Annotated in this window: 104 protein-coding genes (1 of these 104 only partly in view); 51 read left to right on the top strand and 53 right to left on the bottom strand. The window is 66.8% G+C overall.

Annotation, left to right across the window (positions count from 1 at the left end):
• The first annotated feature begins 275 nt into the window (after nucleotides 1-275).
• Together GV792_RS05440 and GV792_RS05445 are read left to right on the top strand one after the other, a co-directional pair.
• The gene (locus GV792_RS05440; protein ID WP_163822704.1) at nucleotides 276-866 is read left to right on the top strand and encodes a C40 family peptidase; all 591 of its coding nucleotides are present in this window, start codon (nucleotides 276-278) and stop codon (nucleotides 864-866) included.
• 3 nt (nucleotides 867-869) lie between these two features.
• A complete protein-coding gene (locus GV792_RS05445; protein WP_163822514.1) occupies nucleotides 870-1271 on the top strand; it encodes an RNA-binding S4 domain-containing protein in 402 nt (133 codons plus the stop codon).
• A gap of 20 nt (nucleotides 1272-1291) precedes the next feature.
• Here the strand turns inward: GV792_RS05445 and GV792_RS05450 are convergent, their stop codons facing one another.
• Genes GV792_RS05450 through GV792_RS05460 form a run of 3 tightly spaced genes read right to left on the bottom strand, consistent with a single transcriptional unit; the run spans nucleotide 1292 to nucleotide 8798 of the window.
• Nucleotides 1292-2974 (bottom strand): fatty acyl-AMP ligase, encoded by a 1683-nt coding sequence (locus GV792_RS05450; protein WP_163822515.1) that lies wholly within the window; start codon nucleotides 2972-2974, stop codon nucleotides 1292-1294.
• Nucleotides 2971-8541, bottom strand: a complete 5571-nt coding sequence (locus GV792_RS05455; protein WP_163822516.1) for a type I polyketide synthase — start codon at nucleotides 8539-8541, stop codon at nucleotides 2971-2973. The genes GV792_RS05450 and GV792_RS05455 overlap by 4 nt, the downstream gene beginning before the upstream one ends.
• Nucleotides 8538-8798, bottom strand: coding sequence for an acyl carrier protein (locus GV792_RS05460; protein ID WP_163822517.1), 261 nt, complete (start codon nucleotides 8796-8798; stop codon nucleotides 8538-8540). The genes GV792_RS05455 and GV792_RS05460 overlap by 4 nt, the downstream gene beginning before the upstream one ends.
• A gap of 149 nt (nucleotides 8799-8947) precedes the next feature.
• Here GV792_RS05460 and GV792_RS05465 point away from each other — a divergent pair, with 149 nt between their 5' ends.
• On the top strand, nucleotides 8948-9907 hold the full coding sequence (locus tag GV792_RS05465) for an MBL fold metallo-hydrolase (protein WP_309138452.1): 960 nt from the start codon (nucleotides 8948-8950) through the stop codon (nucleotides 9905-9907).
• Between the two features lie 3 nt (nucleotides 9908-9910).
• Here GV792_RS05465 and GV792_RS05470 read toward each other — a convergent pair whose 3' ends face one another.
• The 3 genes from GV792_RS05470 to GV792_RS05480 form a co-directional block, all read right to left on the bottom strand.
• Entirely contained in the window at nucleotides 9911-11476 is a 1566-nt protein-coding gene (locus GV792_RS05470; protein ID WP_175582924.1) for an FAD-dependent monooxygenase, read from the bottom strand.
• 9 nt (nucleotides 11477-11485) lie between these two features.
• The gene (locus tag GV792_RS05475) at nucleotides 11486-12109 is read right to left on the bottom strand and encodes a TetR/AcrR family transcriptional regulator (protein ID WP_218579848.1); all 624 of its coding nucleotides are present in this window, start codon (nucleotides 12107-12109) and stop codon (nucleotides 11486-11488) included.
• 103 nt (nucleotides 12110-12212) lie between these two features.
• Entirely contained in the window at nucleotides 12213-13190 is a 978-nt protein-coding gene (locus tag GV792_RS05480) for an NAD(P)H-dependent flavin oxidoreductase (RefSeq protein WP_163822519.1), read from the bottom strand.
• A 334-nt stretch (nucleotides 13191-13524) separates the two neighbouring features.
• On the opposite strand from GV792_RS05480, the gene fadD5 reads away from it, so the two are divergent.
• The gene (gene fadD5 / locus GV792_RS05485) at nucleotides 13525-15093 is read left to right on the top strand and encodes a fatty-acid--CoA ligase FadD5 (protein WP_163822520.1); all 1569 of its coding nucleotides are present in this window, start codon (nucleotides 13525-13527) and stop codon (nucleotides 15091-15093) included.
• 165 nt (nucleotides 15094-15258) lie between these two features.
• On the opposite strand, the gene GV792_RS05490 is transcribed toward fadD5, so the two are convergent.
• The 3 genes from GV792_RS05490 to GV792_RS05500 all read right to left on the bottom strand — a co-directional run bounded on the left by GV792_RS05490 (nucleotide 15259) and on the right by GV792_RS05500 (nucleotide 19367).
• Nucleotides 15259-17634, bottom strand: a complete 2376-nt coding sequence (locus GV792_RS05490; RefSeq protein WP_163822521.1) for a lysylphosphatidylglycerol synthase transmembrane domain-containing protein — start codon at nucleotides 17632-17634, stop codon at nucleotides 15259-15261.
• Nucleotides 17635-17833: 199 nt separating this feature from the next.
• Nucleotides 17834-18598 (bottom strand): SDR family NAD(P)-dependent oxidoreductase, encoded by a 765-nt coding sequence (locus tag GV792_RS05495; protein ID WP_163822522.1) that lies wholly within the window; start codon nucleotides 18596-18598, stop codon nucleotides 17834-17836.
• Nucleotides 18585-19367, bottom strand: a complete 783-nt coding sequence (locus tag GV792_RS05500; RefSeq protein WP_163822523.1) for a 2OG-Fe(II) oxygenase — start codon at nucleotides 19365-19367, stop codon at nucleotides 18585-18587. The genes GV792_RS05495 and GV792_RS05500 overlap by 14 nt, the downstream gene beginning before the upstream one ends.
• Nucleotides 19368-19492: 125 nt before the next feature.
• Between GV792_RS05500 and GV792_RS05505 the strand changes: the two genes are divergently transcribed.
• On the top strand, nucleotides 19493-20092 hold the full coding sequence (locus GV792_RS05505) for a GDSL-type esterase/lipase family protein (RefSeq protein ID WP_163822524.1): 600 nt from the start codon (nucleotides 19493-19495) through the stop codon (nucleotides 20090-20092).
• A 112-nt stretch (nucleotides 20093-20204) separates the two neighbouring features.
• Here the strand turns inward: GV792_RS05505 and GV792_RS05510 are convergent, their stop codons facing one another.
• Nucleotides 20205-21674, bottom strand: coding sequence for an ABC1 kinase family protein (locus GV792_RS05510; protein ID WP_256673761.1), 1470 nt, complete (start codon nucleotides 21672-21674; stop codon nucleotides 20205-20207).
• Between the two features lie 99 nt (nucleotides 21675-21773).
• Between GV792_RS05510 and GV792_RS05515 the strand changes: the two genes are divergently transcribed.
• Nucleotides 21774-22547: a GntR family transcriptional regulator gene (locus GV792_RS05515; RefSeq protein ID WP_163822525.1), complete on the top strand. Its 774-nt coding sequence runs from the start codon at nucleotides 21774-21776 to the stop codon at nucleotides 22545-22547.
• A gap of 81 nt (nucleotides 22548-22628) precedes the next feature.
• On the opposite strand, the gene GV792_RS05520 is transcribed toward GV792_RS05515, so the two are convergent.
• The 4 genes from GV792_RS05520 to GV792_RS05535 form a co-directional block, all read right to left on the bottom strand.
• A complete protein-coding gene (locus tag GV792_RS05520) occupies nucleotides 22629-23756 on the bottom strand; it encodes an NAD(P)H-dependent flavin oxidoreductase (protein WP_163822526.1) in 1128 nt (375 codons plus the stop codon).
• 207 nt (nucleotides 23757-23963) lie between these two features.
• Nucleotides 23964-25316 carry a WS/DGAT/MGAT family O-acyltransferase gene (locus GV792_RS05525; RefSeq protein ID WP_163822527.1) on the bottom strand — a complete coding sequence of 451 codons (1353 nt, stop codon included), beginning with the start codon at nucleotides 25314-25316 and terminating at the stop codon, nucleotides 23964-23966.
• 109 nt (nucleotides 25317-25425) lie between these two features.
• Entirely contained in the window at nucleotides 25426-26079 is a 654-nt protein-coding gene (locus GV792_RS05530) for a class I SAM-dependent methyltransferase (RefSeq protein WP_163822528.1), read from the bottom strand.
• A 25-nt stretch (nucleotides 26080-26104) separates the two neighbouring features.
• Nucleotides 26105-27505, bottom strand: coding sequence for a hypothetical protein (locus GV792_RS05535; RefSeq protein ID WP_163822529.1), 1401 nt, complete (start codon nucleotides 27503-27505; stop codon nucleotides 26105-26107).
• A gap of 139 nt (nucleotides 27506-27644) precedes the next feature.
• On the opposite strand from GV792_RS05535, the gene rpsF reads away from it, so the two are divergent.
• The 7 genes from rpsF to GV792_RS05570 all read left to right on the top strand — a co-directional run bounded on the left by rpsF (nucleotide 27645) and on the right by GV792_RS05570 (nucleotide 33206).
• Entirely contained in the window at nucleotides 27645-27932 is a 288-nt protein-coding gene (gene rpsF / locus GV792_RS05540; protein WP_163822530.1) for a 30S ribosomal protein S6, read from the top strand.
• A gap of 93 nt (nucleotides 27933-28025) precedes the next feature.
• The gene (locus GV792_RS05545; protein WP_130918294.1) at nucleotides 28026-28577 is read left to right on the top strand and encodes a single-stranded DNA-binding protein; all 552 of its coding nucleotides are present in this window, start codon (nucleotides 28026-28028) and stop codon (nucleotides 28575-28577) included.
• 56 nt (nucleotides 28578-28633) lie between these two features.
• Nucleotides 28634-28885: a 30S ribosomal protein S18 gene (gene rpsR / locus GV792_RS05550; RefSeq protein ID WP_036541619.1), complete on the top strand. Its 252-nt coding sequence runs from the start codon at nucleotides 28634-28636 to the stop codon at nucleotides 28883-28885.
• Nucleotides 28886-28902: 17 nt separating this feature from the next.
• Entirely contained in the window at nucleotides 28903-29361 is a 459-nt protein-coding gene (gene rplI, locus GV792_RS05555; protein WP_163822531.1) for a 50S ribosomal protein L9, read from the top strand.
• Nucleotides 29362-30055: 694 nt separating this feature from the next.
• Nucleotides 30056-31438, top strand: a complete 1383-nt coding sequence (gene dnaB, locus GV792_RS05560) for a replicative DNA helicase (protein ID WP_163822532.1) — start codon at nucleotides 30056-30058, stop codon at nucleotides 31436-31438.
• A gap of 74 nt (nucleotides 31439-31512) precedes the next feature.
• The gene (locus GV792_RS05565) at nucleotides 31513-32454 is read left to right on the top strand and encodes an ATP-binding cassette domain-containing protein (protein WP_163822533.1); all 942 of its coding nucleotides are present in this window, start codon (nucleotides 31513-31515) and stop codon (nucleotides 32452-32454) included.
• A complete protein-coding gene (locus GV792_RS05570; protein ID WP_163822534.1) occupies nucleotides 32451-33206 on the top strand; it encodes an ABC transporter permease in 756 nt (251 codons plus the stop codon). Before GV792_RS05565 ends, GV792_RS05570 begins: the two co-directional genes overlap by 4 nt.
• Here the strand turns inward: GV792_RS05570 and GV792_RS05575 are convergent.
• Nucleotides 33190-36384, bottom strand: coding sequence for a BTAD domain-containing putative transcriptional regulator (locus GV792_RS05575; protein WP_163822535.1), 3195 nt, complete (start codon nucleotides 36382-36384; stop codon nucleotides 33190-33192). The genes GV792_RS05570 and GV792_RS05575 overlap by 17 nt on opposite strands.
• A 185-nt stretch (nucleotides 36385-36569) precedes the next feature.
• On the opposite strand from GV792_RS05575, the gene GV792_RS05580 reads away from it, so the two are divergent.
• Both GV792_RS05580 and GV792_RS05585 read left to right on the top strand, forming a co-directional pair.
• Nucleotides 36570-37811, top strand: a complete 1242-nt coding sequence (locus GV792_RS05580) for a cytochrome P450 (RefSeq protein WP_163822536.1) — start codon at nucleotides 36570-36572, stop codon at nucleotides 37809-37811.
• A 49-nt stretch (nucleotides 37812-37860) separates the two neighbouring features.
• Nucleotides 37861-38490, top strand: a complete 630-nt coding sequence (locus GV792_RS05585) for a DUF4097 family beta strand repeat-containing protein (RefSeq protein WP_163822537.1) — start codon at nucleotides 37861-37863, stop codon at nucleotides 38488-38490.
• 36 nt (nucleotides 38491-38526) lie between these two features.
• On the opposite strand, the gene GV792_RS05590 is transcribed toward GV792_RS05585, so the two are convergent.
• The gene (locus tag GV792_RS05590; RefSeq protein WP_163822538.1) at nucleotides 38527-39135 is read right to left on the bottom strand and encodes a TetR/AcrR family transcriptional regulator; all 609 of its coding nucleotides are present in this window, start codon (nucleotides 39133-39135) and stop codon (nucleotides 38527-38529) included.
• Nucleotides 39136-39164: 29 nt separating this feature from the next.
• On the opposite strand from GV792_RS05590, the gene GV792_RS05595 reads away from it, so the two are divergent.
• A complete protein-coding gene (locus GV792_RS05595; RefSeq protein WP_163822539.1) occupies nucleotides 39165-39509 on the top strand; it encodes a DUF6463 family protein in 345 nt (114 codons plus the stop codon).
• Between the two features lie 46 nt (nucleotides 39510-39555).
• On the opposite strand, the gene GV792_RS05600 is transcribed toward GV792_RS05595, so the two are convergent.
• On the bottom strand, nucleotides 39556-41469 hold the full coding sequence (locus GV792_RS05600; RefSeq protein WP_163822540.1) for an acyl-CoA thioester hydrolase/BAAT C-terminal domain-containing protein: 1914 nt from the start codon (nucleotides 41467-41469) through the stop codon (nucleotides 39556-39558).
• Between the two features lie 201 nt (nucleotides 41470-41670).
• Here GV792_RS05600 and GV792_RS05605 point away from each other — a divergent pair, with 201 nt between their 5' ends.
• Complete coding sequence (locus tag GV792_RS05605) at nucleotides 41671-43371, top strand: cutinase family protein (protein ID WP_163822541.1); 1701 nt, start codon at nucleotides 41671-41673, stop codon at nucleotides 43369-43371.
• A gap of 262 nt (nucleotides 43372-43633) precedes the next feature.
• Entirely contained in the window at nucleotides 43634-45043 is a 1410-nt protein-coding gene (locus tag GV792_RS05610) for a lipase family protein (RefSeq protein WP_175582923.1), read from the top strand.
• A gap of 18 nt (nucleotides 45044-45061) precedes the next feature.
• Here the strand turns inward: GV792_RS05610 and GV792_RS05615 are convergent, their stop codons facing one another.
• Both GV792_RS05615 and GV792_RS05620 read right to left on the bottom strand, forming a co-directional pair.
• Complete coding sequence (locus GV792_RS05615) at nucleotides 45062-46036, bottom strand: hypothetical protein (protein WP_163822542.1); 975 nt, start codon at nucleotides 46034-46036, stop codon at nucleotides 45062-45064.
• A 2-nt stretch (nucleotides 46037-46038) separates the two neighbouring features.
• Complete coding sequence (locus GV792_RS05620) at nucleotides 46039-46605, bottom strand: hypothetical protein (RefSeq protein WP_163822543.1); 567 nt, start codon at nucleotides 46603-46605, stop codon at nucleotides 46039-46041.
• Nucleotides 46606-46705: 100 nt separating this feature from the next.
• Between GV792_RS05620 and GV792_RS05625 the strand changes: the two genes are divergently transcribed.
• A complete protein-coding gene (locus GV792_RS05625; RefSeq protein WP_163822544.1) occupies nucleotides 46706-47164 on the top strand; it encodes an SRPBCC family protein in 459 nt (152 codons plus the stop codon).
• 68 nt (nucleotides 47165-47232) lie between these two features.
• Nucleotides 47233-48192 (top strand): DUF389 domain-containing protein, encoded by a 960-nt coding sequence (locus GV792_RS05630; protein ID WP_175582922.1) that lies wholly within the window; start codon nucleotides 47233-47235, stop codon nucleotides 48190-48192.
• A gap of 39 nt (nucleotides 48193-48231) precedes the next feature.
• Here the strand turns inward: GV792_RS05630 and GV792_RS05635 are convergent, their stop codons facing one another.
• From GV792_RS05635 to GV792_RS05645, 3 genes are all read right to left on the bottom strand, one after another.
• On the bottom strand, nucleotides 48232-48834 hold the full coding sequence (locus tag GV792_RS05635) for a Tellurium resistance (protein WP_163822545.1): 603 nt from the start codon (nucleotides 48832-48834) through the stop codon (nucleotides 48232-48234).
• 84 nt (nucleotides 48835-48918) lie between these two features.
• A complete protein-coding gene (locus GV792_RS05640; protein ID WP_163822546.1) occupies nucleotides 48919-50013 on the bottom strand; it encodes a DUF475 domain-containing protein in 1095 nt (364 codons plus the stop codon).
• A 335-nt stretch (nucleotides 50014-50348) separates the two neighbouring features.
• Nucleotides 50349-50924: a TerD family protein gene (locus GV792_RS05645; protein ID WP_163822547.1), complete on the bottom strand. Its 576-nt coding sequence runs from the start codon at nucleotides 50922-50924 to the stop codon at nucleotides 50349-50351.
• 144 nt (nucleotides 50925-51068) lie between these two features.
• On the opposite strand from GV792_RS05645, the gene GV792_RS05650 reads away from it, so the two are divergent.
• From GV792_RS05650 to GV792_RS05665, 4 genes are read left to right on the top strand one after another with little or no spacing between them, the layout of a single operon-like run.
• Nucleotides 51069-52286, top strand: a complete 1218-nt coding sequence (locus GV792_RS05650) for a hypothetical protein (RefSeq protein ID WP_309138451.1) — start codon at nucleotides 51069-51071, stop codon at nucleotides 52284-52286.
• Between the two features lie 14 nt (nucleotides 52287-52300).
• The gene (locus GV792_RS05655; protein ID WP_175582921.1) at nucleotides 52301-53512 is read left to right on the top strand and encodes an HpcH/HpaI aldolase/citrate lyase family protein; all 1212 of its coding nucleotides are present in this window, start codon (nucleotides 52301-52303) and stop codon (nucleotides 53510-53512) included.
• Entirely contained in the window at nucleotides 53509-56052 is a 2544-nt protein-coding gene (locus tag GV792_RS05660; RefSeq protein WP_163822548.1) for a phosphoribosyltransferase, read from the top strand. The genes GV792_RS05655 and GV792_RS05660 overlap by 4 nt, the downstream gene beginning before the upstream one ends.
• A 47-nt stretch (nucleotides 56053-56099) precedes the next feature.
• The gene (locus GV792_RS05665; RefSeq protein WP_163822712.1) at nucleotides 56100-56885 is read left to right on the top strand and encodes an HAD family hydrolase; all 786 of its coding nucleotides are present in this window, start codon (nucleotides 56100-56102) and stop codon (nucleotides 56883-56885) included.
• Between the two features lie 39 nt (nucleotides 56886-56924).
• On the opposite strand, the gene GV792_RS05670 is transcribed toward GV792_RS05665, so the two are convergent.
• A complete protein-coding gene (locus GV792_RS05670; protein ID WP_163822549.1) occupies nucleotides 56925-57287 on the bottom strand; it encodes a MerR family transcriptional regulator in 363 nt (120 codons plus the stop codon).
• Nucleotides 57288-57347: 60 nt separating this feature from the next.
• On the opposite strand from GV792_RS05670, the gene GV792_RS05675 reads away from it, so the two are divergent.
• Nucleotides 57348-58448, top strand: coding sequence for an alkene reductase (locus GV792_RS05675; protein ID WP_163822550.1), 1101 nt, complete (start codon nucleotides 57348-57350; stop codon nucleotides 58446-58448).
• Here GV792_RS05675 and GV792_RS05680 read toward each other — a convergent pair.
• Nucleotides 58445-59485 (bottom strand): helix-turn-helix transcriptional regulator, encoded by a 1041-nt coding sequence (locus tag GV792_RS05680; protein ID WP_163822713.1) that lies wholly within the window; start codon nucleotides 59483-59485, stop codon nucleotides 58445-58447. The two genes, GV792_RS05675 and GV792_RS05680, sit on opposite strands and share 4 nt — an antisense overlap.
• Nucleotides 59486-59584: 99 nt before the next feature.
• Here GV792_RS05680 and GV792_RS05685 point away from each other — a divergent pair, with 99 nt between their 5' ends.
• Nucleotides 59585-60163 (top strand): DinB family protein, encoded by a 579-nt coding sequence (locus GV792_RS05685; protein WP_163822551.1) that lies wholly within the window; start codon nucleotides 59585-59587, stop codon nucleotides 60161-60163.
• A 186-nt stretch (nucleotides 60164-60349) separates the two neighbouring features.
• Here GV792_RS05685 and GV792_RS05690 read toward each other — a convergent pair whose 3' ends face one another.
• The 3 genes from GV792_RS05690 to GV792_RS05700 are packed head-to-tail and all read right to left on the bottom strand — an operon-like array spanning nucleotide 60350 to nucleotide 62444.
• Entirely contained in the window at nucleotides 60350-61111 is a 762-nt protein-coding gene (locus GV792_RS05690; protein ID WP_163822552.1) for an AIM24 family protein, read from the bottom strand.
• A gap of 2 nt (nucleotides 61112-61113) precedes the next feature.
• A complete protein-coding gene (locus GV792_RS05695; protein ID WP_163822553.1) occupies nucleotides 61114-61815 on the bottom strand; it encodes an AIM24 family protein in 702 nt (233 codons plus the stop codon).
• 5 nt (nucleotides 61816-61820) lie between these two features.
• Nucleotides 61821-62444 carry an AIM24 family protein gene (locus GV792_RS05700; RefSeq protein ID WP_163822554.1) on the bottom strand — a complete coding sequence of 208 codons (624 nt, stop codon included), beginning with the start codon at nucleotides 62442-62444 and terminating at the stop codon, nucleotides 61821-61823.
• A 261-nt stretch (nucleotides 62445-62705) separates the two neighbouring features.
• On the opposite strand from GV792_RS05700, the gene GV792_RS05705 reads away from it, so the two are divergent.
• The gene (locus GV792_RS05705; RefSeq protein ID WP_163822555.1) at nucleotides 62706-64070 is read left to right on the top strand and encodes a TerD family protein; all 1365 of its coding nucleotides are present in this window, start codon (nucleotides 62706-62708) and stop codon (nucleotides 64068-64070) included.
• 23 nt (nucleotides 64071-64093) lie between these two features.
• Entirely contained in the window at nucleotides 64094-65638 is a 1545-nt protein-coding gene (locus tag GV792_RS05710; protein WP_163822556.1) for a TerD family protein, read from the top strand.
• Nucleotides 65639-65670: 32 nt separating this feature from the next.
• Here the strand turns inward: GV792_RS05710 and GV792_RS05715 are convergent, their stop codons facing one another.
• The 3 genes from GV792_RS05715 to GV792_RS05725 form a co-directional block, all read right to left on the bottom strand.
• Nucleotides 65671-67410 (bottom strand): glycosyltransferase family 87 protein, encoded by a 1740-nt coding sequence (locus GV792_RS05715; RefSeq protein WP_309139077.1) that lies wholly within the window; start codon nucleotides 67408-67410, stop codon nucleotides 65671-65673.
• Nucleotides 67411-67421: 11 nt separating this feature from the next.
• Nucleotides 67422-69872: a transglycosylase domain-containing protein gene (locus tag GV792_RS05720; protein WP_163822557.1), complete on the bottom strand. Its 2451-nt coding sequence runs from the start codon at nucleotides 69870-69872 to the stop codon at nucleotides 67422-67424.
• 616 nt (nucleotides 69873-70488) lie between these two features.
• Nucleotides 70489-70908 (bottom strand): DUF5318 domain-containing protein, encoded by a 420-nt coding sequence (locus GV792_RS05725; RefSeq protein WP_163822558.1) that lies wholly within the window; start codon nucleotides 70906-70908, stop codon nucleotides 70489-70491.
• A 244-nt stretch (nucleotides 70909-71152) separates the two neighbouring features.
• Between GV792_RS05725 and GV792_RS05730 the strand changes: the two genes are divergently transcribed.
• The 4 genes from GV792_RS05730 to GV792_RS05745 all read left to right on the top strand — a co-directional run bounded on the left by GV792_RS05730 (nucleotide 71153) and on the right by GV792_RS05745 (nucleotide 74980).
• Entirely contained in the window at nucleotides 71153-72274 is a 1122-nt protein-coding gene (locus tag GV792_RS05730) for a DUF1707 SHOCT-like domain-containing protein (protein WP_163822559.1), read from the top strand.
• Between the two features lie 9 nt (nucleotides 72275-72283).
• A complete protein-coding gene (locus GV792_RS05735) occupies nucleotides 72284-73096 on the top strand; it encodes a DUF1707 SHOCT-like domain-containing protein (protein WP_163822560.1) in 813 nt (270 codons plus the stop codon).
• A gap of 233 nt (nucleotides 73097-73329) precedes the next feature.
• Complete coding sequence (locus GV792_RS05740; RefSeq protein WP_014353629.1) at nucleotides 73330-73887, top strand: PadR family transcriptional regulator; 558 nt, start codon at nucleotides 73330-73332, stop codon at nucleotides 73885-73887.
• Nucleotides 73880-74980 (top strand): inositol-3-phosphate synthase, encoded by a 1101-nt coding sequence (locus GV792_RS05745; protein ID WP_163822561.1) that lies wholly within the window; start codon nucleotides 73880-73882, stop codon nucleotides 74978-74980. The genes GV792_RS05740 and GV792_RS05745 overlap by 8 nt, the downstream gene beginning before the upstream one ends.
• A gap of 229 nt (nucleotides 74981-75209) precedes the next feature.
• Here GV792_RS05745 and GV792_RS05750 read toward each other — a convergent pair whose 3' ends face one another.
• From GV792_RS05750 to GV792_RS05775, 6 genes are all read right to left on the bottom strand, one after another.
• Nucleotides 75210-75635 (bottom strand): GyrI-like domain-containing protein, encoded by a 426-nt coding sequence (locus GV792_RS05750; RefSeq protein WP_163822562.1) that lies wholly within the window; start codon nucleotides 75633-75635, stop codon nucleotides 75210-75212.
• A 10-nt stretch (nucleotides 75636-75645) separates the two neighbouring features.
• A complete protein-coding gene (locus GV792_RS05755; protein ID WP_163822563.1) occupies nucleotides 75646-76104 on the bottom strand; it encodes a GyrI-like domain-containing protein in 459 nt (152 codons plus the stop codon).
• 273 nt (nucleotides 76105-76377) lie between these two features.
• Nucleotides 76378-78711 (bottom strand): transglycosylase domain-containing protein, encoded by a 2334-nt coding sequence (locus GV792_RS05760; protein WP_175583958.1) that lies wholly within the window; start codon nucleotides 78709-78711, stop codon nucleotides 76378-76380.
• A gap of 342 nt (nucleotides 78712-79053) precedes the next feature.
• On the bottom strand, nucleotides 79054-79932 hold the full coding sequence (locus tag GV792_RS05765; RefSeq protein ID WP_163822565.1) for a carbohydrate ABC transporter permease: 879 nt from the start codon (nucleotides 79930-79932) through the stop codon (nucleotides 79054-79056).
• 14 nt (nucleotides 79933-79946) lie between these two features.
• Nucleotides 79947-80987 (bottom strand): carbohydrate ABC transporter permease, encoded by a 1041-nt coding sequence (locus GV792_RS05770; RefSeq protein ID WP_375154375.1) that lies wholly within the window; start codon nucleotides 80985-80987, stop codon nucleotides 79947-79949.
• Nucleotides 80988-81034: 47 nt separating this feature from the next.
• A complete protein-coding gene (locus tag GV792_RS05775) occupies nucleotides 81035-82330 on the bottom strand; it encodes an ABC transporter substrate-binding protein (RefSeq protein ID WP_163822566.1) in 1296 nt (431 codons plus the stop codon).
• Nucleotides 82331-82450: 120 nt separating this feature from the next.
• On the opposite strand from GV792_RS05775, the gene GV792_RS05780 reads away from it, so the two are divergent.
• Together GV792_RS05780 and GV792_RS05785 are read left to right on the top strand one after the other, a co-directional pair.
• Entirely contained in the window at nucleotides 82451-83299 is an 849-nt protein-coding gene (locus tag GV792_RS05780) for a DUF2786 domain-containing protein (protein WP_175583223.1), read from the top strand.
• Between the two features lie 144 nt (nucleotides 83300-83443).
• Nucleotides 83444-83956, top strand: coding sequence for a TIGR04338 family metallohydrolase (locus tag GV792_RS05785; RefSeq protein ID WP_163822567.1), 513 nt, complete (start codon nucleotides 83444-83446; stop codon nucleotides 83954-83956).
• Between the two features lie 104 nt (nucleotides 83957-84060).
• Here GV792_RS05785 and GV792_RS05790 read toward each other — a convergent pair whose 3' ends face one another.
• Nucleotides 84061-84345 carry a hypothetical protein gene (locus GV792_RS05790; RefSeq protein ID WP_163822568.1) on the bottom strand — a complete coding sequence of 95 codons (285 nt, stop codon included), beginning with the start codon at nucleotides 84343-84345 and terminating at the stop codon, nucleotides 84061-84063.
• On the opposite strand from GV792_RS05790, the gene GV792_RS05795 reads away from it, so the two are divergent.
• Entirely contained in the window at nucleotides 84344-84652 is a 309-nt protein-coding gene (locus GV792_RS05795) for a hypothetical protein (RefSeq protein WP_163822569.1), read from the top strand. The genes GV792_RS05790 and GV792_RS05795 overlap by 2 nt on opposite strands.
• A gap of 94 nt (nucleotides 84653-84746) precedes the next feature.
• Here the strand turns inward: GV792_RS05795 and GV792_RS05800 are convergent, their stop codons facing one another.
• On the bottom strand, nucleotides 84747-85718 hold the full coding sequence (locus GV792_RS05800) for an o-succinylbenzoate synthase (RefSeq protein ID WP_163822570.1): 972 nt from the start codon (nucleotides 85716-85718) through the stop codon (nucleotides 84747-84749).
• Nucleotides 85719-85800: 82 nt separating this feature from the next.
• On the opposite strand from GV792_RS05800, the gene GV792_RS05805 reads away from it, so the two are divergent.
• On the top strand, nucleotides 85801-86118 hold the full coding sequence (locus tag GV792_RS05805) for a hypothetical protein (protein ID WP_163822571.1): 318 nt from the start codon (nucleotides 85801-85803) through the stop codon (nucleotides 86116-86118).
• A 44-nt stretch (nucleotides 86119-86162) separates the two neighbouring features.
• On the opposite strand, the gene GV792_RS05810 is transcribed toward GV792_RS05805, so the two are convergent.
• The 5 genes from GV792_RS05810 to GV792_RS05830 all read right to left on the bottom strand — a co-directional run bounded on the left by GV792_RS05810 (nucleotide 86163) and on the right by GV792_RS05830 (nucleotide 93075).
• A complete protein-coding gene (locus GV792_RS05810) occupies nucleotides 86163-87272 on the bottom strand; it encodes an ABC transporter ATP-binding protein (RefSeq protein ID WP_163822572.1) in 1110 nt (369 codons plus the stop codon).
• Between the two features lie 180 nt (nucleotides 87273-87452).
• Entirely contained in the window at nucleotides 87453-88694 is a 1242-nt protein-coding gene (locus tag GV792_RS05815) for an MFS transporter (protein WP_163822573.1), read from the bottom strand.
• The gene (locus GV792_RS05820; RefSeq protein ID WP_256673762.1) at nucleotides 88691-89941 is read right to left on the bottom strand and encodes an FxsB family cyclophane-forming radical SAM/SPASM peptide maturase; all 1251 of its coding nucleotides are present in this window, start codon (nucleotides 89939-89941) and stop codon (nucleotides 88691-88693) included. The genes GV792_RS05815 and GV792_RS05820 overlap by 4 nt, the downstream gene beginning before the upstream one ends.
• A gap of 90 nt (nucleotides 89942-90031) precedes the next feature.
• On the bottom strand, nucleotides 90032-90235 hold the full coding sequence (locus GV792_RS05825) for a hypothetical protein (protein WP_163822574.1): 204 nt from the start codon (nucleotides 90233-90235) through the stop codon (nucleotides 90032-90034).
• 104 nt (nucleotides 90236-90339) lie between these two features.
• Nucleotides 90340-93075 (bottom strand): helix-turn-helix transcriptional regulator, encoded by a 2736-nt coding sequence (locus GV792_RS05830; protein ID WP_163822575.1) that lies wholly within the window; start codon nucleotides 93073-93075, stop codon nucleotides 90340-90342.
• 189 nt (nucleotides 93076-93264) lie between these two features.
• Here GV792_RS05830 and GV792_RS05835 point away from each other — a divergent pair, with 189 nt between their 5' ends.
• The 7 genes from GV792_RS05835 to GV792_RS05865 all read left to right on the top strand — a co-directional run bounded on the left by GV792_RS05835 (nucleotide 93265) and on the right by GV792_RS05865 (nucleotide 98486).
• Nucleotides 93265-94059 carry an LLM class F420-dependent oxidoreductase gene (locus GV792_RS05835; protein ID WP_163822576.1) on the top strand — a complete coding sequence of 265 codons (795 nt, stop codon included), beginning with the start codon at nucleotides 93265-93267 and terminating at the stop codon, nucleotides 94057-94059.
• A gap of 247 nt (nucleotides 94060-94306) precedes the next feature.
• The gene (locus GV792_RS05840; RefSeq protein ID WP_163822577.1) at nucleotides 94307-96097 is read left to right on the top strand and encodes an ABC transporter substrate-binding protein/permease; all 1791 of its coding nucleotides are present in this window, start codon (nucleotides 94307-94309) and stop codon (nucleotides 96095-96097) included.
• Nucleotides 96098-96823, top strand: coding sequence for an amino acid ABC transporter ATP-binding protein (locus GV792_RS05845; RefSeq protein ID WP_163822578.1), 726 nt, complete (start codon nucleotides 96098-96100; stop codon nucleotides 96821-96823).
• Between the two features lie 260 nt (nucleotides 96824-97083).
• Nucleotides 97084-97437, top strand: coding sequence for a hypothetical protein (locus GV792_RS05850; RefSeq protein ID WP_309138674.1), 354 nt, complete (start codon nucleotides 97084-97086; stop codon nucleotides 97435-97437).
• Nucleotides 97438-97620: 183 nt separating this feature from the next.
• The gene (locus GV792_RS05855) at nucleotides 97621-97917 is read left to right on the top strand and encodes a hypothetical protein (protein ID WP_163822580.1); all 297 of its coding nucleotides are present in this window, start codon (nucleotides 97621-97623) and stop codon (nucleotides 97915-97917) included.
• Nucleotides 97918-97968: 51 nt separating this feature from the next.
• Nucleotides 97969-98241: a type II toxin-antitoxin system Phd/YefM family antitoxin gene (locus tag GV792_RS05860; protein ID WP_163822581.1), complete on the top strand. Its 273-nt coding sequence runs from the start codon at nucleotides 97969-97971 to the stop codon at nucleotides 98239-98241.
• Nucleotides 98238-98486 (top strand): type II toxin-antitoxin system RelE family toxin, encoded by a 249-nt coding sequence (locus GV792_RS05865; protein WP_163822582.1) that lies wholly within the window; start codon nucleotides 98238-98240, stop codon nucleotides 98484-98486. Before GV792_RS05860 ends, GV792_RS05865 begins: the two co-directional genes overlap by 4 nt.
• 98 nt (nucleotides 98487-98584) lie before the next feature.
• Here the strand turns inward: GV792_RS05865 and GV792_RS05870 are convergent, their stop codons facing one another.
• The 3 genes from GV792_RS05870 to GV792_RS05880 all read right to left on the bottom strand — a co-directional run bounded on the left by GV792_RS05870 (nucleotide 98585) and on the right by GV792_RS05880 (nucleotide 101592).
• Complete coding sequence (locus GV792_RS05870) at nucleotides 98585-99646, bottom strand: hypothetical protein (RefSeq protein ID WP_163822583.1); 1062 nt, start codon at nucleotides 99644-99646, stop codon at nucleotides 98585-98587.
• Between the two features lie 14 nt (nucleotides 99647-99660).
• Nucleotides 99661-100131: a DUF4760 domain-containing protein gene (locus GV792_RS05875; protein ID WP_163822584.1), complete on the bottom strand. Its 471-nt coding sequence runs from the start codon at nucleotides 100129-100131 to the stop codon at nucleotides 99661-99663.
• Between the two features lie 255 nt (nucleotides 100132-100386).
• Entirely contained in the window at nucleotides 100387-101592 is a 1206-nt protein-coding gene (locus GV792_RS05880) for an MFS transporter (RefSeq protein ID WP_309138675.1), read from the bottom strand.
• A 161-nt stretch (nucleotides 101593-101753) separates the two neighbouring features.
• Here GV792_RS05880 and GV792_RS05885 point away from each other — a divergent pair, with 161 nt between their 5' ends.
• Nucleotides 101754-102278: a VOC family protein gene (locus tag GV792_RS05885; protein WP_163822585.1), complete on the top strand. Its 525-nt coding sequence runs from the start codon at nucleotides 101754-101756 to the stop codon at nucleotides 102276-102278.
• Between the two features lie 86 nt (nucleotides 102279-102364).
• On the opposite strand, the gene GV792_RS05890 is transcribed toward GV792_RS05885, so the two are convergent.
• Nucleotides 102365-103597, bottom strand: a complete 1233-nt coding sequence (locus GV792_RS05890) for a helix-turn-helix domain-containing protein (protein ID WP_163822586.1) — start codon at nucleotides 103595-103597, stop codon at nucleotides 102365-102367.
• A 183-nt stretch (nucleotides 103598-103780) separates the two neighbouring features.
• On the opposite strand from GV792_RS05890, the gene GV792_RS05895 reads away from it, so the two are divergent.
• The 3 genes from GV792_RS05895 to GV792_RS05905 all read left to right on the top strand — a co-directional run bounded on the left by GV792_RS05895 (nucleotide 103781) and on the right by GV792_RS05905 (nucleotide 106382).
• Entirely contained in the window at nucleotides 103781-104053 is a 273-nt protein-coding gene (locus GV792_RS05895) for a hypothetical protein (protein WP_163822587.1), read from the top strand.
• Nucleotides 104050-104193 (top strand): hypothetical protein, encoded by a 144-nt coding sequence (locus GV792_RS05900; protein ID WP_163822588.1) that lies wholly within the window; start codon nucleotides 104050-104052, stop codon nucleotides 104191-104193. The genes GV792_RS05895 and GV792_RS05900 overlap by 4 nt, the downstream gene beginning before the upstream one ends.
• Before the next feature lie 140 nt (nucleotides 104194-104333).
• Nucleotides 104334-106382 carry a PhoX family protein gene (locus tag GV792_RS05905; RefSeq protein WP_163822589.1) on the top strand — a complete coding sequence of 683 codons (2049 nt, stop codon included), beginning with the start codon at nucleotides 104334-104336 and terminating at the stop codon, nucleotides 106380-106382.
• A 16-nt stretch (nucleotides 106383-106398) separates the two neighbouring features.
• Here GV792_RS05905 and GV792_RS05910 read toward each other — a convergent pair whose 3' ends face one another.
• Nucleotides 106399-107145 (bottom strand): glycoside hydrolase family 25 protein, encoded by a 747-nt coding sequence (locus tag GV792_RS05910; RefSeq protein WP_163822590.1) that lies wholly within the window; start codon nucleotides 107143-107145, stop codon nucleotides 106399-106401.
• A gap of 216 nt (nucleotides 107146-107361) precedes the next feature.
• Nucleotides 107362-107766, bottom strand: coding sequence for an SdpI family protein (locus tag GV792_RS05915; RefSeq protein WP_163822591.1), 405 nt, complete (start codon nucleotides 107764-107766; stop codon nucleotides 107362-107364).
• Nucleotides 107767-107947: 181 nt separating this feature from the next.
• Between GV792_RS05915 and leuS the strand changes: the two genes are divergently transcribed.
• Nucleotides 107948-110821 carry a leucine--tRNA ligase gene (gene leuS, locus GV792_RS05920; RefSeq protein ID WP_163822592.1) on the top strand — a complete coding sequence of 958 codons (2874 nt, stop codon included), beginning with the start codon at nucleotides 107948-107950 and terminating at the stop codon, nucleotides 110819-110821.
• 39 nt (nucleotides 110822-110860) lie between these two features.
• Nucleotides 110861-111061 carry a DUF5808 domain-containing protein gene (locus tag GV792_RS05925; RefSeq protein ID WP_163822593.1) on the top strand — a complete coding sequence of 67 codons (201 nt, stop codon included), beginning with the start codon at nucleotides 110861-110863 and terminating at the stop codon, nucleotides 111059-111061.
• Between the two features lie 6 nt (nucleotides 111062-111067).
• Here the strand turns inward: GV792_RS05925 and GV792_RS05930 are convergent, their stop codons facing one another.
• The 4 genes from GV792_RS05930 to GV792_RS05945 form a co-directional block, all read right to left on the bottom strand.
• On the bottom strand, nucleotides 111068-111859 hold the full coding sequence (locus GV792_RS05930; RefSeq protein WP_256673763.1) for a polysaccharide deacetylase family protein: 792 nt from the start codon (nucleotides 111857-111859) through the stop codon (nucleotides 111068-111070).
• 182 nt (nucleotides 111860-112041) lie between these two features.
• Nucleotides 112042-112371 carry a DNA-binding protein gene (locus tag GV792_RS05935; RefSeq protein ID WP_218579850.1) on the bottom strand — a complete coding sequence of 110 codons (330 nt, stop codon included), beginning with the start codon at nucleotides 112369-112371 and terminating at the stop codon, nucleotides 112042-112044.
• Between the two features lie 68 nt (nucleotides 112372-112439).
• Entirely contained in the window at nucleotides 112440-112679 is a 240-nt protein-coding gene (locus GV792_RS05940; RefSeq protein ID WP_163822595.1) for a type II toxin-antitoxin system CcdA family antitoxin, read from the bottom strand.
• A 37-nt stretch (nucleotides 112680-112716) separates the two neighbouring features.
• Nucleotides 112717-113421 carry an SDR family oxidoreductase gene (locus GV792_RS05945; RefSeq protein WP_163822596.1) on the bottom strand — a complete coding sequence of 235 codons (705 nt, stop codon included), beginning with the start codon at nucleotides 113419-113421 and terminating at the stop codon, nucleotides 112717-112719.
• 249 nt (nucleotides 113422-113670) lie between these two features.
• Between GV792_RS05945 and GV792_RS05950 the strand changes: the two genes are divergently transcribed.
• The gene (locus GV792_RS05950) at nucleotides 113671-114240 is read left to right on the top strand and encodes a DUF6069 family protein (RefSeq protein WP_163822597.1); all 570 of its coding nucleotides are present in this window, start codon (nucleotides 113671-113673) and stop codon (nucleotides 114238-114240) included.
• A 137-nt stretch (nucleotides 114241-114377) separates the two neighbouring features.
• Nucleotides 114378-115343, top strand: partial view of a glucosylglycerate hydrolase gene (ggh, locus tag GV792_RS05955; RefSeq protein WP_163822598.1) — the 5' portion only. Its footprint extends 372 nt past the window's final position; 966 of the gene's 1338 nt are visible here — the first part of the coding sequence; its start codon is at nucleotides 114378-114380; the stop codon falls past the right edge of the window.

A 115343-nucleotide genomic window follows, 5' to 3' on the forward strand; every position in this document is an offset into this window, starting at 1 on the left:
CGGCTCTGTGCGCTGGACAACATCGCGTCGGCACCGTAATCTTCTCGTGACTTAGTGGAGTCTGTCGCTTCGTAAGAGAAGCGGCGCCACCGGAGTCACCGCTTCATCGTCGGTCGGGATTCGTGGATCTCGGCTGTCGAACCGGGCATCGAGAGGTTGTACCCAACCTCGCTCGGTCGGCGGGAGAGCACGAAGATCGGAGACGCAGCTCAGTGGGTAAACACAGCTTGCAGCGGGATTCTCGTTTGCCGAATTCCGTCAAGAGTGCGCTCGTCATGGGCGCGGTGGCAGCATCCACAGGGGCCATGCCGGCCATTTCGGCTTCGGCGGCCACGATCGACATCCCCGGCGTCGGCAAGTTCGAGGTGGACGTTCCGCCCGAGTTCCAGCAGCCGGTGGAACAGCTCAACAACCAGTTGCAGGCCGCGATGGCCCCGCACGCGCAGGGCGGGCCGCAGGCTGCCGCCCCGGCGCCAGGCGTTCCCGGTTTCGCCCCGGTCATGCCCGGCATGTTCGACAACTCCCCCGGCGATATCGCTCTCAATGCGGCCAAGACCAAGGTCGGCGCCCAGTACTCCTGGGGTGCGGCCGGTCCGTTCAGCTTCGACTGCTCCGGTCTCGTTCAGTGGGCCTACCGGCAGGCCGGTATCAAGTTGCCCCGCACCAGCTTCGAACAGTCGCACGTCGGCGCACCCGTTGCCTTCAACGATTTGCGTCCCGGTGACATCGTCATCACCAACGGTGGCGGTCACGTCGGCATCTACGCCGGCGGCGGTCAGCTGCTCAACGCGGTGCAGTCCGGTACCCCGGTCTCCTACACCACGCTGACCCCCGACGAAGTGGTCACCGCACGCCGTATCGTGTAACGAGTGGCCCACGCCGAAACCGGCAATCAGAACACCGCGACCCAGGCCCGAGTGGATTCCTGGACGTGGGCGGTGCGTCTGTTCAAAACCCGCTCAGCAGCAGCTGAAGCCTGCCGCGGCGGACACGTCCGCGTCAATGGAGCCGCGGCCAAACCCGCTCAGCCCGTCCGGCCCGGCGACGAGGTCCGGATCCGGATCAGCGGAATCGAACGTATCGTGATCGTCGAGCGCATCATCACCAAACGTGTCAGCGCTCCGATCGCCGCGCAATGCCTGATCGATCGCAGCCCGCCGCCACCGTCGCGGGAAATTCTGGCCACCATGCCGCGCCGCGACCGCGGTGCTGGGAGGCCGACCAAACGCGAACGCCGGGAAACCGACCGGCTTCTCGGTCGCACCGACTGACCGCGTCCACTCCCCTGCGCTCAGAGCGTGCCCGCGGTATACCGGTCTCGGCACGCCGATCGACGAATCTTGCCGCTGCTGGTGAGCGGTAGTCTGCCGCGACCGGTCAGCACGATCTCCATCGGTGCGATGTCGTGGGATGTCGTGACGGCGGTTCGGATCCGCCGAGTCACTTCGGCCGACCCGATCTCGGGGCCCGACACCTCGGCGACCAGAACCAACCGCTCGCGAACCCCGTCATCGTGGCCGAACGCGGCGATCCGCCCGGTCCGTATTTCCGGTGCGCAGCGCGCCACGGTCGCCTCGATATCGGCCGGATAATGATTGCGGCCGTCCACCACGATCAGATCCTTGCGACGCCCTGCGATATAGAGCTGCCCGTCGTGGCGGAAGCCGAGATCTCCGGTGCGCAGCCATCCCTCGGCCGATTCGGAAAGAGCGGCACCGAAGGTGCTTGCGGACGAGGCCGGGTTCTCGAAGTAGCCGCGGCATACGTTCGGACCGGAAACCCAGACCTCACCGACCCCGCTCGGACCCAGCTCGACGCCCCGGTCCGGATCGACGATGGCAATCCGCTGCCCCACCGGCGCACCACAGCCGACCAACCGCACCCCGCTCCGATCATCGTAGGCGGCGACCGCGCGTCCTGAACCGAGCGCCGCGCGATCGAACACCTTGGTTACCGGTTCCGCATCCTGGGCGGCGATGGTCACCGGCAGGGTCGCCTCGGCGAGGCCGAAGCCGGGAGTGTGCGCTCGATGCCGGAACCCGTGCGCGCCATAAGTTTCGGTGAATTCGGTGAGAGTATCCGCTCGTACCGGCTCGGCGCCGTTCAGAATCACCTGGAGCCCTGAGAGATCCAGGTTCACACGCTCCTCTGGTGAGGTCTGGGCAATGGCGAGGGACAATCCGAAATTCGGGGTAGCCGTGGCCCCGGCGCGATAGTCGGCGCAGGCACGCAACCAGCGCGCCGGGCGTTTGACGAATTCGCCCGGTGCTATTGTCACGGCGGGCACGCCCGAATACAGCGGCAGCGACAGGCCGAAAACCAGGCCCATATCGTGGAAGAAGGGTAGCCAGGACACCGTGGGCGCCCGCGTCGTCGCAGGTAGCGCCGTGCGCAATTGATCGAGTGCGGCAGCGAGATTCGCATGTGATACTTCGACGCCGGCGGGTGCTCGGGTGGAACCCGACGTGTACTGGAGATAGGCCGTCCTTTCGCCGCGGACCTCCGGTAGCTGCGGGTCACCATGCGCGTCGCCGACGACGTTCACGCCGACCGGGAAGTCGACGACTACCGCCGGGACCTGGCCGGTGGCCGTCCCCGTTCGTAGATCATCCGCGCTGATCAGGGCGACGGCGGGGCGAGCGTCGGCGAGAACGGCGGCGAGACGTTCCGAATCATTGCGCCGTGCCATCGGAAACAATGGCACCGCAATACGTTCGGCGTACAGACAAGCAAGGAAAGCGATCGGGTAGCCGAGTCCGTGTGGGCACATGATCGCCACCCGATCGCCGGGTGCGGTCATCTCGAGCAGCATCCTCGCGTATCTCTGGGCGCATCGGACCAGATCGGCATAGCTGATCATCGCCGGGTGACATTCCGTTCCCCGGTAACGCAATTCGACGAAGGCTGTCCCCTCGGGCCGGTCCCGCGCATGGAGGGCGACACGTTCGTGCAACAGCTCGCGCGCTGCTGTCATGAGATCCGATCGGAGGCAACGGGTTCGATGCGTTCCGCGAGAGCGGCCGCGAGGACCTCGACGGTCGGATGACGGAACAGCTCGGCGGTCGCGATGCGTATTCCCAACTCGTGTTCGAGCGTCCGCCGCATCTCCACCGCCAGTAGTGATGTCAGACCGAGATCGTTGAAATCCGCTGCGGTATCCACGTGCTCGGTGGAGACGCGCAGTGTCGTGGCGAGGATCCGCCGGATCAGTGGAATCAACGGTTCCGGCTCGGTGACATTGTCCTCGCGCGGGGAGGATCGAGGGTCTCGTTTCGCTTCCCGGCCGACCTGGCGCGGGCCCATCAGCTCGGCCAGCCGCACGGCAATCGGTGATGGGTCCGCGGTGGGCCGGTAGTCCATGGCCACCAGGTGCGGTGCCTGATGGCTGATGGCCTGATGCAGCAGATCCGCGCCACGCCTGCCGTCGAAGGGCACGATGCCCGCCCGACGCAGATGCTCGGCCCCGCCGGCGGCTTCGGAGAGACCGGAATCCCACACACCCCATCCGATACTGGTGATCCGGCGCTGTGGATAGCAGTGGGAGAGGGTATCCATGGCGGCGTTCGCGCAGGCGTAGGCGGCTTGGCCCGGGGCGCCGAACGCACCCGTCGCGGAAGAGAACAGCAGCACGAAATCGGTCGGGTCGGCGGCGGTGAGTTCGATGAGATTGGTGGCCGCTGCCACCTTCGGCGCGAACATCCGATCCAGTTGCGCGATGGTGACGTCTTCGATCAGCGCGTCTTCCAAGGCACCCGCGGCATGCACGACACCGCGGATGGTGGAACCGCATTCTCGAATGTCGCGCAAGGCGTGATCGAGATCGGTCCGATCGGCGGTATCGCAGCGCACCACCACGATCCGATCCTCGAGGCCGTCCAAGATCGGCGGCACCGGTCGCGGCGCGCGCGTTGGCACCACCACATCGCGGGCCCCGCCGTCGAGCAGCCACCGCACCGCCACCGAGCCGAGCGCGCCGAGCCCACCGGAGACCACATAGGTGCCGTGCGGGTCGATGGTGGCCGGCAGCGGCTGCGGGTCGGCGGGTACGAATCGCCGCGCGGCAGGCACGCCGCCGGTGAGCCGTAGCTCGGGGGGCAGGCCGGGTGCCGAGTCGATGATGAACCGGGCGAGCAGTGCCGGATCAGCCGCCTCGTCGGCCCACACCAGCCGCACCGTGCGCCCGGATTCCAGCTGCACCGAACGCAGCAAGCCCGCGACCCCGCCCGCCACACGCGGCTCGCCGCCGCGGTCGACATCGGTAGCAGGGTCGGGCAGCACCACCGTCAACGACCCGGCGGCCGGACTCCGCACAACGCGCTGCACCAGGTCGAGCACCCGCCCGATCCGCTCGACGATCGGTCCGGCTTCCGAAGCGGTGGCCTCTCCATTACTCGCGGGCCACACCACAACGACCGCCGTCCGTGCCGCCGCCGTCCTACCCGCGAGCACTGCATCCACGGTCGGTCCGGCCGCATCGACCTCGCGCGCTACCCGCTCGCTCGGCAAGAGTCGATCCAGCTCCCGCGTCAGCTGAACAGCCGTCACCGATTCGCCGACCACCAGTGCCCGCCGGATCTCGGATCCGGTGCGGTGCACCGATTCCCTCGGACCGCTGTCGACGTGCCCGCTTCCGGTTCGCCCGCTACCGGGCTCGACGCCGATCTCCGGTCCACTGCTCGCCGGTGCGATGTGCCGACCGACCGCCGACCGGCTGTGTGCCCGACCGCCAGCGGTCCTCCCGGCGCCGGTCCGGTCGTCACCGCCGATCTGCGGCTCCCCGCTCGAGCTCACCGAGTCGACTGCCGGGACGATCGAGAAGGGTTCCCACACTTCGCGCCACCAGATCGTCGGCGCATTCGAACTGCCGCCCCCCGGCTCGGGAGGGTGATTTGCCGAGTAGGGAAGTGCTCGCCTCGACTGGCCGATCCGTGCCCGCCGCACGGGATCACGATCGTCCCGGGCTGTCGGGTCGTACCCACGTCGATCTGCCGAGCGGTGGTCCGTCGGCTGCCCGCTTCGTCGCACCGGCTCGCCCGCTGAGACGCTGTCGCCGAGCACGGGCGGCGCCGGCTGCCAGGGATCGCGCCGACGGTTGCCGGAGTTCCAGACGTCGCCGATGTGTGCTGAGTGTGCGGGTGTCCGATCCGCCGACGGCCCACGCTCATTCGACGGCGTTTCGGAATTCCCCTGAGACTTCGAGACCGGGCGAGAGGGCCGGGTGAAGCGGATCTGGACACCGGTGAGGGCCAATGCGGGGGCGCCGTGCTGGTCGGTGGCGATGACGTCGCCGACGAGGCCGGTGCCGGTGCGGGTGCGCAGCAGGGCGTGCGCCTCGTGGATATGGCAGTTCGGTGCCGGGGACAACCAGGCGGAGCCGACGGTGATCGGCAGGGGAACGGCGTCGGCGGGCAGGGCGTTGTGGTCGAGCGCGGCCAGCAATTGCAGGCAACCGTCGATGGTTGCGGTGAGTTCGATATCGGCGGCAGTGAAGGTGCCGATCGCGCGGTCGCGCCCGCCCGCGATGGCGCGCAGCGGCCGGAACGCAGGCCCGTATTCGAGCCCGCGCTCGCGCAACGCTGCGTAGAAGGCGGTGGGCGCGATGACACGCAAACTGCTGCGGCCAGCCCGATTGGCGTCGACCACCCGCATCCATGCGATGATGTCACCGGGTGTGGGGTCATCGGTGAGCCGTGCTTTAGCCAGCGTTCCGGCACCCGGGGCCTCCGCCCGCACACTTGCCGATTCGCGCCGGTAGACCACCCCGGACGGCGCGTCTGCCGCGAGCGGTTCGTGCACGACGACCTCGGCGATCGTCGACCTGCCCGACTCCCGTGCCAGCTGGGTGAACCGCCGCAACCAGTACGCGGCGGGCACCAGTGTCACACCGTTCACGATATGGTCCGCGAGATCGTCTGTGCGCACCGGCGCGGCGCCGGCGATCAGCGGAAACCGACGTCGCCGCCACCGCCTGCGCGGTGCGCCTTCGAACCGGCCCTGGGTGGACCAATCCACCGATCGGCCTTCGAGATACAGCTGTGCGAGGCAACTCAGCAGGCCGGTCGCCTCGTCCTCGCGAGTGGTCGCGGGATGAGCGGACGCACCGACATCGGGTTGATCACGGACCGCCGGGGTCAGCAGGGGATGCGGGCCGATCTCCACGACTGTCGACATTCCCGCCTCCGCCGCGCTGTCCAGCGCCCGCGCGAGTTCGACGGTGCCACGCGCATTGGCGATCCAGTACTCGGCATCCATCGCGTCGGTGGTGATGACGCGGCCCGGATGGGCGGTGGAGTGCAGCGGTATCCGTGGTGTGCGGGCGACGAGATCTCTGATGGCAGCGCCGAATTCCGGCAGCACGGCCTCGACTTGCGGGCTGTGTGCTGCGAACTCGACCGCGACCCGCCGGGCAAAAATCCCGCGCCGCCTGGCGCGCCGCACCACGGTATCCACCGAGCGCGTATCCCCCGACACCACTACAGATCGCGGACCGTTGATCGCCGCGATGCCGACCGACGCGCGCATGGGCTCGACCATCAGCGCCGCCTGGTCCGGTTCTGCCTCCAGCACCGCCATCGCACCACGACCATCCAGCCGAGCGAGCGCGCGGCTGCGCGCGACAATCACCCGCGCCGCATCGCCGAGCGTCAATGCCCCACCCACCGCCGCGGCCGCGACCTCGCCGAGGCTGTGCCCGGCCACCGCATCGGGACGCACGCCCAGCGAAGCCAGCAGCTCGGCCAGCGCGATCTGATAGACGAACAGCGCGGGTTGTACGAAATCGGTAGCGCCGCGATCGGTTCCGTCCGCGGTGAATCCTCGTCGCGGCGTCCACACGCGCGGTCCGCCCGCCGTCGCCACGGCATCGGCGGCATCGGTCAGTGCACTCGCGAATACCGGATAGCGCCCGGCCAGTACCCGGCCCATCCGCGCGTGCTGGCCACCCTGACCGGAGAACAGGAACAGCAGTCCACCCGGTCGCCGCCGCGTCGCGGGTCCGAGCACCCGAGGATCGTCGGCACCCGCCGCCACCGCCCGCAGTCGCACCACCGCGTCCTCGCGATCATCGGCGAGTACGGCCGCACGTGCCCCTTCGCCGATCAACCGCGAAGCACCGGCAGCCAAGTCGGACAGAGAAGTTCCTTCCCGGCCGTCGTCGGCACCAGCTGCTTCGCTTGTGGCCCGCGCCTGCTCCAGTGACTTCGCCATGCGCAGCGCCGCGTCGCGCAGTTCCGCTATATCGCGTCCGGACAACGGAAGCAGGAACGGCGACGCCGCCTCGCGAATGGGTTCCCGCGGCGCAGCACCACGTAGAGCCAGGTGTGCATTCGTCCCGCCGAAACCGAACGAACTGACCCCGGCATACCGCTCGGCGGCAGGCACCCCACTCCAGTCGATCGGCTCCTGCGCTACGCGGAGACCACGCTCGTCCAGGCGCAGCATCGGATTGGGTGTCGCGAAATTGGCGGTGGGCGGGATGGTTCCGTGATGGACGGCCAGTGCGGCCTTGATCAGCCCGGATACGCCAGCGGCCGCCTCCAGATGGCCCACACCGGACTTCATCGAACCGATCCAGGTGGTGCCCTCCGGCTCCCCGCGCACTTCGGCCAAGGCGCCTACTTCGATGGCATCACCCAAAGCGGTTCCAGTGCCATGACATTCGAGGTATCCCATGATGGCGGGCCTGGCTCCGGCCCGCTCCCACGCTGCCCGGATGATGTCGCGCTGGGCCCGCCCGTTCGGCGCGTACAACCCGTTCGACCGTCCGTCCGAGCCGACGGCGGAACCGGTGATTTCGGCATAGACGCGATTACCCTCGCGCACGGCGTCGACACTGCGTTGCAGCACGACGACAGCGCATCCCTCACCACGAACATACCCGTCGGCGGCGGTGTCGAACGGTGCGCAGCGGCCCTCGGGGGAGAGGAAACCGGCCTCGGCCAGATAGTCAGTGGTGTGTGGGAGCAACGTCAGATTCACCCCGCCGACCACAGCGAACGGCACCGCCGGATCGGCGAGCAACCGCACGGCGAGATCGACCGCGACCAGCGACGACGAACAGGCGCTGTCGACCACCATGCTCGGTCCGCGCAGGTCGAGGACATAGGAGAGTCGATTGGCGATGATGCTCGACGCCGAGCCGGTCACCGCGAACGGCGGGTCGAATCCGCCCCGTCCGAGTACCACACCGCCGTGCTCGAATCCACACGCACCGAAGATCACCGCACCGGCGGAACCTTGTGCACGATAACCGATCCCCGCGTCGTCGAGTGCCTCGACCGCCACTTCCAGCGCGATCCGCTGCTGCGGATCCATCAGCGCGGCCTCCCGGCCCGAGATGCCGAACCATTCGTTATCGAACCGGTCGATATCGGTCAGGTATCCGCCACCGCGATGTCCCGCGCGGCCATCGGGCGGCATACCTGTGGCGTCCCGACCGTCGAGCATCAGCTGCCAGAACTCGTCCGCCCCGGCGGCGCCGGGCAGGCGGCAGCCGATGCCGATAACCGATATCGGCGGCGGTGTGGAATGGGGTGTGGTCATCGCATGAGGGAGTCGACCAGTTGTTCGATATCGGGATGGTCGTACAGGGCGGTGAGCGGCACCTCGACGCCGAAGGCGTCCTCCAGATGCGCTGTCAACCGGGCCAGCTGCGCCGAGCTCAGGCCGAGGTCGGTGAACGGGGCGGTGGTGCTGATCCGCGACGGGTCCACCGCGAGGATGTCGGCGATGGTCGCGACCGCCGCGCCGGTCAGTACAGTGCGTCGAAGAGGTTGGCCACCTGACTGATTCGCCCGCATCCGACCTCCCTCCCCGAGTCACGTATCGGCGGCCGCGCACCGCGGCTGGTACCCACGCGATTATGCCGGAGAATCCGGTGTCGGCAAGGTGCGATTGTCCCTGCCTGCGCGCCCTTTCGCCGACACGCCGGAGCGTCTACCGTGACACCGTGGCCGATATCCGCGAAGGGCGAATTCCGACCGTGCCGACCGTGCTGCGCTGCTGCGCGGCGCTGGCCGCGACGCCGCCTCGGCTGCTGCGTCCGCGCCGCCCCGATACGGCACTGCTGGCGAGTATCGAGCAGGCCCCGCTACCGCAGGCCCGCGCCACCGTCCGGCTGCGGGTGATTCCGCAGGCGACCTTGGCCGCGCCCGCGACCATCGTCGCCGAAGGGGTGCGCAGCCTGCGTGAGCTGCCGATGGCGATGGGGTCGTATCTCGTCGAACATCCCAGCGCCCGCTTTCTGGTCGATCCCGCGCTGTGCGCCGACCCGCACAGCCGTGTCCTACCCGGCCTGCCGTTCCCCATCCCGATGCTGGTGGCGCCCGATAAGCCGGTGCTCGGCCTGTCCGATGCCTTGGCCGCCCGCGATATCGCGGCTTCCGATATCGATTTCGTGTTGCCGACCCATCTGCACTGGGATCATGTCTCCGGGCTGCTCGAATTGCCGAGCTCCATCGAGATCAAGTTGCCCGCAGCGGAATTGGCGTGGGCGACCACCGGGCCGCAGGCCCCCATGTCGGTGGTGCGGGCGACGCTGGACAACCGGCCGTGCGCACCGTTCGAACTCGACGGCCCGCCGGTCCTGACCTTCCACCGCAGCAAAGACCTCTTCGGCGACGGGTCGGTGGTACTGGTCGATCTGGCGGGCCACACCCCCGGCAGTATCGGGGTGCTGCTCGCCGTGGACGACGGCTCCCGCGTCCTGCTGGCCGGTGACGCCGTCTGGAACAAACTCCAGATCGAATTGATCCGCGAAAAGGCGCCCATGCCCGGCCTGCTCTTCGACGCCGACCGTGACGCTACCTTCGCGACCATCCATCGCCTGCACGCACTTCCCGACGGCATCGAAGTCGTCGCCGCCCACGACCACGACGCGGTGACGGCGCTGGCCGCCCGCCACCACTGACGTTCACCGCCGCGGGATCTGTGCGGCACCGAACCAACGCCGAAGCGCCGCGTCCAGGGCGTCCCGGCGCCCGGTTTCCGGTCCTGACGCCGAACCAGCCCACGCGACATAGGAATCCGGCCGGATCAGCAGCACCTCGGGCACCTCGCCAACCGCATCGATCCAGCCGGTGACGACGTCCACGCGATCGCCCCACCCGGCCACGACGTCTCGTGCCATCGAGCCGCCGCCAAGATCCAGCAGCAGCGGACGGCCGTTCCTGACGAGCTCCGACAGCCGTACTGTGTTCTCGCCCAGGTGTATCGGCAGATCAGGCGCGAAATAGCCGACCAGCGGATGCGGCTTGGCGACACCCATGTCGTAGCGCGTATCCGTGCCTGCGATCAGATCGGCCAGTCTGCGCACCGTCGATTCATCGGTCAGCAGTTCGCCGAAGACCTCTCGCAGCGCGGTGACATCGCTCCCCGGAGCCACCAGAGCAGACTGCGCCTGCGCCGAGACGACGGTGCGGTGGGCCACCTGCCCGCGCTCGAGTTCGTAACTGTCGAGCAGGCCGTCGGGTGCGGTGCCGTGCAGGGCTGCTGCCAGCTTCCAGCCCAAGTTGATCGAATCCTGTAGTCCGACATTGAGTCCCGGCCCGCCCATGACCGAGAAGACGTGCGCGGCGTCGCCGACGAGGAAAACGCGCCGGTCGCGGAACCGCTCGGCCATCCTGGTGTTTCCGGCGACGAGCCGCCGCAACAGATGCGGCCCGTCGCCGGTTGGCGGGGTCAGTGGGATCTCGGCGCCGAGTACACGTGTGACGCTGGCTTGCATCTCGTCGAGCGTCAGCGGCTCGTCGGACTCGGGCTGGTCCCATTCGCTGGTACTGATGAGCGGCGGATGTCCGGGGAACGGGGCGTAGGAGAACCCGCCGGTGTCGGTGCGGTGCGGCAGAAATGGCCGGATCACACCGATGCCGGGAACACGTAGCCCGCCGGTGGCCGGGTCGACCCATTCCGGCGGCACCGTGGCGTGCACGGTGCGTGCGGTGGTCCGGTCGTAGCTGACACCGGGGAAGTCGATGCCGGACAGCTTGCGGATCACGCTGTGCGCACCGTCCGCGCCGACCAGATATCGGGCCCGGATCTGCTCGCGCTTGTCACCTTCGGACACCTCGACGGTGACGTGGTTCCCATCCTGGGTGAGACCGACGATCTCGCGATCACGCCGGATCTCCACACCGAGTTCGCCGGCCCGTTCGGTCAGCACCTCAACCAACCGAGCCTGCGGTACCGGCAGGTTGTACACCGGGCTGTGCGCTAGCACACCCAGGTTCAACGGCATCGCAGCGAACATGAAGTACGACGAATTCGGTTGTGGGGCAGCACTATCCCCGCTGATCGCGGTATGCAGGCCGCGGCGGTCGAGCATCGGGACGACCTGTCCGACCAGTCCGTTCGCCTTGGGTTCGGCGCTCGGTTCGCGGAGCCGTTCCAGCACGATCGGTCGAATACCGGCCAGGCTCAGCTCACAAGCCAGCATGAGCCCGGTCGGGCCTGCGCCTGCGATAACGACATCGGTGATCACTGGTTCTCCTCAGGGCGCGGGGAATCCGGCAGCCAGCCGGTCGAAGGCTTCGCGCATCAGCGGCCCGACCGGCCGCGGCGGTTCGGACCGCTGACTGTGGTCGACGGCGACGGTGCACGCCGCACCCACCATCGCGGCCACCAGATCGGGATAGAGATCGCGATCCGGGTCGGTGCCGGTGCGCTCGGCGATGACGACGGCGAGTTCGCGTTGGGCGATCGTGCCTGCCTCGAGGACCGCGCGCTGCACGGCAGGTTCGGCCAGCATCGTGCGTACGCCGGCGACCCAGCGGGCATCGGCACTCGACGCGTCGAACATGTCGTGGCCCAACGCGAATCGGTTCTGCACCGACGCGGAGATGGCCTCCCATAGCGGTTCGCTGACGGGCCGCTCGCGCAGTTCCTCCGCGATCTGACGCATCCGCTCGAGATGGCGTGCGGCGATGGCCTCGGCCTTGTTGGCGAAGTAGTTGCGGAAGGTGCGCACCGAGACGCCGGCCGCGTCGGCGATGTCGTCCACCGTCACCTCGGCCCAGCCGCGTTCGACGCAGAGGGCGATGGTGGCGTGACTCAACGCGAGGCGCGTTTCTCGCTTCTTGCGCTCGCGCAGGCCCATTTCCGTCGGCTTCGGCATACCGCCGAGTGTAGGAGAATATTGCCTAATAGGCAATATTGCTGTTCAGGCAAAATAACTGCCGGGGCCAAGAGGTGTCTCCGCGGCCCCGGCATGCGGTGGATCAGCTCACGACGACGGTCTCGGCAAGACGTGCCGTGATCAGCTCCTCGGCCTCGCCGACCATGCGCTCGATGAGTTCGGCACAGGTGGGGATGTCGTGGATCAAGCCCTGGCACAGACCGACCGACCAGATGCCCGCGTTCAGGTCGCCCTCGTCGAAGACCCGGCGGCCACGGGCGCCCGCGACCAGATCGCGCACGTCCTCAAAAGTGCCTCCGGCCTTTTCGATCTCGACCACCTTGCGGCTGATCTCGTTGTCGGCGACGCGGGCGGTATTGCGCATGGTGCGGAAGATGAGCTGGGTGTCGCGCTCGCTGCCCGCGACGATCCGCTCCTTGACGATGTGATCGATGCACGACTCCTGCGTGCACAGGAAACGGGTGCCCATGTTGACGCCGTCCGCGCCGAGGGCCAGTGCGGCGACCAGACCACGGGCATCGGCGATACCACCGGAAGCGATCATCGGAATGCTCAGCTCGCGGGCCGCGGCCGGGATCAGCACCAAGCCGGGAACATCGTCCTCGCCCGGGTGGCCCGCGCATTCGAACCCGTCGATGCTGACGCCGTCCACGCCGATTCGCTCGGCCTTGAGCGCGTGCCGCACGCTGGTGCACTTGTGCAGCACCTTGATGCCCGCGTCCCGGTAGTACGGCAGGAACGGTTCCGGGTTGCTGCCCGCCGTCTCCACGATCTTGACGCCGCTATCGATGATCGCCTGCACGTATTCGGCGTACGGGGGCGGGTTGATCGAGGGCAGAATGGTGACGTTGACGCCGAAGGGCTTATCGGTCAGCTCCCTGGTGCGCTCGATTTCGCGACGCAGATCGTCGGGAGTCGGCTGGGTGAGCGCGGTGATGAAGCCGAGCCCGCCCGCATTGGCGACCGCCGCGACCAGTTCGGCGCGACCGACCCACATCATGCCGCCCTGCACGATCGGATGTTCCACACCGAAGGTCTCGGTGAACCTGGTCCGCAGCATTGCACTTCTCCCTCTGCTCGTCGCGGGCGTACCCGCTTTCGGGGAGATCGTGGCATGCGAATCATGCTCACGACAAGGTGGAAGTGAGTCGTGATTCGCATGCGGATGCGATATTGCTGGTGGCATCAGCCAGCTCGTCGAGCGGGATAAACGCCAGTCGACCAGGCAATATTGTTGATGACCTCGTTCGGGCCGTGAACTCGAAGGATTAACGCGGAATCAGGTGCGTGAATCCTTGTTGAGAGGTAAGTTACTTGTTATTCTTCGCACAGGTTGAGCCCGTCACCACCGTCGGACGCTCCGGCGGCCACCGTGCGGGAGAGGAGTGCCTGGGATGACCACCGGTGTGCAAGCGTTGGACGAGCCGATCAGATCGCGGCGCAACCATTGGAACAATCAGATCGCGACCCACGCGGCCATGCGGCCCGACGAGGTCGCGGTGCGGTTCCGTGGTGCCGAAACCACCTGGCGGCAGCTGCACGAACGCTCGCTGAAATTCGCCGACGCGCTGGCCCGCCGCGGCGTCGGCTTCGGTGACCGGGTGCTGATCCTGGCACTGAACTATCCCGAATACCTCGAGTCCGTCTTCGGGATCAATGCGCTCGGCGCCATCGCGGTTCCGGTGAACTTCCGGCTCACCCCGCCCGAGGTCGCCTACATCGCCGCCGACAGCGGCGCCAAGGTGATCGTCACCGATACCGTGCTGCAACCGCTGGCCGCAGCCGTGCGCGCGCAGACATCGTCGCTGGAGAACTGTGTCGTCATCGGCGGGCAGTCCGGTGACGGTGTGCTCGGCTTCGACGAGCTGCTCGCCGAGGAAGGCCAGGCCCATGTGCCCCTCGATATCCCCGAGGACACGCCGAGCCTGATCATGTACACCTCGGGCACCACCGGTAGCCCCAAGGGCGCGATCCTGTCGCACGCCAATATGAACGCGCAGGCCCTCACCTGTATCCGGGCATTGGCCATCGATCAGGAGTCGATCGGCTTCTGCACCTCGCCGCTGTTCCACATCGCGGGTCTCGGCAGCCTCGCACCGTATTTCGTGGTCGGCGCCAAGACGGTGCTGCATCCGCTCGGCGCCTTCGACGCCACCGAATTCCTCGACGCGATCGAAGCCGAACAGGCCACCACTGCCTTCTGCGTGCCCGCGCAGTGGCAGCTCATCTGCGCTGATCCCACTGTCAAGGAACGCAAGCTCGCGCTGAAGGCGCTCAGCTGGGGCGCCGCGCCCGCCTCGGACACCGTGCTGCAGGTCATGGCGGACTGTTTCCCCGACGCGTTCAATGTCGCGGTGTTCGGTCAGACCGAGATGTCGCCCATCACCTGCGTGCTCGATGGTAAGGACGCCATCCGCAAGCTCGGTTCGGTCGGCAAGCCGATCCCGACCATTCAGGCCCGCATCGTCGACGACGAGATGAACGATGTCGCCCCCGGAGAGGTCGGCGAAATCGTGTATCGCGGACCGACTCTCATGCAGGGGTACTGGAACAAACCCGAGGCCACCGCCGATGCCTTCGCCGGCGGCTGGTTCCACTCCGGTGACCTGGTTCGCCAGGATGAGGAGGGCTTCATCTATGTGGTGGACCGTAAGAAGGACATGATCATCTCCGGCGGCGAGAACATCTACTGTGCCGAGGTGGAGAACGTGCTCTTCGCCCATCCACGGATTCGCGAGGCCGCGGTGATCGGCCGCCCGCACGAGAAGTGGGGTGAAGTCCCGGTCGCGGTGGTCGCCCTCGCCGATCCGGAAACCGATCTGAGCCTTGCCGATCTGGAGTCGTTCCTCAACGACAATCTGGCGAGGTACAAGCATCCCAAGGAACTGGTCGTGGTCGCCGAACTGCCCCGCAACGCCAGCGGCAAGGTCGTGAAAGTCGAACTGCGCAACAATCATTCATAGTTTCACGTGAATCATCGCCGCCGCCTGCGCCATTGACGGCGGGTCCGGGCCGCCGTCGGCCATGCCGCCCCGGGGATGGTGCCGCCCACCTCTGAACCACAGCGAAACTCGTTGTCGCTCAGGGGTGGGCGCAACCTTGTGCCGAGTGCGAGCGGCGTTGTCGGCTCAGATCATGTTCTTGTCGGTCATCCACCGCATGACCTGCCAACCGCAGAACACCGGCAGCCAGCAGGTGAGCACGCGGTAGAGCAGCACCGACGGCACGGCCACCTCGATGGGCAGGCCGAAGGTCGCCAGACCGCCGATCAGCGCGGCCTCGACCGCGCCGACACCACCGGGCGTCGGCGCCGCGGAGGCGAGGGTGCCACCGATCATCGTGACGATCGTGACGGTGACGAAGGTCGTCCCGCCGCCGAAGGCCTCCACACTCGCCCACAGCGCGAGCGCCTGCCCGAGGGTCAAGGCGGCGCAGCCTGCGATGATGATGGCGAACCGCTTCGGGTCGCGCGCCAGATCGGTGAGCTCGCCGAGCACCTCCTGCAACTGCGGCCGCACCGAAGTGTTCAACCAGCGGCGCAGTTTCGGCACGAACATGAAGGTGCCGATAATGCCGACGCCGACGCCGGCGAGCAGGTAGAGAATCGTCGCGTCGGGGACGAAATGCGACAGATCCGCCGAGGTTCCCGCAGCGATACTAAAGAACACCAGCAGGCTGATATGGGTGATGACCTGCACCGACTGCTGCAACGCCACCGCGGCCGTTGCGCGGACCGCGCCGAGCCCGCCTTTCTGAAGGAAACGCACGCTCAAGGCGAGCCCACCTACGCGCGCGGGAGTGGTTGTCGCCGCGAAGGTATTCGCGATCTGCATGATCAGCAGATTGCGGAAGCTCACCACCCCCGACGCACATGCCCAGAGCGCCGCCGCGGTGCCGATATAGGTCAGCGATGACAACGCGAGGCCCGCGAACGCCCACCACCAGTTCGCCGTCCGCAGCTGGCTGAAGAACGTCGGCACCGCGCTGATGAATGGATACGCGACGTACACCAGGCCGATCAGCAGGACCAGCTGGATGATGCTGTTGCGGCTGAACCGGGTGATCTGCTCGGCCTCGATCCGATCCTGGCCGGTTTGTTTGCGCACTTCCTCGCGGGTGCCCGACACCACCGACTTCCAGTCCGGCACCGATTTGCGAATCCCGGAGGGCATGCCCGATTTGGTCAGCCGCCGCGAGGCCGTGAGCACGGACTTCTCGCCGAGACCCGCGATCGCCGTACGTACCGCGGCCTCGCGGCCGAAGATCGACGCGGTCGAGACCAATAGCTGCGCGACGTCGGATTGCACCTGTGCGTCGGTGGCACCGAGTTCGGCGCCGACGAACCCGCCGAACCGGGTGACACCGTCCTCGATGCGGATCTCGTCGGGGCGAAGATCACCGACCGCGATCTGCCTGCGGTGTAGTGAGTCCAGCGACTGCCACAGTCCTGGCAGGACCTTCTCGTCAAGCTCGGCCAGCGGCTTTCCGCTCGGCACCGTATGCGCGTACAGCATCCACCCGCGGTCCATCGCCGCCACCGCGACCGGTGCGTGTGCCGCCATCCCCAGGTCACCGATGGCGATGGCCATCAGTGCGCGATGCTCGACCGCCCGATGCATCGAACCGTGCAGCGGCGCGGTCTCGCTGGAACGGAAGGTGAGCCAGCGCCACAGCTGCCGCAGCGCGCCGTGACTGCGTTGATTCTTGCCGTACAGCTCCACGGTGAGCAGTCGCTGCGGGCCTGCGACGGGCGCCGACAGCATCAGTGGGCCCGGACCCGAGGGGCGAACGACGGTTAACGCGGTGACGGTGAACCCGCGCTTGGCGAGCACGCGCACGGCGGCATCGAGGGGAACCTCCAACGCGGGGGTGCCAACGACGAGCACGATCACCGCACCGACCAGCCAGCCAACCGCCAGCCCGAACATCGCCCGCGCCGGAACGACGGTACTGACCACGAGATGGATCGGCGCGAACGCCAGCAGCAGAAACCACATCCATCGCCGCACCCGCACCGGCAGCCAAGGACTGGACACGGTGAGCACGGCGGCCAGCATGGCGATCCAGCGCGGATCGTCGAGGAACTGCTGTAGGAAGGTGTTGTCCAGTTTGTCGGGAACCTGAAAATGCCATTTCGGCGCCGACAGCCCGGTGCCGGTGATCGAGAGCAGCAGTCCGGCGACCAACCCCGCCGCGGCATATCCGGCCAGCAGTTTCCAGTGCCTTCCCAGCACGAGTTCGATCAGGATCGCGAACGGGAGGATCAGGATGGCGATGCCGTAGAGCAGGTAGACCAAGTTGGACTGGGCGGGATTGAGGACGTCGACGATAGGTGATATCGAACGTTCCAGCGCCAGCCACTCCGGCCGGGTGATCATCGAGCCCGCGATCACCACCCCGACCCCGATCGCGGCGAGTACGACACGAACGATGTCGCTGGTGCGCCGGGTCAACGGCTGCAGCAGGTTGCCCGTGACCGGGATTTCCCGCCCATCGACTCGCATGTCGTATCGGTACTTTCGGATCGAGTTGAAGCTACGCCGGCCACCCTCGCTCACTGCAGGTGAGTATGCAGGAGGCCGACGCGGACGATACACACCAACACGCCGCCCCGATGTCCGCCGATCGGTTGCCCGGGCGGGCGCGAGGTGGTATCGGCGGCGCGTGTGCTGTTCCCGGTCCGATGCGACCGGACTACCGGACTCAGGCGCCGCCCATGCGAGCGTGGCGACCGACCGGAGGGCCGGCCGGTGGGACCACGCTGAACACCGTGCCCGTCATCTCACCGCTGTCGAGTTCGACGATGGCGCGTACGACCTTGGTGGTGGCGATGGAGCCGGGGAACGCGTCCGGTGCGATCGCGTTGACCCGCACGCCGAACTCGTCGAACTCGTCGGCCAGGTGACGGGTCAGCTTGTTGAGCGCGGCCTTGGAGGTGCCGTACAGCGTCTGACCACCGAAGACTTCCGGCCCCGACATGCTGGAGACATTGACGATATTGCGGTTGTTCGCGCGGTTGGCCGCATCGTCGTGCAACCAGGACCGCTGCGCCAGCCGGGTCGCCAGCCGCAGCGGCACCTCGACATTTAGCGTGAACACCGGCGCGAACGCGTCGAGCGCGGCGTCGCCGTCGACCACCCCGAGCGGATGCAGCGCCATATTCGCCGCGTTGTTCACCAGTAGATCCACCCGGCCGAACTTGGCCAATGCCAGGTCGACTACCCGTTCGGGCTCGCCGGGCTCGGTCAGATCCGAGTGCACCACGAAGACTCGCGACTCGTTCTGCGGAACCGTCCGGTCCGGCTCCAGCGGGTCGACGAACCACTCTTCCTGCGAGGGCGCCGCGGGAACCCGATTGCGGCAGACCGCGACGATGTCGTAGTGGGTGTAGGTGGCGCGGCAGAAGGCGTCACCCAGCCTGCCTCCGGCGCCGGTGATCAGGCAGACCCGGCGCTCACCATTGGACAATGCGGTCTCCTCCCCAACGCCGCACCACGTCGGCCTTCGGCCGGTGCAGCCACATCACCACGCAGTTGCGTTCGGCGGTGTTGGCACCGGCGAAGGCATGCCACGAGCGCGGTGTGCATTCGAACATCACCATCGAGTTGTTCAGCGGCGGGACGGCTTTCGCGGCTCGCGCGCCGCGCTCGCCCCGGCTGAACAAAGCGGTCTCGCCACCGTCGCCCGGCTCCCACGGCGAATTGGCCAGATAGAACAGCAGCGTGACGGCGCGGACCGTTTCCCTGGCTTCGACGCCGGCGGTGCGCGGCCCGGTTTTGGTGTCAACGGTCGAGTCGGGGACACGGACTTCACCCGGGCCGGGTGCGGCGCCCGCAAACCACGCAGGCGCGAGATCGTTATGTGGCCAGCCGCGCGGGCTGTCGACCGGATGGCAGTGCAGCGACGCCTCGACGTCACCGGTCGCATCCACCCCGGCGACGCCCGCGATCACGTCATGCCATTCGCGGGACTGGAACACCGCGAGCGGCCCGTCGCTGAGCTCGGTCAGCCGAATGCCGGTGGCGCCATATCCTTCGGCGACCTTGCCGAATCGGTCCGGATGGTCGTCGCGAGCCCGCTCGAATTCGTCGGCGAGACGCTGATAGAACTCGGGCGCGAATACATCGCGCGCGTAGACGTGCGGAAACGGCTCGGTACGGCGTATCCAGTGCCGGCTGCCGAGCAGATCCGCGAACCATTGCGGGGCGGCGGCCCGCCGCTCCGATTCCCCTGCCACGATTACTCCCTCCCGGACGAACACCGCGATCTTATGGCACGACGGCGCCGCTGCACGTCCGTAGTAGGCGGACCGCTCTCGGTAGTGGAGAACGGGGGTGCACTGCCTCCGGGCATGATCATCCGGTGAGTCGTGATACCCGTATCTGTTTCGTCGGCGATTCGTTCGTGGCAGGCGTCGGCGATTCAACGGCGCTCGGCTGGGCCGGCCGGCTGGTCGCCGATGCGCACGCCGAGGGCTTTCCGGTCACCGCATACAACCTCGGTGTGCGCAGGCAGACCTCCACCGACATCCGTTCGCGCTGGCTGGGCGAATGCCTACAGCGCCTGCCGGAGGGTGTCGACGCGCGCGTGGTGTTCTCGTTCGGAGTCAATGACGCCATGTGGGAGAACGGCCGGGAGCGGGTCCCGCCGGAGGATTCCGCGGACAACCTGACCGCACTGCTCGCCAGCGCCGCCGCGCACGGCTGGCGGGCGTTGGTCATCGCACCGCCGCCGATCGATGACGAGGAACACAACACGCGCACAGCCGCGCTGGACGCCCGGTTCGCCGATATCTGCGCCGCAGCCGACGTCCCCTATGTACGTACTCACCAGCCGCTCAGCACGGACCCGACGTGGCGGGACGAGGTCCGTATCGGCGACGGTGCGCATCCAGGCGCGGCTGGTTATGGCGTTCTGGCCGAGCTGATCCAACCGTCCTGGCGAGAGTGGTTGTCGCGCTGATCTCTCGGGGCCGGCAGCGGTTGACCAGGGCGCTGCCGGTCTGACGACCACCTGTCTGGGACACGCTGCCGATTGTGATGGCTGTTGGTCTGTGCCTGCCCAGCTGGGTCCATCAACCGATGGAAACCCGCTGCACCGCACGTATCCGCCGCTCAGCCGCCAGATCGATCGCCCGCGCGTCCGTCGCTGCGGCCGCCCGCTGAAATACCTCGTCGAGGAACGGCAGAGCAGCGACCACCTCGTCGAGATAGGAACCCTCGGCCTCCAGCTGGCTCAGCGCGCCGATCAAGGTGAGCCCGGCCCGGGCGAACGGTGTGAACGGCGCCGGCATGGCCAGTTCCCGGACGACGTTCGACAACCGCGGATTCGTCGTGCGCACCACCTGCTTACGCAACCAACGCGTGGTCAGCTGGAATGTCGCGTGCCGAAGCGGTTCCCCGCATTCGCCGAGCGCCGAGACGAGCGCATCGGCATCGAGTGGGTGGCCAGGCGCGACGAATCCGTGTGCGCGCACCGCGGCTTCGAGTTCGGGCGGGCCGCCGGTGAAGAAGGCGTCGCAGAAATCGTAGGCCAGTGCGCGGAATTCGGACGGCCACGGTGAGCAGGCGCCGAAATCGACGATGCCGAGCCGCCCATCGGGCAGCAGCCGGAAATTGCCGGGATGCGGATCGCCGTAGAGCAGGTCGTGGCGCCAGCCCGACAGCACGAACCGCGTCATCAACATGCCGACCCGATCGCGCTCGGGCTCGGTGCCGGAGGTGATGATTCGCGGCACGGGCGTGCCGTCGAGCCATTCGGTGATCAACACGTCCCCGCGCTGCTGAACCACCGCGGGGATGTGGAACTCCGGGTCGTCGGCGAATGCGGCCGCGAAGGCATGCTGATGGTCCGCCTCGGCGCCGTAGTCGAGCTCGTCGCGCACACCGTCACAGATCGCCTCGGTGACGGCCTTGACATCGGCGCCGGGCAGGAACACCGATGCCAGCGTCGAAATGTGGCGCAACTGCCTCAGATCGGCCTCAACGGCCGCGCGGCCGCCCGGATACATGATCTTGACCGCCACCGGCCTGCCGTCATGCCACACCGCGCGGTGCACCTGGCCGATGGAGGCTGCGGCGGCCCGGCGATCGTCGAACTCGCGAAACGACGCACGCCAGCCGCCGCCCATGCTCGCCGCCATCGCGGCGTCGACCGTCGGCGGCAACATGATCGGCGCCGCGTCCTGGAGCCGAGTCAGCGCTATTTGATAGGGACCGGCTATATCTTCGGGCAGCGCGAGCTGATAGATGGACAACAGCTGACCGAGTTTGGTTGCGCAACCCTTCAACTCCCCGAGGACCTCGAAGATGTGCTGGGCGGTGCGCAACTGGATCTCCCGGTTCACCTCGTCCGCCGAACGGCCGAGTGCGCGCCGCCCGACCCCGGCCGCGCGTCGGCCCGCATAGGCGACCGGAAGGGCCGCCAGCCTGGCATTGCGCGTGGCACGGCTCATCGGAGGGGTGCCGCCGGGGCGTGCCGGGAACAGGCCGGGACGCTCCGTCGCCTCGCCTCCCGCCCGGCCGTTGCCCCATCGAGTGGTCATGATTCACCTCACACTGCGCCGCCCCGTAGTATCCATGTGCAGTCTGGCACATTGCGCCTAGACTGTCTGGGACGTATGGATGAAGGTGAGAGGTACACGATGGGATCCCGGACGGTGGTCGCCGATGCTGCCGATGAACTGGCACGCCGGGTTGCCGCGGGGGAGTACCGGCCCGGCGAACTGATGCCCTCGGTGCGGCAGGTTGCCGACGAATTCGAGATGAACCGCGCCACCGCGCAGCTCACCCTCGGCAGGCTGGAGTCCTATGGCTTCGTCGACGCGCGCCGCGGCAAGGGTTTCACCATTCGCGATGTCCGCGAACTCGGCGGTATTGATGTCTACCGGCATCTGTTCCGGTACTCGGTGCCGATGCCCGAGGTCGCGATCGAGATGTTCCGCGACATCGTCGAGGTGGAGCGCGGCATCGTGATGGACGCGCTGCTCGCCTACACCGCGGGCCGCTGTGATGCCGATCCGGTGGCGCTCAAGGCCGATATCGACACTCTGGAAGCGCTTGCCCGCCTGGAGGTTCCGGATTACCGGGAGATTCTCTCGGTCGAGATCGGGTTGGTGCGCAGGCTGCTCACCGCGCTCGGCTCCAGCATGCAGCGCGCGATCTTGAACTCCATCGGCGAGATGGTGCTGGAAGTGCCGGAGGCGATCGAGGCATACTTCGCCGGCGCCGCCGACCTCCATGTGCTGGTGTGGCGAGCGCTGATGGCGGTGTGGGAATCGGATTCCGGGCCGTCGCAGGCTCAGCTCGCCCTGTTCGAGGACCTGTTCGGGATGTATCACGAGAAGGTGCTCGCCCGCTTCGCGGAGTTGCTGGACGGTGTCGAGGAGTCCGGTACCGCCCACGCTGCCACTGCCTGAGCTCGGTAGCTCGTCGATAACTGTCTGGTAAGGCCGCCGAACCTGATGGTCCGGCGGCCTCAGCACTGTCGTGCGATTACCTCAGAGCGCACCGTTGAGCTTGTTCAGCCGCTCGCAGGATTCGACGTACTCCTCGACCAGCCGCGCCATCACATCGGCCGAACGCTCCACCTTGTTCATCATGCCGACCACCTGGCCGACCGGATTGAAGTTGACGTCCTTGGCGGCCTCCGGATACCGGTGCCCACGCTTGACGCCGTCCAGCGCGACCATCATCTGCAGCGGCATCGGCAGCGGATTGGGGGTGTCGGACTGTTCCCACGCCTCGGTCCAGTCGTTGCGCAGCATGCGCGCGGGTTTACCGGTCCATGCCCGCGAACGCACCGTGTCGTGGCTGGTGGCGTCGATGAGGCTCTGCATCTGCGCGGGCGGCACATTGGCCTCCTCGACGGTCAGCCAGATCGAACCGGTCCATGCGCCCGCCGCACCCATCGCCATCGCGGCCGCCACCTGACGGCCGTCGCCGATACCGCCGGCAGCGAGCACCGGCATATCGCCGACGGCGTCGATCACCTGCGGCCACAGCACCAGCGAGGACACTTCACCGCAGTGCCCGCCACCCTCGGTACCCTGACAGACCGCGAAGTCCAGGCCCGCGGCCTTGTGGTTGAGCGCATGCTTGACCGAACCGCACAGCGCGCCGATGAGGCGACCGGACTCCTGGATCTTGCTCACCACATCCGGCGGCGGCGTACCGAGCGCATTGGCCACCAGCTTGGCCTTCGGATGACGCAGAATCACCTCGATCTGCGGCGCAACGGTGGTCGCGGTCCAGCCGAGCAGCTGCGGGTGTACCTCGTCGGAGGGCAGTTCCGGCACACCGTGATCGGCGAGCAGCTTCGCCGCGAAATCGCGGTGTCCGGCAGGAACATGCTTGGCCAGTTCGGCCTCGAGCTGTTCGGGCGAGAGCCCGTCGATGCCCTTGCCCTCGTACTTGGACGGGATCACCAGATCCACGCCGTAGGGGTTGTCGCCGACGTGCTCGTCGAGCCAGCTGAGCTCGACCTCGAGCTGTTCGGCGGTGAAGCCAACCGCGCCGAGCACCCCGAGACCGCCGGCATTGCTGACCGCGGCCGCCACGTCGCGGCAATGGGTGAAGGCGAAGATGGGGAACTCGATCCCCAGGCGGTCGCAGATTTCGGTACGCATGGCGGTTCTGGTCTCCCTATGCCCTGGAACGGGTTGCATAATGTTCAGTTCGCCGGCTCATGGCCCGCGAATTCTCTGCACGGCCCGTCGCGTTCGAAACCGCCGCGTACCGCATTAATCGCCAATATGCGGACGCGGCGCCCTCGATCGGCATCGGTGCCATGAATCGAATGTAACACGTTCTAATTTTGCCCGGGAGGGGAAATTTCAGCGCGCGGCGTCCTCCAGCGTGGTCAGCGCATCCTCCAGGTGGGTCAGCAGGCGTGACAACTGGGGCACGCTGCGTCGGCAGCCGACGATCCCGAAATCCAGATTCCCCGCGTTCGTGGTCAGCGTGATGTTGACCGACTGCCCGTCCAACGGGATCGACATCGGGTACGCGGCATCCAGCCGCGCGCCACCCCAGAACATCGGCTCGCGCGGACCCGGCACATTCGAGATGACAATGTTGAACGCCGGATTGGTCATCGACACCAACCCCGGCAGCAGCGACAACGCCAGCGGGCTCACCATCAAGGCCGACAGCGCGATCGACTGCGTACTGGACAGGCCGGCATACACCTGCTTGCTGCGCCGCATCGACTCGCCGATCACCCGCAACCGCTCGAGCGGATCGGCGACGTCGGTGGCCAGATTGCACAGGATCGCGCCGACCTTGTTGCCGCCGCTGTCACCGTCATCGTCGGCCGGACGCAGCGAGATCGGGACCATCGCGATCAGCGGCTTATCCGGCAGCGCGTCCCGTTCGGACAGATAGGCGCGCAGCGCACCGGCAGACATGGCGAGCACGACATCGTTGACCGTCGACCCGGTCGCCTTCTTCACCTGTTCGAGCCGCTGCAACGACCACGATCCGGCGACGCAGCGTCGAGCGCCACCGATCGGCACGTTGAGCATCGTGCGCGGGGCCGCGAACGGCAACGTCAACTGCTGCTGTACCAGGGCCGAACGCGCCACCCGCAGCAGCGCGGGCCCGGATGAGGCCGCCGCCACCAGGTTTCGCGCCATCGTGCCCAAGCCCGAATCCGCGCGCGGCGGTCGCTGCCCGCGCGGCAGGTTCCACGGCACCCGGACCTGCGTCGAGCTCGCGTCGCTGGTCAGCGTCCGCCGCAGCAATCGCTGCGCGGAGACACCGTCGATGAGTGCGTGGTGCATCTTCGAATACACCGCGAACCGGCCGTCCGCGAGGCCTTCGATCAGATGTAGCTCCCATAGCGGCCGATGCCGGTCCAGCAGACCGCCGTGGAGGCGGGAAGCCAGGTCGAGGGCGTCATCGGTGCGGCCGGGATGTGGTAGCGCCCACCGTCGTAGGTGGTACTCGAGATCCACCTCCTCGTCACGAGACCAAGCCAACTGCGGGGACCCGAACAGCGCGGCCGGCCGTTTACGAAAGGTCGGGTGCAGCTCCCGTTCCGCTACCAGCGTGTCGTGCAATTGCCGCACGAAACCGGGCCCCGCGCCCTCCGGCGGCTCGAACAGCTGCATCGAACCGACATGCATCGGATGCTCACGGGATTCGCCGATCAGGAAGGCGGCGTCGATCGGTGAAATCAGTTCCATGGCGGTCCTCTGACGATGGCGGTGAATTCGGCGATCGACCACGTTGTCGGAGCTTGCGCGCACCGGGTGCGGCTCCCTCAACGTACCCGGACGGGGGCGTCGGGTTGATCTATCCAGTGCGAGAGGGGACTTTGGTCACCAGCACGGAGGCCTGACCGAATCGTTCATCGGGTGCCGGTTCGCGAATCATGCGCGTGACCGGGGCGAATCCGGCGGCCTCCAGCAGTTCGAGCAGTCGCTCCGGCGCCCACCGGTAGGCCTCGGTGACCTTGTGGTCGAAGGCCGTCACGAGCTCGGGTGGATCGGTTGCCTGGAAACCGAGCAACGCGTATCCGCCATCGACCAGGACCCGGTGGAACTCGGCGAATACGTCCGGCAGACGTTGCGGCGGCAGGTGGATGATCGAGTACCAGGAGAGTACGCCCGCCAGTGAACCGTCGGCGAGATCGAGCCGTTCCATTGTTCCGACTTCGTAGCGCGGGCCCGGGTACAGTCGATTGGCCAGCGTGATCATCTCCGGGGACAGGTCGATCCCGAAGGCATCGAGCCCAAGTTCTGCCAGATACGTCGTCAGCCGGCCGGGACCACAACCGATATCGGCGACCGGCCCGGATCCGTTGTCGCGCACCAGCTCCGCGAAGATACCGAGTATGGCGCGGTCGAACGGGTTGCGGGCCAGATCGTCCGCGGCGAAGTCGGCGTAGATTTCGGCAATATCGTCATAGGCGGTGCGAGTGAGGTCGATGTCGGCGAAGTCGGTCATCGCACCATTGTCCACATCCGGGCACTCAGCCGACCGGTACGAGATCGCCGGAGTCGCGGTTCGGTGCTGGTGGCGCGGTGGGTCTTTCGGCTCGCGGGGCCGCCCGCACGAAGACGAAGAACAATACGAGTAGCAGTCCGGCGCGACCCCACACTCCGAACTGCACGATTGCCTCGGTCACTTCGACAGAATTCCCGGTGCCGAGTGCATAGAAATACCGGAACACGCCAATGCCTATCGCCGCATCGGCCAGCAGATAGGCGCCGACCAACGTCCACGGCACCCGCAGCAACACCAGGAACGGAATGATCCACAGGGTGTACTGCGGTGAATGCACCTTGTGGAACAGCAGGAATCCACACAGCATCGCCCCGCTCACGCCCACCCACGGAAACACACCCGTCGTGCTGAACCGGCGCCAGCCGAGCCACATCGCCAGCGCGAACGAGACCAGGATCAATGCCGGTGAGGCGCCCGACACCACCTGCTGGAAATTCTCTTCGCTCACCGCGTCCGGCCCGAACAGCGGCCGCAATCCCCAATACCAGATCGAATTGGTGGTGATATCGGCCTGACGCAGCTGCTGGAAGGTGATCGACGCGCGCCAGCCCTCATAGCCGGCCAGCGCGAACGGCAGATTGACCGCTACCACCGTCGCCACCGCCGCGGCGCCCGTCAGCAGCGCGCCACGCACATCGAAACGCCGGTCGCGGAAGCCGCCGCTCGCGACACTCGCATCGGCTCCCCCGGTGAGCACATACGCCATCAACGGCAAGACGAAGATCCCCGGATACAGCTTCAGACAGAACCCGAGGGCGAGCAGGACCGCGGCGAGCACACCCCTGGTACGCAGCGAATACCGCGGCAACGCCGTCACGACGTAGATCGCCGCGACCGCTGCGCACACCACCGGCAGCTCCCAGTTGTGGAACGCGTAGAGCACCAGCGGCGGCCCGGCCGCCCACAACAGCGCAGGCCAGCCGGCCATCCGGCCGAGCAGCCATGCGGTGAGCAGCGCGAACGGTGCCAGCAACAGCGCCGAATGCAGCAGGAACATCGCGTCGTTGTCCGCGCCGAGCGCACCGAGCCACATCAGCACACCGCTGAGCACCGGATATTCGACCGCACCACCGACCAGCGAACCGTCGCCGGTGATGCCACCGTGGATATAGGGGAAGACATGTTGATCGATATCGCGGCCGAGCCACAGGAACTGGATATCGGAATAGCAGACCTTCGAATCCTTGAACAGGTCGAAAGCCGGCGAACGCCCGTCCTCGCGGAACGGTGGGCCCGCGCAGCGCATCTTGTTCCAGAAGGCGGCCAACAGCGTCAGCCCGCACAGCAGCACGACCACCGTTGCCGACGTCACGCGACGTGGCAGGCGACCGGCGACGAGCTCGCCTGCTGCGGGTCCGTTCGGCATGCAGACCAGCGTAATGGCGGGGAGATCGATTTCGTCGGTCAATACCTGGTCAGGTAACCTTGCCGGGTTGCTGACGCGACGACCCTCCTGCCACGGACCGTCCGTGGCCGTTTCCTAGTCCACAGGAGGTGATTGGTCCGTGCGTCATTATGAAGTAATGGTCATCCTCGATCCGAGCCTGGACGAGCGCACCGTTGGTCCGAACCTGGAGAACATGCTCAGCGTGGTTCGCACTGAAGGCGGCAAGATCGACAAGGTCGACATCTGGGGCCGCCGCCGGCTCGCCTACGAGATCAGCAAGCAGGCCGAGGGCATCTACGCCGTGGTCGATCTGACCGCCGAGCCCGCGACCGTGAGCGAACTCGACCGCCAGCTGGGACTCAACGAGTCGGTGCTGCGCACCAAGGTCCTGCGCCACGGCAAGTAGTTCTTTGTGCCTCGTTTGGTCGGTGCCTGTCTCTAGGCTCTAGCACGACAAGCGAGTGCACCCGGGAACTGCACACCGAGCAGGAGGAACCTCATGGCAGCAGGCGACACGGTCATCACCGTCATCGGAAATCTGACGGCCGACCCCGAGCTTCGATTCACGCCCGCGGGCGCCGCGGTGGCGAACTTCACCGTCGCCTCCACGCCCCGCGTGTTCGACCGTAATACCAATGAATGGAAAGACGGCGAAGCGCTGTTTCTGCGCTGCAACATCTGGCGCGAGGCCGCGGAGAATGTCGCCGAGAGCTTGACCAGGGGTTCTCGTGTGATCGTGAGCGGACGGCTCAAGCAGCGCTCCTACGAAACCCGCGAGGGTGAGAAGCGCACGGTCGTCGAGCTCGAGGTCGACGAGGTCGGCCCCTCGCTGCGTTACGCCACCGCGAAGGTCAACAAGACCAGCCGCGGCGGCGGGGGCGGCGGCGGATTCGGTTCCGGTGGTTCCGGCGGCGGTGGTGGCAACTACCAGCAGGCCAACAGTGGTGGTGGACGTTCGGGCGGCCAGGGTGCCGCCGACGACCCGTGGGGCAGCGCGCCCGCGGCAGGCTCCTTCGGGGGCGGCCGCATGGATGACGAACCGCCGTTCTGAGAACGGCTCATATCGGCCCGCGACGGCGGGCCACCAAGATTACGGAGTAGAACACCATGCCTAAAGCGCCCGCGCGCGAAAAGGTGCTCAAGAAGAAGGCTTGCACTTTCTGCAAGGAGAGCAAGACCGGACTCGTCAACATCGACTACAAGGACACGGCGCTGCTGCGTAAGTACGTCAGCGATCGCGGCAAGATCCGTGCCCGCCGGGTCACCGGCAACTGCGTGCAGCACCAGCGCGATATCGCGGTTGCCGTCAAGAACTCGCGTGAGGTGGCGCTGCTGCCTTACGTGTCGACGGCTCGCTGAGCAAGGGAGGCACGCAAATGAAGCTCATTCTGACCGCTGATGTGGACAACCTCGGTGCCCCCGGCGACACGGTCGAGGTCAAGGACGGCTACGGGCGCAACTTCCTGCTCCCGCGCGGCCTTGCCATCGTCGCCAGCCGTGGCGCGCAGAAGCAGGTCGAGGGCATTCGCCGGGCGCAGGATGCCCGTCGCGTGCGCGACCTGGACCACGCCAACGAGCTGAAGCAGGCCATCGAAGGCCTGGAGTCGGTGTCGCTGAGCGTGAAGACCGCGGGCACCGGCAAGCTGTTCGGTTCGGTGACCCAGTCCGACGTCGCCGCCGCGGTGAAGTCGGCCGGCGGCCCGGTCGTGGACAAGCGCAGCATCGACCTGCCGAAGTCGCACATCAAGTCGACCGGCAAGCACAAGATCTCGGTGCATCTGCACCCGGACGTGGTTGCCAAGTTCGACCTGGACGTCGTCGCAGTCGAGAGCTGAGTCCGCGCACTCGCGCTGATTTCTCCATAGTCGAAGGCCACGCTCGTGTTCGGCACGAGGGTGGCCTTCGACTGTGCGCTGCCGTCTTTCCGGCTCATCCCCATGCTGTTAGCCGTGGGATAGCTCGGCCTTCTGTGGGTTGCTCCGCTACTAGGGGGGTGGCTTCGTGCTGCCTGGGCGACGGGAAGTTATCCCCAGATGTGCATGCTGTGGATCACTGCGGAAACCAACCGCTCGTAATGTGATTCACCTCATAGCTTGTCTACCGTCTGTTAACTCAACACGCCCGGCTGTTCAACTCCACCGACACGCCGAGACTTTATTTATCCACACGTGCACACCTGTGGAAATGCGGACCTATCTGCGTGTTTGTGGTTGCTGACCAGGGTTTTCCCCAAGTAGTGCACAGGAGGTGCACACGGTTGGGTAAACAGTCCACAAGTTATCCACAGATATGTGCACAGCCGGGTTTGGCGTGTGAATGGGCGGTCGCCTAGGTTCGTCGCATCGCCGTGCGCGAAGCCTTCAGCGGTCACGGTCCGGCCCAGTGCCGGAACGGTAACTGAGCCCGTGACCGGGGGTGGGCAACGGTGCTGGTCATGCCTGTCCGACACGCCGAAACTGTCGTACCACGGGGGTAGAACCAGTCGTCAATAGGGTGAGCCCTGTCGGGAAGAGAGGACGGTCGAGTCTGGTGGCAGTCGTCGATGACCGTGGGCATACCGATTACCCACCCGAACCGCCCGGCGAGGACTTCGGACGGCAGCCGCCGCACGATATGGCCGCCGAACAGTCCGTGCTCGGCGGCATGCTGCTCAGCAAGGACGCCATCGCCGACGTCATCGAGGCCTTGCGCCCGGGCGATTTCTACCGCCCCGCCCATCAGGCGATCTACGACACCATCCTCGACCTCTACGGCCGAGGCGAGCCCGCCGACCCGGTCACCGTCGCCGCGGGCTTGGACCGCCGCGGCGAACTCAAACGCATCGGCGGCGCCCCCTACCTGGTCACCCTCACCCAGACGGTCCCGACCGCCGCCAACGCGGGCTACTACGCCGAAATCGTCGCCGAGAAGGCCATCCTGCGCCGCCTCGTCGAAGCGGGCACCCGCATCGTCCAGTACGGCTACGCCGGAGCGGACGGCCAGGACATCGCCGAGGTCGTCGACCGCGCTCAGGCCGAGGTCTACGAGGTCACCGAACGCCGCACCACCGAAGACTTCCTCCCCCTCGAGGAACTTCTCCAGCCGACGATGGACGAAATCGACTCCATCGCCAGCCGTGGCGGCATCTCCCTCGGCGTCCCCACCGGCTTCACCGAACTCGACGAACTCACCAACGGTTTGCATCCGGGCCAGATGATCATCGTCGCTGCCCGGCCAGGTGTTGGAAAATCTACGCTGGGAATGGATTTCATGCGTAGTTGTTCCATCAAACATGGCCTGGCGAGCGTGATTTTCTCGCTGGAGATGAGCCGCACCGAGATCGTGATGCGCCTGCTGTCGGCCGAGGCGAAGATCAAGCTCGGCGATATGCGCTCGGGCCGAATGAGTGATGACGACTGGACCAAGCTGGCGCGGCGGATGAGCGAGATCAGTGAGGCGCCGCTGTTCGTCGATGATTCACCGAACCTCACCATGATGGAAATTCGGGCCAAGGCGAGGCGGCTGAAACAGCGCCATGACCTGAAACTCGTTGTGGTCGACTACCTCCAGCTGATGACCTCCGGTAAGAAGGTCGAATCCCGCCAGCAGGAGGTCTCGGATTTCTCCCGAAACCTCAAGCTGCTGGCCAAGGAACTCGAAGTCCCCGTCATCGCCATCAGCCAGCTGAACCGTGGCCCCGAACAGCGAACCGACAAGCGCCCCATGGTCTCCGACCTGCGCGAATCGGGATCGCTCGAACAGGATGCCGATATGGTCATCCTGCTGCACCGCCCCGACGCTTTCGAACGCGACGATCCCCGCGGCGGTGAGGCCGACCTGATCGTCGGTAAGCACCGTAACGGTCCCACCGCCACTATCACCGTCGCCCACCAGCTGCATCTGAGCCGGTTCGTGGATATGGCGCGCGGCTGAGCTGATCGCGGCGTCTGTCACCGTGACAGCCGCATGACAGCCTCGTGTCAGCTCTGCCCTCGATCGTTGTCCGCATGAGAAATTCAGCGATTGCGGTTTCAGGACTGCGGAAGAAGTACGGGGACAAGGTCGTGCTCGACGGGATCGAGCTCGATGTCGCTGCGGGCACGGTGTTCTCGCTGCTCGGGCCGAATGGTGCCGGTAAGACGACGACAGTGAATGTGCTGAGCACGTTGCTCGAGCCCGACGGCGGGTCGGTGCGGGTTGCCGGTCATGATGTCGTGCGCGAGGCCAAGGCGGTGCGGGCGGCGATCGGGGTCACCGGTCAGTTCGCGGCGGTGGACGAGCTGCTGACGGGGCAGGAGAACCTGCAGCTGATGGTGGACCTCAAAGGGTTCGCCACCGAGGATGGCAAGCGAACCGTCGCCGAGCTGCTGGAGCGCTTCGATCTGACGGAGGCGGCGGCGAAACCCGCGTCGACCTACTCCGGCGGTATGCGGCGCAAGCTCGATCTGGCGATGACGCTGGTCGGCAAGCCGCAGATCATCTTCCTCGACGAGCCGACGACGGGCCTGGACCCGCGCAGTCGGCGCACCATGTGGTCGATCGTCAGTGACCTGGTCGCCGATGGTGTGACCATCTTCCTCACCACCCAGTACCTCGAGGAAGCCGATCAGCTTGCCGACCGGATCGCGGTGCTCGACCAGGGCCGCGTTGTCGCCGACGGTACGCCCGACGAGCTCAAGCGCCGGATTCCCGGCACGCACATCCGGCTCCGGTTCGGCGACGCCGCTCAACTCGATGCGGCGGCAAGGCTGTTCGCCGAGTCCACTCCCGACACCGAGGCACTGACCCTTCGCGTTCCCGGCGACGGAGGCACGAAGTCGCTGCGGGCGCTGCTGGACAGGCTCGACGAGTACTCGCTCAGCGCCGAGGAGTTCTCCGTGCACACCCCCGATCTCGATGATGTCTTCCTCGCCCTGACGGGCCAGACCACGGAGGTGGCAGCGAAATGAGCACCACACCCAAGCCCCATTCGATGGTGATGCTGCGCCGCAACTTCACCCACATCGCCCGCAACCCGGTCTCGGTGTTCAATGCGGTCCTGATGCCGATCATCATCATGCTGATGTTCGTCTACATGTTCGGCGACGCTTTCGACGTCGGTGTCGACTACATCGACTACGCGACACCGGGGTTGATCCTGCTGGCCGTCTGCTACGGCCTCGGCGCCACGGCGACGGCGGTGAATTCCGACATGATGAACGGCATCATCAGCCGTTTCAAGGTTATGGACGTCTCGCGGGGCGCGGTGCTCACCGGCCATGTCATTGCCACCGTGCTGACCAATCTGATCGCTATTGCGGCTCTCATCGGGGTGGCGTTCCTGCTGGGGTTCAGCCCGTCGGCGAGCTTCGTCGAATGGCTCGGTGTGGTCGGCATGGTCGTATTGCTCGGATTCGCGGCCGCCTGGCTCACGATTGCGTTGGGACTGGCGGCGAAGTCGCCGGAAACCGCGGGGCTGGCGTCCGTGCCGTTGGTCATGCTTCCGTTCTTCAGCAGCGCGATCGTGCCCGCGGACAAGATGGGCCCCGGCCTGCGGCAGTTCGCGGAGTACCAGCCGTTCACGCCGATCATCGAAACCCTGCGCGGATTGCTCGGCGGCGCACCGGATGCCGGCGATGCGATCCTCGCCGTCGCCTGGTGCATCGGGATCGGTGTCGTCGGGTACCTGTGGGCGCGTTCGACGTTCAGCAAGCGAGCGTGATCGCGACCAATTCCTGCCAGTTCGTGCGCGAACCCTCGTCAGTCGCCTCGGTGAACCCCGTGTCACCGAGGCGACTTCGTGCGGTCTGCTTGATCCTGGCAACGTCCGGGTGCGAACGATCGGGCATACCGCGGACGCCGATGCTCGCCCCGAGCAGCCGCGCTGCCTGCTCATCCTGTTCGTTGCGCAGCGCCAGATCCGCGATCCCGATGAGTACTCCGGCGATCAGGGGAGCATGGCCTGCCTCCGACGCCGCTCGGAAGGCTGCGATGCGGTGCTCGCGGGCTTGGTCGACATCGTCGGCGAGGTAGCCGAGCAGGTCCTGGACGACCGCGCGGATGATCGGCCGCTCGGCGTCATCGCCGAGCATGGCCGTGGCCACCTCGAGGTGTCGATGTGCCTGCTCGGCATTGCCACTCCAGCGCGCGAGCTCGGCCTTCGACAGCGCAAGCTCGGCCAGCACGGTCGGCCAGGCGACACGATCCGCGGACCGCTGGGCCTCGGCTATCGCAGCGGCGCTCGACTCCTCGTCACCCAGTAGCCAGTACAACTGAGCCTGCCGTGACCGCATGACCGCGACATCCTCGATGGCACCGACTTCGGTGACGACGGCGATCGCCTGCTCGTAGTGCTCGCACGCGGCGGCGAACTCGCCGCGCACCGTGATGCGATTCGCCAGCTCGGCCAGCGCGAACGACATCCCCCACCGGTCACCGATCGCACGAAACTCGGTGAGCGCCTGCTCGAGATAGGTGTCGGCATCGCGGTCGGCGTGGCCGAGTTCGATCCGCAACTTGCCCAGTTGTAGCCGGGCGAGAGCGCGAACCCAGGGGTCGTCGTCGGCCAGCAGTGGTTCCCATGCGGGCAAGAATTCCTCCGGCCCGTGCAGCATGCGTTCCAGTGGGGCGGTGAACCGCAGCGCCGGGTGACCACCGTGAACATTCCGGCTGAACTCGTTGGCTTTGCGGATCCACTCCGCCGCCCGGTACTGGTCACCCTCTCGTCCGGCGGACACGAACTGGACGGCCAATGCGTACACCACGGCGCGGATCTCGTCGGACACGTCGCTGGGCAGGGCGGTCGCCGCGATGATCAGCTCGTGGCCCTCGGCCTTGTGCCCGCCGAGCCACCAGTACCAGCCCGCGGCGGCGGCGAGCCGCATGGCACCGTCCGCCTCGCCTGCCGCGAGCGCCCCACGCATCGCGGCAGCGATGTTGTCGTGCTCGGCCTCGAGCGTGGCAAGCCATTCCAGCTGCTCGGCGCGTCGCAGATGCGGTTCCGCGAGGTCGGCGAGGTCGGTGAAATACGCGAGGTGCGCCCGCCGTGCCGACTCCGATTCGTCCGCCTCCGCGAGACGCTGCTCCGCGTACTCCTTGATCGTGCCGAGCATCCGGTAGCGCGGGATCCGGTCACCCTCGGTGACCACCAGCGATTTCTCGGTGAGCGCGGTCAGCAGCTCGAGGACCTCGCCCGGCTCGACCGCCGCGTCCTGCCCGCGTCCCGGGTACGCGCAGACTCGCTCGGCCGCTTCCAGAGTCGCCCCGCCGGAGAACACCGAAAGCCTGCGCAGGACCACCCGTTCGGGGTCGGTGAGCAACTCCCAGCTCCAGTCGATCACCGCCCGTAGAGTGCGGTGCCGTGGCAGCGCAGTGCGACTGCCGCCGGTCAGCAGGCGGAATCGGTCGTCGAGCCGATTGGCGAGCTGATCGAGGGACATGGTGCGCAACCTGGCCGCGGCTAGTTCGATGGCCAGCGGCATACCGTCCAGCGCCCGGCATACACGTGCCAACGTCGACAGGGTGTGCGCGTCGGTCTCGAGGTCCTTGCGCACCGCGCCGGCGCGGTCGCGTAGCAGCTGAACCGCCGGGGAGGATTCGATCTCGGCGGGTCCCGCGGTACCGTCCGGCAGGGCCAGCGGCACGACCGGCCACAGCGCTTCCCCGGTGATACCGAGCGGTTCCCTGCTCGTCGCGAGGATCCGCAGCCGACGGCATTCGCCGAGCAGACGATGGGCGAATGCCGCCGCGGACTCGATCACATGCTCGCAGTTGTCCAGAATCAGCACCATCGCGCGCTCGCGGAGCGCGGCGATGACCCGTTCCGTCGGTTCAGCGTCCGGTGCCTCGCCCAGCAGGGCATCGCGCAATTTGAGTGCGGCGAGGGTTGCCTGCGCGATGTTGTTCCCGTCCGGTCCGTCGGGCCCATTCCGGGTGTCATCGTCGGCGCCGATGGGCGCGAGTTCGACCAGCCAGACCCCGTCGGGCAGATCGCCGAGCAACGTGCGCGCGGTTTCCGTGGCCAGTCGGGTCTTCCCCGAGCCGCCGGGACCGATCAGTGTGGTCAGCCGATGGTCGGCGGTGAGTTCGCGGACGGCGGCGATATCGGCGTCCTTGCCGACGTAGCTGGTCAGTTCGGCCCGCAGGTTGGTCTTACGGCTGTCTTCCTGCCGGCTCATCTCGCCGCGCAGCAGGGCGAGGTGCACGTCGGACAGCTCCGGTGACGGGTCGACGCCGAGCTCGTCGGCCAGGCTTTCCCTCGTGCGCTCGTACACCCGCAGTGCCTCGGTGTCGCGACCGGCCGCGGCCAGGGCACGCATCAATGCGGCGACCAGCCGTTCTCGCACCGGGTGCGCGGCCACCAGGTCGGTCAGTTCGGTGATCAGCTCCGCACCGTGGCCGAGGTCGATCTCCGCGTCGAACCGATCCTCCATGGCGGTCAGGCGAAGCCCCTCCAGCCTGGTGACCACGGCGTCGAATGCGGCGCTCTCCTGTAATCCGATGTCCTGCATGGCCGCACCGCGCCACAAACCGAGGGCCTCGCGCCGCTGCGGCAGTCCTCGGGAATCCTCGTCGTCGCGGGCCTTGGCGAGGAGCCGTTCGAACCGGACGGCGTCGACGGCGTCGGGTTCAACTCGCAATCGGTAGCCGTCCGGCTGTCCCTCGATCGACCCTTCTGGCAGGACCTTGCGCAGCCGGGAAACCAAGCGTTGCAGGGCATTCGCCGCGTCTGCCGGGGGATTCTCGCCCCAGATCCAGTCGATGAGCGTCGCTTTGGGAACCGCGTGACCTGCGTTGAGTGCGAGGGCGATCAACAGCCCGCGCAACCGCGCACCAGGAACTTCGGCGAGGACGCCACCGTCCGTACGAACCTCGAACGGTCCGAGCATCCCGATCTGCACCCGGCCGATCTTGCCATGGGCGACCGATCGGTTGCGACCGTTGACGCAGCGCAGAAGGTCGGTCGGGCCGTCGTAGCACCGGCCGTCCAGTCGCCGGGGTCGGTCGGTGTCAGAGCCGTGACAGGGGTGTGACAGCGCAGTCGGCGACTGTGGCAACCAACGAACAGCCACGGAAAGGAAGTCGGATGACTCGAACGGTCCCCGTCCCGTACGGCCTCCCCACAGAGCGCGATGCGACCCCCTTCGACCCGCCCAGCCAGATCACCCGGCTGCGCGATGCGCACCCGGTGAGCCCCATCGTCTTCCCCGACGGTCATGAGGGCTGGATCGTCACCGGCTACGAGGCGGTCCGCAAGCTCATGTCCGACACCCGGTTCAGTTCCCGCCAGGACATCGGCATCCTGCACACCCTGGAGGACATCCCCGATATGCCGGCGCCTACCGAGCCGTCGCCGCAGATTCCGGGCATGTTCATCGCCATGGATCCGCCGGATCACACTCGGCTGCGGCGCATGCTCACCGGCACGTTCACGGTCAGACGGATGAAGCAGCTGGAAGAACACATAATCGAGGTCGTCGAGCGGCAGTTGGACGAGATGGCGCGTCTGACCCCACCGGTCGACCTGGTCGAGCAGTTCGCGCTGCCGGTGCCCTCGCTGGTGATCTGCGAACTGCTCGGTGTTCCCTATGCGGACCGGGAGACCTTCCAGGTCAACTCCGCCAAGTTCTTGGTCACAGGTCAGCCGCTCGGCGAGAAGATGGCCGCCTACGGCGCGATGATGACCTATCTCGCCGAACTGGTCACCCGAAAACGCGCCGAACCCGGCGACGACATCCTGTCCGACCTGGCGCGCGATGACGATCTCGGCATCGACGAGCTGACCGGCATCGCCTTCCTGCTGCTGCTCGCGGGCCACGAGACCACCGCAAACATGTTGGCGCTCGGTACCTTCGCGCTCCTGGAGCATCCCGATCAGCTGGCCGAATTGCACGCTGACCCGGAATTGATGCCCGGTGCCGTGGAAGAACTCCTGCGCTACCTCTCGGTGGCCGACATCTTCTACCGCTACGCCACCGAGGACATCGAACTCGGCGGCGAAATGATCGGGAAGGGCTCGACCGTCGTCGTCTCGCTGCTTGCCGCCAACCATGACCCACAGCGTTTCGACAACCCGGACACCCTGGACATCCACCGCGCGACCGGTGGTCGCGTGGCCTTCGGGCACGGCATCCACACCTGTCTCGGCCAGCAACTGGCCCGCATCGAGATGCGCGCGGGTTTCGCCGGACTGCTGCGCCGCTTCCCGAGTCTCGAGCTGGCCGTTCCCGCCGGCGAGGTGAGGCTCAGGACCGACATGAATATCTACGGCGTCCATGAACTGCCGGTCATGTGGACCGATCCGGCCGATGGTCAGGGAGGCAGATGAAAGTCCCTGCTCACGAGCCCGCACATCCAGCACTGAATGGAGTACAGCCATGCCCACGTTCCAGACCCCGGATGCCATCACCGTCACCATCGACGTGCCCAGCGCTGACGTCAGGGTTATCGCCTCCGATCGGACCGACACCGTCGTCGAGGTCCGGCCGGCCGACGCAACCAAGAAGAACGACGTCCGCGCCGCCGAGCAGACCCAGATCGACTACGCCGCAGGCAACTTGACGGTGCACACGGTGAAGGGGCGGCGGGAGTACACACCCTTCGGCGGCAACGCGTCGATCGAAGTGACCATCGAGGTGCCTACCGGCTCCCAGCTGAAAGCCACAGCGGCCCTTGGTCGATTGGTGGGTTCCGGTGAACTCGGCCAGTGCGACCTGGAGATCGCCGCCGGCGACATCATCGTCGAACGCCCGCTCGAATCGGTGACCGCGAAGACCGCCAAGGGCGATATCCGGATCGGCGAAGCCTCGCGCGGCGAGCTGCGGCTGGAGACGTCCATGGGCGAGCTCGAGGTGGGCATCCGCCCTGGCAGCGCGGCACGGCTGGAAACCGACGCGAAGTACGGCAGTGTGCAGAACGCGCTGGAACCGGTCGATGGCGCCAAGGGCACCGTGCACGTCTACGCGCGGAACTCCTACGGCAACATCATCATCGGCCACGCTGCCTGACCGCGGCGGGTGATCCGGTCGGTCGAGGTCGTCCCGCTAGTGGGAGTGCCCGACTGCGGGCCGTCGGCTGAATTCGCGCACGACGGCGCCGGATGCCGTCGCGACGACATCGTCGACCCACTCCGGAATCGGGGCGGCGCGCGCGATGAAATCTCGAACCAGGCCGTAGGGGATGGCCTTGACCGCGGCGCCCGCGATGGCCATTCCCTGCTCATCGGCGGTGCCGAATTGCACGGCAACGGCGTCGCTCAGTGCGGCATTCATCTCGTCGTTGACGTTGGCGATCGCGGCCCGTAGGTCGTCGGGGCCGGTGTCGAGCAGCTCGTCGCGGTGGTACATCTTCATCGCCCGCGCCTCGGCCGGATGGGCGCGGCAGTAGCGCGGTAGGTACGCCGCGGCGGTGAGCAATGGGTCGGGTCCGGTCAGCGCTTCGATGAGCCCCGCTTGGAAGCGGCGGATCGAGCGCAGCCACAGCCGCGCGAGCAGCTCCTCACGCGAGGCGAAGCGAACGTAGATCGAGCCGGTGTGGACGCCGGAGGCAGCGCTGATCGCGGCGATCCCCGGCCGGGTGACCGCCGGGTCGCTGAGTAGATCGCGGGCCGCGTCGAGGATCTGATCATCGGTGAACCGCCTGGGTCTTGCCACCCGTACAGCCTAGGGCTTAGTTTTGGAATATGAATTCAAAAATACGTCCGGTAGTCGGCAGCATGCTCACGTTCATCGGTACGGCACACACCGCCATGGGCGCCGTCATGTGGGCCGCGAAAGACCAGGATGCGGAACTGTTGTTCTGGTACAACGCCTTCGGTATCGCAGCCATGGCCCTTGGCATCGCCGTTATCGAGGTAGAGCGGGCCCGCGGTTACGTCACCGGCCCGATCCTCGCCGCCATGGTCTTCCTGGCCGGTTTCGGAATCGCTATCGAACCGCTGTCGGGCTTCCTCACGGTGCTCGTCCCTGTTGCCGTCGGCTTCCGAGGTTGGGTCCGCCGGCGGAACGCTCCGGTTGCCGTCGCTTAGTGCGAGGACATCCTCTTCTGCCGAGTGGTCACCGGCTGGGGCGCGCTTACATACGCCCGAGGAAGTCGAGGATCGCGGTGCCCGCGCCGCGCTGGGCCGCCGCCTGCCCGGAACCATTGCCGCCGAAGGCGATCCCGCTGGTCCATTGGGCGGCGACGGGGAAGATGCCGGGCCGGATGAGGTGGCCTGCGCCCGGGAATCGCAGGTGGGCGTCGCCGGCGTCGGATCGGCGGTCCAGCAGTGCGTCGGCCATGGTGCCCGACGGCCACACGGCGTCGTCGTCACCGGTCAGGCACAGGATCGGGTAGTCGATATGCTCGGATCGGATTTCGGTCTCGGGTGTCGCATGGTCGAGCCCTTCCTCGTAGGCCGGTCGTAACCGCAGCAGTATCGGCTGGTTGCGGGCAATGCTGCCGTGCGCCGACCAGGCGTTGCGAACCAGCTGTGGCATCAGTTCGCCGGATGGTAGTGCGCACCAGGGCAGGTCGGTGCCGTCCAGCGTCCACGAGGGCGTGCCGGGAATCTCACCGTCCGAACCGATGGCCTGCCAGGACACCGAACTCGGGCTCACCAGTATCAGGCCGGCCAAGGAAATTCGACTGTGCGCGGCCGTAGCGAGTAGACCCTCGGCGCCGCGGGAAACGCCCATCGCCACCGTCCGGCGCGCGTCGACTTCTTCCTGTCCAGCCAGCCATTTGACGCCGCGCACGAAACGTTGGAGCGGAATCTTGGCAATGTCGGCATTCTCGTCTACCCACGAGAATGCCAGCGCCGCATAACCATTCGCGGCGAGCATGGCGACAGTGGATCGCTGCGAATCGCATCCGCCCTCCGACCCGCCGAAACATGCGACGGCGGGCCTGCCGTTCGGCGGCGGCGCGCCTGCGGGCGATGCGTACACCGCGGGCCGTCCGTCGATCGACACCTCGGTGAGGTGCACGTCCGCAGCGCCCGCTACCCGCGCCACGGTGGTGCGAGAGCGTTCGGAACCGCACCGAACGTCCATCGTGACCTGCCAGCCGTGCGCGGGTGGTACGAAAAGTTCAGGGGCCCGGTCGGATTCGAAACGCATGGCCCATAGCGCGGCGTCGGCATCGGGTGCGCTCCAGTCGCCGGTCACAGGTGCGGTGGTCACCGCGTGGACCACACCGTTGGCCGATGCGGTAAATGTCGCCGCGGATTCCCACTGGGCGCCGAAGAGATCGGTTCCGGACGCGCGCACATCCACGCTCGCATTCGGCGGGCAGCCACGCACGCCCCAGGCGAAAGGTTCGTCATGCCGGGAAACCTCGGGCGCGGTGAGGACGAGCGAAGCGCTGCGGATCGACGGTGGCGGGGCAGTCTGCGCGACGGGCGCACGCCGATCCTCGGTATGTGCGGCGACCAGCTCCGATCGCCGGGCAAACCAGGTCGGAAACAGCGCCGAGACCACTCCCGCCGCGCCCATCGCGGTGTACGGGACGACCCAGTAGCAGAGCACCGACAGTGTGTGTCCGGTGTCGCGGATGGTCGCGTCACCGTCGACCAGCGGCGGTATCAGCGCGGACACTGTCATCACACCGAATACCGCGATCCACATCCATGTCATCGCGACCGTGATCACCCGGAAACCGTCGGTGACCGCGGTCTGCGGATCGACCGATTCGGCGGCGTACTCCTCGACGAAGGGCCTGCCGATCAGTACTCCGATGAGCGCGATCAGGAGCAGCGCCAGGCTGGTGACCGGCTGTAGCCAGCGCTCGAGCACCTGATCATCGACAGTGATCGCGGCGATGAGCAGCAGCGCGAACACGACGGCGGTGCCGATCTCGAGTGAATGCCACGACCGTCTGCGCAGTCGCAGCACGAGTGGGCCAGCGACCGCCAGTGCGAGGGCGATTCCGACCGCGGCCACGAACCCGGTGTTTCCGACCAGGATCCAGTAGACGATCCACGGGGCGAAACCGATCAGGAAGCCCACCTGCGGATTTTATCGCCGATGAACCGCCTGCGGAGTGCGATCGCAGGGTGTCGTACGGCGCTCCCAGCGCATTCACCACAGGAACCTCAGGCACACACCCAGTAACACTCTTCTCCCCTGCCACGACCTCATACGTGACACATGGCCCGTCGGGGGGCCTGTCCTTCCACTTGTCGGTTACAGGAATATGGGGATCTGGACATGGCTCTTCGTGAGTTTCTCGCGCGACATCGGATGGCCTCAGCCGTTGCCGCGCCCGCAGTTCTCGGGGTCGCGGCGGCCGTAGCCGCCACATTCGCGCTGACATCCACGCCGGAAAAGGTGGATACGCAGCTGGTGGCCTCCGTCACCGAATGCCGCGACATGGTGACCATCTCGGTGGCCGGCCGCAACGACACGCCGCGTGAGGGGACGACGGCGATGCTCGTCGACGCCAATGGCAATCCCCTTCCCGCCGCGCTGTCGGGCGATCACAGCAGCGAATGGCTGGATCCGGTGGTCAACGCGCCGCGCGATGATGTCGCGGAGGGCTCCTACGCGGCCGTCTACATCGCCTACCCCGCGAATATGTCCAGTTACGAGGACGCGGTGAACGCGGGCGTCGCCAATGCCAAGCAGGTGATGTCGGAGATCGCGGCCGCCTGCCCGGACACCAAGTTCTCCATCGTCGGGTACAGCGAGGGCGCCGATGTGGTGCGGCGCGTGGCGATGGAGGTCGGGCACCAGGAGCCCGGTGTGGGTGGCGAGTACGGCATCGTCGACCCGGAGAACGTGGTCGGTGTCGTGATCCTCGCCGATCCGGGCCGTTCGAAGGGCGACGGGCCGTTCCCCGGCTCGCAGGATCCCCACAGCAATCCCGACGGCTTCGACCAGGACTATCAGAACGGACAGAAGCCGGTGCCCGGTCAGGGCGCACTGCCCGGCACCAGTGGCGATTTCGGTGCGCTGAACGGCAAGATCGCCTCGTTCTGCTCCGATGGCGACCTCACCTGCTCGGCACCGGACAACATCTCGCTGCTGAATCTGGCGGTCAATGTCGGCAGGCAATTGAATGTCGACGATCTCGAACGTGAGGGATTGACCCCAGCGACCGGCCAGGATGTGGCCGTGGTGCTCGGCCGGATCGCGATGACCGCGTTCGCCGATATCGCGTCCCAGCCGAACTGGATGGCCAGCGACGAAACCTTCCTCGAGGTGCTGCTTCGGGTCTCGGATCCGGCGTACAAGCCGGGTGAGGCGCCGAAGGAGCAGCCGAAGGCCGACGCGATCGCGGCCGATCAGATGTCGCCGCTGGCGTATTTGCCGCAGAAGATCCTGAACGAGATCGTCGGGCTGATCGTGACGAACCAGAACACCATCCCGGTGATCCTGAGCGACCCGTACAAGCAGACCCTCGGCCCCAACCACACCGGTCACCACTTCGACTACTGGGATGATGCCGACCCCGACAACGGCAGGCCGATGACCTCGGCCGAGTATGCGGCGGCCTGGATCACTCACCTGGCGAAGCAGGCGCAGGCGGGCGAGAAGGTGGACACCAACTCGAAGCCGACCGAGGCCGACCTCGCCGCGGCGTACAAGGCGGCGGAATCGACCACTTCGGCCGCTCCGACGACCGAACCGGCCGAGGACACGACCACCACCTCGGCGCCGACGACGACCACGAAGCCGAAGGACGAGGCCGATCCGTCGACCACGGCCCCGACTACAACGGCTCCGACGACCACGCGGTCGACCGAGGCCGCGGCCACCCCGGAGGTGACCACCACCCCGGCAGCGCCGACCACCACCACGGCGCCCGCCGAGACGACGGAATCGACCACGACGGCTCCGTCGACAACCACCACCACTACAAAGCCCGCGGCGCCAACGACCGACGCCCGAGCTGAGGCAAACAACTAAGCAAAGTAGCTCCATCGCTCTATCGAAGGCGGCGAACTCACACCCGGTGGGTTCGCCGCCTTCGCGTTTCGCCTGCCACCGCACCCATGCGTCGGAGGGTGTCGCCGGTAGCGCAGCGGTCTCGATGTCGTCGAGCGCCGGGACCGGCAGCCACGACGGTCCAGGCCGCCGCGTTTGCCTGCGCGAACCACATGGGTGCGCCCGCCATCAGTTCGTTTGCCGAAACGCGAACAGAAACTGGAACGCGTTCTACAGTGTGCCGATGGAGACTGCGGGGATGGGGCACCTACGAACACGCCGAGTGGGCCGCGTACGAGGGTGGCGAGCACGGATCACGGCGCTCGCTGTCACCACCTCTGCGATCTGCGCGTTTGTCGTCGCTCTCGCGAATCCCGCTGCGGCGATTCCGAACACCACCGATGCGTTCTACCAACCGCCCGTCGGCTACGAGTCCACCGAGCCGGGCACCATCCTGCGGACCCGGTGGATCACTCCCGCTGCGCTACAGCTACTTCCCATGCGAGTGCGCGCCTGGCAGCTGCTGTACCGGACCACCGATTCCGAAGGCAAGCCCTACGCCGCGGTGACCACCATCTTGATGGGCGATCACGGTAGATCACCGACCGCGATCCTGTCCTACGACAGCATGATCGACGCCATCGCGCCGAATTGCATGCCCTCGCAGGTCCTGCAAACTGGTGCGCCGTGGTTCGACTTCGCCAACGACGGCGGGCCGATCACCCTGTCCACCACCGCGAGCGAAGTGCCCATGATCGCGGCGGGGCTGGCTCAGGGCTGGGCGGTATCGGTGCCGGACCTCGGTGGGGTGGACAATCACTTCCTGACGCCTCGGGAACCGGGCTTCGTGGCGCTCGACGGTGTTCGGGCGGCACAGAACTTCGCCGAGCTGGGGGCAGTCACGGATACGCCCGCTCTGTTCTGGGGATACTCCGGCGGCGGCATCGCCACGACCTGGGCCGCACAGGTTCAGCCGAGCTACGCGCCGGAACTGAACGTCGCGGGAATGGCTGTCGGCGCGCCCGTCCCGGATTTCGCCGCCGCGATCAGGAACGGAAACGGGGCACCGGTCGCCGGCCTGGTGGCGGTAGGCGTCGTTGCACTGCAACAGGATTCGCCCGAATTCGCCGCGCTGCTCGACCGGGTGGTCACCGATGAAGGTCAGCGGCTGCTGGCCGGAGCCGCGGCGAGCTGCACACCGCAGAATCTGGTGAGCTTCCCGCTCCGCAATTTCGACACCCTGTTGACCGAGCCGTTGCAGCAGGTCATGAGCGCGCCGACCACCCAGCGTCTGCTCGCCGAACGAGCGCTGGGCGCGACTGCTCCCACCGCTCCGTTGTATGTATACAACGCGATAGACGACGAGCTGAGCACCATCACATCGACCGATCAGCTCATCGACCGGTATTGCGCCGCGGGAACTTCGGTGACCTATCGCCGCGACATCGTTCCATCGGTGGTCTCGCCGCACACCTTCGAATGGGGTCTTGGCGCGCCCGCCGCATTCGCCTGGTTGAAGGACCGCGCTGCCGGCCAACCGCAGAGCGGTTGCGATATCCAGACGGTGACGACTCCGGTGACGCCTGGTGCGTTGAATGCGCTCGGCCCCGACTTCATCGGAGGACTGCTGGCGGCGATGCTCGGCCATCGGTGATCTCCGGCATTCGCGCTGTCAGCGCGGCCGTAGCCGTCGATAAGCCGTGGCCACCCGCGACGAATCGTCGAACGGTCCGCGCCAGATGCGCTGGTCGAGGATCTCGAGGAACGTCGGTACGCCCTGATCACTCAATACGATTCCGGACTCGTCGATCTGAATGCCCTCTGGAAGCTCCGGGAACTTGTCGATCTCGGCCTGCAATGAGGCCAGGGTGACCTTGGGTAGATAGTCGACGCTGTTGAGTCGCTTGAGGAGCTTCGCGTAGCTGGGGCGTTTGGCGCAGACGGCGATGATGGTGTCCTTGACCGGTGCCGCCAGATCGAGGCCGAGCGCCTCGCTGATGTGGTCGACGAAATCCGGTGTGGCCTTGGTGAGCAGTTCCAGATCGGTGAACAAGCGCAGGAAGGTATCGGGTTTCAGGATCGCGATCTCGTCGGCCGTGACGACCAGATCGAATTCCTCGGCGAAGGCGAACACCGGATCGCCGACCCGGTTCAGGCGTTCACCGAAGGTGGCGAGGATGCGGTGCGCGGAGGCCACCCGCAGTCCGTGCTGTAACCGGACGAACGCGGTGCGGTGCCGGCCGGGGCCTGCGGATTCGCAGATCAGCACGTAGAACAGGAAGGTGCCGTCGCGCATCTGCCGGGGCAGGACGGTATCGAGGGTCGCCGATCGTGCGATGAGCTGCAGTAGCTGAGTGATGTGAGCATCGGGTTCGCCGGGCGCCGCAGCCGCGGCGAGCTCGTCGAGTGAGAAGGAGAAGAACTCTTCGTCGTCGACGAGCGTTGCGGTGGTGTCGTAGTCGATCGGTGCCATGGCAGCGATCCGGTCCAGCGTCGCAGCGGCTATCCTGCGCAACTCCGCACCGAGGGCCGCGGCGAACTCGATGCGCAACGCCTGCAGGTGTTTACGCCCGTCGCGCCAACCCAGGAGCAGGTCGATCGATTCGCCGCCGATGTCGATATCGGCCCACGCCGCGCTGGTCCGCATGGTCACCCTCCTTCCGTCATGACACGAATACCCGCATGCTGGGCCACCGTCACGGTGTCGCCCGGCCTCGGCACCGACCGCACGATCACATACGCGGTGTCGCCGGTATCGGTCTGCACCTTCACGATTCGATGCAGCAGCAGATAGATCATCGGGTTGACCTGGATCAGGTCGGTGCGCACGTAGATCAGCAGCAGTACCAGCAGGAACAGGCCGTAGGCGAGGGCGTCGAGGGCGTCCGGGGTTTCGACCGTGAGGAACGGCAGCACGTAAGAGACCAGATAGCCGCCGGATTCGGTGCCTGTTTCGTGCACCTTTGTCACCGTGATGCTCGACCGCGCCGACGAGCCGATCAGATACAGCACCCACACTGTGCAGGCCGTGCCAACGACCATGAGCGCGAGACAAACGATCGACAGCCACGGCGTGGCCGCGAATCGGGCCGCGAGGATCGCGAAAAGCGGGGTATAGCTCGAGAAGAACAGCGGTGTTCGCGCGGCGATCTGCACCAGATCGTCGGCTGCGCGCCGCGGTGCGGGGCCCGGCGCGGAGTGAACCGCTGCTGCCATAGCGACACTGTATAGCCGGGTACCGACATGATCGACGCACTACCTGCCAGGAATACCGGCACCCTGGGCAGGCTCGACCCGTTGTGCTTCGATCGGTGACATGAACACCGCAGCAGAACAGGACCGCATCGTCAGCGCCGAACGCGAGATCGTCGCGCCTGCGTCGGTGATATTCGAGCTGATCGCCGATCCCGCGCAACAGCCGCGCTGGGATGGCAACGACAATCTGGCCCAGGCGCCGACCGGTCAGCGGGTTCGAGCAGCCGGAGATGTGTTCACGATGGTGATCACCAAGGGGAGCGCTCGGCAGAACCATGTGGTGGAGTTCGAAGAAGGACGCCTGATCGCATGGCTGCCCGCCGAGCCCGACCAACAGCCGCCGGGCCATCTGTGGCGCTGGGAGGTCGAGGCGCTGGACGAAAGTCGTTGCCGCGTGCGGCACACCTACGACTGGTCCCGGCTGACCGATGAGAAGCGGCTACCGCGAGCCCGCGAGACCACCTCGGACAAGCTGGCCGCGTCTATCGAGCGCCTGGCCGAACTCGCCGAACGGGTCTAGCCGGCCCGCCCGGACTCGCCGATCCTGGTTTCGCGGAGCCGAGTGCCGCGGTAGGCCAGACTGAGCACATGCTGCATGTGCGGATAATGACGCCTGCCGATAAGACCGATCAGCTGGTCGCGATTCTCGAGGCCGAAGACGCGGTCAGCGGGCTGGCGGTGATGCGGGGCGCGGCCATTCGCCCCGACGGTGATCTCGTGCTTGCTCATGTGGCGCGTGAGGCGGCCAACGAACTGGTCGACGCGCTGCGGGCGACGGGCGTACACAAGTGCGGCAGTATCGAACTGGAGCCGGTGCGAACCTGGTTGTCGCTGGCCGGATTCGAAGCCGAGGTCCGCACGCCTGGTAGCAGCGCCGACGCCGTGGTCTGGGCGGATGTCGCGCAGCGCTCCTATGAGGAGACCGAGCTCAACTGGACCTACCTCAGTTTCATGACGCTGGCGACCACACTGGCCGCCATCGCCATCGTGGTGGATTCACAGATCCTGGTGATCGGCGCAATGGTGCTCGGGCCCGAGTTCGGTGCGATCGCCGCGCTCGGTGTCGCGCTGGTGCGGCGGCGGTTCGTGCTGTTCGGGTTGGCGATTCGCACCCTGGTGCTCGGCTTCCTGACCGCGATCGTGCTGACGTTCCTGCTGGTACTGATCGCGCGCGGTCTCGGCTGGATCACAGCGGCCGATATCGAGGCCGGGCCCGAGACGGCCTTCATCTACACACCGGACAAGTGGTCGTTCATTGTTGCCGTGATCGCCGCCGCGGCCGGTGTGCTCTCGCTGACCTCGGCGAAATCGGGCGGTTTGGTCGGCGTCTTCATCTCGGTGACGACGGTGCCCGCCGCGGGCAATATCGCCCTCGGTGCGGTGTTCGGCGCCTGGAACGAGGTGTGGGGCAGCACATTGCAGTTGGCGTTGAACTTGTCCGGGATGGCATTGGCTGGTTGGGGGACATTGGCTTTGCAGAATGCCTTGTGGTCGCGGGTCGCGGTGCGCAGTCCGAAGGCCAGGCTGTATCCGCGGCGCATGCTGTGAGCGTGGTCGGCAGCGTAGGCGGCGCCTCGGAATCGACGCTCAGGCGCGCGCGGAATCCAAGTCCATACCCCAGCGATAGGCCGCGACGATCTCGTCCATCGCGCCCGAGAGGTACTGGGCTTCCCGGTAGACGGTGACCCCGGCGCCCGCGTTCTGTAGCAGCGCGATCGCGCAGGAACGGGTGTCGGCCACCGGCTCATCCAGCGACACTTCGACACTCGGGCCGATCGTCGGGGTCAGCGAAAGAACCCCCTTGGCGGCAGCCCAGTTCGGCGCCTGCGCACCGAGGGCGAAGATCAGCACCCGCCGGAATGCCTCGGGCCGGGCGAGATCCATATTCAGGCCGGCGCTGCCGGGGCGGGCACCATCGCGGTCGAGCAGGATATGCGGCTCGAATTCGAGCGCTCCCGTGTCCGTACCGGCGCGCAGGGCGCCGGTGCGCCCGTCCGCGAGTTCGTAGAGGCAGCCGAGTTCGAGCTCGACCGGAGTGGATCTGCGGAACAGGCTCTTGGCGCGGGCAACCCACGTCAGCTCGACCCGCATGACACCCTGCAGCTCGCCCGGCCGGGTCAGATTGATACTCGGCGTGGCCTTGGACAGGGTCACTTTCCCCCCGCCGGCCCGCTGATCGCCGATCGCCATTGCCGCGATCCCCCCTCAGGAGATGAGAACGGCAGCGGCCCAACAAGGCCGCTGCCGTTCGAGTATTCGGTGTGCGTCCGCCGGTCAGCCTACCGGTGTCGGCTCTTTTTCGACGGCCGCTTCCGGCTCGCCCTCGCGCCGGTTGCGCATAACACTGGCGATGAACGCCGCGCCGATGAACGCGACGCCGATTCCACCGGTGATGAGCTCGTTGACGTGCACGCCGATCGAAACCAGCAGGATCGCGGCCAGCGCGCCGATCGCCCAGTGCGCACCGTGCTCGAGGTACACGTACTCGGCCAGCGTGCCCTTGCGGACCAGGTACACCGTGATCGACCGGACGAACATGGCGCCGATCAGGCCGAGGCCGAGCGCGATGATGATCGGGTCGGCGGTGATGGCGAACGCGCCGATGACGCCGTCGAAGGAGAACGACGCGTCGAGCACCTCCAGATAGAGGAACAGGAAGAAGCCCGCTTTACCGGTGGCCTTGACGGCGTCCGACGGGCCCGCGTGGTCCTCGGCGTGGAACATCGAGCCGAGACCGTCGACGGCGATGTAGGTGATCATGCCGAGCAGACCGGCGAGCAGCACCGTGGAACGGACCTCTTCCTCGGCGAGGAACTCCGCGCACAGGATCAGGCCGAGGCCCGCGACGACCACCGACAGCATGTCGAGCTTGCCGGCCTTGGCCAGCGGCTTCTCCAGCCACGACAGCCAGGTGATCTCGCGGTCCTCGAAGATGAAGTTCAGGAACAGCAGGGCGAGGAACATACCGCCGAACGCCGCGATCTGCGGGTGCGCGTCGGTCAGCAGGGTCTCGTAGCTGGGGCTGCCGTCCGGGAAGGTGGCGGCGCCGTCGGGGGGCGGGTTGAGCGCCAGGTCGAAGGCCTCGACCGGGTTCAGTCCGGCGGTGATCCACACGATCGCCAGCGGGAAGACCAGCCGCATGCCGAACACCGCGATCAGGATGCCGATGGTCAGGAACATCCGCTGCCAGAACTCACTCATCCGCTGCAGGATGGTGGCGTTGATGACGGCGTTGTCGAATGACAGCGACACCTCCATGATGCCGAGGATCGCGCAGAGCACCAGGGCGGTAGGGCCACCGTAAAGAATCGCCACGACCAGTGACACGACGGTGACCAGGAAGGATAGGCCGAATATGCGCAGGACCACGCGGGGACCTTTCGTGTGCGGCGCCGGAGTCGGTCGTCATCCGGGCGTTGTGTACGTCTGAAGCTGCTGCGTGCGATCGCCGACAGGTGTGGACGGCGCTCGACACGACCGTACCGGTCGACGGTGAACCCGACATTTCGGGCCGACGCCGAGGGTGACCGTGGTCGCTGTGCCTGGTCGCCGGACTACGACTTGTCCAGTCGGACCTCAACGAATGAGGCGACCGTGTGGATGTTCGAATGAGCCCCCCGGGTGGAATCAGTTTCCCACGGGTGTCAGCGCATGTGGAAGGGGGGCCGTTGCCGGGCCCCCTTCGCTACCGAGGGTGACCTCGATCAGACGTTGACGCCGTAGTCGCGGGCGATACCGGCGAGGCCCGAGGCGTAGCCCTGGCCGATGGCGCGGAACTTCCACTCGGCGCCGTTGCGGTACAGCTCGCCGAACACCATGGCGGTCTCGGTCGAGGCATCCTCGGACAGGTCGTAGCGGGCCAGCTCTTCGTTGCTGGACCGGTCGACAACGCGGATGTAGGCGTTGCGGACCTGGCCGAACGACTGCTGACGGGTGTCGGCGTCGTAGATCGAGACCGGGAAGAAAATGGACTCGATGGTCGGCGGGGTGCCGGCCAGATCGACGTTGATGACCTCGTCGTCGCCTTCGCCTTCACCGGTGGTGTTGTCACCGACGTGCTCGATGGAGCCTTCCGGCGACTTCAGGTTGTTGAAGAAGACGAAGTGCTGGTCGGAGACCACCTTCTTGTCGGATCCGGTCGCGATCGCGCTGGCGTCGAGGTCGAAGTCCGTTCCGGTGGTGGTACGAACATCCCAGCCGAGGCCGACCGCAACAGCGGTCAGGTTAGGCGCCGCCTTGGTCAGCGAGACGTTGCCGCCCTTGGACAAACTGACACCCATGCGGGATTCCCTTTCGATAGTCGTCTGTGATCCCCAGCATGTCCGAATCGCCGGGTACGAGATACGACAGTAGTAGGTTTCGGCGATCTTGCGCAGAAACCAGTGCCAAGACCGGTAACCCGAGAGATCTCATACGATCGGGTCGTGGCAGGCCGCAGGCGTGGATGGTTCCGGTCATCCGGGAATACCGAGTGGATCGAGCAGGCTCGGCAGTCACTCGCGTCGGCATTCCTCGATATGGACCGCCGCCAGAGCGTCGCCGAATCGGCGACCGTCGCCGCCGAGCAGATCTTCCCCGAACGCGGGCTGACCCGACGCTGGGAGCCGGTCCGGGCCCGCTGCTATACCGCCGCCGATGCCTATCTGACCTTGACAGAGCAGCTGGATCAGGCCGAAGCCACCGGCACCTCGCTGCCGCAGGGGCAGGCCCGCACCGGCGATGTGGTGCGCAGGCTGACCGAGGCGGCGCGCGGGGTCGACGAGTACTACCGCGGCAATCAGGCGCAGCTGGAGGAGGCTGTCGCGGTGGTGGCGATGGTTCCGCGGCTGGCCGATCAGGTGACCGCGGCGGCCGCATCGGTGCGCGGGCAGGCTGCCGAGTCCCCTTACGCGCACTATCCTTCGGTTCGCCGCGCCACCACCGCAGTGGATGAGGCACTGGTCACACTGCGCGCGGCCCGTGACGGCGCCGCGGTCGGGGCGGTGCGGGGATCGGCGAATCGGCTGGAGGCGGCGACCAAGGAACTGGCAGATGCTTTGGCGCAGGCGCCATCTCGGGACGGCACGGCGAAGAATGCGGTCACCTCGGTGCGTACTCGGCTGGCGGCGGTGCGCACAAGGGCCGACGGGTTGGCCGCGGCCTACTCGACGCTGCTGCGTGAGTTCAATGCTGCGAGTTCGGCGGATCTGGCCGACAATGAGCGGGAAAGCCAGCGGGCCATAGCCGCCGCGGATGACGCCCTGAGCAGGGCCCGCGCGGCGGCGGCCGAGAACGACCCGGAGTTAGCCCTTGAACTGACCACTATCGCGCGCGGCAACCTCGCCGAGGCCGAACAGCAGGTCGACGCCGTCACCAAACGGCTCACGCTGCTGCGTGAGGTCCGCGAGAATCCGCACGACAAAGCCAAGGCCGTACGATTCCGGCTGCGGGACGCGCAGATGCTCGCGGTGGGCCGCGGGCTCGTCGCCGAGTGGGGATCGGTACTCGACGCGCAGGCGGAACGGATCGACCGGGTGAGCAGCGCGCTGACCGGGCGTCATCCCGACTATTGGGCATATGTGACGGAACTCGACGCCGTCGCCGATTTCATAGCGGGCGTAGTGGATCGCATGAGAAAACAGCAAGAACCACGACGAGAGTGAGGGGTGGGGAGACGATGACCGCAGGCATCGCCGTCAAGCAGGAAGTTTCCCTGCGGAAGCGGGTATTGCTGCGCCATTTTCGGCAGTTGGAGGGGCCCGATGCGAGAACGCTGTTCTATCGCCAGCCCGAGCCCATCGGCGGTCAGACCGACCGTGAACTCCTGGCCATCGCCCTCGGTGCCACCCTGTACGCGCCCGCGACCAGGGCCGATCTGACCGCCACGATCGCCAAACGCGCCGCCCGCGGCGTGTGCTCGATGGTCATCGACCTCGAAGACGCCGTCGCCGACCATGAGGTGGAATCGGCCAAGGCGCAGGCGGTGCGCACCCTCGATGAGCTCGCGGCGGGCCTCGAACCCAACCCGATGCTGTTCGTACGGGTGCGTGACGCCGACACCATCGTCGAGCTCGCCGAGCAGCTCGGGCCGGGTGCCGAGGTGCTGACCGGTTTCGTCTTCCCGAAATTCGATTCCGCGTCCGGTTCGAAATACCTTGCCGCGCTGGAGCACGCGCGGGCGCTGCTCGACCGGCCGCTGTACGGCATGCCGGTGCTGGAATCGCCGGCGCTGGTGCATCGGCAGACGCGCGATGCGGAGCTCACCGAGATCGCGGCGCTGCTGGCCGAACACCGTGATCAGGTGCTGGCCGTGCGGGTCGGCGCGACCGATATGTGCTCGACCTTCGGCATCCGGCGCGACCGCGATCTGACCATCTACGACGTCCGGGTCGTCGCCGACGTGATCGCCGATATCGTCAACTATCTCGGTCGTGCCGACGGCACCGGTTTCGTGATCACCGGCCCGGTCTGGGAATACTTCGCCGACCACGAACGGATGTTCCGGCCGCTGTTGCGCACGGCGCCGTTCGAGGAGTCCGATGCGGTGCCGTTCCGGCGATACCTGGTGAGCCGGGACCTCGACGGCCTGCTGCGGGAGATCACCCTCGACCGCGCCAACGGCATCCAGGGCAAGACGGTGATCCATCCCTCGCATGTGGCGGCCGTACACGCGTTGTCGGTGGTGACTCATGAGGAGTACGCCGATGCCCTCGACATCCTGCAGGCCGACGTGGGTGGGGTCGCGGCGTCGGAATACCGGAACAAGATGAACGAGATGCGTCCGCATCGCAGTTGGGCGCGGCAGACGTTGCTGCGCGCGAGAGTGTTCGGAGTGGCCAACAAGGGAGTGTCGTTCGTGGATCTGTTGTCGGCGTTGGTCACGGTATGAGCGAGCAGTTCTCGGACGCAGCGGGCGGCCGTGCCGGTGACCACTTGGATGCGGCGTGGGCCACACGGCATCTCGGGATCGAGCTGCACCACAACTCGTCCTATCGGCACGGGGCCGAGCTCGGTGTCCTGCCCGCGGAGCTGTCGATCGAATCGCTGATCCAGCCCGGTCTGCGGCGTAATCCGCGCCGTGCTCATCTGCTGGTCTCCACCGTGCTCGGCAAGCATCTGCCGACCGATCCACGGGTCGTGCTCGACGCGGGAAACCGGTTGGGCGATCTGGTGCGCGGCACGCTGGGGGATCGCGAGGCGGTGGTGCTCGGGTTCGCCGAGACCGCGACCGGACTCGGTCATTGTGTGGCCGCCCGCATCGGCGCCACTTGCTATCTGCATTCGACGCGGCGTGAGGTGCCGCTCGCGGACACCCTCACCGGATTCGAGGAGGGCCATTCGCACGCCACCTCGCATCTGCTGCAGCCCGCACCCGCCGACATCTTCGTCAACGATCTGCCGCTGGTGCTGGTGGATGACGAGATCTCCACCGGTGACACCGCTATGGACGCCGTCCGCGCACTGCACGCGTTCGCACCGAGATCGCACTATGTGCTGGCTTCCCTGGTGGATATGCGCACCGAATCCGATCGCGCCAGGTTCGAGGCGGCGGCACAGGAGCTCGGCGCCCGGATCGACACGGTGTGTCTGGCGTCCGGGCGGACGATGCTGCCCGAAGGTCTTATCGATGCCGTCGCGAGTCTGCCCGATCCGCAGCTCAATCCGGTAGCACCGCAGCGCGGTTCGTTCCGGCGTTGCGAATTGCCGTGGCCCGCGAATGTTCCCGAGGGCGGGCGGCACGGGATTCTCAACTCCGATACCGCGGCGTTCGAAGGGGCGGTCGAGGCGGCGGCCGAGTCGCTGCGTGCGCGCTTGGCGGCCGAGTTCGCGGATCGTCCGGTGATCGTGCTCGGACATGAGGAACTGATGTATCTGCCCCTGCGGCTGGCTGTCGCGCTGGCCGATTCGGGCGTTCCGACCAGGTACCAGACCACGACCCGTTCCCCGGCGTATGTGCTGGACGAGCCGGGCTACCCGCTGCGCCGCGGATTCCGGTTCACTGCACCGGAAACCGGCCAGGAGCAGCCGCGCTACCTGTACAACGCGCATTGGGCGGAGGATTTCATCGCCGAACTCGATGCGTGGACCGGCGATGTCGCCGACGTCGACGCGGTGCGCGGGGAACCAGTGTTGGTGGCTGTGATCGACGCGCCTGCCGATACCGATGAGCTGATCGCCGCGAGTGGTCTCGTCGATGTGCTCACCGCGTCCGGGGCGGATGTGTTGGTCGCAGTGCTGCCCGGTGCTGACCCACGTCTGTTGCACGCGGGGCGGGCGGATGCGGTCGCCGATGGTCCGGCGGATGCCCGGCCGTTGTACGGGCCCGGCTTCGGCTCGTACGCCCGCGAGGACGTCGCCTGGCTGCTGAAGGACCTCTCGGACGTCGATCTCGAGGCCGATGTCGCCGAGCGTGAACGGCGGATCCAGGCGGGCGTAGCGCATTACGCGGAGTCGCTGCCGATCGAATATCAACCGGACGCACAGTATCGGGAGCTGTTCGATCAGGTCCTGGCCGACAGCGCGGAGCGGCTCGCGCTCGCGGTCGGGGCAGTAGCGGAACTGGTCGTCGCGGAGCGCGGGACGGATATCGTGCTGGTGTCGCTGGCCCGCGCGGGTACGCCGGTCGGGATTCTGATGCGGCGGTGGTTGCTCGAAGGGCGGGGTCCGGGCGCGCAGAGCCTCGATATTCCGCACTACGCGGTGTCCATCGTCCGCGATCGCGGCATCGACGCTGCCGCGTTGGATTACCTCGCGCGCCACCATGATCCGGCGTCGGTGGTCTTCGTGGACGGCTGGACGGGTAAGGGCGCGATCACGCGCGAGCTGTCCGAAGCATTGGTGGCCTATCACGCGGCGGGGGGCCCACAGTTCAACGACGACTTGGCCGTACTCGCCGACCCGGGCCATTGCGTGCGCACCTACGGCACCCGCGACGATTTCCTCATCGCCTCGGCCTGCCTGAATTCGACGGTGTCCGGGCTCATCTCGCGCACCGTCCTCAATGACGAGTTGATCGGTCCCGGCGATTTCCACGGCGCCAAGTTCTACCGTGAACTGGCCGCCGATGACGTCTCCGGACGCCTCATCGACACGGTGACCAGCGCTTTCGATGCCGTCCGCGACCGGGTGCCCGACGCCGTGGCTGCTATCCGCGCGGGCGACCGCACCCCGACCTGGGCCGGTTGGTCCTCGGTGGAGCAGGTGCGGACCGAATACGGGGTGTCGAGTGTGAATTTCGTGAAGCCCGGTGTCGGCGAGACCACCCGGGTGTTGTTGCGCCGGATGCCGTGGCGTGTGCTGGTGCGCGCGCCCGACGCTCCCGAGCACGCCCACATCCGTTTGCTCGCCGCGGCCCGCGGTGTACCGGTCGAGGTCGTCGAGGACCTGGCCTATTCGTGTATGGGACTGATCAAGGATGTGCAGCAGTGATACCGCCTCGAAGACAGGTACTGGTCGCCACCGACCTGGACCGGACCATGATCTATTCCCGCAACGCGTTCAGCGCCGACGATGACCTCGCCACCGTCTGCGTCGAGCACCTGGAGGGCGCGCCGCTGTCGTATATGACGACCACCGCGGCTTCCCGGATGCGCACTCTCACCCAGCCCGCGGCGGTGGTCCCCACCACCACCCGGACCATCAAGCAGTTCGGGCGCATCCAATTGCCCGGCGCCCCCTGGCGATACGCCATCACCAGCAATGGCGGGAACATCCTCGTCGACGGCATCCCCGATATGCGCTGGCGCATCGATATCGACGCCGAGGTCCGGGCCGGTGGCACCACCCTTTCGGCGATCAGCGCGGAACTGCGTTCCCGCATCGACGAGAGCTGGGCCCCGAAATTCCGGATCGCCGACCACCTCTTCTGCTACCTGGTCGTCAAACAGAAGGCCGTTCCCGACGGCTTCCTCGCCGAATGGGACGCCTGGTGCCGCCCTCGCGGCTGGTCCGCCTCCCAGCAGGGCCGCAAGATCTACACCATGCCGCTGGCAGTGTGTAAGAGCCGAGCCGTCGGCGAGGTCCGCCGCCGCCTCATCGAATCCGGCGAACTCGCCGATACCGCACTCACTCTCGCCGCGGGCGACGGCGCATTGGATGCGGAGATGCTGCGCTCCGCCGATTCGGCCATCCGCCCCCGCCACGGCGAACTGGAACTCCTCAACTGGACCCATCCGAACCTCACCGTCACCGAGGCGTCGGGGATCATGGCGGGGGAGGAGATCCTGGATTGGTTCATCGAGGCTGCGCCGGCGGCGGCGTGAGGGAAGTCAACCGGCGGGCCGATGCGGCGGACGGGCTGATCAGATCTGCCCGTCCGCCGCGCGAATAACCCCGTCGAGCACGTCTCTGGTGCGGTGCAGGTCCCTGATCGCGGCATCGATGCGGTCGCGTTCCGCAGTGAGGGTCTCCGCGAGGAACGGGGTGGCGGTGGCGTTGGGACTGCCGTCGGCGTCGTGGATGCAGGGGAGTAGTGCGGCCATGGTGCGGCTGTGCAGTCCGGCGGCGAACAACTCCTGGATGCGGATGACCCGGTCTACGGCGGTGTCGCGGTAGTCGCGTTGGCCGCCGCCGGTGCGGGTCGAGGTGAGTAGACCCTGGGTCTCGTAGTAGCGCAGTGACCGGACGCTGACTCCGGTCCGTTCTGCCAGTTCACCGATGCGCATCACGGCACCTCCGGGTTCGGGCTTGCACCTCACATTGATGTCAGGTCCTACGGTACGCTCATGTTGCTTCTCACCGATTACCGCGACCAGAACCTCGACCTGCCGAACCGGGTGGTGATGTCGCCGATGACCCGCCTTCGCTCGATGCCGGACGGTTCGCCGACACCGGATGTCGTCGACTACTACGCCCAGCGCGCGAGCGCGGGACTCATTGTCACCGAGGGCATCTGGCCGCATTCCAGCGGTCAGAGCGAGGCATGGGTACCCGGTCTGCAAACCGATGCGCAGGTGGCAGCCTGGCAGCGGGTCACCGACGCGGTGCACCAGGCGGGCGGACGGATCTTCGCTCAGCTCATGCACGGTGGACGTCTGGGCCATCCGCTGGGCCGCATCGCTGGAACGCTACCGGCCGGGCCGTCGGCCGTGGCCGAGGATGACCACGTGCATCTGCTCGATGGCTCCAAGGCCGAGCCTGTCGTCCCCGCGGTGATGACGCTCGCCGATATCGCTGCCGCCGTCGAGCACTACGGGGCCGCGGCCGCAAACGCGATCGACGCGGGCTTCGACGGTGTCGAAATCCATGCCGCCAACGGCTACCTCGTGCACCAATTCCTGGCCGACAACACCAACTTCCGTAACGACGAATACGGTGGGTCCATCGCCAATCGCATGCGCTTCGCCCTCGAGGTGACCGATGCCGTCAGCGCGGCCGTTGGCGCCCACCGGACCGCGATCAGGCTCTCACCCGGCAACCCGCACAATGGGATGGTCGAGGCCGACCCCGCGCCGCAATACCGCCCCCTTGTCACCGAACTCGACCGCCGCGGCCTGGCCTACCTGCACCTCATCGACAACGACGACTACCCGGCCCTGACCGACCTTCGACCGCTCTGGCACGGCACCATGATCGCCAACGTCGGCGAGAACCGTGAGCCGACCGCCGCGTCGGCGGCTGAACGTGCCCTGACCGAAACCGGTGTCGACTTGGTCTCTTTCGGCCGCGCTTTCATCGCCAACCCCGACCTCGTCGACCGCATCGCCCGCGACCTGCCGCTCGCCCCGATCCGCGAATCCCATCTCTACGGCCGCACGGCCGAGGGGTACTCCGACTACCCGCGTTGGGCGGAAGCCACCGGGAGTCGTGGCGAGACCGCGGCCTAGATGACCGGTGGTGCCGACGTCAGCGAAGCTGTCGGCACCGCCGGGAGGTATCCGACGGTCCCGGCGCCCGACCCCGCGGCGGCATAACGGCGGGCCAGACGTGCGAACGCCTCGGCCAGTTCGGCCGGTCCGACAACCTCGATATCGGCGTCGAAATTGCCGATGACGGCCGCCAGTCCCACCCACGACCAGGATCCGAGGGTGAGTTTGCAGCGGTTCGGGCCGAGTTCTTCGACGATCCAGTCCTGGTAGTTGTGACGCAGAACCCGGGTGGCGGGCAGGTCGAGGATCACCTCTCCTCGGCAGGGCCATTCGCCCGAGGCGGAGCCGCGAAATCGGGTGGCCAGGAAGGCTGATACCGACCCTCCGGGCAGTTCACGTGGTGTGAAGCGAGGGCCGGTCGGGATGCGCGGGGTGATTCGATCGACGCGGAAGGTGCGCCAGTCGGTCCGGTCCAGGTCCCAGGCGACGAGGTACCAGCGGCCGGCTCGGGTGACGAGGTGATGGGGCTCGACTGTGCGCGGCAGGGGTGCGACAGCTGTCGCGGTGGCGGACGCGTAGTCGAAACGCAGGACCTCACGGGCATGAACTGCGACGCCGAGCGCCGTCAGCACCTCGGTGTCGACCTGACTCTCCGCGTGGTTCGGCCGCGCGTCGACGGCGGCGATGCGCAGGGTGTCGATCCGGTGGCGTAGCCGTGCCGGCATGACCTGGCGGAGCGTGTTCAGTGCCTGTGCCGCGGCGTCCTCGATGCCGACGCCCGAGGTGGTGGCCAACCCGAGCCCGATGGTGAGTGCTATCGCCTGCTCGTCATCGAACAGCAGTGGCGGAAGATCTGTGCCCGCCTCCAACCGGTATCCGCCATCCGGCCCTTTGGTGGTCGCGATGGGATAGCCCAGCTCACGCAACCGATCGACATCGCGGCGCACGGTGCGCGCACTGACCTCCAGCCGCTCGGCCAGCACGGCGCCCGGCCAGTCCCGGCGCACCTGAAGTAGTGACAGCAGGGCGAGCAGTCGCGCGGAGGTCTTCGGCATGTTTTCCAGTTTGCCCGCAGTAGCGGACACATCCTGTCCGCTACTGGTGCGATTGTTGGTCACGTACCGAAAGCACACCGACCGGAAGGGCCGATAGCCATGACCGCTACCCCGACCTCGCCCACCACGCTCGACGCCGAACGATCGGACCTGTTGGACGCGCTCGCCGCCGCGCGTTCTGCCCTGATCCAGACCGTGCGCGGCCTCACCGACGAACAGGCCGGCCTGCACCCGACGGCCAGCGAACTGTGCCTCGGCGGCCTGATCAAGCACGTCGCTTCGATGGAAGAGGCGTGGATACGTTTCGTGGTCGACGGCCCCTCGGCTATGCGCTATGACCTGCCCGAAGGCGTCACCTGGGCCGATATCGCGGGCGGCACGGCACGCGAGTTCCCGCAGTGGATGACCGACCACGCCGCCGAATTCCAGATGCAGCCCGCCGACAACCTGACCGAGATCCTCGCCCGCTACGAGCGCATCGCAGCCCGCACCGAAGAAATCATCACCGCCATCCCCGACCTGTCGGCGAAACACCCACTGCCGGAAGCGCCCTGGCACGAGCCGGGAGCCGCACGCAGCGTACGCGGAGTCCTGGCCCACCTCATCGCCGAAATCGCCCAGCACGCGGGGCACGCCGACATCCTGCGGGAGACCCTCGACGGGGAAACATTCTCGTGAGGGCCAACTCATGTAAGTCGATCGACGATCCCCGGATGCCCGACCTCAGCTTTGGTTGGGCGACGACCGAATCACCACGGCCGTCCGCCGTGTCCTCGGCCAGGAGGCATTCGCGTCCGCCTTCGCCGCCGGATACGACGACCGAGATCTGTTCGCCCGCCAGACCTCGTGAAACCCTGCGCCAGCTCAGTACTGCTGCTGCCCCGCCAGCTGCTGAGCGACCACACCTTGGATCCGTTGCAGCCCAGGCACGGTCATCCCGCTCTGCAACTGGCCCTCGATCGTGCGGACCAATGCCGAATCGCTCATCACCTTCTCGCTCGACTGAATCAGCACGGTTCCAGCGCCGGTGAAGTCGAACTGGCGTTCCTCGCCGGAGTTGACGCCGAACCGGGCGGCGCCCGCGGCGAGGAAGCTCGAGACCCAGCGTTGGTCGTAGTGGTGGCTGGGGGAGGGGCAATCGGCCCAGCCGACAAGAGATTCCGGGTCGACTCGCAGCGGCGGTTCGGCGAACATGACCGGGCCGTTGGAGGAGGCGAGGAATTTGCCGGTGCCGATGAGGGTGAGGAAGCCGGGCACGATGGACTGGTTCAAGGCCAGCCCCGGCTCGAAGGCGAGCAGGTTGGCGGCCCGGATGGTGAGGTTGCCGTCGTCGAGATCGTAGGAATTGATGTCGTAGCCGCGGTCACCGATGATCAGAGTGCCCTGGCCCTCGGCCACGACATAGTCGCTGGTGAACAGTGGTGCGGAGAACTGCTGCGACACCATGTGCATCAGCGAGCCCTGGAGTCCGTGGGTGAGCAGCTGGAACTGGATCTGCCCGTAGTAGGCGATCATCGCGCCCTTGCGCATGAACCACGGCTTGTTCAGGTCGATGCAGTAGGCGTAGCTGTTGTCAGGGATGTTGTCGCTCTCACCGAGATTCATCGGGTTCAGGATCTGGCTCATAGTCACAATTTCTCTTCGGAGGCCTGGACGTAGACGACACCCTGTCCTACGCAATGCAATTGCATGGCTTCGCCGGAACCTCGACCGACGGCGTCGCGCCAGCTCAGCGCGGATTTCAGCTCGGTCTGCACATTGCCGTAGGCGGCGACGAACGCCTGCGGATCCACCACGATCGGATTCGGGCCACCGACCGGCAGCTCCAGGAAACCGCCGTGCGCGAGTAGTACCGCACTGCCCTGACCGGACAGCTGGGTGGTGAACATGCCCTGCCCGGTCATCGCGCCGGAGGCGGCACCGCGCAGCGCGCCCATCAGACCGCCGCCCCCGCCCCCACTACCGCCACCGGAGCTCATCACCGACACCACCGAACTCTGTAGTCCTGCCGTATGGGCAAGCAGGCGTGAGGCTTCCACCCGCAGCGTCGCGCCGGGCTGCATCTGCACCACCTGGACTTCGAGCCCGGCGAATCCGTAGTGCACCTCGCCGTTGCCCTGGGCCAGCATGGTGCTTTCGTGCTCGCCCTGCATCATCCGGCCGGCGATCCGCATGATCCCGCCACCGCCCATGCCCTGGCCGCCGGGAATCTGATGCGGCGCAAAGGAGACGTCGCCGGTGTAGAACAGCATCGCCCCGGCGCGGGCGGCCACACCGCCCGCCATACCGACGTTGACCCTGACGACCTTGCCGTTGACCTTCTCGAACATCGTCCCTACCGTTCCGCGGGCTGGATCGCTACGACGCCCTGGCCATCCCAGCGCAGCGAGAATGCCTCGCCCGCATCCTGTCCGACGACGGTGCGCCAGGAGACGTCGGTGACGAACGACTGATTGAGATTGCCGCGCGCGGCGACGAACGCGTCCGGGTCGACCACCAGCGGGAACTGCGGCGTCACTTCCAGATGGATGAGCGGCCCGCCCGCCGACAGCAACGCGACCTGGCCTTGACCGCTCACCGTTGTGGTGAACAGGCCTTGACCGCTGGAGGCCCCGCGCAGCCCGGCGAAGCGGACGTCGGTGCGCAGGTTGCCGCAGAAGGCCAGTAGCTGTTGCGATTCCACTTGGAGCGTCTCGTTGTTCAGGTTGATGACCGAGACGTGCTGGCCGTTGACCGCGAAGAACACCCGGCCGTGGCCGCCACATTCCATCAGCGAGAGCTTCTCGCCGGTTGCCCGTCGCTTGAGCCCGGCGACCACGCCGTCACCGCCGCCGAATCCGGCGGACTTGAACTGGACGTTTCCTTCGTAGGCGATCATCGACCCGGAGATCGCGCGCAGGCTGGTGCCCGCGAGATGAGCTTCGATCACCTTCTTCGACTGTTCGAACAGTTGCGCCATGGGGAGTTTGCCTGTCGTGTGGATGAGGGAACACGGGCAATCCCCCCATGCTCCGAAAGCGTCGCCGCCACCCTAATCGACGTCGGCGACCGATGTAGACGTGAGTCTGGAGCCGGTGGCTGTCCACTCCCGTCGTGCTGTGCGCCACGGAGGGGCGAGTCTTACGAGCCCCGCGAACACGTGGCGCCGCAGGCGACACAAATTAGACAGAGCTTTCTCGTAGAGTGGCTTCCGTACGCACCGACAAGCGAAGGGTCGAACTTGTCCGCAACACTCGCCAAGGGCCAGAACGGTCCGCTGCCCGGCAACGACGTGGTGGTTTCCATTCAGTTGACTGCGCAGGCCGATTTGTCCGCGCTCCTGGTCACCGAACAGGGCAAGGTGCGTTCCGACGCAGACTTCGTGTTCTTCAACCAGCCGAGCGGGCCGGGGGTGAATCTGCAGCCGGGCCCGGCCGGTCAGCCCGCCTCGCTGGCGGTGTCGTTGAACGCGGTGCCCGCCGACATCGATCAGATCCGCGCCGTCATCACCCTCGACGACGCGACCAGCAACTTCGGGCGGTTCCCGGCCCCGACGGCCGTCGTATCGGATTCGTCGGGTAACCAGCTGTTCGAGTACCGCATCGACGGCCTCGATACCGAGTCGATCGTCATCGCGCTCGAGCTCTACCGGCGTCAGGGCGCGTGGAAGGTACGTGCGGTCGGACAGGGTTACGCCGGTGGGTTCGCGGCCCTGGTCACCGACCACGGCGTGACCGTCGACGACTCGCCCCCTCCTGCTCCTGCGCCGCAGCCTGCTCCGGTCCCGCCGCAGCCTGCTCCGGTCCCGCCGCAGGCGCAGCCCGCGTACCCGACGCAGCCGCCGCCGCACGCCGCACCACCGCAGGGCGGCTACCCCGCGCCCCCGCCGGCCACCGCGCCCTACCCGGCCCAGGGTGGCGGGTATCCGCCGCCGCCGGGACCGGGTGCCGGCTATCCGCCGCCCGGCGCGCCGGTGCCACCTCCGCCGCCGCAGCAGCAGGGCGAGGTCAGCCTGAGCAAGGACCGGCCGGTCAGTCTGCAGAAGGGGCAGCGGGTCACGCTGCGCAAGGAGGGCGGCACCGCGCTCACCTTCGTCAAAATGGGTCTTGGCTGGGATCCGGTGCGTAGCCGCGGCATGTTCGGCAACCGCACCGTCGATATCGACCTGGACGCGTCGGTGGTCATGTTCGCCGATATGAATCCCGCGGACGTCGCCTACTACGGGCAGCTGAGCTCCAAGGACGGCTCGGTCCGTCACCAGGGTGACAACCTGACCGGTGAGGGTGAGGGCGACGACGAGATGATCCTGGTGGATCTGACCCGGATCCCCGCGCACATCAGCACGCTGTTCTTCATCGTCACCTCCTACAAGGGGCACACCTTCGAACAGGTGCAGAACGCCTTCTGCCGCCTGATCGACGGCGGCAACAATGCCGAGCTGGCCCGCTACACCCTCGCGGGTGGTATGCCGTTCACCGCGATGGCGATGGCGAAGGTGTACCGCGTCGGCGGTGACTGGAAGATGCAGGCGCTCGGAGAGGGCTTCCACGCCAAGCATCCCGGCGAGGCGGTGCCACAGCTCGGCCGTTTCATTTCGGCCAACTGAGGGAACCGACGGGGGTTGTGGACGTGAGGCAACTGACGGCAGGGCAGAACGTACCCCTGACCGCGGAGGTGGTGCGGTTCGGTGTGCATGCCGATGCCGCACTGGACATCTCGGCGTTGGTGGTGGCCGATGACCTGCGGGTCTCGGCCGCCGACGATGTCGTCACCGGTACGAGGACCGCGACGACGGGCGTGCAGCTCGGCGAGGACGGGATCACCGTTACCCTCGCCGAGGTCCGGGCAGACGCGCAGGCGGTGCTGCTGGTGGCGAGCACGGCCGGGCAGCCGGTCGAACTCGGCAAAGTGGTCGCCGAACTATCCGAGAGTGGTACGGCCACAGTCGAGTTCGCCATCGCACCTGCCGCTGGTGAGCGCGCGCTGATCTGTCTGGAGGTGTACCGGCGTCAGGGCGCGTGGAAGGTGCGTGCGGTCGGGCAGGGTTATGCTGGCGGACTCGCCGAACTGTTGCAGGCGCATGGCGCAGCAGGATTCGTTCCCGCTGCCGCGGCTTCCGCTGCCCCGCACGCGGATCCGTACGCCATGGCACCGCCCACACCGGGCGGCAACCCGCTCGAGGTCGGCCACGGTCTGGAACGGCTGTGGATGATCTTCGAGGACGCCGCGCGGTCGGCCGCGGCGCTGATCTCGGCACGGGATTACGCCGCCAAACGCCTCGATCAGGAACTGTCCGAAGCGGTGTCCGACCCGGCAACAAGGAACACCCCGGCCGCGGAAACCGCACGGGTGAACGCGCAGCGTCGCCACGACGAGCTCAACGCCACCGCCGAAGCCAACCACGGCCGCGATAGCGAGCAGTTGGTGCGTGAACTCGCCGAGGCCGACCAGGCGTTGCCGCGCTCGCTGGCTTCCTGGGAATCACCGGCCTGGGATCGTGCGCCCGTGACGTCGGACGGGATCCGGCTCGGCGAGCTGTACGCCATCGACCGTGGCGCGCTGCGGATTCCGTACTGTGTGCCGGTCCCGCTGAATCGTCCGCTGTGGATCGATACCGAATCCTCGTCGGCGGTCGCGCCGGTCGTCGGTGCGCTGCTGGCCCGTCTCGTGGCCGCCGCACCGCAACGCAGAACCGTCGTCGATGTCATCGACCTGACCGGCGCCTTCACCGGCCTCACCGATCTGTTGGCTCCGGTACTCGGCGGTCCGCCGATCACCGACCACACCGAGATCTCGGCCCGGCTGAAAACTCTGGCCGACGCCGCCGAACTCGCCGAAATGGCCTACAACAGCGGTGCGGGTACTCCGCCGGCTGAACACCGGGTCCTGGTGGCGGCGGATTTCCCGCACGGCTATCAGGCCACCGATGTCCAGCGCCTCGGCTCGCTGCTCACGCGCGGTGATCTGATCGGGCTGTCCACGGTGATCGTCGGCGGCAATGAGTCCGATGCCGAGGACGCGATGGTCGCGGCTCTGTCGCAGGCGTGCCGTCATCTGCCGACGGTAGCGGGAACCCCGCTGTTCGATCCGTGGACCGGCAGCGCATGGGAGCTCGATCTCGATCTGCTGCCGCAGGAACCGGAGCGACAGGCACGCATCCTGCGGGCCCACTGACGCCGCGCGGCCGAGCCGGTGCGTACTCCGGCTCAGCCGGTGCGGACCGGCCCCTCCTTGGGCCGCAACCTTTCCGGCAGCCAGGGCAGCAGCGGGTCCGGTGCGTGGTCGAGCTGCCCGCCGACCGGATCGTCGACGAAATCGTGGCGCACCAGGTCCTCGTCGGGACGGTAGATCTGCCGCACGATCAGCGCACATACCGTGATCACCGCGATATCGCGCAGCACCACCGCACCGGTGAACCACTGCTCCGGCAGGCCCTTTCGGTCGATCCCGAGGTAGTAGAACATGCGTGGCACCCACACAAGGGCATCGATCGTCATCCAGGCCAGCAGGATTCGGCGATGCGGTAGCGCGAGCACGGCCAGCGGAACCAGCCACAGCGAATACTGCGGGCTCCACACCTTGTTGGTGAGCAGGAACGCGGCGATCACCAGGAAGCACAGCTGTGCCAGGCGTGGCCTGCGCGGCGCCGTCAGGCCGATGTAGGCGATCACCAGGCAGGCGATGACGAACAGCGTCAGCGACACCAGGTTGAGGATCGTCGGTGGCTCACCATGTTCGAGCACACCGTCGAAACCAGGCCAACCGGTGAACGAGGTGATCACGTTGTAGATCGAATCCGGATCGGCGTGCCTGCTGGTGTTGAGCCGGAAGAACTCCTGCCACCCGGTCGGATACAGCGCGGCGATCGGGAGATTGACGATCATCCAGGTGCCCGCCGCGGCCCCGACGGTCAGCCCCGCCGCACCGAGGGGGCGTGTGCCGAGAATGCGTACCCGATGGGGAATCTCGCGGACCCATGCACGCGCCGCCGGTAGTCCGTCGATTTCGTTCAACCGGATCTTGATATGTGCGCTCGGCGTGCGCTGCATCGGGTCGGCGCGCAGGCACAGCACCAGAATCGGGCCGAGAAGCAGCAGTGGATACAGTTTCGCCGCACCGCCAAGACCCAGCAGCACACCCGCCAGCACTGGGCGTTTGCGTGCCCAGGCCAGCAGGCCGGTCGCCGCGAAAGCCGTTGCCAAGGCATCGAAATTGGTGAACCCGTGCACGATCACCAGCGGCGAGCAGGCCGCCAGCGCGGCATCCCAGACCCGGCGCCCGGCCAAGAGCGCCGTCGCCCATACGGTGACCAGCCAGGCAAGCGCCAGGCCTACGGCAATCACATTGAAGTAGATGACCACTTGCAGTGCGCCCGGTAGTGGCCCGGCATCCCAGCTCTTGGCGATCTGCATCGACACGTACTGGTACAGGCCCGACAGCACCGGATACTCCATGTGCCGGGTTTCGGTACCGCCGTCGGGCGTTTCCTCGATCCAGGACTTCTTGTACGGGAACGCGCCTTCGTTCAACCGCTCCGCACCGTAGAGCGGGACGGTGTCCGAATAGCACATGGCCACGTACTGACGGCCGTCGTTCCAGTCGAGGGTGAGCCCGCCGTTCGCGCTCTCGGTCTGCTGGATGCAGGCGGCCTTGGTGCCCCAGCCGAGAGCGAGGAACAGCACCGTGAACAGGAACAGCACCCGCACCGGTGTCCAGAACCGCGCCCGGCCGATCAGCGCATGATCACCGACCGGACCGCCGACCACCGTGCACAGCTGTGCCGTCAGGGAATCGTTGCGGCTTGGCCGGTCTCGGGCGTCGGCCGACCGGAGATCGGGGGCGAGCGGAGCAGGGGAGTCGTACCGCACGCCACCGGACCGGTCGGCCGTCCCACCGGTGTGCGCGCTCCCATTGGTCGGCTCGCCCACCAGTCGCTGATCGGTCACGGCACCCGAGGCTACCGGGAGCGGCCGGGCGGAGCTCCGCGTGCACCCCCGGAATCGTCGGCGCCTCCGCCTCCGCCGCCACCGGATTCGTCGCCGCTGTCGGAACTGTCGTCGCCGAATTCGCCCTGGTCTCTCGACGGTGAGCCGTCGGCGGGTGCGGTCGGCTGACCCGGCAGTGGCCCGGAGTCGGACGGTTGCTGCGGTTGCGGCCGCACCTGAGCCTGCGGATTCGGCTGCACGCCGGGCACCGGGATGACGACACCGGGCAGGATCTCCACCTGACTAGGCGTGATCACCACCGGCGGCTCGAACGAGGGGGCCTGCGTGGTGGACGGCGCGGTGTACGGCGCGGTCCACGACGGGACACCGGCTTGGCCCTTGATCGGGGCCGGCTTCGGGAAGGTCTCCTTCGGCGTGCCCTCGAGCGCACCGTCCATGGTGTCCTTCCAGATATCCGACGGCAGGCTGGAGCCGTAGATCATGGCGCCGCCGAAGTTGCGCAGCGGCTCACCCTGCTCGGTGCCGACCCAGACCGCGGTGGACAGCGACGGCGTGTAGCCGACCATCCAGGCGTCCTTGTTCTCGCCGGTGTCGCCGAGCTGGGCGGTACCGGTCTTGGACGCCGACTCCCGGCCACCGGCCAGGCCGTGGTTGCGGGAGTAGGCCGCGATCGGCTTCATGGCCGCGGTGACGTTGTCGGCGACGGCTTCCGAGACCCGCTCCTCGCCGGCGACCTCACCGCGGTCGAGCAGCACCTCACCGTCGGCGGTGACCACGCGCTGCACGAAATGCGGTGCGTGATAGGTACCCGACGCCGCGAGCGTGGCGTACGCCGAGGCCATATCGAGCACCCGTGCCTGGTACTGGCCGAGCACGATGCCGTTGTTCGGACCCGCTCCATCCGCCTCGGTCAGGGTCTTGCCGACACCGGGGATCTCGTCCGGGATGCCGAGCTTGTGTGCCATATCGGCGATCTTCTGCGGGCCGTTCTGCATATCCAGCTGCATGCGATAGAAGCTGGTGTTCAGCGAACGTTTGAGTGCCTCGGCGATGGTGCACATGCCGCAGGACTCGCCCTCGACGTTGCTGATCTTGATGCCGTGCACGGTCAGCGGTGAGCTGTCGTACATCTGCGACAGCGGAAGGCCCATCTCCAAGTTCTGCGCCAGACCGAACACCTTGAACGACGAACCGGTCTGCAATCCCGCGTTGGCGAAGTCGTAGCCCTGGCCGTCGTTGCCGCCGTAGTAGGCGCGCACCGCACCGCTGCGCGGATCCACCGACACCACGGCGGTGCGCAGCTTCTCCGGCTCACCCTGCATGTTCTCGGCCACCGCATCGAGCGCGGCCTGCTGGGCCTTTGGATCGATGGTGGTGGTGATCTGCAGGCCGGCGGTGTTGAGCTGCTGCTCGCTGATGCCCGCGGCCGACAGCTCACGCAGCACCTGCTGCTTGATCAGGCCTTCGGGGCCGTCATCCATGGTCTTGTCACCGAGCGTGTCCAGCGGCCGAACAGCCGGGTACTGCATCGACTTGCGTTCGGCGGCGGCCAGATTGCCCTCCGACACCATGCCGTCGAGCACATAGTTCCAGCGGGTCTTGGCGCCCTCGGGGTTCTTCTCCGGATCGAGCGATGACGGCAGCTGAATGGTGGCGGCGAGTACCGCGCCCTCGGCCACGTTCAGTTCCTGCACCGGCTTGTCGAAGTAGGCCTTGGCGGCGGCGTCGATGCCGTAGGCACCGCGGCCGAAGTAGATGGTGTTGAGGTAGGCGGCGAGGATCTCGTCCTTGCTCCACTGCCGCGCCATCTTCGCCGAGATCACCAGCTCTTTGAGCTTGCGGTTGAGCGAGCGTTCGTCACCGACCATGGCGTTCTTCACGTACTGCTGGGTGATGGTCGAACCACCACCGGCGCTCTCCTTGCCGAGCACGTTGTCACGCGCCGCGCGCACGAAGCCCGACACCGAGAAGCCGGGGTTGGTGTAGAAGTCACGGTCCTCGGCCGCGGTGACCGCGTTGCGGACATGCGGCGGCACCTGGTCGATGGTGACGTCGGTGCGGTTGCCTTCTGGCGGGACCACCTTGCTGATCTCGGTGGTGCCGTCGGCGGCGTAGATCATCGCGACCTGGTTGGTCTTGAGATCGCCCGGCTGCGGTACCGAGACGGTGGAGTAGGCGATGAGAAACACGGTGCTCGGCACCACGATCGCCAGTGCGATCAACACATAGATGGTGCGGCGCACGATCCGCCACGGCGACTTCTTCTTGCCGCCGGGCCTGCGCCTGCCCGGACCGTCGGAACCGTCGCCGCCGTCACCACCGCGACGCGGGGGCGGACCCGAGGGTGGGCCGGAACGCGACTGCGCCCGGCGTTCGCCGGTGCTGGCTGCCCCGGCACCGGCAGGCCGGCGTTGAGCCGGACGCGGACCGGTAGTGGACGCTTTGCGATCGCGCTGGGACACCGCCTCGGAGAGGGAGGCGGGACGGCTGATCTTCTGCGTCGACTGAGCCTTGTCGCCCTCGGCCCCCGGACGGCCGATTTTCTGCGTCGACTGCGCGGAGTTCGGCTGCGCCGGATTCGGCTGCGGCGGCCTGCCCTGCGGGGGTCGACCCTGCGGCGGGCCGCCCTGCGGAGGCCTACCCTGCGGCGGACCCGGACGATGCGGTGGCTGCGGGCCGCGCTGGTTACCCGGCGGAGGTCCGCCCTGCGGGCCACGGGGACCCTGCGGACCCGGCCGCCCGGCCGGGCCAGGGCGCGGTCCGTTCGGGCCGGGCACGGGTCCGCCCGGGCGCGGTCCACCCGCACCGGGGCGGGGGCCGCTCACCTGCGGACGCGGGCCACCGGGACCACCCGAGCCGGGACGACCACCGGGGGGCGGTCCCATCGGACGGGGGTTCTGGCCTGGTTGTGGACTGCGCTGCGTTCGGGCGTTCGGGTCATCGCCGGGGTTCTCGTAGGGCGAATTCACTGACAAGATCTCCAAAGCTCGTTTCGGTCTGGGTGGCTCGGTGCCGCCGAGGTCATCACGGACCCGGCTCGGCCCCATAAGTCACCCGACGGGCAGATGACCAGGTACTTCATTCGGCAGCGGTGCGCCGGTTGGCTCGCGTTCCGGTGCGCCGTCGTGGCGGCGCCGGTGTGCTGCCGAGCACATATGACTGCACCAGATGGTTCCAGCTGCAGGTCCGGCACACCTCGACCACATGAACCGAGAACTCCTCGCGAGTCTCGGCGAGACGGACCAGCTCCTCCGGTGTGCGAGCCGAGCCCGCTATCGGGCCGAGGCCGTCGCCGTAGACCCAGGATACGAGCGTGAGCTGTTCTTTCCGGCAGATAGGGCATGTGACCTCGCTCCCCCGGCCGTGGAATTTCGCCGCACGCAGCAGATATGGATTTGCATCACACACCTCGGCGACATCGACACGGCCCGCATAGACGTCAGCCAGCAGCGACCGGCGCCGGAGCGCATAGTCGACCACTTGCCGCTGAATTCGCACGCTCCCCAGAGTAGCTGTGTCCAATTCGTTGCGCTGGCGCGCGGCGTGTTCGGTAGGCGCTCGTCCGTCCGGTGCGCTGTGGCGTATCTGCGACACCGGACCAGCGGGATTCGCCGGCCGCGTGGCCGGCGTGCTTGATCATCGTGTCGACGCGTCCGGCAGGTGGTCGGCATGCCCTTTCCGGCTGGTGCGGCCGGTTTGACCGAGAAAGCGAAATGCGAGTCTGTCCGATTAGACTGCGCTGGTGTCGACGTCAGTCCCCGGTCGGATGCGTGCACGGGATCTCGACCGCGCCCACACCGCGAGCGTGCTCGACGCCGCCTATGCGGAGGGACAGCTCGGCGCCGACGAATACCACGACCGCACCGCCCAGGCCAGGGCCGCGAAGACGGTGGGCCAGCTATCCGCCCTGGTGGACGATCTGCAAACGCCCTCAGCGGCACACATGCCCGGACCGCTGCGGTTCGCCCCGAGGGCCACGCCCGCCGCGACGGGCTATCCCTCGTCGACCAGGGCTCGCACCGCCGATCGCGCCGCGGCCGCTGAACTGCTCGACCTGGCTCGCAGTGAAGGCCAGCTCACCGACGACGAAATCCGCGCCTACACCGAACTGCTCGCCGAGGCGAAGACCCTCGGTGATCTGGCCGAACTCACCGCTGACCTGCAAGGACCGCGCCGCGCCCCCGCACCGCCGCGGCGGGCGAAAACCACCGGTCAGGGCGGGTATCTCGCCGCGCTCACCGCAGCGGCACTGCTCGTCGCGTTCGGCGCCTTCGCGCTGACCGGCCGCGCGGACGGCCCAGCGCCCGCCGAATCGCCCGCGGCCGCCGTGCCGGAGGCCGGCGCCCCAGAGGCCGAGTTCCCCGCACCACGCGCCGAGCTCGACGACGTCGAACCGGTGGTGATCAAGACCCCCGATCTGGTCACCGGCGAGGGAATGGCCCACTTCATCGCCGACTACCGGGCCGAATTCGGCGACACCATTGCCGACGAGATCTCGCTGTTTCCCGAACACGGCGACGTCGACCGCGCCGTCCCCGGACAGCCGAATCGTCGGGTGTCGTACGACTACCGAGGCGGCTTCCAGCGGCCGAGCGATCCGACCACTCGCAAGGTGGACACCCCGACGGTCGACCTGGGAGTCCTTGATACCGCCGCGATCGGCGCCGCACTGGCAAACGCCGCGACGATCGCGACGGTGCCCGACGGCAAGGTCTCGCACCTATCGGTAGAAGTCCACAGCTTCCCGCCGAACGAAGGCCGCATGGTCGTGGCCGTGTATGTCGGCAACGAATTCAACGAGTCCGGCCATTTCATCCTCGGCCCTGCCGGCGAGGTGCTTCGTGTGTGGCCGTTCGAGGGGTAGGTGCTGGTGATGACGAGAAACGACCAGCTCAGGGCCCGCGACAGCGATCGAGTCGAGGCGTGCGCGCTCATCGACGCGGCCTTGCAGGACGGGCAGCTCACCGAGGACGAACACGCCGAGCGCACCCGGTCGGCGATGCGCGCCACATACTTCGGCGAGCTGAACGGGCTCATCCGCGATTTACAGATTCCGAGCGATCTCGCCGGCTCGGCGGTCCTGCATCGCGACCGTCCGAATCGCCGCTGGTGGATTCCGGTCGCAGTGCTGACGGTCGCCGCGGTGATCGGCGCGACGGCGGGAGTCCTGCGGCCGGAGGGGGCCGACGCACCTGTTGTCGCGGTCGGCTCGGAGCAGGCCGAGCACGTAGAGCCCGCGCAGCTGCCGAGTCTGGTCACCGGTTCCGGGTTCGCACTGTTCATCGACAGCTACCGGCGCGAGTTCGGCGACGCCATCGCCGACACGGTCATGGTCTTTCCTGAATTCGCCTTGGCCCAGCGCCTCGAGGCCGATCGACCCGTCCTGTACCGATTCGATGCGGAAGGTTTCGAGGCGCAGAGTTCCGCGACGGTGAGCTGGGCCAACGGCCGGCCGATCGATCTGGGAGCCATCGACCTGACCGCGCTGGCGGGTCTCCTGCGCGGCGCGCCCGAATCGGTGCGATTGCCCGACGGCGCGGTCGACGATCTCGACATCGGCTACGAACTCAGCGCCCCGGGCGACGCCGGACCGGTGATCGACATCTCCGTCGATGACAACGGCCGGACCGGTCGGCTTGTGGTCGACCCGGCCGGCAAGCCGCTGGAGATCTTCCCGGCCGACTGACCACGGCCCGCCACAGTTAACCGAGCCGCACCGGCACCCACAGGCCTCGCTGGAGGTCGCGATCCGGGGATCAATCGGGATCACAGCGCCTGTGGACAGCTCTGCGCGCCAGCTCTCCCACCTGCGAAAATGCGGGATGCATCACGAAGAACTATGCGTGGTTATATCGCTCCGATATAGTTGGTAGTCGCATCCATCGGTTAGGTCTGCACACAGTCAGGGGGTGAAGCCCGATGCTCGAACTCGCAATCCTCGGGCTGCTCCTCGAATCGCCTATGCATGGTTACGAGCTGCGCAAGCGGCTGACGGGCCTGCTCGGTGCGTTTCGGGCCTTCTCCTACGGGTCGCTCTATCCGACACTGCGTCGAATGCAGGCGGACGGGCTGCTCGCGGAGGAGATCCCGGCCGGTGCGACCACACGTCGCGCCCGGCGGGTCTACCAGCTGACTCCGGCCGGACGGGAGCGTTTCAATGAGCTCCTTGCCGACACCGGACCGCAGAACTACACCGACGACGGCTTCGGCGTTCATCTCGCCTTCTTCAGCCGCACCCCCGCGGAAGCGCGGATGCGGATCCTCGAAGGCAGGCGGCGTCAGGTCGAGGAGCGCCGAGAGGGGCTTAGGGAAGCGATCAAGAAGGCGAGTGGCTCGCTGGATCGCTACACCCGCCAGCTCCATCAACTCGGACTCGAATCAAGCGAGCGCGAAGTGCGCTGGCTCAACGAGTTGATTGCGGCGGAGCAATCGACGAAGGCGGCACCACAGAAAGAGGGAAATACCGGCCATGAGTGATGTCAAAGCTGCTGAGAGCGCCACAGAGGTTCGCGTCGCCATCGTAGGTGTGGGCAACTGCGCATCCTCGCTGGTCCAGGGCGTTCAGTACTACAAGGACGCGGACGAGAGCGCGACCGTTCCCGGTCTGATGCACGTCAAGTTCGGCCAGTATCACGTGCGCGATGTGAAGTTCGTCGCCGCATTCGACGTCGACGCCAAGAAGGTCGGCTTCGACCTCTCCGAGGCGATCTTCGCCAGCGAGAACAACACCATCAAGATCTCCGACGTGCCGCCGAGCGACGTCGTCGTCCAGCGCGGCCCGACCCTCGACGGCATCGGCAAGTACTACGCCGAGACCATCGAGGTCTCCGAGGCCGAGCCGGTCGACGTGGTCAAGGCGCTGAAGGACGCGAAGGTCGACGTTCTCGTCTCCTACCTGCCCGTCGGTTCCGAAGAGGCCGATAAGTTCTACGCCCAGTGCGCCATCGACGCGGGCGTTGCCTTCGTCAACGCGCTGCCGGTGTTCATCGCCTCCGACCCGGAGTGGGCCGAGAAGTTCACCAAGGCCGGCGTCCCGATCGTCGGTGACGACATCAAGAGCCAGGTCGGCGCCACCATCACGCACCGCGTGATGGCCAAGCTGTTCGAGGACCGCGGCGTGCAGCTCGACCGCACCATGCAGCTCAACGTCGGCGGCAACATGGACTTCAAGAACATGCTCGAGCGTGAGCGCCTGGAGTCGAAGAAGATTTCCAAGACCCAGGCCGTCACGAGCAACCTGAAGAAGGAGCTCGGCGCCAACGACGTGCACATCGGCCCGTCCGACCACGTCGGCTGGCTCGACGACCGCAAGTGGGCCTACGTGCGCCTCGAGGGACGTGCCTTCGGTGACGTGCCGCTGAACCTGGAGTACAAGCTCGAGGTGTGGGACTCGCCGAACTCGGCGGGCATCATCATCGACGCGGTGCGCGCGGCCAAGATCGCCAAGGACCGTGGCATCGGCGGACCCGTCATCCCCGCCTCGGCGTACCTGATGAAGTCCCCGCCGCAGCAGCTGGCCGACGACGTCGCCCGCACCCAGCTCGAGGCCTTCATCATCGGTGCTGAGTAGGATTTGCCGCTCCTTCGTCGCGGCGTGTTCGCGGCCCCTTGATGGCTCGTGCTTCCGCGACCGCTGCTTGCCTTCGGCTTGCACAGCGGCCGCGGAAACACGAGCCGGGCCGCGAACGGGCTCCTCGAGGTCGCCCAGTGGTGGCGGGTAGGTCGTCGGAGTCGCGTATATGCGAGCAATGAAGCCGGTCGAGACATCCTCGGCCGGCTTTACTGTCTGCTGACTGCGCTCAGTCGAGCGAGACGTAGACCTCGACCGAGGTCGGACCGGTGTAGCGCTCGATCTCGGCGGCGTGGGAGCGGGTGATGGTGCCGGCGCTTTCGGCCTTGCGCACCTGTGCCCATGCAGTGCGCAGCAGGTCGTAGGGCTTGTCGGAGACGACGAACTTGGCGAACCGGCCGCCGGGCACGCGGGTCACCACGTCGCCTGCGTCCATCTCGTCCATCGACGCCACCTCGTAGCCGAGCACCGCCACCGCGTGATCGTTCTGGCCGATATAGGCCGCGACCCGGGGCACGTTCTTCTCCCTGACCAGGTAGCGGTCCCAGGTGAAGTTCACCAGGTCGAGGTCGCGGGCGGCGACCTCGCGTCCGGCCAACGGCACGGTGAGTCCGGCGACCAGGCTTTCGTCCAGGGTGACTATCTCGAAGTCCACAGCGTTGTTCCTACCCGTCCACCGAATCGTCCGCCAGCGCCACGAAGACCTCGACTGTCTGGTTGTCGGGGTAGCGCTCGAAATCGCCTGAGTAGGAACGCTCGAGCCGACCGGCGGCTTCGGCGTCCCAGATCGCGCGCCACACCGTCACGACCGTGTCACCGAGATCGTCACCACTGAGGGTGAACCGGGCGAACCTGCCCGCCGGGATGCGGGCGAGCACGTCGCCGGGTAGCAGGTCGTCGAGGGTGCGGCATTTGTAGCCGACGATATGGGTCAGATAGGAGTTGATCTCGGGCGCGTGGTCGACGAACGCGCTCGCAGGCGGACCGGGCAGCGCCCGCGCCAGATTGCGCTTCCACGCTTCTTCCACCTTGGTGCGCCGCGGCCCCTCCACAGCCAATGCCGGGCTGCGGAGCACGGTTCCCGCCACCAACGTCTCTTGGCGGTCAACGACATTGAAATCCACCGGCGTAGCCCCTATTTCTCGTCTGTCGTTCAGTTGGCGGCACGCGCCGGGCCCTCCGCTCGTGCCGCGGTATCCGTTCGGCGGCGCTCCCCGGCTCTGCGTGGGTACGCAGGCTAGCGCCTGCGGGCCGCTTGCTGGCGCCGCTGTCGTGTCGCTTGTCAGCCCATCCTTCCGCATCATGCCAGCGGCGTCGGCGTCGGGCCGGTGCCGCCGTCGCGCGGTCATGCTCTCACCCTGGCAAACGATGCTGCCATGCCGGGCGTTCCCCTGGTGTCATCCCGGTACCGGAATTACGATTCCGGGCAGGATCTCCACCTGCCGCGGCGGCGGCGGTGGTGGTGGCGGTGGGGGCTGCGGCGGGAAGATGACGATCGGTTCCTGCGGCTCCGGCGCCGGGGACTGCGGCGCGGGCGGAATGATGATTTCCGGCCCGCGCGGTTGCTGACCTGGCGGCGGATTGAGGATGTCGTAGGGGCCACCGGACTGTTGCGGCGGCCCGGCCGGGATGATCGGCAGCCCGGAACCACCACCCTCGGGGACCGGGAAATTTTCGACCGGCGTGTCCTCCAGAGCACCGTCCATGGTCTGCTTCCAGATATCGGAGGGCAGACCCGAGCCGTAGATGCGCCCGCCGCCTGCGCTACGGATGGGCTGCGAATGTTCGGTCCCCACCCAGACCGCGGTCGACAGCGACGGGGTGAAGCCGACCATCCAGGCGTCCTTGTTCTCGCCGGTGTCGCCGAGCTGCGTGGTGCCGGTCTTGGCGGCCGACGGCCTGCCGTGGAGCGAATGGCCGTTGGAGTAGGCCGCGATGGGCAGCATGGCCTGGGTGGTGCGATCGGCGATCGAATTGGGGAAGCGCTGCTCGCCGGGCGGCAGCTGCTTGCCCACCTGATGCTCCGGTGCCCCACGGTCGAGCAGCACGCGGCCGGTGCCGGTCACCACTCGCTGCACGAAGTGGGGCTGGTGGTACATACCGGACGCCGCGATCGTCGCGTACGCCGAGGCCATATCGATCGGTCGCACCTGGTACACACCCAGGACGATCGAGGGTGCCGGCGGCCCGCCGTTCTCACTCAGCGACAGGCCTGCCACGCCGGGAATCTGCTCCGGGATGCCGGCCTGGTGCGCGGCGTCGGCGATGGCCTGCGGCCCATTGAACATCGACTGGGTGAGCCGGTAGAAGCTGGTGTTGAGTGAACGCTTGAATGCCTCGGCCAGCGAGCAGGTGCCGCAGGATTCGTTGTCCACATTGCGCACGACCACGTCGTTGACCTGCACCGGTGAACTGTCGAACTGCTTGACCATCGAGATGCCCTGGCGCTGGGCGGCCAGCACAGCGAAGGTTTTGAACGCCGAACCGGTCTGCACCGGCGCCTGCGCGAAATCGAATCCGACACCGTCGGCGCCGCCGTAGTAGGCGCGCACCGCGCCCGACCGTGGATCTATCGACACCACCGCGGTACGTAGGCCGGGCGGCTGGCCTTCCGTGGCGTCTTGCGCCGCCGCGACCGCCGACTGCTGTGCTTTCGGGTCGATGGTGGTGGTGATCTGCAGGGCGCCGGTGTTCAGCTCGTGCTCGGAGATGCCCGCGGCCAGCAGTTCGCGCAGCACCTGGGTGCGGATCAGCCCTTCGGGGCCGCGGGCGGCGCTGTCGTCGGCCACCTCGGCGATCGGAATGATCTGCGGGAAGGTCGCTGTTTCGCGGTCGGCGCGGTTCAGCACACCCATCTCGACCATGCCGTCGAGCACGTACTTCCAGCGGGCCTTCAGATCCTCGAGATGGGTTTCCGGATCCAGGATCGACGGTGACCGGACCAGCGAGGCGAGTATCGCGCCCTCGGCCAGGGTCAACTCGGGTACCGGCTTGTTGAAGTAGGCCTTGGCCGCTGCCGCGATCCCGTACGCGCCGCGCCCGTAGTAGATGGTGTTGAGGTAGGCGGCGAGGATGTCGTCCTTGCTCCACTCGCGCGCCATTTTGGCGGCGATCACCAGTTCTCGCATCTTCCTGGTCACCGTGCGCTCGGAACCGAGGAAGGCGTTCTTCACATATTGCTGGGTAATGGTCGAGCCGCCGCCCGCGTTCTCCTTGCCCAGCAGGTTGTCTCGTGCCGCCCGCAGGAATCCGGGGATCGAGTATCCGGGATTGGTGTAGAAATTGCGGTCTTCCGCCGAGATGACCGCATTGCGCACGTGCACGGGCACATCCGAGAGCGGGACCGGGGTGCGGTTGCCTTCGGGCGGGACCACCTTCGCGATCACCGTCGTGCCGTCGGCGGCAACGATGGTGGCGATCTGGTTGGTGCGCATCGCCGATGGCGAGGGGATCTCTGCGCTCCAATAGAACAGCGCCATCAGCAGCGCAGGCACCGCGATGAAGATGACGAACAGGGCGAGGATCAGCCTGCGGATGCGCCTGCCGCGGCCGCTACGAGGTCTTCGGTCGGCGTCCGGCGCACCGTCGCCGCCGGATCTTGCGCCGGTGCGGCCTCCGTCGTCCGACTTGCCCCCGCGCGGGTTGAATCCGCTGATCGAGGCATACTCCGGCTCCGGGGATCGGCCGCGGGCAGTGCGCGGTCGCCGGTCACGAAACGAGCTCACGATCATCTCCTCCCGGAGCGTCGGCAAAACTCGGTTACCCCAGTGTCTGTTGACAGCGTCGCCGAACTACACCCGCCTGGGTACCGGGAACGGGCACAGACTTACCCGCCGATCATAGCTGGAGGGTAGCTAGGCGTACCTCCGCATTCGCTGCGGCCATGCGCGGGCTGAGGGCGGACTGCGTCCGGCGGTGAATTCGGGCGAGGGTTTGCTGTGCGCGGGCAACGGGTTGTGCCGCGCCGAAGCGGACCGCAGCCGTGCCGCGCCCGAGCTGGCGGTGCCCTGCCGGAGCGGCGGGTGCCCTGCCGGAGCGAGTGCGCATCGGAGTGGGCGTTGGCCGTGCCGCGATCAGCTCTTGATGCCGCCCGCCGTCAGGCCGGAGATGATCCGACGCTGGAACAGCAGAACCATGATCACCAGCGGAATCGTCACGAGCGTGCCTGCCGCCATGATCGAGGCGTACGGCTGGACCAGCGGATTGTTGCCGGAGAATCCGGCGATGGCGACCGTGACGGGTTTCGTCGACTCGCTCGAGAGCAGCCGCGCCAGCAGGTATTCGTTGACCGCCGCGATGAACGCCAGGATGGCCGTCGTGAAGACCGCAGGGGCCGCCAGCGGCAGCATGACCAGCCGGAACGCCTGCATCTTGGTGGCGCCGTCGATACGAGCCGCCTCCTCGAGCTCCCACGGCAGCTCGGCGAAGAACGCCGCGAGGATGTAGACGGTCATCGGCAGCACAAAGGAGATGTTCGGGATGATCATCGCCTGGTACTTGCCGATCCAGCCCAGATCGGTGAACATCTGGAACAGCGGTGTCACCAGCACGACCACGGGGAACATCGACGCGCTCAGGATCAGCCCGGACACCAGGTACTTGCCGCGGAAGGTCAGCCGGGCCAGCGCGTACGCGGCGAGCACACCGAGTACCAGCGCGATGATCGTGGTGATCGAGCCGATGATGACGCTGTTGATCATCGCCTGGCCGAAGTCGTTACCGCGGCTCGTGTCGAACACATCGCGGAAATTCTCCAGCGTCACATGCGTGGGCCACGGTGTGTTCTCGAAGGTGTATCGCGGATCGCGGAACGCGGTGACCGCCATCCAGTAGAACGGGCCGAGCCCCCACACCAGCACGATCAGCGCGCCCACATACAGCCGCGCTGAACCGAGCCTGCGTGTCCACGGTACTTTCGTGGTGACGGGCGGGGCGGGCTTCTCTTTCGTCATCGTCGTCGCGGCCATCATGCCTTCCGCTGTTCTTCCTGGGTGCGGACCGCGTTCGCGCCCAACACCTTCACCAGCACGAATGCCACCGCGAAGATCATCAGGAAGGTGATCGTCGACAGGGCGGCCGCACTGTTGGGGCCTTGCCGGACCTGTTCGACCACCAGCATCGAGACCGTGCGGGTGGCGGGGTTGTCGGCGGTCATGATCGCGGGCAGGTCGTACATTCGGAGCGCGTCCATGGTGCGGAACAGCACCGCGACCAGCAGTGCGGGCTTGAGCAGCGGCAGGGTGATGTGCACGAAACGCTGCCAGGCCGAGGCGCCGTCGACCCGCGCGGCCTCGTAGACATCATTGGGGATGACCTGCAGACCGGCCAGCAGCAGCAACGCCATGAACGGCGTCGTCTTCCACACGTCGGCGGCGATCACCGCGAACCGGGCGGGCCATTCGTCGGAGGTCCACAGAATGCCGGTGCCGAGTACCCGGTTGACGACACCGTCGTACTGGAACATGAACTCCCACAGCCGCGCCGTCACCGCGGTCGGGATCGCCCAGGGGATGAGCACGGCGGCGCGCAGCAGCGCCCGGCCACGGAAGGTCTTGCCCATGACCACGGCCATGGCGAGGCCGAGGATCACTTCGAGCGATACCGTGACCACCGTCAGAAACAGCGTGACGCCGATCGCCAGCCAGAACTGCGAACCGAGATTGCCGGTCGGACAGTCGACGGTGCCAGCCGCGGTCTCACACTGCTGGAACAACCAGTGCGTGTAGTTGGAGAACCCGGCGCTGCCACCCTCGATGAACATCCCGGTTTCGGGATCGATGCCGCCGGAGTCCTGCTGGAACGACATCCACAGCGCCCGGAACACCGGGTAGCCGATGACGACCGCGAGCGCGATCAGCACCGGCGCGACGAACATCCACGCCTTGCCTGAGCGGCGCAATTCGTCCGCGATTACCGAGCCCAAGCCACGCTTGTTCTGTGGCGGTTCACCTGTCTCGTCCGTGCGCCGCTTCTGCACGGCCGTATCCGTTCCCGAAGGATCCGACACCGTCTATCTCTCCTCATTCGGTTGGTCGGGTCCGTCTGAACTTCCCGCTAACCGGCCGCCTCGATGCCCTTCTGCATGCCGATGATCGCATCGTCCACGGACTTCTCGCCCCGCAGGGCGGCGAACGCGTTCTCCCGGATGGCCTTCGACACCGCCGGGTAGAACGGGGTCACCGGGCGCGGCACGGCGTTGGAGATCGAATCCTTGAGTGCGGGCAGGTACGGCATCTTGGCGATCAGGGCCGGATCGTCGTACATCGACTCACGCACCGAGGGCAGCGCACCGGAGGCGACGATGTGCTGGGCGTCCTCGCTGATCAGGAAGCGAAGGAAGTCGAGCGCGGTGGCCTTGTTCTTGGAGAACGCGCTGATCGCGGCGTTGTAGCCGCCGAGGGTCGAGGCGCCGATACCCGACTCACCGGGCAGCGGGGCGACCGCGAAGCGGTCCTTCACGGCTGAGGATTCCGAGCCGGCGTCACCGAAGGTGGACGGCCAGGAGCGCAGGAACATCAGTTTGCCCTGGGTGAACGCGGCACCGCTCTCGGTTTCGGTGAAGGTGAGCGCCTCCGGCGGGATGTCGCCGCGGTCGTAGGCCTCGACCAGCTTGCCGAGACCGGCGCGTGCCTGCGGGCTGTCCACGGTCGGGGTCTTGCCGTCGGCGCCGACGAAGGTGCCGCCGTAGGCGTTGATGACCTCGGCGGTGTTCACCGTCAGGCCCTCGTAGTTCTTGAGCTGACCGGCGTAGCAGCCGATGTTGTTGTCCCGCGCGATATTGCACATGCCGAGCATCTCGTCCCAGGTCTTGGGCGGGTTCGGCACCAGATCTTTGCGGTAGAACAGCAGACCGCCGTTGGTGTTGCGCGGCGCGGCGTAGAGGGTGTCGTTATAGGTGGCGCTGGCGACGGTTGGCGGCAGCAGCGCCGAGGTGTCGATGGCGAAGGAATCCTTCAGCGGCTGGATCCAGCCCTTGGCCGCGAATTCCGCCGTCCACGGCACGTCCATCGCGAAGACGTCGTAGTCGGCGGACTTGGAGCGCATGTGCTCGACCAGGTCGTCGTACTGCTGAGAGGCGTCGTTGGACTGTTCCTTATAAGTGACCTGCTCGTCCGGGTGGGCCGCGTTCCACCGGTCGATGAGCTGCTTGACGACACCCGTCTCGGTGGTGTCCTTGCCCTCGACATAGGTGATGGGCCCGCGTCCGGTGAGGTTCTCACTGGTCGGGTTGCCGCCGTTGTCGCTGGTGCACGCGCTGGCGAAGGTCGCGGTCAGCAGCGCGGCCGAGGCCACGGCGAGCGCGGCGCGGGGCACGAGTGCGGCACGTAGGGACACCTTCTTCAAAGCCATCGCGGATACTCCAAGGTCGAGACGTGAGCGGCAGCACACCCGGCGGTGCACAAGGCAACATACCTGTTGATCATCCGACGCGCCCGACCATGTCGGTCAGGGTGCTTAGGCTGGACCGCGATGACTGCCGCGAATCCCGTCCCCGATCGGATGCTCACCCGCATCGGCGGGCTGCTCCGCAAGGCCGAGTCGACCGATAACGAACACGAGGCCGAGGCGTTCCTCGCGGCGGCGCAGCGCCTGGCGACCCGCTCATCGATCGATCTGGCCGTCGCGCGTGCGCACGTGGCAGGTCGCGAACGCAGGCCGACGCCGATTCAGCGGATCATCCCGATCGGCGAGCCGGGACGTAAAGGGCTGCGGACCTATGTCCAGTTGTTCGTGGCGATCGCCGCAGCCAACGATGTGCGCTGCGATGTCGCCAGGACCTCCACCCAGGTGTACGCCTACGGTTTCGACACCGATATCGATACCTGCGAGGCGCTGTACAGCAGCCTGCTGGTGCAGATGGTGCGAGCGTCGGACCAGTACATCAAGTCGGGTGCGTATCGGTCGGCGACGGTGGAGAAGGTCGTCGTCGAGGTGCGCGGCGGGCGCAGGGTGCGTCGCCGGGTGCAGGCGCCGGTCGCGGCGGTGACGGCCAGGCTGAACTTCCAGATGGCGTTCGCGGCGCGTATCGGTAAGAGATTGTCCGAGGTGAAGTCGGAGGTCGAGACCGAGGCGCGCGCCGAGCCGGGCGCCGCGTCCACGGGGACCGCCTTGGCTCTACGGAACAAAGAGGTCGAGCTGGTCGACTTCTATGCCCGCACCTCCGAGGCTCGCGGCACCTGGCGTGGACCGCAGGCGTCCGCTGGCTACGCACCCGCCGCACGCAGCGCCGGCGACAAGGCGGGTCGCGCCGCACGCCTCGGCACCTCACCTGAACTCGCCACCCCGCGCGGCCGCCTCACATCACGCCGAGCGAAGTGACGTGCCCCGGATCCGCGCCGGCGAGTGGCGCACCACCGTGTGGTCTTCTCGGCGGATGCCTCGCTCATGTCCTCCTCGGGACTTCGGCGCGACGCATCCGACCCCGCACACCCGAGGCGCGGTGTGGTCGGCGCAGGTGCCGCGATGACTGTGCGAGACACTCAGCGCGCCAAGGTCTACGACGCGGAGCAATTGGTGCGTGGTGCGTTCGATCGGGCCGACGAGTTCGGCAACCGCACCGTTGAGGTGTTCGGTTCACAGATCACGTTGCCGGTGGAGCGGCGGTTCGCCTCGGTCGATTCGGTGCAGAGTTACTGCGATCGGGTGCTGGCATTGAACTGGGTTGCGGCGCAGTGGAGCCGGGCGAGCTCGCCGGTGCGAGTCCGGACGCGGGCGGGGACCACCGCCGCGCATTACGAGGCCGATGGTGCCGTACTCGCCGTTCCGCTGCATACCGGTGGGGCGGCGTGGGCGCTCAGGGAATTGGTCGTGCTGCACGAGCTGACCCATCATCTCGAACCGCAGCCGCGCGAGTGTGCTCCGCACGGCCCGGAGTTCTGTAGCCGCTATGTCGAGTTGGTCGACGGTGTGATCGGCCCCGAGGCCGCATTGCTGCTGCGCGGCACCATGATCGGCTGTGGCGTCGGATTCGCCTGAAGTCCCGCGCCCACCTGCCGCGCTCGGGCTGTCGACCGGCGGCGAACACTGCGTTGGCGTAGTGATGGGTGTCACGGTTTCGGCGGTGCGGAGCGCGGTAACGGTCAAGGGGCCTGGACCGACAGTGAGTTGTCCGCCGAGTGCGAAACCCTCTGGCCGAGGCGGACCTTCACATTCTTTCTTTTCCCGTTCGACGAAAGGCAGTCCACCACCATGTGGTCACGCAAGGTTCGCTCCAGCAGGGTTACCGCGGCCAAGGCTGCCGTGGTCGTCGCCGCGTCCGCCACCGCGTTGTTGTCGGGCTCGGGCACTGCGGCGGCCGCCGAATACTGGGGTGACATGGTTGCCGGACTCAGGTGCAGCGGTGTCAGCCCCAACATCATCGACATGCCGTACTCCAGTTCGATCTACGCCTCCGGGTCCAGCGACCGGCCGGGCTTGGCGCACCTGCAGGTCAACACCGGTGGCAGCATCTGGGGCTATGACACCCATCCCACCGTGAACTGGACCAACCTGAACACCGGCGCCTCCGGCTCGGTCACCGGGCACGGCAGGGTGTCGCTCGGCGATCAGACGTCCGTGTGGTTCGACATCCCGACCGGCGCGGGCCAGGTCCGGATCGACCTTTCCGTGGTCAACACGGGATTCGTTCCTGTGCCGCCGGTGACCTGCTCGGGTACCACGCACGTCCGCTGACCCTGGCCGGGCCCCGGGTCCGCACCGCCGCCCCACATGGAGCTCGACGATGCGTCCAGGCGGCCTGCTGTCGCAGTTGCCGCCCGCCGCGTCCCTAGGCGTGGCCGAGCAGGGCGTGGACGCGGTCGAAGCGTTCGCGCCACCATGCCGTCCGATCCGGATCAGGGTGCCGATAGCGCTGCAGCAGGTCCGGATCGGGCACCGGCGGGGTGGGCGGAACCGGCAGGAACCCGTCCACCGGCAGCAACGGTTCGGCCACCACATCGCCCTCGAACAGCGCAACGGTCCCCAGCCCGCAGGCGTAGTCCAGTTCGGGAAGGGTCGCCGCGAGGGCGAGTTGCGCGGACAGGCCGACACTGGTTTCCAGTGCCGAAGACACCACGCACGGCAGCCCGGCGGCCGCGGCCACCTCGAGCGCACGGCGTACACCACCGAGGGGCGTGCATTTCAGCACGGCGATATCGGCGGCGCCTGCGACGGCAACCTTCATCGGGTCCTCGGCGCGGCGAATGGATTCATCGGCGGCGATCCGCACCTGGACGCGACGTCGCACGGCCGCGAGCTCGTCGATGGTGCGGCAGGGCTGCTCGACGTACTCCAGACCACCGGCGGCGCGGTCGATTTCGGTGATGTGCCGCACGGCGGTATCGACATCCCATAGTGCGTTGGCGTCCACCCGCACCGCACCGTCGGGCCCGAGCGCATCGCGCACCGCCGCTACCCGCGCCATATCTTCGGCCAGCGAGCCGGGATGGTCGGCGACCTTCACTTTGGCCGTGCGGCATCCCGACCCCGCGACGATGGCATGCGCGCGTTCCGGCCCAACCGCAGGCACTGTGCAGTTCACGGGTACCCGATCCCGTACCGGCGCGGGCCAGCCCACCGTCACCTGCTCGACGGCGGTGGCCAGCCAGTGCGCGGCTTCCCGGTCGTCGTATTCGGGGAACGGGCAGAACTCACCCCAGCCGAGCGGGCCGCGCACCAGCATCCCTTCTCGCACGGTGATGCCGCGGAACCGGGTGCGCATGGGCACCGCGTACACGCCGACGGCTTCGACTTCGCTCATCGTCAGCAGGGTAGCCCGGTCCACTGTGTCCTGCCCCCAGTTGGGGATTGCCGAGCCGCCGGTGTGGCCGCACACTCGAATTGTGCGGTGGCGACTTCTGGATCTCGCGCGTGCGGTACCGGCGACCCTGATCGCGTCCGGATTCGCCTGGGTGGCAGTGCACTTGCTGGATTGGTATGAGCTGGCGGGTCGCACATCGACCCGCACACACGATCTGACGGCCGCCTATTCCGTTGCCGCTGTGGGCTTTGCGCTCGCCACCGCCGCTGTCGCCGCGACCGTACTGGGTGCGGTGAAAGGGCGGCGTCCCATCGGCTGGGCGCCGCTGGTCGGGGTGCCGCTGTTCGCGGGAGTCTGGGTGTGCGGATTCTTGGTCGCGATCCTCACCGCACCGGGTTGAGGGCGCCGACTCGGCCTCTCGGCACCCCCGGGCGAGCCCATCCCTCAGTTCAGCCGGCCTCCGTCATCGGCCGAGAAGAAGTAGGTGTGCTCCGGATCCGCCGTCAGCCGCACCCGCGCGCCCTTCGCCGGGGGATTGCGCCAATCCGCCCGCGCCACGATCGTTTCCCCCGCACCGTTGGTGGAACCGTCCGCGAGGGTGCGGCCGTAGATGTAGGCGTCGGAGCCGAGCTCTTCGACCACATCCACCTCCATCTCGATCCCGACGACACCCTTGGTCAGGCCGGAACCTTCCCCACCGATCTCCAGGTGCTCCGGACGCACACCGACGGTCACCGAACCATTGCTCGAATCCGCCACCGAACGCGGCAGCGCCAGATCGTGCCCGCCGAGCGCCACCGAACCGGCGGCGACCGGGAGGGTGAACAGGTTCATCGCGGGCGAGCCCATGAATCCGGCGACGAACACGTTCGCCGGATCGCGGTACAGGTCGCGCGGCGAGGCACACTGCTGCAACAGCCCGTCCCGCAGCACCGCGACGCGATCGCCCATGGTCATGGCCTCGACCTGGTCGTGGGTGACATACACCGTGGTGGTGCCGAGCCTCCGCTGCAACTGCGCGATCTGGGTGCGGGTCTGCACGCGCAGCTTGGCGTCGAGGTTGGACAGCGGTTCGTCCATGAGGAAAACCTGCGGCTGGCGCACGATGGCGCGGCCCATCGCCACTCGCTGGCGCTGACCACCGGAGAGCGCCTTGGGCTTGCGGTCCAGGTACGGCTCCAGATCCAGCAGCTTCGCCGCCTCCAGCACCCGTTGTTTGGTCTCCGCCTTGCTCACCTTGGCCAGCTTGAGCGCGAAACCCATGTTCTCCGCGACCGTCATATGCGGGTACAGCGCATAGTTCTGGAACACCATGGCGATATCGCGTTCCTTCGGCTCGGCGTGCGTCACGTCCTTGTCGCCGATCAAGATCCGCCCGCCGTTGACCTCTTCCAGTCCCGCCAGCATCCGCAGCGAGGTCGACTTCCCGCAGCCGGACGGCCCGACGAGCACCAGGAATTCTCCGTCTTCGATCTCCAGGTTCAACTGGTCGACGGCCGGCTTACCGGCACCCGGATACAACCGGGTGGCATGGTCGAAGGTCACCGTAGCCACGGCAGATCACTTCCCTTCACCGGCAGGAACGTGCCGGACGATCCGAGTAGAGGGTTCCGGCGGATCTTACGTGGAGGGACGGGAGCACGCCCGACCGGCAGCGGACCGGGCATCGAGCGGAACTGGCGGATTCACGGCCGCGTCGGGCGGCGGGGAGTCCGACAAGCCGATCCCTGAGGCTCAGGAGCCGACGGCATGCGCGTCTTCCGTCGGCTTCCCGGCTCCGGTATGTCCCCTGGCGCGGCCGCTGAGAACGGCGAGCGCCAGCATCGCGCCGACGGTGGTCCAACCGGTGACGGTGGTGCTGAACGCGCTCAACAGATAGCCCGCGAGCAGGCCGCCGAGCGCCATCGCCCCATCGGTCACCAGGTGTATCGAACCCACCGCACGGCCGAGCGCCTCCTCGGGGATCACATTCACCCGGAACGTGGTCAGCGAGACATTGACCACCGTGCCGATCGCACCGACGCCGCCCCACGCCGCCGCGAGGACGAGTGGATCGGTGCCGAGGGTGATCGGGACCAGCAGGGCCGACCACGCCCACAGCGAACCGCGATACACCGCTGGCGCCGACAACCGACTGGTCAGTGGAGCCGCCACGAACGAACCGAGCACACCGCCGACGCCCGCGGCCGCAAGCACGGCGCCCACCGTCCAGGCCGGATGTCCGGCGCGCGCGAGCCCGAACATCATCAGCAGGATGATCACCTGGATGACCAGATTCGACGCACCGCTGATCGCGGTGGAGATGCGCAGGAACGGATCGGTCCAGACGATGCGGATACCCTCGCGCACCCGTATCGCCGCGGTGGCCCGATCGGTCGCCCCGTCCCGCGCGGAGAAGTCCCCGCGGATCGCCGCGAGCGTGGCCAGGCAGAACAGATAGGACACGGCGTTGGCCGCGAATGGCAGCCATTTGGCGGCGCCGTACACCGCGGCGCCGGCTGCGCGGCCGATCACGAGTGCGATGGGTTGCTCGGCCTCGAAGAAGGCGAAGGCGGCCGGACGCTGCTCGACGGTGACGATATCGCGGATGGCGCCCAACTCGCTGAGAGTGAAGAACACATATGCGGTGCCTTCGATGAACGCGGTGATGATCAGCACCGGACCGGGCGAGGCCAGATCGGCGAGGATCACCATGGTCGCCACGAGAGTCGACGCGAGGCCCGCGAGCACACATCCCGTCAGTACTCGCCGCCGGTCCGCGTAGTCGGCGACGATTCCGGCCGGGATCTGAAAGATCAGGCTCGGCAGGGTGAGGGCGAACATCACCCAGCCTGCGAGCCCGGCCGACCCCGTGATCGCGAGCGCCAGCATGGGATACGCCACGCGCACGCCGTGAAATCCGACCAGGGAGACAGCGTTGCCCGACCACAGCAGCAGAAAATCTCGGTTGGTGTGGACGGAGCCGGCGCTGGTCATGGTTCGGCGCCGGGCCCGATGACAGCTGCCAGCTGGCCTCGCACTCGTGCGCTGATGTGATTGATCAGTGCCGTGAGGTCACCGCAGTACACCGATGGATTGCGGAAACCGGTGTCGGGGCGATACCGGTGCGCGTAATGGCCGCCACCGCAGACGGTGTGCAGCGCGCAGCTTCTGCAGGTATCGCACAGCGCGTCGGCGCCGATCTGCCTGGCGATCACCGCGGGCTCCCACAGCGCCTGGTCCAAGCGGTTATCCCCGGTTGCGCTGTGAATCTTGGCGGCGCCGGTGAAGGCGGATTTGAGTGCGTCCACTTGCTCGAGGGTGCCGTCGGTTTCGATGACGGCCAGCCGCATCGGTGCGAGGCCGACCGATTCCGCGGCCCCCTGACCGCCGAGCAGGAGCTCGATGATCTCGTCGAACAGCCGGACTTGGGTCTCGAGGGTCGGCGAATCGTACCAGCGGTCGAATATCGTGATCAGCCAGTCGGCGTACGGTGTTGCGTCGGAGGTGGGGTCTTTGGCCGGTGGCGGGGTGTTCCAGTTTCCGTGTGGGAGCAGAAAATCTATTCCGGGTGGTGCGAAGCGGACCAGACCCTCGTAGGTCTCGATGGGGTCGTTCGCGATGTCGATCGTGCAGAGCAAACCCGAGTAGAGGTGCAAGAAGTCCTCCTGGCGAACCAGATCGATACCGCGCACCACATCGTGATAGCTGCCGGTACCACGGCGGTATCGGCGGTGCCGGTCATGGCCGCGCTCATCGCCGTCGATACTGACGCCGATCTGAATCCCCCATCGGTCGCAGATGCGCAGGAACTGTTCGTCCAAGAGGACACCGTTGGTCTGGATGCCAAGCCGAACCTCCGCGATCGGCTCGATCATCTCGCGTGCCTGTCTGGCGAACTCCTCGAGGCGGGCATGGCCGGCCAACAGCGGCTCGCCGCCGTGGAACACCAGGCTGACAGAGGTCAGCCTGTGTGTACGGGCATGCTCACCGATGGTCGCGCATGCTTCGGCGAAGACCTGCTCGGTCATGACGATCGGCTGATCTTGCCAGCTCTGATCGGCCATCTCGTACACGTAGCAGTAGTCGCAGGCGAGATTGCAGCGGCTGTGGATCTTGAGGATGAACTGCGTGAACGGTAGTGGGGACCAACCCTTTTCGCGTAGCCGACCGACATCGAGTCCGGTTTCGGGCCACGGCCTGCCCGGCATGGATAGATGCACCGGCTGCGAATGTGAGTCCATCTCATCGTCTCCTCGGGCACTTCGGTTCGATGGACGGGTGTGGGTACGGGCACGGTCCGATACCCACACCCGGGTGACCAGCGGCCGGGATCAGATGAAGGAGTTGAAGTTGCCCTTGTTCGCGGCGCTGTCTTCGATGAAGGAGTTGAAGTTCCCCCGGTTCGACGCGTTGCGCGGCGCCAGATGTCGACGCAGCGCAGCGGACAGGGTCGTGGATGTGTCTGCGCGCAGGCGCTCGGCCATCTCGATCATGTCGATGGATGGGTTCGCGATGGTCGCCGATCGAGTTGACATGGTATTCCTTTCGCCGATGTTATGAGCATTCGAACGTTATCGGCGCAGATCGGCGGTTCGGTATCGGACGGGTTACCCAATCCGAGACCGGTTGTCGTCAGGTACTACTCGCGCTCGGAATGTCCGGCATCGGTACCCAGATCGAGCCGAGCCAGTGCGCCGCGATTGGTGACGCCAAGTTTCGGGAAGGCTCGATAGAGATGGTGTGCAACAGTTTTCGGGCTCAGCCACAACCGCTCGCCGATCTCTCGATTCGTTGCTCCCGAGGCGGCCAGCCGCACGATATCCAGTTCTCGGGCCGTCAGTTGTCCTATCGCCCGTGTGTCCGGTCCTCGATCGGTTGTCGTTTCGCCAGCGGCACGTAACGTGGCGTCGACGCGTTGGACCCATGGCCGGGCACCGAGGCGCCCGAATGTCTTTGCCGAATTGCGCAGCGCTGTTCGCGCTTTGGTCCGGGCGCGAGCGCGATGCAGTAGCTCTCCGTAGAGAAGTTCGGTGCGCGCGTGGTCGTACCAGCGGCTTTCGGCGGCGTAGCGATCGAGTGCGACAACGAAGGAATCGGGGTCACCGTAGACAAGGCCATGACAGCGCGAGAGGTGCGCCTGGATCCAGTTGTTGTCGGTGGCGGCGGCCCACCGCTGTATCTCGGCCATCGGCTGGGCCGCGCGTTCGGGTCCACCCAGCCGTACCGCCGCTTCCACCCAGTCACTCAGCAGCGGTACCCATTGGCCGAGCGGACGGAACGGTCCGCTGGCCAGAGCTTCGAATCGTTCGGTTGCCGACCGATAGTGGCCGTGCACCAGATCATCGAGGCCGAGCGCCCATTCGGCGAAGGTGACAGTGGTGGTCCGTGACTGTGCGGTGGAACTGCGCAGGCATTCTTCGGCGTAGCCGTGCCAATCGTCGGTATCGCCGCGAATTGCGGCGATCACGGCGAGGACGGAATGTGCCTGTCCGGTGCGGTTGGGCTGATCGAGCCTGCGGGCCAGTCGCAGGCAGTCCTTCGCCGCGGCGTTGCTCTCGTCAAGGTGTCCGAGGAGCAGTTCGGCAATCGCCAGTTCGCCGCATGCCGCAGGCAACCACCAGTTCGCCGTGTGGTGATGACACCGGGCGCGCGTGGCGCGCAGCAGTTTTCGTGCCGCCCCGAGTTCACCTGCGTGGATCGCCTGCTGGGCGAGGGCGAAGATCGAGGCCGGTTCGTCATAGCCGATATCGGAGACCCGGATGTTCTGCGCGGCCAGTCGCACTCCTGCGGCTGGGTCCGGATCGAGCAGAGCGGCCATCGCGGTAGTCACCGAGAGATGATCGGTGGCGGTCGGCAGATGGTGGTCGCGACGGCCGTCGTAGGTAAGGGCATGGAGCGCGTTATGTGCCGCGACGACGCCATCCGCCTGTCCGGCGGCCCAGGCGATCGCGGCAGCATTGACCAATATGCGTGCCGACCGCGCCGGCAGTATCTCAGCGGTGGCGCCCGCTGCTTTCAGCATCTGGAGGTGCGCGGATCGTAAGGCGCCTCGCTCGGCTTCGATGCGGGCACCGATGTCCAGCAACCGGGCATGGTCGCTGGCACCGATGGGAGCGTGCGCCGGTATCCGCTCGGCGAGCAGGAGCGCGTCTTCGGGCCGGCCGGCGTCGGCCGCGGTATCCATGGCAAGCAGCAGGCGTCGGCGTTGTTCGGCCGGGGTCGTGGTCAGTTCGGCCGAACGCGTCAAGGCCGCGGTGGCGATGGTGTACGCGGTTCGGCGCCGGGCACGGTGTGCTGCGGCCTCCAGTGCATCGGCTGCGGCTTCGTCCGGCCCGGTGGCGGCCTCGGCGAGATGCCAGGCGCGCCGGTCCGGATCGGTGAGGGCAGTAGCGAGCGCGGCATGGACGGCTGCCCGCTGGGTGAACGGCGCCTGGTGGTAGACAGCCGCCCGTTGTAGTGGATGAATGAACGAAATCGCCTGTCCAGAGATTCTGACCATGCCGGTCCGCTCTGCTGTGGCGAGTGCGTCGACGGATGATCCGAGAATTTCGAGGGCCGCTATGGCGGTCGCCAGCTCGGTGCGCATTTCTGCGGCGATGGTCAGCAGGGCCGATCGGGTCTGTGTTGTTTGTCCGAGGGCGCATTTGCCGAAGCGGGATTGCAGGTTGTCCGGCAGTGTCGGCGCGCCGACCGGTAATGCGTCGTCCGGGATTGCGGGCAGCTCGAGCAACGCCAGCGGGTTCCCCGCCGCGTGTTCGAGCAGCCGGTCTTGCCCGTCGGCCCGGAGTTCGGGGCGTCGTTGTTCCAGTAGCCGCCGGGCCGCCGCCGAGTCCAGCGCGGGCAGCCGGAGCTCCGGAAACCCTGCGATCGAACTGTCGTCCGGAACACCGGCGAACAATACTGCGATCGGTTGCTCGGACAATCGGCGAGCCGCGAAGGAAAGCGCGTCTACCGAGGCGCGGTCCAGAAGGTGCGCATCGTCGATCAGACACAGCACCGGAGATTCCGCCGCAAGCAGGGCAAGCAACGAATGGATACTCACTCCGGCCGGAAAGCTGTCGGGCCGCCGGCCCGTTGCCAGCCCAATGGCGGTGAGCAACGCGTTCTGCTGGCATGCGGGGAGCTCGGCGATTCGGTGCTGCACCGGTGTGACCAGCAGATGGAGACCAGCGAACGCCAACTGTGCCTCGCTGCGTACGCCGGTGCAGCGCAGCACTGTCCACCCGGCCTCGGACGTGGCTGCCGCATAGGCCAATAGCGCCGACTTGCCGATACCCGCAGCGCCGAGGATGTGCATCGCACCGCCGCGTCCGGTCGCCGCGGCATCCAGCAGCGCGCGGATCCGCTGCTGTTCCTGCGATCTTCCGTGGAGCACGTCAGTAAACGTAGGAGCCGATACTGTCGATACAGTTCCCGATGGTGGGCAGTACCGAGAATCATCGGCTCCATGCTCGCGGAGCTTCTGTCTGATCCGGAAGCCGAAGATCGGTTCAGCACGACCGGTGGGACCCGCGGCGGTAGCCTCGGTCGGGGAGCAAGCCCCGAGCGACGAGGAGTCAATGCGATGAGTCGACCGGTTCGTGTGGGAATGCAGCTACAGCCGCAGCATGCGCCCGAGTACGGGCTTGTTCGGGATGCGGTGCGGCGCGCTGAGGATGCCGGCGTCGACATCGTCTTCAACTGGGATCATTTCTTCCCGCTGACCGGAGACCCGGACGGCGCGCATTACGAGTGCTGGACCATGCTCGGTGCGTTCGCCGAGCAGACCGAGCGGGTCGAGATCGGTGCGCTGGTCACCGGCGGTGGATACCGGAATCCGGACCTGCTCGCGGATATGGCCAGGACCGTCGACCACATCAGTGGTGGCCGGCTGATCCTCGGGATCGGCGGGGGCTGGTTCGAGCGCGACTACGCCGAGTACGGCTACGAGTTCGGCACCCCCGGCACCCGGCTGGACAAGCTGAAGGGTGCGCTGGCCCGGATCGACGCCCGGCTCGAGAAACTGAATCCGCAGCCCACCCGCACGATCCCGATGCTCATCGGCGGTGGAGGTGAGCGTAAGACGCTGCGTCTGGTCGCCGAGCACGCCGATATCTGGCACAGCTTCGGCGACCTAGAGGTGTTCACCCGCAAGAGCGGCATCCTCGGCGAACACTGTGCGGCCGCCGGCACCGATCCTGGCCGCATCGAGCGTTCGGTGAGCTGGCCGGGAGCGAGCCGGGCGCCGGAATTCTTGGCCGCGGGCGCGACGCTGTTCACCGTCGGCGTCAGCGGGCCGGACTACGACCTGAGCCGGGTGATCGACGCGATCAACTGGCGTGACGAGATCAACCCCGAGCCGGTCAGCGGAATCGCCTGATCGCGCGTCGGCCAGGGCGGGGAGCCGCGATTCCGCGTGGTCGGGTGCGGTGGGAACCGAAGATCACAGCAACTGGTCGTGTGGCGTCGGATAGCAGCACATTGTCCGGCAGGGGTGATGGCGGTTTCTCGCACCGTGGTCTAATCGACCGAATCCGGGCAGTTTCCATGGTCACCGACATTCACCTGGCCCGGCACGGGCTGGTAGCCGCCGGTTAGCCTGAGCTGGGCGGCTATGGTGTTCTCCCATGGTTGGTCTGCTCGCTGTGCGGTCTCGTGCGTTGATCGCCGTGATATTGCTCGCCGTCGTCGCCTTGGCGACGGCCTGTGGTTCCGGTGACGGCTCCTCGGCCCGCGACCTGTGTGCCCCACCCGGGGTCGAGGCGGCGTCGGCCGCGCCGACGAACCTGGCGTCACCGACGCGTGCGGGCGTCGATCGGTTCACCACGCCGACGACCGTTCCGCTGGAATCCATCGACATCAGCAAGCTCGGCCTGATCACCCCGGGCAAGCTCAGCGTCGGCACCCTGTCGGACGCCCCGCCGAGCATCTGCGTCAACTCCGCGGGCGCGTTCACCGGTTTCGATAACGAACTGCTGCGTGCGGTGGCCGCGAAACTGGGTCTGCAGGTGGAGTTCTCCGGCACCGAGTTCGCGGGCCTGCTGGCGCAGGTGGCGGGCGGACGCTTCGATGTCGGCTCCTCCAACATCACCACCACCGATGAGCGCAGGCGGATGGTGGACTTCACCAACGGCTACGACTTCGGTTACTTCTCGCTCGTCGTGCGCACCGGCAGTCCGATCGAGGGGTTCGACGATCTCGGTCCTGGTAGCCGGGTCGCCGTGGTGCAGGGCACGGTGCAGGACGAGTACGTCGTCAACCAATTGGGTCTGGACCCGGTGAAATTCCCGGACTACAACACCGCCTACGCCAACGTGAAAACTGGCCAGGTGGATGCCTGGGTGGCACCGTCGGCGCAGGCGGAGGGCGCTATCGCGCCGGGTGACGGCACCACGATCATCGAAAACTCTTTCAGTCTCGATAATTTCGCGGCATGGGCGGTCGGCAAGAACAAGCAGCCACTGGTCGACGCGCTCAACAGCGGTCTGGACGCGGTGATCGCCGACGGCACCTACGCCGCGCTCTACAGCGAATGGGTGCCGCGTGAACTCCCGCCCGGGTGGAAGCCGGGATCGAAAGCCGCTCCTACGCCCGAACTTCCGGATTTCGCCGCCATCGCCGCCGAACGCGGACCGGTTGAGCAAACCCAGGATCAACCCAAGTCCACCCTGGAACAACTGCGTGACACCTTCTTCGACTGGTCGCTGTATCGCCAGGCCTTCCCCGACCTGTTCAAGACCGGCTTGCCGAATACCCTGATCCTCGCGGTGGTTTCGGGCGTACTCGGCACGGTGCTCGGCATGCTGCTCGCGGTGGCGGGCATCTCCAGGTCGCGCTGGCTGCGCTGGCCTGCCCGCGTCTACACCGACATCTTCCGTGGCCTGCCCGCGGTGGTGATCATCCTGCTGATCGGTCTCGGTCTCGGTCCGGTGGTCGGCGATCTGACCGGCAACAATCCGTACTGGCTCGGTGCCGTGGCGCTGGCATTGCTGGCGTCGGCCTATATCGGTGAGATCTTCCGATCGGGGATCCAGTCGGTCGAACCGGGGCAGCTCGAGGCCGCACGCGCCATCGGCCTCGGCTACCGCCAGTCGATGACGCTTGTGGTGATCCCGCAAGGTGTGCGGCGCGTGCTGCCCGCGCTGATGAACCAGTTCATCGCGCTGATCAAGGATTCGTCGCTGATCTACTTCCTCGGCCTGCTCGCCTCGCAGCGTGAGCTGTTCGCTGTCGGGCGCGACCTGAACGCACAGACCGGGAACCTGTCGCCGCTGGTCGCGGCCGGTCTGGTGTATCTGCTGCTGACGATCCCGCTCACCCACCTGGTGAACTACATCGACCGGCGCATGCGCACCGGCCGACCCGATCAACCCATCGACCCGGCCGATCAGGCCGCGATCACGGAAGGGCGTGGGTAGATGAGCGCGTCACTCACCGGCACCGGTCTGCGGCTGAAGCTCGGCCACAACGAGATCCTGCGTGGGGTGGACATCCACGTCGACGCGGGTAAGACCACGACCGTCATCGGACCGTCCGGTTCGGGCAAGTCCACGTTGCTGCGAGTGCTGAACCGGCTGCACGAACCGGACGCGGGTGACATCCTGCTCGACGGCGAGTCGGTGCTGACCGAGGACCCGGACAAGCTGCGTCAGCGCATCGGCATGGTGTTCCAGCATTTCAACCTGTTCCCGCACAAGACCGTCGCCGACAATGTCGCGCTCGGCCCGCGCAAACTGCGCGGATTGTCCAAGGAGCAGGCGCGGGCGCTGGCCATCGAGCAGCTGGAGGTCGTCGGTCTGGCCGGTAAGGCCGATTCCCGGCCGGCCAACCTGTCCGGTGGGCAGCAGCAGCGGGTGGCGATCGCGCGGGCGCTGGCGATGAAGCCGGAGATCATGTTCTTCGACGAGGCCACCTCGGCACTCGACCCGGAGCTGGTCAAGGGTGTGCTCGCCCTGATGACGGACTTGGCGTCGGGCGGAATGTCGATGGTTGTGGTGACCCACGAAATGGGTTTCGCGCGAAGCGTTTCCGACAGTGTGGTGTTCATGGACGCAGGTCAGGTAGTGGAGACGGGCAGCCCGGATGCGCTGTTCGACAATGCGAAGACCCCACGATTGCGACGCTTCCTCGACCAGGTGCTCTAGGCGGCAGGGCTGTCCCGGCTTCGAGTCGCCGGGTTCGTCGTCGATTCTCATATGTGGGGAGTCCCCTATGTTGAAGAGAGCCGGTCATGTTCACGGCGTGATCGGCAGGTGCCGGTGTGGCCTCGGGGGTTTGCCGGATTTCGGGAGGAAATTCAGAGGTGGGCGGCCGCTCGCGCGTGATTTGGCGTGCCCGAACCCCCTCACCTCGGACCGTGAATCCGAAACGCAACAGAAAAGGACATATGTTTTCAGCGATTCGAGTGACGACAGCTCTGGCGGCGGGTGCGCTTGCGACTCTTGCCGGACTCACCCTCGCGCCGGCGGCGCAGGCGTATCCGGTCGGACCCTGGGGTATCGAGGGGCCGTGCCAGGGCAAGGCTCCTGCCGAATGCGACTACGTACCCTCACCCGATGGCATCGAGTGGAAGTGGTACTCCAAGTCGTCCGTCCATAGGGAACAGGCGATTCAAACGAACGTCTACGACAAGACCGGCGCTCTCGCCTGCGTCAACAACATCGGCGCCCCACCCACTTTCAAGATGTGCCCGCAGATCGCGTCGCTGATCCGCGCGCTGCCGCCGATGCGTATCGGCCCCTCGACCGGCAGCAGCTGATCAACGCCGCGTTGAAGCGATAAAGACGGCCGAGTTCGTCCTTCTCTCGTGGCCGCCCATGGTGGCGGCTGGGGAGAAGGGCGATTCGCCCGCACACTCACCGCTATTCTTCATTCATGCGCACTTGGTAATGTGTGAGGTGCTCTTCAGTTCCACCTGTCCACTGCGGAAAGAAGGATTCTGATGACCACAGCGCATGCTCAGCACACCGAACACGAGCATCAACACGGCCCGACCTGCGGTCATGTCGCCGTCCCACACGGCGACCATGTGGACTATGTCCACGACGGCCATCTGCACCGAGAACACGAGGGTCACTACGACGAATGTGAGCGAGCCGGCCACACCGAATGCAGTCCGCACGACCACGTCCACGGTGAGGGCTGTGGGCATGTGGCGGTCCCGCACGGCGACCACGTCGACTACATCCACGACGGCCACCGGCACGCACGGCACGACGGGCACTACGACGAGCACTGAGGTTCTCCCCATCCGCGCTATTCACGGCTCCGAATGGGTAATATGTTCAACATGAGTACACACAGCCTGCGTGATCTCCGGATGCAGCTGGGTGGGATCGTGCGCGGTGTCGCCGCGACCGGGGAGGAAGCGATCATCACCGACAGCGGCAGCGAGGTCGCGGTGATCATCTCGATGGCCGACTACGAGCGGCTGCACGAGCACGCCGATCTGATCGATGCGTTGCGCCTGCGAGATATGCGGGTGGCGGATTACACGTCGATGTCGATGTCGGAAATGCTCGATCAGCTGGGTGTGGACCCGGCTGAGCTACTGGCCTCGTGAACGTCGAGTTCCATCCCGACGTCCTGAAACAACTGCAAAAGCTGCCTCGCGATGTACTCGAGGCAGCGCTGCACGCGATCATCGCGTTGACCAAGGACCCTCGTCCGTCCGGCGCCAAGAAGCTGGTCGGCCGCAGCGATTGGCGAATTCGTATCGGCCAGTACCGCATCGTCTACGAGATCGATGACGCCGAGTCGATCATCCGCGTTTTCGCCGTCGCCAAACGTTCCGACGTCTATCGCTGAGCTGATATCGCCCGCAACCCGGTGGTTGTCGAAGAGGTGGCGAGGAGACCTGCGAAGGCGCAGGCAACGCCGGCTAGAGGGTCCCGTTCGACGCGGTGCTAGCAGCGTTCGTACTGACGAACGAAGGGCTCCGCCTCCGGTGCAACCTCGCGCCCGGGTTCTGGGCAACCGCCGACGAGGACGGCGAAACTGTGGTGGCCGTTGCGCGTGATGATCGTGTAGTCGACCACGCCACCGCGCTGGGACAAGTAGCGAAGATGCTGGTCGGCGAGTTGTGTCGCCTGCGCGGCGCTGAATTCCTCTCCAACGGGCGGGAACACCATGACGTCCAGTGTGCGGCCGGCAGTGCCGGGCGGGTCGTATATCGACAACTGGACAATTGCCGAGGTGGGTTGATCGTTCAGGAACCACTCCCACATTTCGAGTTCACTACTGGACGGGAAGCGGGGGCGGCTGTCCGGGTGGGTCACACTGGGTTCCAGACTCGAGTGGTTCTCACCCGAGCCCAAGCTCTCCCTATAAATGGGGGACACCGTCCAGTTGTTGGATGCCAGGTCAGGGAAGTCCTGGATGATTCGGCGCATCGCCGCGGTGGCACGGTGGGGTTCGGCCTCGGAGCCCGCCCGGACATCGATGGAATGGGTCACTCCGGTCGCTTTGTCGCCGCCAACGGACAAGTGAATCTCCGCGCCGGTGTTCGCCGATGACACTCGGGTCCAGGTGGCTGCCGCGTTCGCTTCCACGTCCACGTCCTGCCCGAACAGCCAGCCTCCGTAATAGGAGTCGGTCATCCGGTGGACCGTGACCAGGGTCGAGTCGCCGTGATAGTGCGGCGGCAGCTGCTGGGCGCCCATAACGCGCACCACAGACGCGGCCTCGGCTGGTGCGGCGCCATCCTCGAGCTGTACGTCGAGCTTGGACGTGTAGTACGAGTTGGGGCCGTACGGGTGGTACTGGAACTTATGTGACGCGTCTGCCACCCCCGGAATGGCCTCGATGGCCTTCTCGATCACCTCCGACCAGTTGTCACGCTCGTCCTGATCGGGCCCCTGCGCGTAGAGCGAACATCCAGTCAGCAGGACTGCCGCCATCGTCAACACGATGGTCGTCACGGTGAAGCGCATGGCGTTCATCCTGCCAACGGATACGGCATCAGCCATTCCCGGACGTGGCCCTAGCTGGACTGCCTGCGGCCGTGCAGCTCGGTGGCGCGGCCGGCCAGCCAGGCGAAGTCGTCCCACAGTTCGGGTGCGCCGCGGTCCGCGCGATACTTCTCGACCAGCGGGCGCAGGACGCTCCAGCAAGTGCGCAGGGAGTCGCCCCAAGAGTCGGCCACCACGTCGGTCGGGATGTAACCGTTGCGGCACATGATCGCGACGCAGTCGTAGCTGTGGCATACCCGCTCGGCGCGCAGGATCTCGTCCTCGGTCCAGGTCTCGACTGCGCGAATTCGCAATTCCCGCATGACGAGTCGCCGATCCTGCCGGACGGCGTCGGCCTGCAGCATGTCGTACACCGCTTTGAATGCGCTCGCATTGGTGGTCTTTCGCATCTCCGCCACCTGCCAGACGACCAGCGATGCCGCGACGAGGGCGATCACCGCCGTCGCAACACCGGCTGCGGCCGCGATAGCCGACGAGTCCATCCACTACCTCGCATGCCCGATAACAGAGTTTCCGGCGGCAGCTTATCGGAAGTCCTTGTCCGGACACGTGCGGCCGTCAGCCGATGGTTGTCCGAATCACCACGCGGAGTGTGTGATTCGAAGACCGCGCGCCAATTGCCCTCGCCCGGATGCGGACGCAAGGGGCGATGCTGGTCAGCGGTCAGAAGCGGGTGAAACCGGTCAGTGCGCGACGGGTCAGGCGCTCGAGTGGATGCCGAGGCCCGAGCCCGATGGTCATGCCCCGGCGGCCGCCGACGCTCGGGAGGTCATTGTGGTGATCACGGCGGCGATTCCGATGGCGCCGACGGCGATCGCGGCTGTGGCCGGCCAGCCGAACCACTCGACGGCCGCCGCGCCGAAAGCGGTGCCGAGGCTGCCACCTACGAAGTACACCAGCATGTAGGCGCTGTTGAAACGGGCGGGCGCCGTGGGGTCGATGGCGAGGACGGTGCTCTGATTCGCCACTTGAGCGGCGAAGAGTCCGGCATCGAAAAGTGCCAGGCAGACCAGCGTCACGATGATGTTCTCGAGGGTGAGACCGGCGACGACTATGGTGGCGCCGGCCAATGCCAGACCCGCCAGGATGACGCGTGGTGCGCCCACTCGGTCGGTCCAGACGCCTGCGACCTGTGTCGCTGGAATTCCCGCGAGCCCAGCCAAGGCGTACAAGCCGATCTGTTCCGCCGAGTACGAGAACGGCGGCTCCGACAGCGCGACCGCGAGTCCGGCCCACACCGCGCAGAACGCGAAGAACCACAGCGCGCCGCGTATCGCGGCAACCCTCAGAGTCGCGTGCCGCACGAACAATCCGGGGAGGGAGCGCAGAGTCGCGAGATAGCGGAGTTCGGTCGTGCCCACGGCGTCCGGCAGCGCTATCAGGCAGCACCCGGCGGCAATCAGGCACGCGGCAGCGAATACCAGAAGCATTCCGCGCCAGCCGATCTCGTTGGACAGCCACCCTCCCGCGATCCGCCCTGCGAGAATCCCGGCCGAGATCCCAGCTGTGACGATGCCAAGGATCGTAGCCCGTTGATGAGCCGGAGCGAGCCGGCCCGCCAATGAGCTGAGGCTCGCGCCGACCGCCGAGCATGCACCGATCAGGCCGATCAGCAGTCCCAGCTGCCAGGCGCGCCCAGCGGCAGCACCCACCGCCAATACCGCCGCCAGTGCTGCGAACTGGACCGCGAGAATCCGTCCGGGCGGGAATCGGTCGACCAGCGGGACAAGCAGGCCCAGACCAACCAGATATCCGACCGGACCGCAGGCGAGCGAGAACCCGACCGCAGCGATCGACGAATGCAACGACCCCGCCACGTCCGCTATTGCCGGTTGGAGCGGATAGATAGTGGAGGTCCCGAGCGCGGCCGCAAGCGCCATGAACAGTACGACTGGGCCGCGCAGCCGACGGTCATCGCGTATCTCGGTGGCAGGAATAGTCACAACGAACGACGGTAAGAATCACCGGCTCTCGAAGCTGGCGGGAAATCGACGCCACCGTCATCGAGATTGTCCCGGATTCCGTTCGCATCTAGGACATAAATTGTCCTATTTCGATTTTAAGGTAGTGGCAACAGCGAAACAGCATCGAAAGGAACTCCACCATGAACGATCTGCGCAAGGGCGTCCCGACCGGCTACACGAGCGTCGCCCCCTGGGTCGTCACCACCGATACCGGCGCATTCCTGGACTTCGTCACACAGGCGTTCGACGGCCAAGAGATCGCCCGGGTGGCGACCGAGGACGGATCGATCGGTCACGGTGAGATCCGGGTCGGCGACACCGTCGTGCTGGCCTTCGACAGCCGGCCGGAGTGGCCGGTCATGCCGAGCCTGTTGCGCGTGTTCGTTCCGGACGCGGACGAGGCGTTCGCGAAGTCGATCGCCGCCGGCGCCCAGGTGGTCACCGAGCTGGGAGACTCCGCGTTCGGTCAGCGCGGCGGGCGCGTCAAGGATCCGTTCGGCAACATCTGGTGGGTGACAAGCCACGTCGAGGACGTCGCCGAGGACGTGGTCTGGCAGCGAATGCAGGACCCGGTGTACGCCGACCAAATGACGATGGCACAGGCGACGCTCGACGCCGAGCTGAGCGGCAGGACACACGGACGCAGCAGCGCGCCGGTGCGTTAACGCTCGTCGCGCCAGTGGAGGTGGTCGTGAGCGGCACCGCGAGAACCTCGCGGTGCCGCTTGTCGGCGAGTATCGGCGGCGATGGCCTATGCAGGTACGAGACCCACCTGGCGGCAGAGATCGTTGACGTCGTTCCTCATGCCCGAGGGGGGATTTCGCATCAGGACGTGCAGGATGTCGCGGGCATGGCCGTTGTACTTGATCGTTTCCGGTGCGGTGCGCGCCGATTTGTCCAGCAGGGCAAGCGCGGCCACCGGTTCGTCACGCTGGTAGTGGGCGCGAGCGACCTCGATGAAGTGGCGGCTGCGCCGGGGGATCGAGGTGATCTGGTCTGCGTCGAATCCCCTGGCCGCTCGAAGTGCCTCGCCGGAGCGGCGCAGCTCGACGCCGAGGGTCGTTGCATGGGCCGCCATCACCGGAATCGAGAACGACGTCTGGACATGCCGGTAGCTCGGGCCGAGGAGCCGCGCGGTCGTGGCTGCGTTTTCCCAGTACGACCAGGCTTCGCCATGGCGGCCGCGGCGGGCGTGAACGTAGGCGATTTCGGCATGTAGAGCGCCAGAGATGCCGCGCCAGTCGTCGATGGTGTCGTCGCGATCGAGGTAGGGTGTGAGCCGCTCGATCGCAGTCCGAGCGATCGCGATGGCTTCTTCCCACCGGCCCGAATCTCGTAGCGCTTGAGCCATCGCCCATGCCCCGCAGGCGATTACATACGGATCGTCGGCTTCGTAACCCTCGGACAGGGCGCGATCGGCCACCATCCAGACGAGTTCGGGCGCCGGTTGGTAGGCGACGTAGAAGTCGGCCAGCTGATAGACCCCGGCCAGCGTGCGGCGGGCCGTACGGCGGTTCGTACCACCGGCTCGCACCGCTCCCTGAGCGTCCCTGATCAATGCGGGCAACAGCGTTCCGAGCTGGGTCCGATGATCCGGACTGGCGTGCCGGACCGTCCAGGCCTGCCGCAACCGTTCCTCGAGATGGACGACGTTCGCAGCGCGTGCCGGAGGTGCCAATCGGTAGTCGGTGAGGGCTGCCTGTACCTCCGTCAGAGCGCCATGCCGCTCACCAGCGAACACCGCCACCGGAACGGCGTGCCCATTTCCGGTCAGCTCGGCCAGATCGGCGAGCTCGAGCGCATGCGCGATGTGCAGCAGCATCGGCAACCGGGGTGGTTGCAGGCGGCCGTTCTCGACGGCTTTCAGCCATTCGGTGGATCGGCCCACAAGGCCGGCGAGAACCGCTCTCGACATGCCAGCCCGTTCCCGCAGGCGCTTGATACGCGATCCGATCGGAGCTTCCTCGACAGGGTTGATCCCCACGGCATCCCTTCCGCTGCTGAACCCTTTTTCCCAGCGTAGCCCCGGGTAGCAATGCCTGAGGTACGAAACGTACCTGTCGGTGGCACGCGGCCTTCCTACTGTCGCAGAGCACCGGCGCCGGGTGCGTGCCTCACATTCCCCGGCGCCGGTGGTTCCCAAAAACCAACAACCGCAGGGGGTTCGATGTCGAATTACATCGCCGCGTTCGCTGTGGCGGGCTCGATCGCCGTATTGCTGCTCGGCTTGATCTACGTGCTTCCCTACACCTTCGGCGAGGATGAACCGCCGATCACGGCGCAAGCCCCGCGGATGTCGGCGCGGACGGCGCACAGCACCATGCAGGTGCATCGGCGGTGCAGTATCGAGGATTGCCCGCATAAGCGGGATGCCTACAGCACGTTGGTTGCGGTGGGGGCGATCACTCCGGATCGGCGGGCCGAGCGGTTCGTGCGGTGACCGATCCGGAGGACGAGACTTGTGGGTGGGTGCAGTGGGACGACGGCACCTGGTCGACGGTCGACAAATACGGGATGCCGGGTGAGCGGCGCACGCTGGAGGAGATTCTTCAGGCTTGGGAAGGTGGTGAGCCGGTGTGAACGACACTCGTATGCGGCAGTTTTCCCAGCACACGTAGATAACTGAGGGTTGCCTAATTCGATCGACGTTCATCTTGTCGTCGTCTCGGAATCGCCCTCGTGGTCTACCGTGCGGCCGTCAGCTTGATCCAGGAGGCACCGTGAGCTTCACCCCACTCGCCCTATTCGTGCAGCACGACGGCAGATCGTCGCGCTCCGCGGTCACCTGCGCCTACAAGTGCGGTAACGCCTGCTTCCACGAGGTCTCCAACAAGTCCTCGGGTGAGTACTTCGGTGACATCGTGGCCGCCATGTCGCGGCGCGGGGTGCTGAAGGGTGGCGCGGCCGCGGTGCTCGCGGTGGGTGCGGGTAGTTTGCTCGCGGCTTGCGGTGACGACAACGGCGCCGGTGCTGCGTCGAACGGCGAGGCCGGATCGGGCACCGGGTTCACGCCGGTTGCGCCGAACAAAGAAGACGCCGTCGTCGTCCCGGAAGGCTACGAGCAGGGCGTGGTGATCCGCTGGGGCGACCCGATCTTCGAGGACGCGCCGCCGTTCGACTTCGACAAACAGACCGCCGCCGCGCAGGCCGAGCAGTTCGGCTACAACAACGACTTCGCCGCCCTGCTGCCCATCGAGGGTCAGGCCAACCGCTACCTGCTGGTGGTCAATCACGAGTACACCACCGAGCCCTTCATGTTCAAGGGCTTCAACGGCGACACCATGACACCCGAACAGTTCGGCATCGCCATTGCCGCGCACGGGCTTTCGGTGGTGGAGGTCGTGGGCGAGTCGGGTTCCGGCAAGCTCGCGCCCGCCTTCGGCAAGTACAACCGGCGCATCACCGCCGATACCGAATTCCTGCTCACCGGTCCTGCGGCAGGTAGCGATTTCGTGAAGACTTCCGCCGACCCCACCGGTACCAAGGTCGCGGGTACCTTCGCCAACTGTGCCGGTGGTGTGACCCCGTGGGGCACTGTGCTTTCCGGTGAGGAGAACTTCAACGGCTACTTCGTCGGCACACCTGCCGATCCGGTGGCTGCCGAACGGGCCGAGCGCTACGGCGTCGGCGAGGTCGATTCCCCGCATTTCTGGGAGAAGTTCGACAAGCGCTTCGATGTGGCGCAGGAACCGAACGAGTCCAACCGGTTCGGCTACGTGGTCGAGATCGATCCGTGGGATCCGGCGTCCACGCCGGTCAAGCATTCCGCGCTGGGGCGTAACAAGCACGAATCGGCCAACATTCATGTCACCGAAGACGGCACCGTTGTCGCCTACAGCGGCGACGACGAGCGCTTCGAGTACATGTACAAATTCGTCTCGTCCCGCACGATCCAGCCCGGCACCGGCGCCGCGAGCCGCCGTCACAACATGACCATCCTGGACGCGGGCACCCTGTACGTCGCCAAGCTCACCGGCGATCATCCCGACCGTATCGACGGCTCCGGCAATGTCCCCTCCGACCAGGGCTTCACCGGTAAGGGTCAGTGGGTTCCGATCCTGGAAACCGCCGAAGACGGCAGCGGGAAGTCGCTGGTCGACGGAATGTCCGCCCAGGAGGTCGCGGTATTCACCCGGCTGGCCGGTGACAAGGTCGGCGCTACCAAGATGGACCGCCCGGAGGACTTCGAGGCCAACCCGAAGACCGGCAAGGTCTATGTCGCGCTGACCAACAACACAAAGCGCGGCGAAGATGGCAAGGCAGGCGCCGACGAGGCCAATCCGCGGGTCAAGAACAAGAACGGCCAGGTCCTCGAGATCGTCGATGATCACAAGGGCACCGACTTCACCTGGTCGCTGCTGCTGGTCTGTGGCGATCCGGCGGCGGCCGACACCTACTACGGCGGCTTCGACAAAACCAAGGTCAGCCCGATCTCCTGCCCCGACAATGTCGCCTTCGACCCCTACGGCAACCTGTGGATCTCGACCGACGGCAATGCGCTGAAGTCGAACGACGGGCTCTTCGCGGTGACGCTGGAGGGTGAGCGTCGTGGCGAAACCAAACAGTTCCTCACCGTGCCCGCTGGCGGCGAGACCTGTGGTCCGGTCGTCACCGAGCAGCGGGTGCTGGTGTGTGTCCAGCATCCTGGTGAAGAAGACGGCGCCTCGGCCGACGCACCTGTGTCGCACTGGCCCGACGGCGGCGATACTCAGCCGCGGCCGTCCGTGGTGGCCGTGTGGAAAGCCGACGGCGGCCGCATCGGGATGTAGCCCGGTTCGGCGGCGGTCAGCTGCTACCGAATAGCCCGGCCATATTCGCGAACTGCGCGAAGTTGCCCTGGGCGCCGCTGTAGACGTTCAGGTCGGTGCCGCCGGCAATACCGGGGACAGACCCGCTGTCGGTGGTCTGCCAGAACGTCCACGTCGGCCAGTCGCCGGGGACCTCCGGCTGTGGATTGCCGCGATAGTCGGCGATCCACAGCGGGTACCGGTGGAACTGATTGCTGTCGGCCATCGCGGTGCGCCAGAAGGTGGGATAGGTGTAGATGATCGGCACCCGGCCGGTCAGTGCCTGGACGGTGTTGAGGTAGCGGTGTGTCCAGTCGATCAGCGCGGCCGGTGCCAGCCCGCCGGAATGCTCCAGGTCGAGCACGGGCGGCAGATCCAGTGGCCCGTTCTGGCCGAGCACCACTGCCGCGTACATCGCGGCCTGCGGTTCCGGCGGCAGATTCGGTCGCGCGTAGTGGTAGGTCCCACGCGCCACACCCGCAGCGCGCATCAGCACGCTGTCGGGCACGAAGTACGGGTTGATGTAGCTCAGTCCCTCGGTCGCCTTCACCATCGCGAAGTCGTGCCCGGAACGCTTCACCGCGAACCAGTCGATCATCCGGCCGTCGATGTGCTGCCAGGACGAGACGTCGGGCCCGGTTTGCTCGGCGTGCGCCGTCGCGGGCAGGGTTGCCGCAAGGATGCCGCCCACGGCGAACGCGGACAGTGCAAGCTTGCTGGTCGCTCTCCATCGGGTGCTGTCCATGCCGTCCGACGATAGCTACTCGGTGTCACTGTGACCAGTGTTACACCTGATGCTTTTGCCGACTGTTCACCCGTCGAATGCTGGGATCGGTGTCCGGCGCTCGGCGTTGATTCACCTGGAATCGCGGGTGTCGTTCCACGCGGGGAACGCGGGCGGGCTTCTGCCGGATGCGGCCCGCGTTACGTCCGGTCGGCGCAGGCGGGGCGTTCGAGCTGGTCAGGCAGGCTGGCAGGTGTCGCGCAGCGAGCAGGCTCCACACGACTGCCCGCAGCCACCGGTCTCTGCGGGCGGGGCGAGAGCGGCGGCCGCACGGGCACCGGCGGTGGCGCCCGCACCCAGGGTGAACAGGGCGATGACCCCGACGCCGAGGGCGATCAGGACGACAGCGAAGCCGCCTGCGGCCAGCGTCACGAGTCCGCCGCAGAACAGCAGGGCACCGGCAGCGAGGGAGGTGGGGGCGGCGACTCGGTTGGCGACGCGGAAGACCTCGTCGGTGCTGAGTGCCTCGTCGGTGTGGACGCCGACGAATCGGTTGCGGGGCAGTTTGCCCGCCAGTCCCAGCACGCCGATCGCCAGCGCTACCGCGGCCAGCAGGAACAGGATGATGGGGACGACAACCACCCCAGCAGGCTACCGTAGGCCCTCTCACCAGCGGTCGACCGCTCCAGGAAGGTCCGGCCGATCGTGGTCGGCATCACGTGCCGAGGACCCCCGCAGCCCCTTTTTGGGGTTGTCAAGTCCCAGGTCTTACCCTGTTCGACGACGTTATTTCTCCCGATCGGCGCGTAAAGAAGGCAGGACCGTGCAGGAATCCCGTGCAACCGAAAATGCGGCCGGGCAGACCGCCGCGACCGATGACGCACCTGCGCACCGCTACACCGCCGAGCTCGCCGGCCGGATCGAGCGTCGCTGGCAGCGGAACTGGACCGAACGCGGCACCTTCCACGCGCCGAACCCGGTAGGTCCATTGGCCGGGCCGACGCCGCCGGACAAGCTGTTCGTGCAGGACATGTTCCCGTACCCGTCGGGCGCGGGCCTGCACGTCGGTCACCCGCTGGGTTATATCGCCACCGATGTGTTCGCCCGCTACCACCGGATGCACGGCCGCAACGTGCTGCACGCGTTGGGCTACGACGCCTTCGGCCTGCCCGCCGAGCAGTACGCGGTGCAGACCGGTGCGCATCCGCGCGACACCACCGAAACCAATATCGCGACCATGCAGGGTCAGCTGGACCGGCTCGGCCTCGGCCACGACCGGCGCCGCTCGTTCGCGACCACCGACCCCGAGTACTACAAGTGGACGCAGTGGATCTTCCTGCGCATCTACAACGCCTGGTACGACCAGGAGCTGGATCGGGCCCGCCCCATCGTGGAACTGGAAGAGCAGTTCGCCTCCGGCGCGCGTGCCGTCCCGGACGGCAAGGACTGGGCGAGCCTGTCCGCCGCCGAGCGCCGCGCCCTGATCGACTCCTATCGCCTGGTGTACCAAACGGATTCGGTGGTCAACTGGTGCCCCGGCCTGGGTACGGTGCTGTCCAACGAGGAGGTCACCGCCGAGGGCCGCAGTGAGCGCGGCAACTTCCCGGTGTTCCGTAAGCGCCTGTGGCAGTGGATGATGCGGATCACCTCCTACTCCGATCGTCTGGTCGACGATCTGGATCGGCTGGACTGGCCGGAGAACGTCAAGGCCATGCAGCGCAACTGGATCGGGCGTTCGCGCGGTGCCCAGGTGCGGTTCGCGGCCGACGGTCACGAGCTCGAGGTCTTCACCACCCGCCCGGACACCCTGTTCGGCGCCACCTACGTGGTGCTGGCCCCCGAGCACGAGCTGGCCGATCAGCTGACCGCGGCCGCCTGGCCCGAGGGCGTCGACCCGCGCTGGACCAATGGTGGCGCCGCCACTCCCGCCGACGCCGTCGCCGACTATCGCAAGGCGATCGCCGCGAAGTCGGATGTGGAGCGGCAGGAGAACAAGGAGAAGACCGGCGTCTTCCTCGGTAGCTACGCGACCAACCCGGTCAATGGCGCGCAGGTGCCGATCTTCGTCGCCGACTATGTGCTCAGTGGTTACGGCACCGGCGCGATCATGGCCGTTCCCGGTCACGACCAGCGCGACTGGGAGTTCGCGACCGCGTTCGGTCTGCCGATCATCGAGGTGATCTCCGGTGGTGACGTCACCGAGGCCGCCTACTCCGGCGACGGCGCCCTGGTGAACTCCGGCTACCTCGACGGCCTGAGCGTCGACGAGGCCAAGGCCACGGTTATCGGCCGCCTGGAAGCCGACGGTCACGGCACCGGCACCGTGCAGTACAAGCTGCGCGACTGGCTGTTCGCTCGGCAGCGGTACTGGGGCGAGCCGTTCCCCATCGTCTACGACGAGGACGGCGCACCGCACGCCCTGCCGGAATCCATGCTGCCCGTGCAGCTTCCGGAGCTGGACGATTTCGCTCCGGTCACCTTCGACCCCGACGACGCCGATTCCGAACCGTCGCCGCCGCTGGCCAAGGCCACCGACTGGGTGCATGTCGAACTCGATCTGGGTGACGGTCCCAAGAAGTACCGTCGCGACACCAACGTCATGCCGAACTGGGCGGGCAGCTCCTGGTATCAGCTGCGCTACGCCGACCCGGCGAACTCGGAAACGTTCTGCGCCAAGGAGAACGAGCAGTACTGGCTGGGTCCGCGTGCCGAAGGCCACGGCCCCGACGATCCGGGCGGCGTCGACCTGTACGTCGGTGGTGTCGAGCATGCCGTGCTGCATCTGCTGTACGCGCGGTTCTGGCAGAAGGTGCTGTTCGACCTGGGCGATGTTTCCGGATGCGAGCCGTACCGCCGCCTGTTCAACCAGGGCTATATCCAGGCCTACGCCTACACGGACGCCCGTGGTGCCTATGTGCCAGCGGCCGAGGTCATCGAGCGGGACGGCACGTTCTTCTGGACCGATGCCTCCGGTACCGAGATCCAGGTGAACCAGGAGTACGGCAAGATCGGCAAATCGCTGAAGAACGCCATCTCCCCGGACGAGATCTGCGATCAGTACGGCGCCGACACCTTCCGTTTCTACGAGATGTCGATGGGTCCGCTGGACACATCGCGGCCGTGGGCGACCAAGGATGTCGTCGGCGCGCACCGGTTCCTGCAGCGGGTGTGGCGTCTGGTGGTGGACGAGGAGACCGGCGCAGTGCGCGTCACCGCCGCGGCACCCTCCGATGAGACGCTGCGTCTGCTGCACAAGACGATCGCCGGTGTCGACGAGGATCTGGCCGCGTTGCGCGACAACACCGCAGGCGCCAAGCTGATCGAGCTGACCAACCACCTCACCAAGGCCTATCCGGAGGGCGCGCCGCGTTCGGTGGTGGAGCCGGTGGTGCTGATGCTGGCTCCGCTGGCCCCGCACATCACCGAGGAACTGTGGGAGCGCCTCGGCCACACCACCGCGCTGGCTCACGGCCCCTTCCCGATCGCCGATCCGGCACTGCTGGTCGACGAGTCGGTGGAGTACCCGATCCAGGTGAAGGGTAAGGTGCGCAGCCGGATCCAGGTGCCCGCCGACGCCGACCAGGCAGCGATCGAGGCGGCGGCGCTGGCCGACGAGAAGATCGCGGCGCTGCTGGAAGGTGCCGCACCGCGCAAGGTGATCGTGGTGCCCGGGCGAATGGTGAACATCGTTCCCTGATCGGTCCGCCCGTTCGTCGACCGACAAGGAGAATCAGCGATGCCCGATCCGGACGACGAACGGGTGCCCGCACCTCAGGGCACAGCGGCTGGAATGCCCTACGACTGGCGCCGCCCGACCTGGGCCCGAGTGAAGGCCCGGGTCTGGAATCCGGACGATAGGCGGTTGTTCACGCCGAAGGCTTTCGGGTGGGGCTACGACCTGAACCTGCACCGGCTGGTGCACTGGCGGCGCCGGTAACCGCATTCAGGCTTGGACTTGCAGCACATCGTTCAGCGTCACCAGTGACAGATTTCGCTCCCGAATGATGTCGATCAGCTGACCGTAGCAGCGGGTGACCGGCGCGAAATTCGCGTGCCCGATGACGATGGTCTGCGGATTGAAATACTTACGCGCGCATTCCATCAGGTACGCCTCGGTGATCAGTCCGGAGTCCGACAGCGAGCCGTACCACATGACGGGCACGGTGTAGCCGAGGTCGGCGGCGACCGCATCGACGGTCGCGTTGTGCCTGCCGAACGGCGGGCGATAGTAGGGCGTGCCGTCGACGCCGAAGTTATTCCATAGGAACGTCTTACAGCGCTCCAGCTGGGTGGTGGCCGCCGAGGTGGAGCTAGCGGTGAGGTCGGCGTGATCCCAGGTGTGATTGCCGAGCTGGATCTGCCCGGAATCGACCATCGATCGCAATTCGTCGCGGTGGGCGCTCCAGGATTCGTAGTAGGCGGTCACGAAGAAGGTGAACCGTGCGCCGGTGTCCTTGGCGAATCTGATGTAGGCGCCGACCACTTCGGGACTCGCGCCGTCATCCACGGTGAGCGCCATGCTCGTTCCCGGACCGGGCAGCGCGGTGATGGTGGCGGCCGGAATCGGCGTTTTCGGCCCACCCGGTGGTGGAGGCAATAGCGGCGGCGGCACCGGCGCCGGAACGGGCACCTCCGTCATCCCCGCCACCGCGGGCTCACCCTGCGCCGCACTGCATCCGGCCACAGCCACCGCGGTCCCCGCAGCCAACATCGACAACATCCGGCGTCTGTCCATCACGCAACCCCGCTCGTTCAACCGAACCGTGCTACCGAAAAGACCACACTGACGTGCTGTTATGCAGCGGGAACTCTACCGATGCCAGCGGGTTTCTCCGGGATCGCCACGCAAGGTCTTCGCACGACGGTTGCCCCTTGCGCTGACTTGTCGAAATTACGCGTTGTGGTTGCGCCGATGTTCTACACGGGGACGATCCGGACTCTGTCGCCGCAGAGCTTGGCCATGTCGTCGCGGTCAGAGGTCACGAGCGCTACCGGGCCAGGTTGACGCAACGCCGCTGCTGCGACCGTCGCGTCGATGGCGTGCCGATGGCCATGTAACCCTGCCTCTTTCAGCAGCGCAGCAGCAGACCTTGCTGCGGACTCGGTGACCGGTTCGACCCGTACGCGTGACAGGATCCAACTCAGCCGAGGCAGATTCACCTTCGCGTGGCTGACTTCGACGATGGTGTTGGTTCCGATCACCAGATCAGCGCCGATCTGGTGAAATACGTGGATCTTCGCCAGCATGCCACGATCCTCACCAACCCACAGGGCAAGTCCTTGGCTGTCGAGGACAACGGTCTCGAAGTGTCCGATCACGCGGCGTTGGTCCCGGCTTCGTCACCGAAGATCTCGGCCCGGGCTCGGGCGAGTTCTTCGGCGCTGAAGGCGCCATGCTCTTCCTGGTACGCGCGTAGATCCTCGGCAAGCAGTTCATGTCGCAGTTGTCGAGCAACGGCAGCTGCGACGTACCCCGAGAGATTCTCGGTGCGTTGCCGCAGCTCCGCTACCTGCTCGGAAGGGAGCGTCACCGTAATCCGCGTTGTGTCCGACACAAGGCGAGCATACCGTGATATGCATCGAAGGCAACGTTCAGCGCGCGATCGGGCGCAGGACTATTTCCGTCGGATGTGCGTCGCGCGCGGTGTCGACGGCATTGCGTACCGCACGTGCGACGGTTTCGGCGGTGAGGAATTCCTCCGGGCGGTACTCGCGCCCTTCGCTCGCGACGATCTCGCGCTGCATGTCGGTGGCGATGCGGCCGGGATGGATGGACGTGACGCGCAGGTCGGGTTCCTCGAGGCGCAGGGCGTCGCCGAATGCGCGCAAGGCGAACTTGCTGGCCGCGTACGAGGCCCAGCCGGCGTTGGCGCGCAGACCCGCACCGGAATTGATCAGCACCACATGCCCGTTCGCGGCGCGCAGGGCGGGCAGCAGCAGGCGGGTCAGTTCCGCTACCGCGATGACGTTGGCTTCCATGGTCGTACGCCACTGCTCCACCGAGGATTCGGCGATCGTGCCGAGGTCGGCGACACCCGCGTTGTGCACCAGGACGTCCAGCCGCTCGATCGACCTTACGGCCGCCGCGACGCCCGCATAGTCGGTCAGTTCGACCGGCACGCCGACAGCGACTGGCAGCTCGGCCAGGATCGCTTCGAGCGATTCCGCGGACCGTGCCCCGAGCAGCAGCTCATGAGTGGGGGCGAGGGTGCGGGCGATGGCGGCGCCCAAACCCCGAGCCGCACCGGTGATCAACGCTGTCGGGCGGGCTGAGTCAGCAGCGGAGGCAGTGGTCATGCGGCCAACGCTAACCGGCGGTTCAGCGCGAGGGCGGGCGGTCCCGCTCGGGCCCGGATCCTGCGCGTCGCCGGCTGTGCTCGGACCGCGTCCAGGCAGGGCCGGTCGCAACAGGGCTTCGCTGGACCGGTACGGATCCCAGGCAGAGTTGGCGGGCCGCCTGTTCCAGGGCTCCTATAGACCTCCGGACGACAGGCCCGACTCTCCATTCGGATATGCAGCGAGGGCCGGGCGAGGTAGTTTCGCCCTATGACGGATCCGTCGCACAACTACGGGCGGGAAGACCCGCACCAACAGCCGTACACGCAGCCGTACACCCAGTACTCGCAGCAGCAGCAGCAGTACGCACACCAGCCGCAGCAGTACGGGCAGGAACCGCAGCGGCAGATGCCGCAGATCAATCTCGGCAGACTCTGGGCGGGTGGTCTCGGTACGGCGGTTGTCGTCGCGCTGGTCATCGTCGTTGCGATCATGCTGGTCCGCGGGATTCTGAAGATCTCGGTCCTCTCGCCCGAAGGGGCAGGCGCCTACGGCACCGTCTCCACCACTTCCTACGCGGTGGCCGGTGCCGCCGCCGCTATCGCCGCCACCGGTCTGCTGAACCTGCTGCTGGCGTTCATGCCAAGCCCCATGCAGTTCTTCTACTGGATCACCGGCCTGCTCACCGCGCTCGCGGTGCTGCTGCCGTTCACCCTGGTCGCCGACCTCGATGCGAAGATCGCCACCGCGGTGATCAACCTGATCGCCGGGCTGTGCATCATCACGCTGCTCGGCTCGATCGGAGCCAGCGCGATTCAGCGCCCGCAACAGCAGTACTGATCGGCTCCGTCGGCTCCGCGTGACATCGCGCCGGAGCCGGCGTCCGGCCGGTGACGCACCGAAACACCACGCTCACCGGCACGTAACACCCACACCCCTGACAAGCGTTTCCGCCGGTCAGGCCGCAGAATAGGGGCATGGTGCACCCCGGCTTCACTCCGACTCAGCTCGCCGCCCGCGCGGCCTATCTGCTGCGGGGCAACGACCTGGGCACCATGACCAGCGCCGCGCCCCGGCTGTATCCGCACATGTGGAGCTGGGACGCCGCCTTCGTCGCGGTCGGTCTGGCGCCGCTGAGCGTGGAACGGGCGGTGATCGAACTCGACACGCTGCTGTCGGCGCAGTGGAAGAACGGGATGATCCCGCACATCGTCTTCGCCAACGGTGTCGACGGTTATTTTCCCGGCCCGGCCAGGTGGGAGTGCCGCACGCTGGCCGCGAACGCGCCGGACGGTCCCGACACCTCCGGCATCACCCAGCCACCCGTGCACGCCATCGCGGTGCAGCGCATCCTCGATCATTCCCGCAGGCACGGCCGCAGTACGCGCGCGGTGGCCGAAGAGTTCCTGAACCGGCGCTGGCCCGATCTGGTGCGCTGGCACCGCTGGCTCGCCCACGCCCGCGACCCCAAGGAGAACGGCCGGATCACGCTCTATCACGGCTGGGAGTCCGGGATGGACAATTCGCCGCGCTGGGATCGCGCCTACGCCAACGTGGTCCCCGAGGATCTCCCCGCGTATCGGCGCGAGGACGTACTGGTCGTCGCCGACCCGAGCCAGCGGCCCACCGACCGCGAATACGACCGCTACCTGTGGCTCGTCGAGCAGATGCGGCGGGCCGGATACGACGACTACCAGCTCACCTCGACGATGAGCTTCGCCGTGGAGGACGTGTTCGTTTCGGCCATTTTCGCGATGGCGTGCGAGGTACTCGCCCAGATCGGCGAGGATTACCACCAGCCCCATGCCGATGTGCGCGATCTGTATCGCTGGGCGAAACGGTTTCGCACGGGAGTCGTCGCTTCCGCGGATGAACGTAGCGGTGCGGCGCGCGATTTCGACGTTAGATTGCAGCGCTGGATCCCCACCGAGACGCTGTCGATG

It is taken from the genome of Nocardia cyriacigeorgica (genome assembly GCF_010868145.1).
Taxonomy (GTDB): domain Bacteria; phylum Actinomycetota; class Actinomycetes; order Mycobacteriales; family Mycobacteriaceae; genus Nocardia; species Nocardia cyriacigeorgica_D.

Bases quoted from the DNA above. Each gene is read 5' to 3' on its own strand.
- GV792_RS05635 (WP_163822545.1), bottom strand. From the start codon at position 48,834: ATGGCGATCGGCGATCAGCGGGCCGGCGGGGGGAAAGTGACCCTGTCC.
- GV792_RS05675 (WP_163822550.1), top strand. From the start codon at position 57,348: ATGTTGCTTCTCACCGATTACCGCGACCAGAACCTCGACCTGCCGAAC.
- GV792_RS05570 (WP_163822534.1), top strand. From the start codon at position 32,451: ATGAGCACCACACCCAAGCCCCATTCGATGGTGATGCTGCGCCGCAAC.
- GV792_RS05930 (WP_256673763.1), bottom strand. From the start codon at position 111,859: ATGGACAGACGCCGGATGTTGTCGATGTTGGCTGCGGGGACCGCGGTG.
- GV792_RS05875 (WP_163822584.1), bottom strand. From the start codon at position 100,131: ATGGACTCGTCGGCTATCGCGGCCGCAGCCGGTGTTGCGACGGCGGTG.
- GV792_RS05925 (WP_163822593.1), top strand. From the start codon at position 110,861: ATGCCCGATCCGGACGACGAACGGGTGCCCGCACCTCAGGGCACAGCG.
- GV792_RS05660 (WP_163822548.1), top strand. From the start codon at position 53,509: ATGAGCGAGCAGTTCTCGGACGCAGCGGGCGGCCGTGCCGGTGACCAC.
- GV792_RS05820 (WP_256673762.1), bottom strand. From the start codon at position 89,941: ATGGACTCACATTCGCAGCCGGTGCATCTATCCATGCCGGGCAGGCCG.
- GV792_RS05835 (WP_163822576.1), top strand. From the start codon at position 93,265: ATGAGTCGACCGGTTCGTGTGGGAATGCAGCTACAGCCGCAGCATGCG.
- GV792_RS05695 (WP_163822553.1), bottom strand. From the start codon at position 61,815: ATGTTCGAGAAGGTCAACGGCAAGGTCGTCAGGGTCAACGTCGGTATG.
- GV792_RS05620 (WP_163822543.1), bottom strand. From the start codon at position 46,605: ATGGCAGCAGCGGTTCACTCCGCGCCGGGCCCCGCACCGCGGCGCGCA.
- GV792_RS05760 (WP_175583958.1), bottom strand. From the start codon at position 78,711: ATGATCGTGAGCTCGTTTCGTGACCGGCGACCGCGCACTGCCCGCGGC.
- GV792_RS05935 (WP_218579850.1), bottom strand. From the start codon at position 112,371: ATGCTGGCGAAGATCCACGTATTTCACCAGATCGGCGCTGATCTGGTG.
- GV792_RS05700 (WP_163822554.1), bottom strand. From the start codon at position 62,444: ATGGCGCAACTGTTCGAACAGTCGAAGAAGGTGATCGAAGCTCATCTC.
- GV792_RS05610 (WP_175582923.1), top strand. From the start codon at position 43,634: ATGGAGACTGCGGGGATGGGGCACCTACGAACACGCCGAGTGGGCCGC.
- GV792_RS05765 (WP_163822565.1), bottom strand. From the start codon at position 79,932: ATGACGAAAGAGAAGCCCGCCCCGCCCGTCACCACGAAAGTACCGTGG.
- GV792_RS05800 (WP_163822570.1), bottom strand. From the start codon at position 85,718: ATGAGCGAAGTCGAAGCCGTCGGCGTGTACGCGGTGCCCATGCGCACC.
- GV792_RS05745 (WP_163822561.1), top strand. From the start codon at position 73,880: ATGAGTGATGTCAAAGCTGCTGAGAGCGCCACAGAGGTTCGCGTCGCC.
- GV792_RS05860 (WP_163822581.1), top strand. From the start codon at position 97,969: ATGAGTACACACAGCCTGCGTGATCTCCGGATGCAGCTGGGTGGGATC.
- GV792_RS05450 (WP_163822515.1), bottom strand. From the start codon at position 2,974: ATGACAGCAGCGCGCGAGCTGTTGCACGAACGTGTCGCCCTCCATGCG.
- GV792_RS05950 (WP_163822597.1), top strand. From the start codon at position 113,671: ATGACGGATCCGTCGCACAACTACGGGCGGGAAGACCCGCACCAACAG.
- GV792_RS05790 (WP_163822568.1), bottom strand. From the start codon at position 84,345: ATGTCGATGATGTTGGGGCTGACACCGCTGCACCTGAGTCCGGCAACC.
- rpsR (WP_036541619.1), top strand. From the start codon at position 28,634: ATGCCTAAAGCGCCCGCGCGCGAAAAGGTGCTCAAGAAGAAGGCTTGC.
- GV792_RS05545 (WP_130918294.1), top strand. From the start codon at position 28,026: ATGGCAGCAGGCGACACGGTCATCACCGTCATCGGAAATCTGACGGCC.
- GV792_RS05490 (WP_163822521.1), bottom strand. From the start codon at position 17,634: ATGCGAGTCGATGGGCGGGAAATCCCGGTCACGGGCAACCTGCTGCAG.
- GV792_RS05735 (WP_163822560.1), top strand. From the start codon at position 72,284: ATGACGAGAAACGACCAGCTCAGGGCCCGCGACAGCGATCGAGTCGAG.
- fadD5 (WP_163822520.1), top strand. From the start codon at position 13,525: ATGACCACCGGTGTGCAAGCGTTGGACGAGCCGATCAGATCGCGGCGC.
- GV792_RS05815 (WP_163822573.1), bottom strand. From the start codon at position 88,694: ATGACCAGCGCCGGCTCCGTCCACACCAACCGAGATTTTCTGCTGCTG.
- GV792_RS05795 (WP_163822569.1), top strand. From the start codon at position 84,344: ATGCCGTACTCCAGTTCGATCTACGCCTCCGGGTCCAGCGACCGGCCG.
- GV792_RS05565 (WP_163822533.1), top strand. From the start codon at position 31,513: ATGAGAAATTCAGCGATTGCGGTTTCAGGACTGCGGAAGAAGTACGGG.
- GV792_RS05885 (WP_163822585.1), top strand. From the start codon at position 101,754: ATGAACGATCTGCGCAAGGGCGTCCCGACCGGCTACACGAGCGTCGCC.
- GV792_RS05870 (WP_163822583.1), bottom strand. From the start codon at position 99,646: ATGGCTGATGCCGTATCCGTTGGCAGGATGAACGCCATGCGCTTCACC.
- GV792_RS05525 (WP_163822527.1), bottom strand. From the start codon at position 25,316: ATGGAACTGATTTCACCGATCGACGCCGCCTTCCTGATCGGCGAATCC.
- GV792_RS05670 (WP_163822549.1), bottom strand. From the start codon at position 57,287: ATGCGCATCGGTGAACTGGCAGAACGGACCGGAGTCAGCGTCCGGTCA.
- GV792_RS05630 (WP_175582922.1), top strand. From the start codon at position 47,233: ATGCTGCATGTGCGGATAATGACGCCTGCCGATAAGACCGATCAGCTG.
- GV792_RS05680 (WP_163822713.1), bottom strand. From the start codon at position 59,485: ATGCCGAAGACCTCCGCGCGACTGCTCGCCCTGCTGTCACTACTTCAG.
- GV792_RS05520 (WP_163822526.1), bottom strand. From the start codon at position 23,756: ATGCGTACCGAAATCTGCGACCGCCTGGGGATCGAGTTCCCCATCTTC.
- GV792_RS05855 (WP_163822580.1), top strand. From the start codon at position 97,621: ATGACCACAGCGCATGCTCAGCACACCGAACACGAGCATCAACACGGC.
- GV792_RS05780 (WP_175583223.1), top strand. From the start codon at position 82,451: ATGACTGCCGCGAATCCCGTCCCCGATCGGATGCTCACCCGCATCGGC.
- GV792_RS05440 (WP_163822704.1), top strand. From the start codon at position 276: ATGGGCGCGGTGGCAGCATCCACAGGGGCCATGCCGGCCATTTCGGCT.
- GV792_RS05595 (WP_163822539.1), top strand. From the start codon at position 39,165: ATGAATTCAAAAATACGTCCGGTAGTCGGCAGCATGCTCACGTTCATC.
- GV792_RS05615 (WP_163822542.1), bottom strand. From the start codon at position 46,036: ATGCGGACCAGCGCGGCGTGGGCCGATATCGACATCGGCGGCGAATCG.
- GV792_RS05785 (WP_163822567.1), top strand. From the start codon at position 83,444: ATGACTGTGCGAGACACTCAGCGCGCCAAGGTCTACGACGCGGAGCAA.
- GV792_RS05480 (WP_163822519.1), bottom strand. From the start codon at position 13,190: ATGCTGCGGACCAGGTTCACCGAGACCTTCGGTGTGGAACATCCGATC.
- GV792_RS05685 (WP_163822551.1), top strand. From the start codon at position 59,585: ATGACCGCTACCCCGACCTCGCCCACCACGCTCGACGCCGAACGATCG.
- GV792_RS05510 (WP_256673761.1), bottom strand. From the start codon at position 21,674: ATGACCACTCGATGGGGCAACGGCCGGGCGGGAGGCGAGGCGACGGAG.
- GV792_RS05840 (WP_163822577.1), top strand. From the start codon at position 94,307: ATGGTTGGTCTGCTCGCTGTGCGGTCTCGTGCGTTGATCGCCGTGATA.
- GV792_RS05910 (WP_163822590.1), bottom strand. From the start codon at position 107,145: ATGGACAGCACCCGATGGAGAGCGACCAGCAAGCTTGCACTGTCCGCG.
- GV792_RS05605 (WP_163822541.1), top strand. From the start codon at position 41,671: ATGGCTCTTCGTGAGTTTCTCGCGCGACATCGGATGGCCTCAGCCGTT.
- GV792_RS05530 (WP_163822528.1), bottom strand. From the start codon at position 26,079: ATGACCGACTTCGCCGACATCGACCTCACTCGCACCGCCTATGACGAT.
- rplI (WP_163822531.1), top strand. From the start codon at position 28,903: ATGAAGCTCATTCTGACCGCTGATGTGGACAACCTCGGTGCCCCCGGC.
- GV792_RS05945 (WP_163822596.1), bottom strand. From the start codon at position 113,421: ATGACCACTGCCTCCGCTGCTGACTCAGCCCGCCCGACAGCGTTGATC.
- GV792_RS05845 (WP_163822578.1), top strand. From the start codon at position 96,098: ATGAGCGCGTCACTCACCGGCACCGGTCTGCGGCTGAAGCTCGGCCAC.
- GV792_RS05580 (WP_163822536.1), top strand. From the start codon at position 36,570: ATGACTCGAACGGTCCCCGTCCCGTACGGCCTCCCCACAGAGCGCGAT.
- GV792_RS05775 (WP_163822566.1), bottom strand. From the start codon at position 82,330: ATGGCTTTGAAGAAGGTGTCCCTACGTGCCGCACTCGTGCCCCGCGCC.
- GV792_RS05655 (WP_175582921.1), top strand. From the start codon at position 52,301: ATGACCGCAGGCATCGCCGTCAAGCAGGAAGTTTCCCTGCGGAAGCGG.
- GV792_RS05455 (WP_163822516.1), bottom strand. From the start codon at position 8,541: ATGACCACACCCCATTCCACACCGCCGCCGATATCGGTTATCGGCATC.
- GV792_RS05895 (WP_163822587.1), top strand. From the start codon at position 103,781: ATGTCGAATTACATCGCCGCGTTCGCTGTGGCGGGCTCGATCGCCGTA.
- GV792_RS05625 (WP_163822544.1), top strand. From the start codon at position 46,706: ATGAACACCGCAGCAGAACAGGACCGCATCGTCAGCGCCGAACGCGAG.
- GV792_RS05665 (WP_163822712.1), top strand. From the start codon at position 56,100: ATGATCTATTCCCGCAACGCGTTCAGCGCCGACGATGACCTCGCCACC.
- GV792_RS05740 (WP_014353629.1), top strand. From the start codon at position 73,330: ATGCTCGAACTCGCAATCCTCGGGCTGCTCCTCGAATCGCCTATGCAT.
- GV792_RS05585 (WP_163822537.1), top strand. From the start codon at position 37,861: ATGCCCACGTTCCAGACCCCGGATGCCATCACCGTCACCATCGACGTG.
- GV792_RS05475 (WP_218579848.1), bottom strand. From the start codon at position 12,109: ATGCCGAAGCCGACGGAAATGGGCCTGCGCGAGCGCAAGAAGCGAGAA.
- GV792_RS05515 (WP_163822525.1), top strand. From the start codon at position 21,774: ATGGGATCCCGGACGGTGGTCGCCGATGCTGCCGATGAACTGGCACGC.
- GV792_RS05825 (WP_163822574.1), bottom strand. From the start codon at position 90,235: ATGTCAACTCGATCGGCGACCATCGCGAACCCATCCATCGACATGATC.
- GV792_RS05645 (WP_163822547.1), bottom strand. From the start codon at position 50,924: ATGGGTGTCAGTTTGTCCAAGGGCGGCAACGTCTCGCTGACCAAGGCG.
- GV792_RS05690 (WP_163822552.1), bottom strand. From the start codon at position 61,111: ATGAGCCAGATCCTGAACCCGATGAATCTCGGTGAGAGCGACAACATC.
- GV792_RS05460 (WP_163822517.1), bottom strand. From the start codon at position 8,798: ATGCGGGCGAATCAGTCAGGTGGCCAACCTCTTCGACGCACTGTACTG.
- GV792_RS05535 (WP_163822529.1), bottom strand. From the start codon at position 27,505: ATGCCGAACGGACCCGCAGCAGGCGAGCTCGTCGCCGGTCGCCTGCCA.